The sequence below is a fragment of the Nocardiopsis alba DSM 43377 genome, assembly GCF_000341225.1.
In the GTDB taxonomy this organism is placed as follows: Bacteria; Actinomycetota; Actinomycetes; order Streptosporangiales; family Streptosporangiaceae; genus Nocardiopsis; species Nocardiopsis alba.
The window spans coordinates 114,087-229,429 of the sequence record NZ_ANAC01000010.1 but is presented as its reverse complement, the minus strand read 5'-3'; the positions used below and the strand labels follow the sequence as shown (position 1 = coordinate 229,429).

Genomic DNA, 115,343 nt, shown 5'->3' with positions numbered 1-115,343 from the left:
CAGAGGAGGCGTCCGCCAAGACGGCTCCGTCGACCGCGGGCGCGAGCGGGGCGTCGGCCACCAGCATGCCGTGGGTGACCTCTTCCGGCCAGGCCCGTCCTGAGCCGGAGACGCCCCGGTCCACCATGCCTCCGGTCCATCCTCCGGTCAGCGCCGAGCCGGTGCGGCCCGAGCCTCAGCAGGCGCCGCCGGCGCGCCCCGAGCCGCAGCCCGCCCCGCAGACGCTGCGACCCGAGCCGGAGCCGTTCCAGGGCGAGACCCACCAGGTCCCCTCCTACGACGACTCCCAGAGCGAGCCCGTCCAGGCCTATCAGGAGCCGCGGACGAGCCAGGTCGAGGAGGGACGGGCCACGGAGCCCGTCGCCGAATCCGAGACCGGAACCGGCCACATCCACTCCGTCTCGGACGCCTCCGAGCGGCGTGGCGAGGTTCCCACGCCCCGCCGTCGGGTCATCTTCGACGACCCCGACGACCTGGACGTGCCGGAGTTCCTGAAGTAGTCCCACCGGTACCATCGACGTGTCATAGCGGCCCCGCCCTCGTGGCGGGGCCGTCGCCGCCCCGGACCGTTCGTGAGGAGCGTCCTTCCGGGGACCGAGGAAAGGGACCGCGGACACACCGATGGGCAACGTCATCGATCTGGGGCACGGGGTCCGTGCCGCCGTCACCGAACGCGGTGGCGGCGTGAGCCGTCCCCCCTACGATTCGCTCAATCTGGGCCTGGGGGTGGGCGACGATCGCGAGGCGGTGATGGACAACCGCCGTCGTGCCGCGCGCGACCTGGGCTTCGACGTCGACCGTGTGGTGTGGATGAACCAGGTCCACAGCGCCGACGTGCTCGTGGCCACCGAACCCGGAGGGGTGGGCACCTGCGACGCCGTGGTCACCACCCGTTCCGACCTGGTCCTGGCCTCGATGGCGGCCGACTGCCTTCCGATCCTGGCCGCCGACGCCGAGGCGGGGATCCTGGGGGCCGCCCACTCGGGGCGCGCGGGCACCGCGAAGGGCATCGCGGCGAACCTGGTCGAGAGCATGGTCGCCCACGGGGCCGTCGTCCACCGGATCACCGTCTTCCTCGGCCCGACCATCTGCGGTCGTTGCTACGAGGTACCGCCCGAACTCCAGGCCGAGACCGCGGAGCTCACGCCCGAGGCGGCCTCCACCACCCATCGAGGGACCACCGGGGTGGACATGTCGGCCGCCGTCACCGCCCAACTGCGCCGGGCCGGGGTGGAGAACATCACCTCCGACGGCCGGTGCACCCTGGAGACCCCCGACCTCTTCTCCCACCGTCGCGGCGCGCCCACGGGACGCTTCGCCTCCTTCATCTGGCGCGCCCCGGCGACCGCGGACCGTTCGTAGGACGGGAGGGGCGGGGACCGTGTCCCCTCCTCCCGAGGATCACCACCACAGCAGGGAACAGAAGGAACAGTCGTGTCAGACATCGATCCCGCGCGCACCGAGCAGATCCGCGCCAACCTCCAGGCCGCGCGGGACAGGATCGAGGCGGCCTGCGCCAAGGCGGGGCGTTCCTCCTCCGAGGTGTCCCTGGTCGCGGTGACCAAGACCCACCCCGCCTCCGACGTGCGCGCCCTCGCCTCCCTGGGCGTCGTCGACGTCGGAGAGAACCGGGACCAGGAGGCCGCCCCCAAGGCCGCGGAGACCGCCGACCTCGATCTGACCTGGCACTTCGTGGGCCAGCTCCAGACGAACAAGGTCCGTTCGGTGGCCTCCTACGCCGACGTCGTGCACTCGGTGGACCGGGCCAGACTCGTCCGGGCCCTGGGCGACCGCGCGGCGGAGGCGGGGCGCACGTTGACCTGTCTGGTCCAGGTGAACCTCGACGACGACTCCGAGGCGGGTGTCCTGGGGCCGCGTGGCGGAGTGGACCCGTCCGACGCTCCCGGGATCGCCGACCTGATCGAAGAACATGAGGCGCTCTCCTTGGGCGGTGTCATGGCGGTCGCGCCCTTGGGAGGGGACCCGTACACCGCCTTCGGTCGACTTCACGAGGTGGCGGGGCGGATTCGTGATCGCTACCCTCGGGCAACGATGATCTCCGCCGGGATGAGCGGGGATCTGGAGGCGGCGATCGAGCGAGGAGCGACACACCTCCGCCTTGGTGCGGCGTTGCTCGGCGCCCGAGGGACGAACGTGGGGTAATGTCCCCACATAGACCTTGGGGCCTGTCTGTGGAGTTCGCCCGAATGGGCGCCCGCCCCGCCGTTGCGGGCGCAGGACAGGCGCAGACGGAGGAGTCGGCTTCGATCGGGGCCGCGAGGACGACGGAGGACATGAGATGGCCGGCGCGATGCGCAAGATGGCGGTCTACCTCGGCCTCGTGGAGGACGACCGTTACGATCACCGCTATGCGGACGAATATGATGAGTTCGACGATTTCGACGAAGGCGCGGAGGAGCAGCGTGACCGCGACGCCGATCCTGCGCGAGGCGGGGAAACACGAGGCGACGACGTGACGGACACCGGCGATTACCTGGGAACGGGTGAACGGCGCGGTGGCACCACCACGACCGCCTCTACCGCCGACCTGGCTCGGATCACCACGCTCCACCCGCGCACGTACAACGAGGCGCGTACGATCGGAGAGCATTTCCGGGAAGGTACGCCGGTGATCATGAACCTGACCGAGATGGTCGACAGCGACGCCAAGCGTCTGGTCGACTTCGCGGCTGGTCTGATCTTCGGTCTCCATGGCAGTATCGAACGCGTGACCAACAAGGTGTTCCTGCTGTCCCCGGCCAACGTCGAGGTGACCGCCGAAGACAAGGCGCGGATCGCCGAGCGAGGGTTCTTCAATCAGAGCTAGACCATCACATTTGTCCAGAGATTGGGTCGGGGAACGACCGTGAGTATCGTTCTGTCAGTGCTGTCCGCGCTGCTTCAGCTGTTTGTCTTCGTGCTGATCGCGAGGGTGGTACTGGAGATGGTGCAGTCCTTTTCGAGGGACTGGCGACCCAGCGGGTTCGTTCTCGTGCTCGCTGAGATCGTGTACACGATCACCGATCCGCCACTGAGGTTCCTGCGCAGGTTCATCAAACCGGTGAGGCTGGGGAGCATCGCACTCGACCTGAGTGTGCTGATCCTCTTCTTCGCCATCCTGCTTCTCCAGAGCATTCTGGCGAGGCTGGCGATGGGACTGTGACAGGGAAGGGCCAGGGCGAAAAAACCGCCCTGGATTCCGATATGTGGTCTTGGTCATGATCTGGATTGCCGTAAGGTCACGATCGGGTAGCGTCCCTACGGACAGACTCCAAGCGCGCCAAGGAGACGAACATGCCGCTGACACCCGCCGATGTGCGGAACAAGCAGTTCAGCACCACCCGGCTTCGGCCGGGATATGACGAAGAGGAAGTCGATGCCTTCCTCGACGAGGTCGAGTCGGAACTCGACCGGCTGATCCAGGAGAACGAGGAACTGCGCGGCAAGCTGGCCGAGTGCCTTCGAGGCAAGGTCCCCAACGCCGGTATGCAGGACTTCCAGCAGCCTCAGGAGCAGCAGGAGCCGCAGCAGCAGATGGAGCAGGTGCGCCCGGAGCCCGTGCAGGCGCAGCAGCCTGTCGAGCAGCCGGCCCAGCCGCCCGCCCCGATGCAGATGACCGGCGCCAACCTCGCCATGGGCGGTGAGGAGAACATGGACACGGCCGCCCGCGTCCTGGCCCTCGCCCAGCAGACCGCCGACCAGGCGATCAGCGACGCCCGCCGTGAGGCCGACGAGACCCTCGGCCGCGCCCGCCACGAGTCCGAGGACATCCTCGGCAAGGCGCGCCGTCAGGCCGACCAGATCATCGGTGAGGCCCGTGCCCGTTCCGAGAACCTCGACCGCGACGCCCAGGAGCGCCACCGTCAGGTCATGGGCAGCCTCGTCCAGCAGCGCGAGGAGCTCGAGCACAAGGTCAACGTGCTCAAGGACTTCGAGCGCGAGTACCGCAGCCGCCTGAAGGACTACTTCGAGCGTCAGCTGCGCGAGCTCAACGAAGAGGGCAAGTCGGTGGAGCCCAACCCGAACACCACGGGCGGCTTCCAGACGATGAACCCGCAGTCCGGCGGTGCCCCCGCGCTCCAGCAGCACGGCCCCGGCGGCAACCCGTTCGGTCAGCCCGAGCCCGCCCAGCACGGTGGTTTCCACCCGGGCGAGACCCCGCACGAGCGCCGCTGAGCTCTCGGCGGCAGGTAGCTCCGAACAACTGAAGACTCCAGCTCTACACGTGTAAAGGCCCTGGTCGACCCGTGATCCTTAGCATCCTCGCCACCGTGGCGGTGCTGGCGGCCATAGCCGTCATCGCGGCTGCTCTGGTGCTCGCCGAGACCACCCTGGTGTACATCGCACTGGGACTCGGCGGACTGAGCGTCCTCCTCCTACTGGGGGCGCTCCTCCAAGGCAGGTTCGGCAAGGACGGACCGGGAACGGTACGGACGGGCGGTTTGGGGAAGTCGTCCGTCCCCATGACGACCGGGCCGGGGGCCGGCATCGCGCCGGGCCCCGTGTGGGAGCAGGAGCCGACAGGGCGCGTACCCGCACCGGCCGAACCGCCGGTGCGGGTCACCCCTGTGGGGGAGACCTTCGAGACGCACCGAACGGACGACGGTGCGGAGGACCCCGAGTTCGAGATCCCCCGTTGGGAGACCCCCACCGCGGGCGATCGGACCGAACCGGTCATGGCGGCCCGGACCCCGCCCCACACCGAGACCCCCACCGCGGGCGACGACGCCCGCGACGAGACCACCTCCGCCCCCGAGGCCACGACGGCCGAGGAGGAGCGGGAGGAGCACGAAGACCTCGTGAAGGCCGAGCCCGAAGAGGGATCGGCCTCCGAACCCGTCGAGGAGCCCACGACCGTCACGGAACCGGAGGAGGCCTCCACCCCGGTGGAGCCCGAACCGGAGACCGTGACCGCGGTGGAGGAACCCGTCGGGGAACCCGGGCCGGCCCCCGTGGCCGAGGCTCGGGAGGACATCGACCGGAGAGAGTCCGAGGAACCCTCGGAGACCGCCGGCACGAAGGACGACGAGTCCGCGACCGACGACGACACGCGCGAACCGGAGACCTCCGAGAGCGACACCGCGGTCGAGCGGACCGAACCGTCGGAGCGGGAGGGGGCCTCCGAGGCCCTCACCGCCCCGGAGGAGGACGAGAACGCCCCGGCCGGTGCTTCGGCCACCACCGACCCCGATACGCCCGTCTCCGGCGACATGGACCTCGAGGAGGAGGCCGCGTCCGAGGAGACGGGGCCGATCTCCGACGAGAACGTCGAGACCTCGGAGAGGTCGGACGAGACCGGGACGGACGACGCGCCGGCCGTTATCGACACGGCCGATGAGGTCGACGAGGAGAAGACCGAAGAGCCCTCCCCGACCTCCGAGACCGTGACGGAGCCGACCGAGGTCGAAGGGGCGGACGAGCGCGAGGACACGGAGGATCCGATCGCGCCGGTCGCCGCGGAGGCGACGGAGGACACCTCGGCCTCCGACACGCCGGACGAGACGACCGACGCCTCGACCGGGGACGACACCGAGGTCCGGGACGAGGACGAGGCCCCCGAAGAGGCGGAGAAGACCTCCGACAAGGCCGAGAAGGACCCCCCGGAACCCGAGGAGACCTCCGGGACGGACCCCGAGGACGACACCGACGGCGAAGACACCGAACGGTCGACGAAGGAGGAGGACGCCGCGATCGCCTACGCGGCCATCCTCGACGAGACCGTCGACGCCGACGAAGAGGAACGCGACCGGGCCGAGGGTCGCAAGGACTCCTCCTACAGCGGCTGAGAACGAGACGAAGGGCACCGCCTCCCCACGGGAGACGGCGCCCTTCGTCGTCGTATCAGGCCTTGCGGAAGGTGAAGGTCACACCGAACTCCTCGGACCGGGTCGAGTGCGGGGTGTCCTCTCCCGCGCCCGCCACGAAGCTGTCGGCCAGCACCTCACCGGCGATGGTCCGCGCGTGCTCCTCCAGCGTCAGCCGGACGGTCTCGTCCTCGGTGGCCCACCACACGTGGATCCGGTCGGAGACCTCCAGGCCGCTGTTCTTGCGGGCCTCCTGGAGCATCCGGACCATCTCCCGGGCCAGACCCGCGCGGCGCAGCTCCGGGGTCAGCTCCAGGTCCAGCGCGACGGTCTCTCCGGACTCGGAGGCCACCGCCCAGCCCTCACGGGGCTGCTCGGTCACCAGGATCTCGTCGGCGCTCACGTCCACCGACTCGCCCTCGACCGTCACCTGAGCCCAGCCGGTGGCGCGCACCCGCTCGACCAGGGCGGCCGGGTCCGCGCTCTGAACGGCCTTGGCCACCAGCGGCGTGCGCTTGGCGAATCGCTTGCCCAACGCTCGGAAGTTCGGCTTGACGACGTAGTCCACGAGGTCGCCGCCGACCGAGGACAGGGAGTCCAGACCGGCCACGTTGAGCTCGTCGGACACCTGGTCGCGCAGCTGCTCCGGCAGGTCGGCGAAGCCGGGGGCCCCGACCAGGGCGCGGGCCAGCGGCTGACGGGTGCGCAGCGCCGAGTCGACGCGGGCCGAACGGCCCAGCTCCACCAGACGACGGGCCAGCGCCATCTGCTCGGACAGCGCGGGGTCGATCAGGTCCTCGTTCACCCGGGGCCAGGAGGCCAGGTGGACCGAGTCGGCGGCCTCGGGGCGGCGCAGCGCCGACCACACGTGGTCGGTCAGGAACGGCACGACCGGGGCCATGAGCAGGGTGACGGTCTCCAGCGCCTCGAACAGCGTCGCGAAGGCGGCGGCGCCCTCGGGGCTCTGGGCCCCGCGCCAGAACCGGCGGCGGGAACGTCGCACGTACCAGTTGGAGATGTCGTCGACGAACGCGGTCAGACGACGCCCCGCGCCGGTGGTGTCGAACTCCTCCATCGCCTTGGTGACGTCGCGGACGACCTCGTTGAGCTCCGAGAGCAGCCACCGGTCCAGCATCGGACGGTCCTGGGGAGCGGGGGCCTGGGCCAGCAGCGAGTGGTCCCAACCGGAACCGGCGTTGGCGTACAGAGTGAAGAACGAGGTGGTGCTGTAGTAGGTCAGCAGCACCTTGCGGACGATCTCCTCCAGAGCCGCGTGACCGACCCGGCGGGCGGTCCAGGGCGATCCGGAGGCCAGCATGAACCAGCGCAGGGCGTCGGCGCCGTGGCGGTCCATCACCGGGATGGGCTCCATGACGTTGCCCAGGTGCTTGCTCATCTTGCGGCCGTCCTCGGCGAGGATGTGGCCCAGGACGACCACGTTCTCGTAGGAGTTACGACCGAACACCAGGGTGCTGACCGCCAGCAGCGAGTAGAACCAGCCGCGGGTCTGGTCGATGGCCTCGGAGATGTACTGGGCCGGGAAGTTGGCCTTGAAGGTCTCCTCGTCGACGTGCGGGGCGCCCCACTGCGCGAAGGGCATCGAACCCGAGTCGAACCAGGCGTCGATCACCTCGGGGACACGACGGGCGACCCGCTGCTCCTCGGGCAGGGAGGGGTCGGCGTCCGGGTCGGGGATGACGATGTCGTCGACGTAGGGACGGTGCGGGTCCAGCGAGGACAGGTCCTGGCCGCTGAGCTCGCTCAGCTCGGCCAGGGAGCCCACACAGATCCGGCGGCCATCGGGGAACTCCCAGATCGGGAGCGGGGTACCCCAGTAACGGTTACGGGACAGGGCCCAGTCGACGTTGCCGCGCAGCCACTCGCCGAAGCGACCCTCCTTGACGTTCTCCGGCACCCAGTTGGTGACCTCGTTCTGGGCGAGCAGCTCGTCCTTGATCCGGGTGGTGCGGATGTACCAGGACGGCACGGCGTAGTAGAGCAGCGCCGTGTGGCAGCGCCAGCAGTGCGGGTAGGAGTGCTCGTAGTTCAGGTGACGGAAGAGCAGACCGCGGTCCTTGAGGTCGCGGACCAGCGTCTTGTCGGCCTCCTTGAAGAACACCCCGCCCACCAGGGGGAGGTCCTCCTCGAAGGTGCCGTCGGCGCGGACCGGGTTGACCACGGGCAGACCGTAGGCGCGGCAGACCGTCATGTCGTCGGCACCGAAGGCCGGCGACTGGTGCACCAGACCGGTACCGTCCTCGACGGTGACGTAGTCGGCGAGGACCACGAAGTGCGCCGGTTCGTCGAAGGGGACGAGGTCGAAGGGGCGCTGGTAGGTCCAACGCTCCATCTCGTCGCCCTCGTAGCGTTCGCCGGTGAGCTCCCAGCCCTCGCCGAGCACCTGCTCGAACAGGGGCGCGGCGACGATGAGACGCTCATCGCCGTCGGTGGCCACCACGTACTCGACGTCGGGGTGCACGGCCACGGCGGTGTTGGAGACCAGGGTCCACGGGGTGGTGGTCCACACCAGCAGGGAGGTCGGGTGCTCGGGGGCGGCCGCCGGGCCGGAGGTCACCGGGAACCGCACGTAGACGGAGGGGTCGGTGACGGTCTCGTACCCCTGGGCCAGCTCGTGGTCGGAGAGCGTGGTGCCACAGCGCGGGCAGTAGGGGCTGATCCGGTAGTCGCGGACCAGCAGGTCCTTCTCCCAGATCCGCTTCAGGGCCCACCAGACGGACTCCACGTACCGCGGGTCCATCGTGCGGTAGGCGTCCTCCATGTTCACCCAGTAGCCCATGCGCTCGGTCATGGCGGTGAAGGCGTCCACGTTGCGCAGGACGGACTCACGGCAACGGTCGTTGAACTCGGCGATGCCGAAGGCCTCGATGTCCTTCTTGCCGCTCAGACCGAGTTCCTTCTCCACGGCCACCTCGACGGGCAGGCCGTGGCAGTCCCAGCCGGCCTTGCGGTCGACGTGGTAACCGCGCATCGTACGAAAACGCGGGAAGACGTCCTTGAACGCGCGGGCCTCGACGTGGTGCACGCCGGGCTGTCCGTTCGCGGTGGGCGGGCCCTCGTAGAAGACCCAGTTCTCGTTGCCGCGGGTCTGGTCCAGGGAGCGCTGGAAGACGTTCTCCTTCGACCAGCGGCCGAGGATCTCGCGCTCCATCGCGGGCAGGTCGATCTGAGCGGGCAGTTGGGGCAGCGCGCGGGATTCGGGCCGGGGGTCGTCGGTCACCGTCGTACCTTTCTCCATCAGGGATGTTCCTGACGGAGGGACGAGGCCTGGGCCCCGCGGTACCACCCTCCTTGGAGCCGCGGCCGTGACCGCTGGGCGGTTCGGCGGCGGGTCCCGCTTCATTGGGTCAACGCCGGTTCTACTGGGGCGGATCCACGATTTCTCGGGACGGGCGCCTGTTCCTCCGGCCGCTCCGGGGTGATCTTCGCGCTGGTCGTACCCCCGGGCTCACACCGTCCCCGGGTCGCTTGGCCGGTCCAGCCCCTCATAGGCTGTGTCCGCCCGGTCGGGGCCAACGCTACTCGTCCCCATCGACACGGGTTCAGGATAACGCAGTACGGCGAGGTAGGCCGCTGAACCGTACAGGAAGGGGCGCGGTGATGGTGGAGCGTACACGGGGGACGGTACTGGTGACCCTGCCCGACCGCGAGGACGCGGACGAGTTGGCCGAACAGCTCCTGGAACAGGGTTACGAGCCCTGCGCGGTGCATCGGGACATGCTCGCGGGGGAGGACGACGCCGAGGACGTCGACTGGGTGATCGAGGTGTCGACCGGTCCGCACGGAGGCCCCGCCGTCTTCGACGAACCGCACCTGTCCCTCCTGGCCGAGGACTACGGGGGCTTCGCCGTCGCCGAGTGACCGATATGGGGCCATCGGGCCCTAGGGCCCTGGTCGGGCGGGTACCTCGGGACGATGATGGTGGGCATGACGATCCGTGAGGCACGGCCCGACGACGCACCGTCCATCGCCGAGGTCCACGTCCGTTCCTGGCAGGCGGCCTACCGGGGGATCATCCCCGACGAGCTCCTGGACGGTCTCGACCCCGAACGGCTCACCCGGATGTGGAAGGCCCGTCTCCGTGAGGGTAGGGGCGGGGACGGCGTCCTCGTGGCGCAGGAACGGGACGGGGTCGTGGCCTTCGCCGGCTTCGAGACGACGGACGCTCCCCGGGGGACGGAGGGGGAGGGGACCCGGGTCGTGGACCTGGGCGCCTTCTACTCACTGCCCTCGGTGTGGGGCAGTGGGGTCAATCAGAGACTGGTCGCCGCCGTGCACTCGGCGATGGACGGATGCCCCGAGGACCGGGCGGTGCTGTGGGTGCTGTCCGCCAATACCCGAGCCCGCCGTTTCTACGAGGCGCAGGGGTGGGAGGACACCGGCACCGTCGTCGATCGGGGGATGTTCGGCGGCACGATCGTGCGGCCGACCGCGCTCTACCACCGTCCGATCCGGCGGCCGGGATCGTTGCCTTGAACCGGTTCATTGCCTAGGCTTCGCGGCATCATCGCCCACGGCAACGCGTAGGGGGCGCGCCCTCGTGGTCCGGTCAGGGGTGCGGGGGATCCGTGGGCCACCCGAAAGGGGAGTGCGATGAAGGTCACCCAGGCGGCGAGGCTACCGGTCCGGGCGGGGGAGAGCCCGTGGACCCCCGAGGAGCTCGCCGAGGTCAGAGGTCTGCTGGAGATCGAGATCGAGGTCCGCAAGGCCGAGCTCAGGGAGAACGAGGACGAGGTCGCCGAGCGGCTCACCGACCCGGTCGAAGGGGCGGGGGACGACCCCGCGGACGTCGGCGCCAAGGCCTTCCAACGCGAACACGATCTGGCGTTGGCCTACAATACTCGTGACCTGCTCGCCATGAGCGAACGGGCGATCGAACGGATGGACGCGGGGACCTACGGGGCCTGTGAGTCATGTGGCCAGGCCATCGGCAAGGCGCGTCTCCAGGCCTTTCCCAGGGCCACCCTGTGCGTCACATGCAAACAGCGCGAGGAGCGTCGCTGACCGAGATGGAGCCCTCCGGGGACGGCAACATGGCCACGACCGACGAGAAGAGCGCCCGCCCGCGCAGGTACCTACTCCTGCTGCTGGTGGCGGTCGCCGCGATCGCCGTCGACTTCGCCACCAAGGAATGGGCCCTGGCGACCTTCCGCCAGGGCGAGAGCGTCGACGTGATCGGGAGTTTCCTACAGTTCACCCTGGTGTTCAACACCGGTGCCGCCTTCTCGATGGGCACCGAGTACACGTGGGTGTTCACCATCGTGGCCACCCTCGTGGTCCTCGGGATCGCCTACATCGGTCTCCGGGTGCGCAGCGTGTGGTGGGGGATCACGCTCGGATTGATGATGGGCGGTGCGGCCGGCAACCTCATCGACCGTTTCTTCCGTGAACCGGAACCCTTCCACGGGGCCGTCGTCGATTTCATCCGGCTGCCCAACTGGCCGGTGTTCAACCTCGCCGACTCCTGCGTGGTGGTCGGGGCCTGCCTGGTGGTCTTCCTGACCTTCAGGGGGGTCGACCTCGACGGGACCCTGGCCTCGGACGACAAGACCGAGGCGACCACCGGTGAGGACGACGGCGAGGGACGGAAGAACACATGAGCGACACCAGGAGCCTGCCGGTACCGGACGGTCTGGAGGGCGACCGGCTCGACTCCGCGATCGCGCGGATGTTCGGCCTGTCCCGGACCCGGGCCGCCGAACTCATCGGTGACGGGAACGTCCTGCTGGACGGGACCGAGGCGGGCAAGTCCGACCGTGTCCAGGCGGGGGCCTGGCTGGAGGTCACCCTTCCGCCGCCGCCCACCGCTCCGGTCCCGCGTGCCGAACCCGTCCCAGGCATGACCATCGTGCACGAGGACGCCGACATCATCGTGGTCGACAAGCCGATCGGCGTGGTGGCCCACCCCACCGTCGGTTGGACCGGTCCCAGCGTCCTGGAGGGGCTGTTGGCCTCCGGTGTGCAGCTGGCGACCAGCGGCGCGGCGGAACGCCAGGGCATCGTGCACCGGTTGGACGCCAACACGACCGGCCTGATGGTGGTCGCCAAGAGCGAGACCGCCTACAGCGTGCTCAAGCGGGCGTTCAAGGAGCGCACCGTGGACAAGCGCTACCACACGCTCGTCCAGGGACACCCGGACCCGTTCCGGGGCACGGTGGACGCCCCGATCGGTCGGCACCCCGCCGGTGACGGTCGATGGGCCGTGGTCGCGGGCGGACGCCCCTCGATCACCCACTACGACACGGAGGAGGCCTTCCGGGCCGCCACCCTGTTGGAGATCAAGCTGGAGACGGGGCGTACCCACCAGATCCGGGTGCACATGGCGGCGCTGCGCCACCCCTGTGTGGGGGACATGCTCTACGGCGCCGACCCCACCCTGGCCGAGCGGCTGGGTGTGCGGCGTCAGTGGCTGCACGCGGTCCGGCTGGGCTTCGACCACCCGACCGAGCACCGGCCGGTGGAGTTCTCCAGCCCCTACCCCGACGACCTGGCCGAGGCCGTGGAGCGGCTCCGCGAGGAGTAGCCCGCGTACGAGGCCCGATCGCCCGTGTCCCGCGTTCTCTCGCGGGGCGCGGGCGATCTCGTGTCCCCGTCCCTGAGACTCAGGGACGGGGGGTCGTGCCGGGGCCCCGCGTGCCCACGGGGGTCTCGGGTGTCTCCGGGGCGGTGGCCGTCGGTCGTGGGCGGGCGTCGTGGTCCGGGGAGCGTGTTCCGGCGCGGGTCGCGCGGGGTGAACGCAGGAGCCCCTGGCACAGGGCCGCGCCCAGGATGATCACGAGGGCGCCCAACGGCTGATTCCAGCTCAGGGTCTCGCCCATGAGCACGATCCCGGCGCCGATCGCCACCACCGGCACCACGTAGGTGACCGTGGTCGCCACCGTCGCCCCCGCGGCACGCACGATGCCGTACTGGAGGACGTAGGCGAAACCGGTCCCGAGGACGCCCAACGTCGCCACGGCCAAGGCCGCCCTCCAGGTCAGGTCGGTGGGGATCCCGCCCGCCCAGGGGGCGATCAGGAGCAGGGGTACCGAGCCGAGCAGCAGTTGGAGGGCGCTCAGCTCCAGGGCCCCGTGCGAGGTGCCCGCGACGAACCGGCGCAGGTAGGGGGTGCCGATTCCATAGCAGGCGGTGGCCCCCACCACCAGGAGCATGCCGATCAGGGAGTCGCGATCCTCCATCACCGAGACCTCCAGGGAGTTCCACACCCCGAAGACGGTGAGCACGCCGAGGAAGCCGATGGCCAGCCCCAGCAGGCGGTCGCGGTCGGGGCGTTCGTCGGACAGCAGCAGGATCGAGAACACCACTCCGAACAGCGGGGTCGAGGCGTTGACGATCCCCATCAGGGCCGACGGTATGAGCTGCCCTGCGTAACCGAACAGGGTGAAGGGGATCGTGTTGAGCAGCAGGGCGGCCACGAACAGGTGACCCCACAGCCGGGGAGAGGTGGGCAGGCGGCCTCCGCGTAGGAGCAGGACCGCGAGCAGGGGCAGGGCCCCGGTCAGCATGCGTCCCAGGGAGAGCTGGACGGGGGTCAACACCTCGGCGCCGACACGGATCAGGACGAAGCTCATGCCCCAGACCAGGGCGAGGACGGCGAACTTGGCGCGCCAGCCCGACAGCGAGTGGGCGAGCCCGGTGGAAGAGGTGGCCATGGGATGTTTCTATCCCGTACTTATTCTTAGGTCTACTTCATTCTTCTAAACTCAGAAGTTAGTATCTCTTACATGCTCAGTGTCGACCGGCTCCGGGTCCTGCACGCCATCGCCGTCCACGGTTCCCTCAGCGCGGCCTCCCAGGCCCTCCACGTCACCAACTCGGCCGTCTCCCAACAACTCGCCAAACTCGAACGCGAGGTCGGCCAACCCCTCGTCGAACGCAACGGCCGCGGGGTGCGACTGACCGCCGCCGCCGAACTCCTCGTCGACCACGCCTCCCGGATCCTCTCGCTGGTCCACCAGGCCGAGGCCGACCTGGAGGCCCACCGCGACGACGTCACCGGTCACCTGCGCCTGTCGGCGATCCCCACCGCCATCCGCGGGCTGCTCCCACGGGCCCTGCTCGCGCTACGCGAGGAACACCCCGGGCTGCACGTGGAACTGAGCGAGGAGGAGCCCCACGAGATCCTGCCCTCCATGATGCGGGGAGAGGCCGACATGGCCCTGGTCGTGGATTGGGACGGGGCCCCGATGCCCCTGCCCGAAGGCATGTCGCGGGCCCCCATCACCGACGACGTCAGCGATATCGCCCTACCCGCCGACCACCCGCTGGCCCACAGCGAACTCCTCCAACTCGACGAGATCCTCGACCTTCCGTGGATCAGCTGGTCGCGCGGCTCCATCTGCGACGACTGGCTGCACGACATGATCCGACGGCGCGGCGGCGAACCCCGGATCGTGCACAACGTCGAGGAACACCAGACCAAACTGGCGCTGATCGCGGCCGGGATCGGCGCCGCCGTCATGCCGCGCATGGGAAGGGGACCCCTGCCCGAAGGGGTGAGGATGATCCCGGTCCAACCCGCCCTGGTCCGGCAGGTCTACGTCTTCTGGCGCACCGACGCATCGCGGCGACCCGCCATCCGCGCCGTCGTCCGCGCCCTGCGCGAGGCCGCGGTGGGAGAGGACGAGTGACCCTGCCGGCCGGGGCGGGCCTCAGACCTCGCCCAACAGATCCGACATGGTCGCGGTCGGACTGATCACCTCCGGATCGGTGCGCACGTCCACCAGGGTCGGCAGCTCCGCGGTGACCGCCTCGGACAGGGCCTTCTCCAGCTCCTCCCGGGTGTGCACGGTGGCGCCCCGCGCTCCCAACGCCCGGGCGTAGCCGGCCAGGTCCAACGGGCCGCCGATCTCGGTTCCGGCGATCCGTCCGAGCCGACGGGCCTGGTGCATGGCGATGGTCCCGTACAGACCGTTCTGGAACACCACCACGGTCACGGCCGCCCCCGTACGGACCGCCGTCTCCAGTTCCTGACCGGTCATCAACGCGCCGCCGTCGCCGGCCACCGCCACCACCGTGCGTTCCGGCGCGGCGAGTTTGGCGGCGATCGCGGCCGGCACCGCGTAGCCCATGGCGCCGCTGGTCGGCGCGAGCTGGGTGTTCGCGTGCCGATACCACCAGCCCCGGTGGAGGAAGGAGGCGAAGTTACCGGCGTCGTTGGTGATGAGGGTGTCCTCCGGAAGGGCGTCCCGCATACCGGCGATCACCGCCCACGGGTGCATACGCGAGCCCCGGTGGAGCTCGACGTCGGAGGGCACCGCCGAGCTCTCGATCCACAGCCTTCGGGCCGCGCTCCAATCCCGGTAGAGCGGCCGGCCCGGGGCCAGGGCCAGTGAACGCAGCGCCTCCCCGGCGTCGGCCACGGCACCCGCCCACACGTCCTTGGTGGCGCCCACCTGTTCCGGGTCGATGTCGATCTGGGCCACCCGGGTGCGCCCGTCGGACTCGGGGAGCCGGTACCCCTGGGTGGTGGTCTCGCTCATCCGACAGCCCACCACCAGGACCGCGTCGGCGTCGGCCAACGCCCCCAGGACCGCGCTGGGCGCCCCCAGACCGAGGTGGCCCAGGTACAGCGGATGGTCGTTGGGGAACACGTCCTGGCGGCGCCAGGCCGCGTAGACGCCGGCGCTGTAGCGTTCGGCCACCCGCACCAGGTCCTCGCGCGCGGCCCGGGCCCCGCCGCCGGCGATGATCACCGGTCGTACGGCCCGGGTCAGCCAGGAGGCCAGCCGGTCGCGGTCCTCCTCCGAGAGGGGCGGGCGCGGTGGGGACATCGGACGGGGGGTCGGCACCTCGCCCACCCGTTGCCCGAACAGGTCTCCCGGTACCGCGATCGCCACCGGGCCGGGGCGGCCGGTGGTGGCGATCCTGATCGCCCGGGCCGTGATCTCGGCCAGCCGGTCCGCCCGGTGGACCGTGGTGGACCACTTGGTGATGGGCGCGTAGAAGGCGGTCAGGTCCACCTCCTGGAAGGCCTCGCGACCCAGCCGTTCGGTCTCGGCCTGGCCGAGGAAGACGATCATGGGGGTGGAGTCCTGCATGGCGGTGTGCACCCCCACCGCCAGGTTGGACGCGCCCGGACCTCGGGTGGCCGCGGCGACGGCGGGGACCCCGGTGAGTTTGGCGTCGGCCTCGGCCATGAAGGCGGCGCCGCCCTCGTGCCGGGTGGAGATCAACCGCATCCCGGGGTGTCGGTCGATGGCGTCGGACAGTTCGAGGAAGCTCTCCCCGGGGACGGTGTAGCAGCGTTGGATCCCGGCCGCGGCCAGGACCTCCACCGCCGCGTGGGCGGCGGTGTCGGTGGGGGGTTGGGGCCGTTGTGCGGCAGTGGCCATGGAGGCGGGTCCTTCCATCGTCGCAAGGTCCTCTCAAGGCGTACCGGGACGAGCGTGTCCCGGGTGACATGCGGCCGACTCTCGCAGGCCTCCCGAGGCCGGTCAAGGCCGGAACAAAAGGCCTGTGGACAAGCCGCCACAAGTCACCCGGATCCCTCGGCTCAGAGCCCGAAGGCGCGCATCGCGGCTGTCGTGGCGGCCGCCACGACGACCACGACCAGGAAGGGCGCCCGCAGGGCGAGGGCGAGCACGGCCGCGCCCACCCCGGCCATGCGGGCGGTGTCCCAGGCCAACGCCTGTCCCTCTCCCCGCAGGGCCTCCACCGCGATCAGGGCCGCGAGCAGGGCGACGGGGACCGCGACCGCGAACCTCTGGACCCAGGGGTGGTCCAGCAGGCGTCGAGGGGCGGCCATCCCCGCGTACTTGAGCAGATAGCATCCGGCGGCGGTGGCGATCAGGGCGATCCACAGGCTCATGCCCCCACCTCCTCGGAGCGGCTCTCGGAGGAGGGCCTCGTCCGCCCTCCGGTGCCGATCAGCGCGATGGCGGCGGCGGAGGCGGCCAGCAGCACGGGGACCCCGGGCGGCAGCAGAGGGGTGGTCGCCAGGGCCACGCCCGCGCCCACCAACGCGATCAGGCGGGTACGGCCGTCTCCGTCACGGAGCCGCGGCCACAGGAGCCCCAGGAAGATCGCGGGCCCCACCGCGTCCAGGCCGAACGCGTCGATGTCGCTCACCCGTTCCGTGGCCAGAGCCCCCACCAGGGTGAAGAGCACCCAGAAGACCCCCAACACGACGTAGGTCGTCAGGAAGGCGGTCCGGGCGGACCGCCGGTCCGGTTGGGCCAGGGTCACGGCGGTGGTCTCGTCGATCACCCCGTGGGCGGCCGCGGCGCGCCGGAACCCCCTCCAGCCGAGGACGTCGGTCAGTCGTAGCCCGTACAGGGTGTTGCGGGCGCCCAGGAGCAGTGCGCCCAAGGCGCCCGCGACGAGGCTTCCGCCCCCCGCGATCACCCCGACCAGGGCGAACTGGGAGGCCCCGGTGAACATGAACGCGCTCAGGAACACGGATTGCGCGGGGGAGAGCCCCGCGGCGACGGCGGCCGTACCGAAGGCCAGGCCGGCGGCGCCCACGGCGATACCGATACCCAGGCTGTCCCGGACGGCCGGGGAACGTAGTCGAGACAAGAACATCACGTTCGCCCACGTTAGGCGGGTCCGGGCGTTCCGTCTTGAACGTTCTTGCCGCCTCGGGGCCGGCGGAGAGGCGGTGGTCCGTCTCAGGGGGACAGGAGGGCCCGTTGGTAGGCGCCGGGAGGCACCCCCAGATGGCGGCGGAAGTGGCGGGTCAGGTGGGGCTGGTCGGCGAACCCGACCTCCGAGGCGACCTCGCCCACCGGTCGGCCCGCGGCCAGCAGGGTCCGGGCCCGGTCCACCCGCAGCTGGTTCAGGTACGCGTGCGGCGGAAGCCCGTAGCGGGAACGGAAGGCCCGGTTGAGAGCGAAGGGCCCCAGACCCACCCGGGCGGCCAGCTCCTCCAGGGACGGCGGATCGGTCAGAGCCCCGGTCAGCAGCTCGCGGGCCAGCTCCACCTCGGGCCGGGCGGTGGGTTCGACGACGTTCCCGACCGGTTCCCGCCCATGGGAGCGCAACAGCATCGCCAGCCCACGCCGGAGCAGGGCGGAGGAGGTCAGGCGTTCCCCCCGCTCGGCGGCCATATGCGCGGCCACCAGGACCCGGGAGACCTCGGGGGCGTCGATTCCGGACTCGCGGAAACCGGGGGTCCCGCGCATCCCGAGCTCGCGCCCGACCCCCTCGACCACCTCGCGGGCCGGATAGAAGACCCGGTAGCCCCACCCCTCCGGGATCCCTGCGTGCCCGGTGTGCACCTCGCCGGGGCCGACCACCGCCAGCCCGCCCGGACCGACCCGGGAGCGGCCTCCGGGATGGGAGTACTCCTCGATCCCACCGGTGATCATCCCGATCGTGTACGTGGGATGGGTGTGCCGGGTGAAGGAGGTGGTGACGAAGCGCGCCGTGAGCAGCTCGGTGCCGGGCAGCCCGGAGAACCGCCAGTACCGCGCGCGTTCCACACGCGGGTCCTCGACGGTGGGGTGGACTTCGTCGGGCATGCCCATACACCCAGGTTAGAGGCGGAGCGAAGGTGTCCGTTAGTCTGCGCTGATGAGCAAGCCACAGATCCGCCGTGTCCACGACGAGAAGGACCGCGCGGCCGTCTTCGTCATCCGGGGAGCGGTGTTCGTCGCCGAGCAGAAGGTGCCCATCGATGAGGAGTGGGACGAGCGCGACGCCACCGCCGCCTTCCTCCTGGCCTTGGACGAGGGGGTCCCGGTCGGTACGGTCCGCCTGGTGGACCAGGGCGGGGGCGTGGGGCTCCTGGGGCGCATGGCGGTGCTGCCCGAGGGGCGGGGTCGCGGGATCGGAGCGGCGCTGGTGCGCGCCGCCGAGGACCTGGGGCGTGAGCTGGGGCTGGAGCGGGTGGAGCTGCACGCGCAGACCCACGCGCTGGGCTTCTACGAGCGGCTGGGGTACACCGCCCACGGTGAGGAGTTCCTCGACGCGAACATCCCGCACCGGCACATGGAACACGCTCTGACCTGAGCGGATCCTCCCGAATGTGTCCCCCGTCTCCGTGATGTGTGACGGGGGGCGCATATCGCCTCTCGCGTCCACCGGAATACGACCGAGTACGATTCGGTTTTGACGTGGGCCGGACCACGGTACGGGCCGGCGACGACGAATCCCGACCCGACGAGGAACACATGACGGTCAACACGCAACCGACCACCGAGACGCCCGACCCCCGGGCCTTCGGCCTTCCCCTGGTCGAGGGCGGTTCCCTCCCCGCCGAGCTGCACTCCCTGGTCTCCAGCGTCCACGACCTCATCGACGCCGTCGGCAACACCCGGGCCGACACCGAGACCCTGGCCGAGGCCGCCGCCACCGTCCGAGGGCTCACCGACCGCCTCGACGTCGACCGCCGCCAGGTGGGCACCATGGTCACCCGCGACCTCGGCGACGGCACCACCGAGATCGGCACCATCACCAACATCGTCGCCGGCGACACCAACCCGGCCGCGCCTCGACTCGCCCTCATGCGCACCCCCGAGGGGATGCGGGCCGAGGTCACCCTCAACACCATCTACCAGGGGCCTCCCGGCCTGGTCCACGGCGGGTGGATCGCGGCCATGCTCGACCAGGCCGTCGGCAGTGTCTCCTCGGTGGAGACCAGCCCCGGACTGACCGCCAGACTGGAGATCGACTACCGTCGCCCCACCCCGCTGTTCACCCCGTTGGAGATCACCTCCTGGGTGGAGCGGACCGAGGGCCGCAAGGTCTACGTCGCCGGTCGCATCCGCGCCCACGGCCAGGTCACCGCCGAGGGCAAGGCGCTCATGATCCGGGTCGAGGTCCCCGAATAGGGGCACCCCGTACGTCGAGGCCGTGTCCGCCCCGGGCACGGCCTCTCACCGTTGTAGTAGCATCGCACCCATGACCCACCGCGCTTTCGTGTTTAGGCCGCCGACGGACCCGTCGGCCGCTCACACCTGAGCGAGAACGGGAACGTCGGCTATCGGAGCATTCGGGCACACGCCCGGTGCTCCTTCGTCTTTTCGGGCGGCCGACGCCCCGAACACGTTTCCCGCCGGGACGTACGGTCGCGCCGCATCCGCGTACGCAACCACCCCCGGAAAGGGACATCGTGCACGACCGTCACAACGCCACCGGTACGGAGAACGTCGACGAGCGCATCCGCGACCTGCGCGGCCGCATCGACCTCATGGACGCCGAGCTCGCCGAGCTCCTCGAACGTCGGGCTCTGGTCGCGGCCCAGGTCCAGCGGCTCAAGCCGGTGGGCTACTTCGCCGGACGCGACATGACGCGTGAGCGCGAACTCGTCGAGCGCATGGCCGAGCGGGCGCCCCGCCTGGGGGCCGAACACCTGGCCGCCATCATGGACAGCGTCATCGGCGCCGGCCTGGCCGTCGCCCAAGAGGAGGCGGCCGGCCGAGACCGACCCCGGTCCGGAACGAGCGGCCCCGGCCCGCGCACCGGCCGACCGGGGGCACGTCCCTAGGGACGTGCCACGTCGACCCAGACCAGACGGTGGTCGGAGCTGGGGAAGGGGTAGTCGCCGGTCAGACGGAACAGCGGGTCGTCAACGGTCGGCCAGAACACCCCCGAACCCCGGGCGGGGAGCGAACGGGAGGGCAGCACGTAGTCCACCCGCAGATTGCCCGGGCCCGGCTCGTCGTTGAAGTCCGCGCTGTCCAGTTCGGGGTCACCGACGTGGTCCTCGTTGGCGCCGCCCTGACGCTGCGCCGCCCCTCGGCCGCCCTGGCTGGAGGGCCGGACGTCCACCACGGACCGGTGGTCCAGCAGTCGGGTGACGGCCTCGGGGTGCCCATCGCCGTCGTTGGGATCGGCGTTGAGGTCGCCGGCGATCACGAAGGGCGCCCCGGGGGCGAGCCCACCGCGCACCCCCTCGTCGTCGTAGATGTAACCGCTGTCGCGTCGGGTGACGTAGTCGGCCCAGAAACGGATCTCGTCGTGGTTGCGGGCCACGTTGCGCTTCTCGGGACCGTCGAAGGTCGGGGGAGTGGGGTGGGAGGCCAACAGGTGCACCGGCCGACCGCGCCCGGTGTCGATGGGCACGTCCCAGTGGCTCTTGGAGGACAGCCGCAGGACCTCCAGGGCCTCCTCCGAGTAGTACGACTCGCCGGTCTCGGGGTCGGTGGGCAGCAGCGCGTCCGGCATGTCGGCCCAGCGGAAGGTCTGGAAGGTGCGCACCTCGTCGGTGACGATCGGGTACTTCGAGAGCACGGCCATCCCGTACTGGCCGGGGAAGAGCCCGTACCCGAAGGCGTCCTCCGCGTACTCGGGGCTCCCCGGCTCGGTCACGACGGCTCCATCGCCGTTCAGGTCGACCCCCGAGGCCACGCCCGTGTTGACCGGCGCGCTGTACACGTACGGGTAGTCGATCGGGTCGGCCCCGTTCTGCCCCACGGACAGGTAGTTGTCCTGGAAGAGACTCAGTCCCCGGCCCTCGTCGTCGTGGTCGAACTCGTTCACCAGCAGCACGTCGGGACGGACGTGCTGGATGATCTCGGCGATGTTGCGGGCCTGCTCGCTGTCGGGCGTGGCCAGCTCCTCCGCCAGCATGCCCTCCTCCGGGCGCTCCAGGGCGGTGTTGAAGGTGGCGAAACGTACCTCGCGCTCTCCCGGAGGCTCGGGCACGGACGAGGAGGCCGAGGCCGGCACGGGGGAGGCCACCAGGGCGGAGGCGGCGAGAACGAGAGTGGCGGTGGAGGCCACTCGACGGGTTCTGACGGACACGGGGATCCTCTCGGAAGGGCGATCTCACGATGATGGTCGCGACGCGACCGGCGGGAGATTAGCAGCTCGGTGGGAAGCGTCGGTGACGTGGAGGTGGTCTCCGGACGTCGAAGAGGAACCCGGGCCCCTGCCGGACGGCGTGGAGTCGCTCCCACGCCCACGACCCGCGGGCCGGGGGAACATCACGTCCTCCGGAAGGGGCCCGTTCGTCCACAGGCGGCCGCGAACGTCATGGGAAAGTCGTAGGCTCGTGGGACACCATCCGTCCTACAAGTCTTTCCGGGAGCACTCCACCCATGGCCGACTCCTTCGCTCATCTGCACGTCCATACCGAGTACTCGATGCTGGACGGGGCGGCGAAGTTGAAGCCCCTGTTCTCCGAGGCCGCGCGGTTGGAGATGCCGGCGGTGGCCATGACCGACCACGGCAACATGTTCGGCGCCTACGAGTTCTACCAGCAGTCCAAGGGCTCGGGGGTCAAGCCGATCATCGGGATCGAGGCCTACGTGGCCCCCGAGTCCCGGTTCCACAAGAAGCGGGTGTTCTGGGGGCGGGCCAGCGGGTCGGACGACGCCTCGGCCGAGGGCGGCAAGGACATCTCCGGTGGCGGCCGCTACCTGCACATGACGATGTTGGCGCAGAACGAGACGGGTCTGCGCAACCTGTTCAAGATGTCGTCCCTGGCCTCCATCGAGGGCTACTACATGAAGCCCCGGATGGACCTGGACCTGATGGCGGAGAACAGCGAGGGCATCATCGTCTCCACGGGCTGCCCCTCGGGGGGTGTGCAGACCCGGTTGCGGCTGGGCCAGGAGAAGGAGGCCATCGACTACGCCGCGAAGCTGCAGGACATCTTCGGCAAGGAGAACGTGTTCCTGGAGCTGATGGACCACGGGGTCTCCATCGAGAAGGAGGTCCGCGACGGTCTGCTCAAGGTGGGGCGGGCGCTGGACATCCCGCCGTTGGTGACCAACGACTCGCACTACGTGTACGAGTCGCAGGCCTCGGCGCACGACGCCCTCCTGGCGGTCGGGGTCGGCAAGAACCTGGACGATCCGACCCGGTTCCGGTTCAACGGCTCGGGCTACTACCTCAAGACGCCGGACGAGATGCGCGGGATCCTGAACTTCGACGAGTGGGCTCAGGGGTGCAGGAACACCCTGCTGATCGCCGAACGCATCGAACCCGACGCCTACGAGGGCGTGTTCGCCGAACGCGACCTCATGCCGACCTTCCCCGTCCCCGAGGGCGAGACCCAGTCCTCCTGGCTGGCCAAGGAGGTCGAGCGGCTGCTCAAGGGGCGTTACCCGGACGGGGTGAGCGACGACGTCCGTAAGCGCGTCGACTTCGAGCTGGGCATCATCAACGAGATGGGGTTCCCGGCGTACTTCCTGGTGGTCTCCGACATCTGCCAGTACGCGCGCAAGGCGGGGATCGCGCTGGGCCCGGGGCGTGGTTCGGCGGCCGGTTCGATGATCGCCTACGTGCTGGGCATCACCGACCTGGACCCGTTGGAGCACGGTCTGCTGTTCGAGCGGTTCCTCAACCCCGAACGTGTGACCATGCCCGATATCGACCTGGACTTCGACGAGCGTCGGCGCGGGGAGATGATCGACTACGTCACCCGCCTGTACGGCGAGGAGCGGGTCGCGCAGATCCTGACCTTCGGCACCATCAAGGCCAAGGCCGCGGTCAAGGACTCCACCCGGATCCTGGGCATGCCCTACTCGGTGGGCGACCAGATCACCAAGGCGTTCCCGGCCGCGGTGGGCGGCAAGGAGATCCCGCTGGACGCGGTGTTCAACACCGAGCACGAGCGCTACAGCGAGACCACCGAGCTGCGCAACCTGGTGGAGAACGACCCCCAGGTGAACAAGGTCATGGAGACCGCCCGGGGTATCGAGGGTCTGACCCGGGGCACGGGTGTGCACGCGGCGGGCGTGATCCTGTCCAAGGAACCCCTGCTCGACGTCATCCCGCTGCACAAGCGCGACACCGACGGCGCCATCATCACCGGCTTCCCCTTCCCTCAGTGCGAGGACATGGGTCTGCTGAAGATGGACTTCCTGGGCCTGCGCAACCTCACGATCATGGACGACGCGGTCAAGTCCATCAAGGAGTCCGAGGGGATCGACATCGATCTGGGGCAGCTGCCCCTGGACGACAAGAAGACCTACGAACTCCTCTCCCGTGGCGACACCCTCGGCGTCTTCCAGCTCGACGGTGGCGCGATGCGCAACCTGCTCAAGCGGATGGAGCCGAAGAAGTTCGGTGACATCGCGGCCGTGCTGTCCCTGTACCGACCCGGTCCGATGGCGGCCAACGCCCACAACGACTACGCCGACCGGTCGAACGGGCGCCAGGAGATCACCCCCATCCACCCGGAGCTCAAGGACGCCCTGGAGCCGATCCTGGGGGAGACCTTCCACCTGCTCGTCTACCAGGAGCAGATCATGGCCATTGCCCAGCAGCTGGCCGGTTACAGCCTGGGCGGCGCCGACCTGATGCGTCGCGCGATGGGTAAGAAGAAGAAGGAGGCCCTGGAGGCGGAGGAGGCCAAGTTCTTCCCCGGCGCGGCCGAGCGCGGCTTCTCCAAGGAGGCCACCCAGGCCCTGTGGGACGTCATGCTGCCCTTCGCAGGCTACGCGTTCAACAAGTCGCACGCCGCCGGGTACGCGCTGGTCTCCTACTGGACCGCCTACCTCAAGGCCAACTATCCCGCGGCCTACATGGCCGCGTTGTTGACCTCGGTCAGTGACGACAAGGACAAGATGGCGGTCTACCTGGCCGAGTGCCGGGCCCAGCACATCAAGGTCCTGCCCCCCGACGTCAACGAATCCGGTCTGCGCTTCACCCCGGTCGGTTCCGACATCCGCTTCGGTATGGGCGCGGTCCGCAACGTGGGCGCCAACGTGGTCAACTCGATCATCAAGACCCGGACCGAGAAGGGCAAGTTCACCTCCTTCACCGACTTCCTGTCCAAGATCGAGCTGGCGGCCTGTAACAAGCGGGTGATCGAATCGCTGATCAAGGCGGGCGGTTTCGACTCCCTGGGCCAGCCCCGGCGGGAGCTGTACCGCCACCACGAGATGGCGGTGGACGGCATGATCAGCTCCAAGAAGCAGGAGGCCCACGGTCAGTTCGACCTGTTCGGGGGCGGGGACGACGGCGACTCCACCCCCATCGGGCTGGACATCCAGTGGGGCGACGAGGAGTGGGATCGCAAGACCAAGCTCGCCTTCGAACGCGAGATGTTGGGTCTGTACGTGTCCAGCCACCCGCTGGCCGGCGCCGAACGGGTGCTGGCCCGTTCCCGGGACGTCCCGATCGCCAAGATCATGGCCGGGGACCTGGCCCGCGAGCGCGGGGAGGTGCGGATCGCGGGGCTGATCTCCAAGGTCGACAAGCGCACCAACAAGGCCGGCAACCAGTGGGCGATCGCCACGGTGGAGGACCTGGACTCCAGCATGGAGGTGCTGTTCTTCCCCAAGACGTATCCGCTGTACGTGGAGGCGTTGCTGGAGGACACCGCGGTCACGGTCAAGGGCCGGCTCAACGACCGTGACGGCACATACTCGATGTTCGCCTCGGAGATGTCGATCCTGGACATCTCCCACATCACCGAGGGCGAACCCCCGGTGCTGCTCACCGTCGACGAGAAGCGGCTCACCCCGGAGCTCATCGGTGATCTGCGTCAGGTGTTGAGCACGCACAAGGGGGAGACCCCGGTGCGGATCCGGGTGGACAACCCGGTGCGTTCGCGTGTCTACGCGGTCGAGCGCTACTCGGTGCGGATCTCCCCGGAGTTCAACGGTGAGGTGAAGAGCCTGCTGGGGGCGTACTCGGTCGACTACTGACCTTCGAGGTCCCGGTAGGGACGCTCCGGCCAGGGCCCTCGTGTGCGGTGTCGCACACGGGGGCCTTTTTCGTGCCGCCCTCTTGCCAGAAGATAGTTAGCGATATATCTTTGAGCTATCGAGACAGTGAACGACTGTCTTGGAATATCTACAGAGAAGAGAACGACATGACAGCCATGGCACTTCCCGGCCCCTGGTCCTGGGGCGGACGACGTTCGGAACGACGCTTCGACCGCTTCATCCCGGGTCGGGACCGACACGACGCCCACACCGCCTCGGACGAGGCATGGATCGACGGGCACCACGGCCCCCACGAGCACCGGGCGGAGGTTCCGGAGCCGCCCCGGCCACCGCATCCTCCGCACCCTCCGTGGGGCAGGGGCCCCGGTGGACCGTTCGGACCCGGAGGCCCCATGGGGCCCGGTGGCCCCTTCGGGCCGGGCGCGCCCTTCGGCCCCGGTGGTTCCTTCGGTCCCGGGGGTTTCCCCGGACATGAGGGGGGACACGGCCGCCGGCGCGGTGGCCCTCGAGCTCGACGGGGCGACGTGCGCACCGGCATCCTCCTGCTCCTGGCGGAGGAGCCGCGCAGCGGATACGAGATCATCCGCGAAGGCCGCGAGCGCAGCGGCGGGGCCTGGCGCCCCAGCTCCGGTTCGGTCTACCCGATGCTCCAGCAGCTGGAGGACGAGGGCCTGATCGAGCAGGTCGCGGGTGAGGGGCGCCGTCGCCCCTACCGGCTCACCGACGAGGGCCGGGCCTACCTGGAGGAACAGGGAGAGGGGCTCACCCCGCCCTGGGAGGCGGGGGCCGACGCTTACGCCGACACCCGGTCGTACTACGAGGAGATCGGCGGCCTGGCCTACCAGCTCGCCGCGGCCGCCTCCCAGGTCGCCCAGGCGGGCACCCCGGAGCAGGTGGAGCGGGCCAAGCGTCTGCTGAACGAGACCCGACGCAACCTCTACCTGATCCTCGCCGAGGAGGAGGACGTCGAAGGCGACGACCCCGACGCGGAACGGGAGGGCTGAGGTCTCACACGGGCTCTTCGCGGGCCCATCGACGAAGGGGTCCGGGACGGTGGATCACCGCCCCGGACCCCTTCGTCGCGTAGCGGTGGCGGGCCTCGAATCCCTAGAGGCCGGTGCGACCGTCGGCGAGCTCTCGGAGCAGGTCCAGATGACCGTTGTGCCGGGCGGTCTCCTCGATCATGTGCGTGATCACCCAGCGCAGGGTGGTGCGTCCTTCCTGAAGGACACGGCGTGAGGAGTTGCCCAGCTCCAGGTGGGAGGTGATCTCCCGCGAGCGGGCGCACTGCTCCTCGTACTCCGCCAACAGTTCGCCGAGGGGGCGTCGGGCTCCGACCCGGAACTCTCCGTCGGGGTCCCGCTCCGAGTACGGGGCCTCGTCCGGCTGGTTGAGCATCACCACCTCGAACCAGAAGGCCTCCACCCAGCGCAGATGGGACACGATCCCGCCGATGGTGGTCATCGGGGAGGTCGGGATCGGAGCGGCCGAGGCGAGTTCCGGGTCCAACCCCGCGCACTTGGCGTGCACCGTGGCGCGATGCCGGTCCAACCAGGCCAGCAGCATCGTCCGTTCGTCGGCGGCCATGGGAGGATCGACACGCTTGAGAAGGGGCACGGGATCGCTCTCGTCGTACATGCGGGTATTGTCCTTCGGGTCGTGTCCGGTATCCACTGGTTTTCGGCAGGTCCGGGCGGAGGGGAGTACACAGGGTGAAGGCGGAGCGCGCCCGCGCGGGTGCTTCGGGGGTGGCACGCGCCCTGATCGTGGCGGCGTGCGTGTTCGGGGCCGTGGCCCTGCTCGGCGCACTGCTGGGGCCCCTCTGGTGGTGGCTGGCGCCCCGCCCCGAGGTGACCGCGCTGGGGGAGGGGGAGATCTTCCCCGGTACCTCCGAGGAGGCCTTCGCGGGAGAGGGCTACTTCGTCGTCATCACCGCGGTGGCCGGGATGATCACCGGCTACCTCTGCTACATGGCCCAGTTCACCCTGGCCGACAGGCGCCTCCAGGACCTGCGCCTGCCTCTGCTCCTGGTGAGCGCCGTGGCGGCCGCCGTGGCCGCGATCCTGGTCTGGCGGATCGGGGTCGCCCTCGACGCACCCGCTCGGGAGATCGTCCTGACCGCCGACCCCGGCGACACCGTCATGGGCGCGCTTCGGCTCCAGGCCACCGCCTTCCTGGTGGTGTGGCCCTTCGTCCACGTCCTTCAATACGGTCTGCTCGACGGCGTCAGCCTGTTGCGCTCCGACCAGCCCGGTGTCCCCGAACCCGAGCCGGCCCCGACCGCCGCTCCGGAACCCGACCCGGGGGAACGGCGGGACTGAGGGCGGTCAAGAACGTCGCGGCGCCTTCTCGTACAACCCGTCGAGCAGGTCGGCGTACTTCTCCTCCACCGCTCGGCGGCGCATCTTCAGACTCGGCGTGATCTCCCCGCCCTCCACGGTCAGCCCGTTCGGCAGGATCGCGAAGTCCTTGATCGTCTCGTGGCGGGGCAGCCCCTTGTTGAGCTCGTCGACGGCCTCCTGGACCATGCGCCTGACCTTCGGCTCCCTGGTCAGCCCGACGTAGTTCAGCGCGCCCAGACCGTTGTTCTCCGCCCACTCCTCGATCGCTTCGGGATCCAGGGCGACCAGGCCCACGCAGTAGGGGCGCCGATCGCCGTGCACGACCAGGTTGCTCGCGTACGGGCACAGGGCCTTGAAACGGTTCTCGATGCTCTGCGGCGCCACGTACTTGCCACCGGAGGTCTTGATCAGCTCCTTCTTGCGGTCGGTGATCCGCAGGTGGCCGTCCTCCAGGGTGCCGATGTCACCGGTCGCGAACCAGCCGTCCTCGGTGAGCACGGCCTCGGTGGCGCCGGACAGGTTGTGGTATCCGCGCATCACCCCGCCACCGCGCAACAGCACCTCGCCGTCCTCCGCGATCTTGACCTCGGTGCCGGGAAGCGGCAGCCCGACGCTGCCGAAACGCGCCTCGCCCGGACGGTTGAGGAAGGAACCGGCGGAGGTCTCGGTCAGCCCGTAGCCCTCCAGGATGGTGATCCCGGCACCGGAGAAGAACCGGCCGATCTCCGGGGCCAGAGGGGCGCTACCGGAGACGAGGAAGCGCAGCCGGTCGCCGAAGCGGGCGCGCAGTCGGGAGAACACGAGTCGGTCGGCGATCCGATGCCGGGCGGCGAGCAGGCCGGTCGGCTCCTCGCCCTTCTCTCGGAGCCGCGCCACCCGGTCTCCCACGTCCGCGGCCCAACGGAAGATCCGGTACTTGGTCTCGCCGCCCTCCCGGGCCTGGGTGACGACCTTGGCGTACACCTTCTCGAAGATGCGAGGGGCGGCGGCCATGAAGGTCGGCCGCACGATGGACAGGTTGTCGACGATGCGGTCCACCCGTCCGTCCACGGCGGTGACGAACCCCAGACGCAACTGGCTCATCTGCATCACCTTGCCGAAGGCGTGGGCCAAGGGCAGCCACAGGAACTGCACGTCGTCGCCGGTGAGCAGCCCCCGCCCCTGAGCGCGCAGCTCCTCGTCCAGGGTCTGGAGCGCCTGGGCCTCGTACAGCCAGTTCGCGTGGTCCAGCCGCACGCCCTTGGGGCGGCCGGTGGTGCCCGAGGTGTAGATCAGGGTGGCCAGGTGTTCGGGGCGGACCGCGGCGACCAGCTCGTCGAACAGCTCCGGGTCCTCGGCGTGCCGACGTGCGCCCAGGGCCTCCAGTTCGTCCAGACCCATGACCCAGTCGTCGTCTCCCCCCGCCGCGCCTTCGAAGGCGATCACCCTGGACAGGCCGGGCATGGCGCCGCGCTGTTCGCGCAGTTTGGCGACCTGTTCGTCGTCCTCGGCGAAGGCCAGCATGCTCCCGGAGTCGGACACGATGTAGGCGAAGTCGGGCGGGGTGGAGGAGGGGTAGATCGTGGTGGAGGCGCCGCCCGCGCACAGGATCGCCAGGTCGGCGAGGATCCATTCGATCCGGGTGTTGGAGGCGATGGCGCATCGGGCCTGGGAGGTCAGGCCGAGGGAGTGCAGCCCCAGGGCCAGGTCGCGCACACGGTCGCGCGCCTGGTTCCAGGTCAGGGTCCGCCAGGTCTCGGGGCCGCCGTCGGGGGAGGGGACGGGGTGGGTGAACGCCTCCCGCGTGCCGGATTCGGCGACGCGGGAGGCGAACATGTCGGGGATGGATCGGTAGGGGGATGAGGTGTCGGGCATGTCACAAAGCTACCCCCGGGTAGGGGGGTGGGCAACAGTCCGTGGGCGACTGTGCGCAGGTCCACCGCCCCTTGTGCGACACGGCTTCGACCCTCGTGGTGGGGCTCACCCGACGCTCGCGCTCAGGCCTCAGGGAGCGGCGATGGGAGCGGTGACCGCCTCGGTCAGCGCGATCAGGTCCGCGGGCGCCAGTTCCATCTGGAGCCCCCGCCGTCCGGCGGAGACGTAGACCGAGACCAGCGAGGTGACCGACGAGTCGATGACGGTGCGCAGCCTCTTGCGCTGCCCCAGGGGGCTGATGCCTCCGCGGACGTACCCGGTGATCTTCTCGGCACGGGCCGGATCGGCCATGGTCGCCTTCTTGCCGCCGACCGCGGCGGCCAGTGCCTTGAGGTCGAGGGAGCCGGCGACCGGCACCACCCCGACGGTGAACACACCGTCCACCTCGGCGACCAGGGTCTTGAACACCCGATGGCGCGGCACTCCCAGAGCGTCCGCGGCGTCGGCCCCGTAGGAGTGCCCGTCGCTCTCCTCGGGCGCCTCATAGGGGTGCAGGGTGTAGGTGGTCTTGGTCCGACCCGCGGCCACGGTAGCGGGCGTGGCTTTTCCACTCATGGGTCACCTCGGCTTTCCACATAGGGATCTAGTTGAAGGAGACGCCGTTGTCGAGGAAGGGACCCGCGGGGAGGTTGGGCAGGGTGGGGGCGGTCACGATGCGATTCTCCCTGCGGAGGAAACGAGCCGCCACCGCCAGCCGGGTCGCGGCGTCCTCGGCCTCCAACAGGCGTTGTTTCTCGGCGGGATCCAGCACGATCGAGGCCGCCACCGTGTGTGACAGGGCCACCGGATCCCGGGGCAGGTCGCGCGAGGTCTCCGGAGCCATACCGATCTCCGACAAGCGGCCACGGTACACCTCATAGAGGTCGCGCACCCGTTCGGCGTGCTCCTCGGCGTCCGGCCCCATGGCCTCGGGGAGCAGCGTCACCGAGGCGCTGGAGTACTCGTCCGGGGAGGAGGCGTCGACCTCCGGCAGGTCGTCGATCCGGAACCGTGTACCGCCCTCGACGACCAGGTCGTAGCGCCCGTCCTCGTAGGTGCGCACGTCGCGGACGACCGCGGTGCAGCCGACGGGGCTCACCAGCGGCAGGGTCGGACGGCCTCCGCCCCCCGCGGTGCCGGGCACCCCGCTATCGGTGCCGCCGGCGCCCTGCCCCGACTCGCTCGCCACCTCGTGACCGAGTTCGATCCACACCGTTCCGAAACGCACGGGTCCGCGTTCGCGTCCGCCGACCTCGCCACCGGCCAGGGTCGGGCCGAGCAGCTCCGAGACCAGCCTCCGGTACCGGTGCTCGAAGACGTGCAGCGGGATGGTCATCCCCGGGAACAACACGGTGTTCAGCGGGAAGATCGGCAGGGCCTCAGGCATGGTCCCAGTATGCCGCCGGTTCGAGGTCCGAAGAGTCCCGGCGTTGTCGGAACGGTGTGTCGCGCCCCTCTCCCCGGGTCCCGGCGCGGACACGACGAGGCCCCGCCCGGGTTCGGGCGGGGCCTCGGGGCACGAGGGGCATCGGTCGTCAGGAGACGGACGGGCCGGCGGTCCCGGGCGTGTTCTGACCGCCCTCGGTCTCACTGGGCATGTCGCGGGCCACGAAGGTCTCCACGTCGAAGAGGTTGCCGTTCGAACGGTCGACGACGTTGAGCAGAGTCGACATCTTGGCGACCTCCTCGACCTGCTCCTGGATGAACCACTGGAGGAACTGTTCCCCGGTGTAGTCCTCCTCGTCGCGGGCGACCTTGGCCAGACGCTGGAACTGGTCGCTCACCTGACGTTCCTGACGCAGCGCCAGCGCGACCAGATCACGGGTGGCGGAGAAATCGGTCTCGATCTCGTCCACGCCGGGAAGGGCGAACGACACGTCGTTGTCGAGCAGGTGCCGCACGATCATCATCGCGTGGTCGCGCTCTTCGAGGGACTGCTCGTAGAAGACCCTGGCCAGCTGGGGCAGGTCCTGGTCGTCGAACCAGGCGGCGATCGCCACGTACTGGTGCGAGGCGGTGAACTCGTGCCGCACCTGGTCGACGAGGAGACGGTGGAACTTGGAAAGGTTGCTATCGCCGGTCTTGGTGGAAGTCATGTCACCAATATAGACCATCGAATGGCATTTGCGAAACGTCAGAAAAGGCGTGTGAATTTGTTAGGCAAGCCTTTCAAAAGCTTCATTAGGTAAGGTGATCCAAAGTAAGGGGAAGCTTATTGGCGAAGCGTTCGGGACTTTTGTCGCGCGATGCTCGCCACGACCTCGGTCGCGGGGTTCGCGCCGGTCGGAGCGGTGTGGTGTCCATCATTCGGACTCCACCGGCCCCGATCCGGCCCAGGGCCCCTAGACTGGGGCCGTGATCAGTCGAATCGACCTCCGAGGTTCCCAGGACGACCCGCGCGACTCCCTTCCGCGCGCCGAAATCGATGTGGCGGACGCCACCGAACGCGTCCGTCCCATCTGTGATGACGTACGCCATCGCGGAACCGAGGCCCTGATCGAACTCACCGAGCGCTTCGACGGTGTGCGGCTCACCGACATCCGCGTCCCCAAGGACGCCCTCGACCGCGCCCTCACCGAACTCGACCCCCGGGTGCGCGCCGCCCTGGAGGAGTCCATCCGGCGCGCCCGCAAGGTCCACTCCGCCCAACGGCGTGAGGACCACACCACCCGCGTGGTGCCCGGCGGCACCGTCACCGAGAAGTGGATCCCGGTCGACCGGGTCGGCCTCTACGTGCCGGGCGGACGGGCCGTCTACCCCTCCAGCGTCATCATGAACGTCGTCCCCGCCCAAGAGGCGGGCGTGTCCTCCCTGGCGGTCACCTCACCGCCCCAGAAGGACTTCGGCGGCTTGCCCCACCCGACGATCCTCGCCGCCTGCGCCCTGCTCGGCGTCGAGGAGGTCTACGCGGTCGGCGGAGCCCAGGCCGTGGCGATGTTCGCCCACGGCACCGAGGACTGCCCGCGCGCGGACATGGTCACCGGCCCCGGGAACATCTGGGTCGCCGCCGCCAAGCGCCTGCTCAAGGGCATCATCGGTATCGACGCCGAGGCCGGCCCCACCGAGATCGCGGTTCTGGCCGACCACACCGCCGACCCCGACCACGTCGCCGCCGACCTCATCAGTCAGGCCGAGCACGACGTCGTCGCCGCCTCCGTCCTGGTGACCCCGGACGAGGCCCTGGCCGACGCGGTCACCGAACGTCTCGCCGTGCGCGCCGCCGCCACCCGGCACAGCGAGCGTGTCCTGGAGGCCCTGGCGGGTCCCCAGTCCGGCATCGTCCTGGTCGACGACCTCGAACAGGGCCTGGCCGTCGTCAACGCCTACGCCGCGGAACACCTGGAGGTCATCACCGACCAGGCGTCCGTGTGGGCCGACCGGGTGCGCAACGCCGGGGCGATCTTCGTCGGGCCGCACTCCCCGGTCTCGCTCGGCGACTACGCCGCCGGCTCCAACCACGTCCTCCCCACGGGGGGCTGCGCCTGCCACAGCGGCGGGCTGAGCGTGCAGACCTTCCTGCGCGGGGTGCACGTCGTCGAATACGACCGCGACGCGCTGGCCGACGTCGCCCACCATGTCATCACCCTGGCCGAGGCCGAGGACCTGCCCGCCCACGGCGAGGCGATCGCCGCCCGGGTCGGGCACGGCGACGACCGGGACTGAGACCGACCACACCCGACGGAGCGGGCGGACCGACCGGAGCTCCCCGACCACCAGAGTCACAGGAGACGTCGGCCGCCCCTCCCACCACCGACCACGAGTGTGAGACCAGTGAGCTTCACCCTGAACGACCTTCCGCTCCGCGACGATCTGCGGGGACGCTCTCCCTACGGTGCCCCCCAGCTGGACGTGCCGGTGGTCCTCAACACCAACGAGAACCCGCACGCCCCCTCGCCGGCCCTGGCCAAGGCCCTGGCCGAGGCGGTCGCCGACACCGCGACCGGGCTCAACCGCTACCCGGACCGGGACGCCCTCCGCCTGCGCGAGGAACTGGCCGCCTACCTCGGCCACGGTCTGACCGCCGCCGGCGTATGGGCGGCCAACGGCTCCAACGAGATCCTCCAGCAGCTGCTCCAGGCCTTCGGCGGCCCCGGTCGCACCGCGATGGGCTTCGAGCCCTCCTACTCCATGCACCCGATCATCTCCAGGGGCACCGGAACCGCGTGGGTCTCGGTGCCGCGCGACGCCGACTTCCGTATCGACGTCGACGCCGCCTTGGAGGCGATCGCCGAACACCGGCCCAGCGTCGTCTTCCTCACCTCGCCCAACAACCCCACCGGGACCGCCCTGGAACTCGCCGACATCGAGCGTGTCGCCCGGGCCGCCCCCGGCGTGGTCGTCGTGGACGAGGCCTACGCCGAGTTCCGGCGGGAGGGCACGCCCAGCGCACTCACCCTGCTCGACGAGCACCCCCGGATCATCGTCTCCCGGACCATGTCCAAGGCCTTCGCCCTGGCCGGAGCGCGCGTGGGCTACCTCGCGGCGCACCCCGCCGTGGTCGACGCCCTCCAGCTGGTCCGGCTGCCCTACCACCTGTCGGCCGTCACCCAGACGGTGGCCCTCACCGCGCTCGAATACTCGGGCGAGCTGCTCGGAGCCGTCGCCGACCTGCGCCGCGAACGCGACTCGCTCGTCGACTGGCTGCGCTCGGAGGGCTTCTCGGTCGCCGACTCCGACGCCAACTTCGTCCTCTTCGGAGAGTTCGAGGACCGCAACCTGGTCTGGCGTCGGATGCTCGACCGGCAGGTCCTCATCCGCGAGGTCGGTCCGCCCGGCTGGCTGCGCGTCACCGTCGGCACACCGGAGGAGATGGTCGCCTTCCGCGACGCCCTCCTGAAGGCCACCGGCCGCTGACCCGCCCCTTCCACGTCCCACCGTTCTCCTCGAAAGAGATCATCATGAGCCGCACCGGGCGCGTCGAACGCGCAACCAAGGAAACCAAGGTCCTGGTCGAGGTCGACCTGGACGGCACCGGGATCGCCGACGTCTCCACCGGCGTGGGCTTCTTCGACCACATGCTCGACCAGCTCGCCAAGCACGGCCTGTTCGACCTGACCGTGCGCACCGAGGGCGACCTGCACATCGACTCGCACCACACCATGGAGGACACCGCCCTGGCCCTGGGCGCCGCCTTCCGCGAGGCGCTCGGCGACCGCGCCGGCATCCGCCGCTTCGCCGACGCGAAGGTGCCCCTGGACGAGGCGCTGGCCGAGGTCACCGTCGACGTCTCCGGCCGTCCCTACCTTGTGCACACCGAGCCCGAGGGCATGGCCCCGGTGATCGGTCGCGACTACGACACCACCATGACCCGGCACATCTTCGAGTCCTTCGTGGCCCAGGCGCGCGTGGCCCTGCACATCCACGTGCCCTACGGCCGCAACGCCCACCACATCGTCGAGGCCCAGTTCAAGGCCTTCGCCCGGGCCCTGCGCGTGGCCACCGAGAAGGACCCGAGGGTCACCGGCGTCCCCTCCACCAAGGGCGTCCTGTAGATGGACACCGACCTCTGGGGACTGCTCCTCATCGTCTTCGGCGGCTTCCTCGCGGGCGGTGTCTACGTGCTGTGGAACAAGAACCGCCTGATCGCCGTCGCCCTGGCCGGATGTGTCGTGCTCGCCGTGGTCTCCGGCGCGCTGCGGCTCGGCTACCTCTAGAAAGGCACCCTCGATGTCCTCACGCGTGGTGGTCCTCGACTACGGATCGGGCAACCTGCGTTCGGCCCAGCGCGCCATGGAACGCACCGGCGCCGACGTCACCGTCACCTCCGACCCGCGCGTCGCCCTGGAGGCCGACGGGCTCGTCGTCCCCGGGGTGGGCGCCTTCAGCGCCTGCATGGCCAGCCTCAAGGCCGCGGGCGGAGACCGCGTCATCGGTCGCCGTGTGGCCGGAGGCCGGCCGGTCCTCGGGATCTGCGTGGGAATGCAGGTCCTCTTCGACCGGGGTGTCGAGCAGGCCGACGTCCATTCCGAGGATCGGGCCACGGAGGGCTGTGGAGAGTGGCCCGGCACGGTCGAGCGGCTCCGCGCCCCCGTGGTGCCCCACATGGGCTGGAACACCGTCACACCGCCCGAGGGCACGCGGCTGTTCGCCGACGTCGACCCCGAGGAGCGCTTCTACTTCGTGCACTCCTACGCGGTACGTCACTGGGAGTTCGTCGCCTCCAGCGAGCGGATCCCGGCACCCCGGGTGACCTGGGCCGAACACGGCGAGCCCTTCGTGGCCGCCGTGGAGAACGGCCCGCTGAGCGCCACCCAGTTCCACCCGGAGAAGTCGGGCGACGCCGGGGCGCGGGTCCTGGCCAACTGGGTCGCCACCCTGTGACGACGCCGGTCGGGGCCACCCGCCCACCGGCCCGTGTTCGGGACCCCGAACACGAGAGCACCTCCATCCAGTACCGAACCGAGCACGAGAAGGCATGATGACCGGCGAGCACACTCCGTCGACCCCCGCACTCGAACTGCTGCCGGCCGTGGACGTCGCGGGCGGACAGGCCGTCCAGCTCGTCCAGGGCAAGGCGGGTACCGGCGGGCGGTACGGCGACCCCTTCAAGGCCGCCGAGGCCTGGCAGAACGCCGGCGCCGAGTGGGTCCACCTCGTGGACCTGGACGCCGCCTTCGGGCGCGGCGAGAATCGCGAACTGTTGCGCGAGATCGTGGGCCGTCTCGACATCAAGGTCGAGATGTCCGGTGGGATCCGTGACGACGAGTCCCTGAAGGCCGCCCTGGACACCGGCTGCGCCCGGGTGAACATCGGCACCGCGGCCCTGGAGAACCCGGAGTGGTGCGCCCGGATCATCGCGGACCACGGTGACAGGATCGCCATCGGTCTGGACGTCCGTGGCACCACCCTGGCGGCCCGGGGCTGGACGCGCGACGGCGGCGACCTCTTCCAGACCCTGGAGCGTCTGGAGGCCGAGGGCTGCGCCCGTTACGTCGTCACCGACGTCAACAAGGACGGTACCCTCAAGGGCCCCAACCTGGACCTGCTGCGCACCGTGTGCGAGCACACCGACAAGCCGGTGGTGGCCAGCGGCGGCGTGTCGAGCCTCGCCGACCTGGAGGCCCTGTCCACCCTGGTCCCGGTCGGTGTGGAGGGCGCCATCATGGGCACCGCGCTGTACGAGGGCGCCTTCACCCTGGAGGACGCCCTGGCCCTGGTGAAGGGCGGTCGGCGGTGAGCCTGGCCATCCGGGTCATCCCCTGTCTGGACGTGGACGACGGCCGGGTCGTCAAGGGTGTCAACTTCGAGAACCTGCGCGACGCCGGTGATCCCGTGGAACTGGCGGGCACCTATGACGCGGGCGGCGCCGACGAGCTGACCTTCCTGGACGTGACCGCCTCCAGCGGGGACCGGGAGACCACCTACGACGTCGTGCGTCGCACCGCCGACCAGGTGTTCATCCCGTTGACCGTCGGCGGCGGGGTGCGTTCCACCGAGGACGTGGACCGACTCCTGCGCGCCGGCGCCGACAAGGTGGGGGTCAACACCGCGGCCATCGCGCGGCCGGAGCTGATCGAGGAGATCGCCGAGCGCTTCGGTCGGCAGGTCCTGGTGCTCTCCGCCGACGTGCGTCGGGTCCGTGAGGGCGACGCCCCCACGCCCAGCGGTTTCGAGGTCACCACGCACGGCGGCCGTCGCGGAACCGGGCTCGACGCCCTCGAGTGGTGCGAGCGCGCGGCCGAGCTGGGAGCGGGGGAGATCCTCCTCAACTCCATGGACGCCGACGGCACCAAGGCCGGGTTCGACCTGGAACTGATCAGGGGGGTCCGGGCCCGTGTGGACGTGCCCCTGATCGCCTCGGGCGGAGCCGGGGCCGTGGAGCACTTCGTTCCCGCCGTCGAGGCCGGGGCCGACGCGCTGCTGGCGGCGACCGTCTTCCACTTCGGCGAGTTCACCATCGCCGACGTGAAACGGAGCCTGCGCGAGGCCGGACACCCGGTTCGTTAGGTGAAGAGGCGAAGGGGCCGGGTCGGAGACGAGCCGGCCCCTTCTGGTGACCTGGTGGCCTTGTGGGGGGACGAATCATCCCAGGTCAGGGCAGTTCTAAAGCGAAGATAAACGCGGAGGGTGATTGTCGCGTGGCGCAGGGTCGTCTTTCTTGTGCTCCATGTGAGCATGCTGTCGTCTCAGTCACTCGACAGGGGAGTCAGAACCCATCATGCCCGAGCAGCTCACCAGTGGAATCGCTCGTCGCGTCGCGTCCCTGGCCACGGCGGGGGCCTTCGCCCTCGGCAGCGTGGTCATGCTCGCCCCGCCCGCGGCCGCGGACGACTACGAGCGGACCCCGGTGGAGATCATCAGCCAGATCGAGGCGAGGTCATGGCCTCAGTACTCGGTCGGTAACCCCGGCCCGAACGTCGACGTCCAGGCCGCCCTGCTCTTCCTCAACGGCCTCGGTTACATCACCCAGAACCCGGGCTGCCTCTACAACGACCGGGCCGAATCGACGGTTCGGAACTTCGAACGTCGTGAGGGGATCACCGTCAACGGTGTCCTGGACTCGACCACCTGGGTGAAGATCCGGAACATGCACTTCCCGACGGAGGCCGACGCCTACAAGCGCGGTGACCGCGGTTGGGGCGTCCTCGCCGTCAAGGTGCTGCTGAACTCCAAGTACAACGCGGGCCTCTCGCTCCACGAGTACTACGACGCCGCCACCGAGAACGCGGTCAGGAACGCCCAGCGCAGTCTCGGCATCGGTGTCGACGGCGCGTTCGGTCGCCTGACCTACAAGGGCACCATCACCGCCCCGGGCGGTAGCACGTGCCAGAACCTGCCGCGGATCGCCCAGGACGAGCGGCCCGCCGCGGACGCCGACTCCGAGGCCGTCGAGCGTCCGGTTCGGGAGGGTGCTCCGGAGGCCGCGCAGAAGCCGGCCGAGGAGGTCGCCCCCGAGGAGGCCGTGCGCGAAACGGTCGAGGAGGAGGCTCCGGAGGTCGCGGAGAAGTCCGTCGAGGCTCCGGCCGGTGAGACCGAGCGGGTGCGCGGTTACTAGCCGGTCCGCCGTCTTTCCGTAGTTCTCGACGCACGAGGCCCGGGTCCCCGTGAGGGCGGCCCGGGCCTTCGCCGTTCCGACCGTCCGGACGTGACCGAAAGTTACATATGCGTGGCGCTGGGTTAACTTCCTCGTGATCCGTGTGAGCATGCTGTCGTCTCAGTCACACGATAAGGAGTCGACACCCATCATGTCCGAGCAGTTCAGCAGCGGTATCGCCCGACGGGCCGTCTCCCTGGCCACGGCCGGCGCCTTCGTCTTCGGGGGCATGTTCATGCTCGCCCCGACCGCCTCGGCGGACGACCTCGACCGCACCCCGGCGGAGGTCATCGAGCAGATCGAGGCCAGAGCCTGGCCCGAGTGGTCGGTCGACAACCCCGGACCGAACATCGACATCCTGGCCGCCCAGTACTTCCTGAGCCACCTGGGCTTCGAGACCGAGCGGCCCGGCTGCCTGTTCACCGAGGAGGTCGAGGCGACCGTCATCGCGTTCGAGGAGGACGCGGGGACGATTCCGGTCGACGGTGTCCTGGACGTGGACACCTGGGTGAAGATGCGCAACGAGCTCTTCCCGTCGGAGGCGGACGGCATTCGCCCCGGTGACCAGGGTGACGCGGTCCGTGCCCTCCAGTCGCTGTTGAACGGCAAGTACGACGCCGGTCTCGACATCGACGGCTTCTACGGCCCCGAGACCGAGGAGGCCGTCAGGGAGGTCCAGCGGGGCGCCGGTATCGGGGTCGACGGTATCTACGGCCGTCTGACCTTCAAGGAGACCATCACCGAGCAGGTCGAGAACGGGTGCGTGAGCATCCCGGAGCTCACGGAGCGCCCGGTCGAAGCTCCGGCCGAGGAGGTCGTTCCGGAGGCTCCCGCCACCGTGGACCAGCCGATCGAGGCCCCGGCCCAGGAGGTCGCTCCGGAGGCCCCGGCCCAGGAGACCGCCCCCGAGGCCCCGGCCGCCGTGGACCAGCCGATGGACGCCCCCGCCGCAGAGGTCGAGGGCGCGCGCGGCTGACCGACCGGTCGTCACGTTCCGCGCCTCGGGCCCGGCTCCTCTACGAGAGGGGCCGGGCCCCCGCCATGTCCCGGACACCCGAAGCGGTCGGCCCGGAACCGGGCCGGCCGGGCGGAGGGGCCGAGACGGATGGGGCCGTCGCACGTACCCGCCCTTCGCGCCCCGTTCACCGATTTGTGCCCGGAGCGGACGGAATAGCAAGAACCGGACTCGCGCTGAAACAATCCGGTGGAAGCTGTCGGAGCCGCTGGATAGGTTGTGGCCCGACACGCCCCGAGACCTCCCCCGGCACCCCGGGGCCTTCGGGGTGCGGGAACACCCGACCGACCGGTCACGGAACAGGAAGCGGGGGCGTATGGCTCAGGGCAGCACGGCGACGAGTCCGAAGGAGCGGGAGGAGGAACGCGAACCCGGCTCCGGAACCCGGGACCGGCCCGACCTCGACGAGGCGAACCGGCACAAGAAGGTCTTCGGACGGGGGATGCGGGTCCTGTGGGTCGCCGCCCGGACCGAACCCTGGATCTTCCTGGCCGCCGTCGGCGGGGCCATGCTCCACGCCGCCGTCACCGTCGGCTCGGCGTCCGTCCTCGGCCACATCACCGACGCGACCATCATCCCCGCCTTCTCCTCGGGTGAGACCACCGCCGCCGCGCTGACCATGGCGGCCGCCCTCCTGCTGGCCGTCGGTCTGGGCAAGGCCGTCGGGCTGGCGCTGCGCCGCCTGCTCGCCGGCCTCATGCAGTTCCGCATGCAGGCCCGCTACCGGCGCTCCGTGGCCCGCAAGTACCTCGAGCTCCCGCTGGCCTGGCACCACCGCCACCCCACCGGACAACTCCTCTCCAACGCCAACGCCGACGTCGAGGCCGCCTGGCAGCCCCTGGCGCCCCTGCCCATGGTGGTCGGCAGCGTGTTCATGCTGTTCATCGCCGCCGTCGCCATGATCGTCACCGACCCGATCCTGGCCCTGGTCGCCTTCGTCGTCTTCCCCGCCCTGGCCGCCGCCAACGTCGTCTTCCAACGCCGTGTCTCCCCGATGGCCTCCCACGCCCAGGCCCTGCGGGCCGAGGTCAGCGGTGTGGCCCACGAGTCCTTCGACGGCGCCCTCGTCGTCAAGACCCTCGGCCGGGAGGACACCGAGACCGAACGCTTCACGCACGCCGCCCACCGTCTGCGCGACGCGCTCATCCAGGTCGGACGCATGCGCTCCATGTTCGACCCCTTCATGGAGGCGCTGCCCAACCTCGGTGTCCTCGCCGTCCTCCTCCTGGGCATGTGGCGCCTGTCCACGGGCGCCATCGAACCCGGCGACCTCGTCCAGATCGCCTTCCTCTTCACCCTGCTCGCCCTGCCCATCCGCTCCTTCGGATGGCTCTTGGGCGACCTGCCCCGCAGCGTCGTGGGCTGGGACCGCGTCCAGTCGGTCCTGAGGTCCGACGGGGCGATGGTCTACGGGGACCGCGTCCTGGAACCCTCGAACCGAGGCCTGGCCCTGAGCGCCCGCGACGTCACCTTCTCCTACGCCGACTCCTACGATGTCGACGGCCGCGACCTCATGGCCGACACCGACGAGGGGGCCCGCACCACCGTCCTCGACGGGGTGGACCTCGACATCGCGCCGGGGCGCACCGTCGCCATCGTCGGTCCCACCGGCTCGGGCAAGTCCACGCTCACCACCGTCCTGATGCGCCTGGTCGACCCCGACACCGGCTCCGTCTCCTACGACGACGTCGACCTGCGCGACCTGGCCCGCGACCAGGTGCCACGGCACGCCGCGCTCGTCCCCCAGGGCACCTTCGTGTTCGAGGACACCGTCCGCGACAACATCGCCCTCGGCGAGGACGTCGACGACGCCCAGGTCTGGGCCGCCCTGCGCCTGGCCCGCGCCGACGGCTTCATCAGCGCCCTCGACGGCGGCCTCGACGCCGAACTGGGGGAGAAGGGCACCACCCTCTCCGGAGGGCAACGCCAACGTCTGGCGCTGGCCCGCGCCATCGTCCGCAGGCCCCGGCTCCTGATCCTGGACGACGCGACCTCCGCGGTCGACCCGCAGATCGAGGCCCAGATCCTCTCCGGGCTCCGGGAACGCGACTCCTCCGCCACCGTGGTCGTGGTCGCCTACCGTCGCGCCACCATCGAGCTCGCCGACGAGGTGCTCTACATGGAGAAGGGGCGGATCCTGGCCCGCGGGACCCACGACGAACTCCTCACCGCCTCACCCGGCTACAACCGGCTGGTCACCGCCTACGAACGCGCCTCCGCCGAGAACGAGGCCGAACGCGAACCCCTCCCGGAGGAGCCCGCGCCGATCGAACCCCACCGCCGTGAGAGGGACGGCGACGCCACCGAGGAGAGCAGCCGATGAGCGTACCCACACGTCCCCGCACCGACGAGGGTCCGGAGGAGGGGCACGAGGAGCGCGGCCCCGAACGGGATCCGGTCCTGTCCCTGCACCAGAGCCGGGACGGCGCGATCGACACCCTCAAACGAGGCCTGAGGCTGTCCCCGGAGTTCGCCAAGGGTCTGTGGCTCACCCTGATCTTCGCCCTGGTCGCGACCGCGGGCAAGGTCATCGTCCCCATCGCCGTCCAGCAGATCATCGACAACGGTCTCACCGGGAGCGGCGGCCCCGACCTGGGATTCGTCACCCGCATGGTGGCGACCTGCGCGGCGCTGCTGGTCGTCACCATGATCTGCTCCTACCTGATGAACGTGCGCCTGTACCGGGCCACCGAGTCCGGGCTGGCGACCCTGCGCCGCAAGGCCTTCCGGCACGTCCACGACCTGTCCGTCCTGACCCAGAACAGTGAGCGCAAGGGCGCCCTGGTCTCCCGGGTCACCGGCGACGTCGACCAGATCAGCCACTTCATGCAGTGGGGCGGGCTGCTCCTGCTGGTCAGCACCGGTCAGCTCCTCGTCGCCACCGTCCTGATGGCGGTCTACTCCTGGCAGCTCACCATCGTCGTGTGGGTCTGCTTCCTGCCGCTGCTCTTCGGCGTGCGCTGGCTCCAGAAGCTGCTGTCCAAGGCCTACCTCAAGGTCCGCGAACGTACCGGCGACATGCTCGGCGCGGTCGGCGAGACCGTCATGGGGGCCTCCGTCATCCGCGCCCACGGCATCGAGGCGCGCACCGCCGAACGCATCGACACCACCGTCCTGGCCACGCGCGGGGCCCAGGTCAAGGCGCAGCGTCTGTCCATGGCGGTCTCGCCCTTCGCCGAGATCGTCGCCGCCATCGCCAACGCGGCCGTGGTCCTGGCCGGTGTGCGGCTCGGGCTCGGAGGAGATCTGACCGCGGGTCAGCTCATCGCCTTCCTCTTCCTCATGACCCTGTTCATCCAGCCCATGATGATGGCCACCGAGATCTTCAACGAGGCGCAGAACGCCATCGCCGGATGGCGGCGCGTCCTGGGGGTCCTGGACACCGTTCCCGACATCGCCGATCCCGGCGAGGCCGGTCGCGTCCTGCCGCGCGGCCCGGTCCGGGTCGACTTCGACCGGGTCACCTACTCCTATCCCGAGGGGCCCGTGGTCCTGGACGACGTCGGTGTCCGGATCACCCCGGGCACCCGGGTGGCGGTCGTCGGCGAGACCGGGTCGGGCAAGACCACCTTCGTCAAACTCCTCACCCGGCTGATGGACCCCGAGAGCGGGACCGTCCGTCTGGACGGGGTCGACCTGAGGGAGGTCGCCTTCTCCTCCCTGCGAAGCCGTGTCGTCATGGTCCCGCAGGAGGGTTTCCTGTTCGACAGCTCTTTGGGCGACAACATCCGCTTCGCCCGGCCCGAGAGCACCGACGCCGAACTGGAGACCGCCATCACCGAGCTCGGTCTCGCCGAATGGCTGGGCGGACTCGCCCACGGTCTGGACACACCGGTCGGTCAGCGCGGCGAATCCCTGTCGGCGGGCGAGCGGCAGCTCGTCGCCCTGGTCCGCGCCTACATCGCCGATCCGGACCTGTTGGTGCTGGACGAGGCCACCTCGGCGGTCGACCCGCACACGGAGATGCGCATCCAGGGCGCCCTGGACCGGTTGACCCGAGGCCGCACCTCGGTCGCGATCGCCCACCGGCTCTCCACCGCCGAGGCCGCCGACCGGGTCCTGGTCTTCGACGCCGGTCGGATCGTGCAGAGCGGAACCCACGAAGAGCTGGTCGGCCGGCCGGGCGTGTACGCCGACCTCTACGCCTCCTGGATCCGGTCCTCCGCCTGATCACGCCCGGACCGTCCGTACCCGGCTCCTCGGAGACGGGCGGTCCGGGACGGCCGGTGCTCAGCGGTCCGTCCGGGCCCACCAGTGGGCGGCCAGGAGCTCGGGCACCAACGGTTCGGTGAGCAGACGCACGTCCGGATCGGTGTCCCCGGGATAGCGCACGGTCGCCGCCGCGCCCGGTACGCGCTCCCGATCGGGGGTGGAGCCCACCGCCACGAAGGCGCCCCGCAACTGCACCAGGTGCTCGGCGAACCTCTGGTCGTAGGAGGAACCGGCGAACAGCAACGCCCGGTAGTCCGTCACCGCGGCCGGATGCCGGTCGGTGTGCGACCACTCTCCGGTCTCCGCCACGTGGGCCGTCCGGATCGGACCCCGACGCAGCACCAGGGCCCCCTGCCAGGCCGTGGCGAGCCGTTCCGCCGGGGCCACCAGGTGCACCCCGGACGGGGACTCCAACACCTCGGCCACCTCGGGCACCCATTCCGGGGCCCTCTTCAACAGGGTCTCCTCGGCGTGGGAGACCCGCATCAACAGGCCGGGGAAGTTCCCGCTCCCGCCCACCGGAGCCCCCAGACGGTGCCCCAACAGCAGGAGCAGCGCCAAGGCGTTCCGGTAGGCGTGACAGCCGAGACCGCTCGCCTCCTCACCCGTGCGCAGGGGGACCAGAAGGTCCGCGTACCGGGCCACCACCGTGTCGGGATCCGGGGCCAGGACCACCACCGGAGAACGGCCGACATAACGCTCCAGGCTCGCGCACAGCTCCCGCTGACCGTCGCCCAGGGTCACCCCCACCACCAGGGTCTCCGGGCCGGCGGGAGGCTCCTCCGCGGAGGAGGAGAGGTCGGCCTGCGCGCCGATCCCCGCACGACGCAGCCGGGCCGCCGCCACCGAGCAGGCCCGGTGGGCCGATCCGATCGCCAGGAACCGCACCGAGGCCGGTTCGTCGTCCAGGAGAGCGGGCAGCGCCGCGTAGGGATCCCAGCGCGGGAAACGGCGGGAGAGCGCGCTCAGCGCTTCGGGTTTGCCCGCCAGATCGGCGGCCAGGGAATCGGCGGTCACGGAAGGTCTCCAGGTGGTCGGGGTCGTGAGGCGGCCGGGCCGCGCACGCTCGCACTCTAGATCGTGTGCGCGAAGACCGTTCGCCCGCACCCGGTGAGCATCGATCGCGGATCCCCCATAACCTGGGAGCATGAGCGTCAGCAACCTCGCCCCGGACATCGCCGCGCGCCTGAAACGGTCCCCGGAGGGGCTCGTCCCCGCCGTCGTGCAGCAACACGACACCGGCGAGGTCCTCATGCTCGCCTGGATGGACGACGAGGCCCTGCACCGCACCCTCACCACGCGCGAGGCCACCTACTGGTCGCGCAGCAGGAACGAGTACTGGCTCAAGGGGGCGACCTCCGGCAACACCCAGCGTGTGGTGTCCGTCGCACTCGACTGCGACGGGGACACCCTCCTGCTCCGCGTCGACCAGACCGGGGCCGCCTGCCACACCGGCGACCGTACGTGCTTCGACGCGGGACGGCTGCTGTGACCACCGCGCGCACACCCTCCAGGACCGGGGTCCGGCGCGAATACGGCGTGGTCACCCTCGCCATGATCGCCGGGGCCGCGCTGATGCTGGCGGCCTCCGGGCGGGTCTGGGTGACCGGATCCTTCAGCTCTCCCGGGCCCGTCGCACCGGTCCCGGTGGAGGTCACCGGAGGCGAACTCGCCGGAGCCCTCAGCGGCCTCGGATGGGCCGGCCTCGCCGGGATCGCCGGCCTGTACGCCACCCGTTCCTGGGCGCGTCGGGTCGTCGGCGCCCTCATCGTGCTCTGCGGTGTGTTCGCGCTCACCACCCTGTGGTCGGCCACACGCCCGGACGCCCTGATCGGTGCCATCGCCGACCTCGCCACCGACACCGCCGGCACCGGCGAGGTCGTCGGAACCCCCGAAGTCCACGCCCTGGGGCCCCTCATGGGGGCCGCCGGGGGGCTCCTCCTGGCACTGAGCGGTCTGGTGGCGCTCGTGCGTGCCCCTGCCTGGCCGGGGATGGGCAACCGGTACGATCGGGACGCCGCACCGCGTCCGCACCAGGCGGAGACACCTGCCGACCTGTGGAGATCGCTGGATGCCGGTGACGACCCCACACTTGACGCCCCGGGCGACGGCACGCCCACCGCGACCGCGCCGGTGGATCGGGCCGAACCCGGTGACGACACCGAACCCGCACCGCCGGCCGACCGGCCGGCCGAATCGAAGGAGAACCACTGATGGCCGACGCGCACCACGAAGAACACGACGACCACGGCAACACCGTCTCCGCCTGGTTCCTCACCATCAGCTGGATCGTGGCCTGGACCGTGGCGGCCATCGCCGTCATCGCCGGCGGTTCCCTGCTGACGTGGACCATCATCGCCCTGGCCGCCAGCGTCGTGCTCTCGATCATCGCCGGTGTGATGAAGAAGGCCGGTCTGGGCCGTAAGGAGCCCCGCCCGATCCCGCCGACGCGCGAGGAGTGGGAAGCGGGCCGTAAGGCCGCCGCCACGAGCGGCAACTGACGCCATTTCGGGTCGGGGGAGAAAACACAGGTCACAACGGGTGAGTAACGGAAAATAGACGAAGGTCCCATGTGGCGGGTACATTCACTTCATCGGTCCTGTCAGCCGTTTCGATCCGGTTCGTCGCTGTCTCGTCGAACCGACACGATGCGAATCCGTCGGCTGCGTACCGGTGACCCCCGACCCTGTACCCCGTTGGGGCGACGTGTGCTCAGGCGGCGTCGCGTGAAAACCCTTGTCCTCTTCCGGAAAGACATTCACTCATGAGCTATGGTCCTCCGCCCCCCGGTAACCCCGGTCCGCCGCCCGGCGGTTACGGCACCGGCGGTTACGGCCCGCCCGCGGGCGGCTACGGGCCTCCCACCGGCGGCCAGCCCGGCTTCGGGGGGCAGCCCCCGGCCGAGCCCCCGAAGACCTACCTGTGGATGAACATCCTCGGTATCTTCGGCTGCACCATCATCGGCATCATCGGCATCATCTTCGCCCTTCAGGTGAACAGCAAGTGGGCCGTCGGAGACTACGCGGGCGCGGAGTCCGCCTCCAACACCTCGAAGATCCTCGGCATCATCAGCCTCATCGGGTTCGGCCTCGCGCTCGCCTACATCCTCTTCGTGGTCGTCATGATGATCGTGGCCGTGGGCACCGCTCCGAGCTACACCTACTGAGCCGGAGTCGCCGTCTCCGCTTGATCCAGGGCCGGTGCGGCACCATCGTGAATCGACGGTGCCGCACCGGCCCTCGCCGTTTCTCGAGGAGTGGCGCACCCCTAGTACGCTCGGATGGGTGCGACACGATGAACCCTCTTCGGTACCCCCGCGACCCACGAACGCGATCGCGCGGTCTCTGGGACGTGTCCACCCGGCCATCTGGCCGCTGGGCCTCGGAGCCGTGGGCCTGGTCGGTGTGGTCCTCCTCCACACCGTGGACCCCAACCAGCCGGGCTTCTACCCCGGCTGCCCCTGGCTGGCGCTGACCGGCACCTTCTGCCCCGGCTGCGGCACCACCCGGGCCCTGTCCGCCCTCACCCACCTGGACGTCCTCGGCGCGCTGAGCATGAACCCCCTGCTCATGCTCTTCCTGCCCTTCGCCCTGTACTCCTACCTCACCTGGTTGAGGAACAGCCTGTGGCCGCACCGCGGGAGCCGCCCCCCGGTTCCGCTCCCGGCCTGGGCGCCCTGGGGCATTCTGGCGGGCATCGTCACCTTCTGGATTCTGCGCAATCTGCCCTGGTTCTCCTTCCTCGCGCCCGGGACCCCGCTCCTACCGTCCTGGTGATCCCCGAACTCCACGGCGTGGTGATCCGGGGTCGACGCCCCCCACGCCGCCGAGGGTGGATACGATGACCAACACACGGTGTGACGGCGGTGTGTCCGAGCCCGCCGAGCCGACCCGCGCCCGATCGCCGGAACGGCCACCGAGAAACGATCTTCACGAGGGAGCTGGAACTGGTGAGCGTGCTCGACGAGATCCTCGACGGAGTACGCGCTGACCTGGCCCAGCGGCAAGAGGAACTGCCGCTGGACAGCCTCAAGGCCAAGGCCGAGTCGGTGCCCGCCCCCCAGGACGCCGAGGCCGCCCTGCGCCGCCCCGGTGTCCACGTGATCGCCGAGGTCAAGCGCGCCAGCCCCTCCAAGGGCCCGCTCGCGACGATCGACGATCCGGCCGCGCTGGCCCGCGACTACGAGGCCGGCGGCGCCACCTGGATCAGCGTGCTGACCGAAGGCCGCCGCTTCAAGGGCAGCCTCGACGACCTGCGCGCGGTCCACGCCGCCGTCGACACGCCCTTGCTGCGCAAGGACTTCGTCGTCAGCTCCTACCAGCTGTGGGAGGCCCGCGTCTTCGGAGCCTCCGCCGTCCTGCTCATCGTCGCGGCCCTGTCCCAGGAGGCCCTGGTCTCCCTGGTCGAGCGGGCCCGCTCCCTCGGGCTGACCCCCCTGGTCGAGGTCCACGACGAGGAGGAGGTCGCCCGCGCCCTGGACGCCGGAGCCACCGTCATCGGCGTCAACGCGCGCAACCTCAAGACCCTCGAGGTCGACCGGGACACCTTCGCCCGGCTCGCCCCGCTCATCCCCGCGGACCGCGTCAGGATCGCCGAGTCCGGGGTACGAGGCCCGCACGACCTGTTGGCCTACGCCGGTGCCGGGGCGGGCGCCGTCCTGGTGGGCGAGAGCCTCGTCCGCGGACGCGACCCGCGTGAGGCCGTCGCCGACCTGGTGACCGCCGGAGCCCACCCCGCCCTGCGCGACCGGAACTAAAGGGAACCACCGACGATGGCGACGACGACGGAGTACGAGGGGCGCACCACGCTCCACCGTCGATGGCGATGGCTCTAGGGAGCCCGTAGGCGTACACGTCCGCGGGTTCCCGTCGCCGCGTTGACCCGAACCAATCGAGCCGCCGGACCCCGGCGGCGCACAGCCGGTCGGCGCGCGGCCTCCCCGCGGCGCGAACGTCGGCGGGGGAACCACCGCGGTCGGCCTCCTTCCAGGAGAACTTCCCATGAGTCACGCTCAACCGGTGCCCGACGAGCTGGGGCACTACGGCCGTTTCGGTGGGCGTTTCGCCCCCGAGGCCCTCATCGCCGCCCTCGACGAGGTCGAGGCCGAATGGGCCAAGGCCAAGGAGGACCCGGTCTTCCAGGCCGAGTTCGACGACCTGCTCAAGAACTACGCCGGCCGTCCGAGCCTGCTCACCGAGGCCCGCAACTTCTCCGAGCACGCGGGCGGCGCCCGCATCCTCCTCAAGCGCGAGGACCTCAACCACACCGGCTCGCACAAGATCAACAACGTGCTGGGCCAGGCCCTGCTGACCAAGCGCATGGGCAAGACGCGCGTCATCGCCGAGACCGGTGCCGGCCAGCACGGCGTGGCCACCGCCACCGCCTGCGCGCTGCTCGGCCTGGAGTGCCGCATCTACATGGGCGAAGAGGACACCCGCCGTCAGGCCCTCAACGTCGCCCGGATGAGGATGCTCGGCGCCGAGGTCGTCCCGGTCACGATCGGCAGCCGCACGCTCAAGGACGCCATCAACGAGACCTTCCGGGACTGGGTCGCCAACGTCGACCGCACCCACTACCTCTTCGGCACCGCCGCCGGACCGCACCCCTTCCCCAAGCTGGTGCGCGACCTGCACTTCACCGTGGGCGCCGAGGCCCGCAGGCAGGCGCTGGAACTCACCGGCCGTCTCCCCGACGCCGTCACCGCCTGCGTGGGCGGAGGGTCGAACGCCATCGCGATCTTCGCCGCCTTCATCCCCGACGAGGAGGTGGCCCTGTACGGCTTCGAGGCCGGGGGAGAGGGCGCCGACACCGACCGCACCGCCGCCTCCATCACCGCGGGCAGCCCCGGGGTCTTCCACGGGGCCCGTACCTTCGTCCTCCAGGACGAGTACGGCCAGACCCTGCCCAGCCACTCCATCTCCGCCGGACTCGACTACCCGGCGGTGGGGCCCGAGCACGCCCACCTGGCCGCCACCGGCCGCGCCACCTACGAGCCCGTCACCGACGCCGAGGCGATGGAGGCCTTCCGGCTGCTGTGCCGGACCGAGGGCATCATCCCCGCCATCGAGAGCGCGCACGCCCTGGGCGGGGCGATCCGGCTGGGCCGCAGGCTCGGCCCGGACTCCATCATCCTGGTGAACCTCTCCGGACGCGGGGACAAGGACGTCAACACCGCCGCCGACTACTTCGGCCTCGTCGACTCGGAGGGACAGGCCTGATGCCGACCACCACATTGCAGACCAAGATGGCCGAGGCGCGCGCCGCCGGCCGGGCCGCCCTCGTCGGCTACCTCCCCGCGGGCTTCCCCGACGTGGAGTCCTCCATCCGCGTCGTCCAGGCCATGGTCGAGGGCGGCTGCGACGTCATCGAGGTCGGCCTGCCCTACTCCGACCCCATGATGGACGGCCCCACCATCCAGCGGGCGGCCGATATGGCGCTGAACTCCGGCACCACCACGGAGGACGTGTTCCGAGTGGTGGAGGCCACCGCCGCCACCGGTGCCGCGGCCCTGGTGATGTCCTACTGGAACCCGATCGAACGCTACGGCGTGGAGCGCTTCGCCACCGGCCTGGCCGACGCCGGCGGGGCCGGGGTCATCACCCCCGACCTCATCCCGGAGGAGGCCCGCGAGTGGTACGACGCCTCGGAGAAGGCCGGGCTCGACCGGATCTTCCTGGTGGCGCCCTCCTCCTCGGACCGGCGTCTGGCGCTGACCACCGAGGCCTGTAGCGGGTTCGTGTACGCGGCCTCGCTCATGGGCGTCACCGGTACCCGGGCCCAGGTCGCCGACACCGCCGAGACCCTGGTCCGGCGCACCCGCGAGGTCACCCGGGACTCGGAGTTGCCGATCTGCGTGGGGTTGGGCATCTCCACCGCGGCCCAGGCCGCCGAGGTCGCCGCCTACGCCGACGGGGTCATCGTCGGCGCCGGGTTCTGCCAGCGGGTCCTGGACGCTCCGGACCTGGAGACCGGGCTGATCGCGGTCCGTTCCTTCGCCGAGGAACTGGCCGGAGGCGTCCGCTCCCGCTGATCGCCTCCCGCACCACCGTTCGCCCCTCGGGTCCGGCCCGAGGGGCGAATCGCGTTCGGGGGAGGAGAGCGACGGAGGCGTTCTCGGGCCGGTGGACCTCTTCGATCGCGGTTCGGGTTAAGAGGGTGAGAATCGGGTGAGAAGGGGTTGGGAAAACGGCCGGATCGGTCCCGAGAACGGCGTGTCGGTGATGTGATGGCGGTGCTCCGGGTCGCCGGGTGCCGCTCCGTCACCACGGGGTTCGAACCCAGTGTCACCCGTCCACTACAGCAAGTAGGATCTCTATCGACACGAAGAGCGACGGCCCGGGCACCCGGAGCCACGCTCGCCGACGACCGACCCCTCTCCCGAAGGCCTCAGATGACGGACACACCAGACGACGCCGCCCCCCGTCCCCCCACACGCTGGGAGACCGTCCAACCCTGGATCAGCCTCGCCTGCCGCCTCGGCCTGGCCGCCGTCCTCATCACCGCGGCCGTCACCAAGTTCCCGCCGGCACTGTCGGTCCAGGCGGTGGAGGCCTACGACCTCTTCCCCCACGAGATCGCCCGGCTCATCGGTTACACCCTCCCCCTCTTCGAACTCGCGCTGGCCCTGCTGCTCCTGGCCGGTCTGGCCACCCGATACGTGGGCGCGGTCAGCGCGATCCTCATGGTCGTCTTCATCGCCGGAATCTTTTCCGCGATGGCCCGCGGCCTCAACATCGACTGCGGTTGCTTCGGCGGCGGCGGACAGGTCGAACCGGGGGAGACCACCTACGGGCTCTCCATCGCCCGCGACATCGTCTTCGCGGCGCTGGGCGCGTTCATCGCGATCTGGCCCCGTTCACCCTTCGCCCTCGACCGGACCCTCGGGCTCTACAAGTGAGCCGGAGGCCACTCCACAGCACGGTCGATCACTTCAGCAACATCGGAAACAGGGGAAAGCATGGGCAGTGAAGCGCGCAAGCGCTCCCGAGAGAAACTCAGGGAACAGCGGGAGAGGGAGAAGCGCGCCGCCAAGCGCAACAAGACCCTTCTGGTCCTCGGCGGTGCCGCGCTCGTGGTCCTGCTCGTCGTCGGTGTCGGCTACGCCGTCCTCACCTACGGTCAGGGCGACGAGTACGACGGTCCGCTGGCCACCACCACCCTCCAGGACGACGGCAGCGTCGTCATGGCCGACGAGGGCGTGGAGGCCCCCGTCGTCGAGGTGTACGCCGACTACCAGTGCCCGGCCTGCCGCCAGTTCGAACTCCTCAACGGCGACCTCCTCAAGGAGCGTGCCGCCGAGGGCGAGGCCATCGTCCACTTCCGGCCGGTCAGCATCTTCGCCCAGCAGCCCGTCCCCATCAGCAGCAACTCGCTGCGGGCCGGGGCCGCCGCCCGCGCCGCCGCCGACCACGACCTCTTCGTCCAGTACAACGACCTGCTCTTCGAGAACCAGCCGACCGAGGGCCGTGAAGGCTTCGACGTCGACGAACTCAAGGGATGGTTCCGAGAGGCCGGCGGCGACGACACCCAGGGTGCCGAGTTCGACGAACGCCTCGACGCCGAGGCCGAGATCGTCACCGAGTTCACCGAGAAGTTCCTTCCCGCCCTGACCCAGGACGCCACCGAGCAGATCGGCGAGGAGACCCTGGGGACCATGGTCCTGGCCGACCTGCTCAAGTGGGGCGACGAGAACGGGCACGACTCCTCGTTCCTCGACGGGACCTACACGGGCGAGATCATCGACGCCACCGGAACGGCTTACACTCGCTACAGCGGAGACAACGCGTTCCGCGGCACACCTTCCGTCTACATCAACGGCGAACTGCTCGACAACAACAGCGCCATGACCGCACGCGGTCTGTCCGAGGCGATCGCCTCCGCGGGACCGGGCGAGGTCGAGACTCGACCGATGGGCGACGGGGGCGACGCGGACAACCCCTGACAAGAACCCCGCGCGCGGGGCGAACCCGAGAGCAGAGCATTGACATTGCCGTCGACAGCCTTCGAGGGCGCGATCGAGTACGGTCGCGCCCTCGCGGCCATTCCCAGCCCCGAGGTCAACGCGATCCCCATCGGGCCCCTGCAGATCCACTTCTACGCCCTGTGCATCCTGGCCGGCGTCATCGTCGCCGTCCTGTGGAGCGAGCGCAGGTGGAAGGCGATGGGGGGAGAGCCCGGCACCATCATGGACATGGCCGTCTGGGCCGTGATCCTCGGGCTCATCGGTGGACGCCTCTACCACGTCATCAGTGACGCCCAGCTCTACTTCGGGCCGGGCAAGGAGCCCATCCGCGCCTTCTACATCTGGGAGGGCGGACTCGGTATCTGGGGGGCCATCCCGCTCGGAGCCCTCGGCGTATGGCTGGTCGCGCGCAAACGCGGGCTGTCGATGTCCAAGCTCGCCTTCGCCATCGCCCCCACCATCCCGCTGGCCCAGGCCATCGGTCGCTGGGGCAACTACTTCAACCAGGAGCTGTTCGGCCGTCCCACCGACCTGCCCTGGGCCGTGGAGATCAACCTCACCCCCGAGGGCTACCTTCGCGCCGGCATGGAGCCCGGTGTGACCACGTACCACCCCACCTTCCTCTACGAATCCCTCTGGTGCCTGGGCCTGGCGATCCTCCTGGCCTACCTCGGCCGTCGCTTCGAGAGCTCCCTCCAGGGCGGGCGCCTCTTCGCCCTCTACGTCATGGGCTACTGCGTCGGCCGCTTCTGGATCGAGTACCTGCGCGTGGACCCGGCCAACGACTTCCTCGGCCTGCGTCTGAACAACTGGACCTCGATCGTCGTCTTCCTCGGCGCCCTGGCCTACTTCGTGTGGGCCGGTAGCCGCCTGGACCGTTTCTCCACCGCGGTGGTCCCGCACGGCCACGACGCGGGCACCCAGGTGTTCGGGGACACAGGTGCGCGTGACACCGACGACCAGGGCACCGTCTACAGCGCCGTGGACACCGACGATTCGGGGTTCGACCAGGTCACGGACGCTTCCAGTGGAGCCGGCACGGAATACCATCCGCGTCCCGAGCGATCTAGTAGCGAGGGCTCGGCGGAGGACGGTGCCGAAGGCGCCGGAGGCGACTCCGGGTCGAAGCCCGAGTAGATCGGGGACAGTGAACCCCGACGCGTCGGCCCGTGGCCGACCGCGTCCAAGGGAGTTCTCCCCACCAGTCGAGCAGACCACGGGTTGACGATTGAGAAAGACCGTGAGCAGAGCCGAGTCCGGTTACGGACGCAAGGGACGGCGTGGCGGAACCCGTCACGCCTCCGGCACCCACACCGGAGACCACGTCGAAGAGCACGACTACGAGCGTGAGGACGACGGATACGACGAGGGCTACGACCCCGAGGAGGACTTCTCCGAGGAGTACGGCCACACCCACACCCGCGATGCCGAGGACGACGCCGCGGAGTACCACGACGACGAGCCGGAGCAGGACGCCGAGGCGGAACGTCCGGGTCGTCGCGGTGGGCGACGGAAGAACAAGGGCAAGGGCAAGGACAAGCGCGGTGTCGACCGTGTCTCCGCCTTCTCCGCGTCCGCGATCAAGAAGGTCTCGGTCCTGGGCGACCGGCCCAACCAGATCGTGTACACCCTCGCCGAGCAGAGCAAGCGCAAGCGCGGCACCGCCGTGCTCGGAGTGCTCCTGGGAGCCTTCAGCCTCGCTCTGGTCGCCCTCCTGGGCCTGTTGAGCTTCCAGCTGGTCACCGGAGGCGGAGGAAGCTCGGCCGGGGGCGAGGACTCCATCGTGGCCCCGCCCGAGGGACACAGCACCCTCACCCCGGAGCTGTACCTCTTCCAGCCCGACGACCCCGAGGTGTTCGGGGCCATCGACGAGCGTCCCGCCGACGCGGAACCGATGACCGACGACTCGGTGTTCGGCTCCGTCGACGAGCTCGAGCTCGGGGACATGAAGCTGGACCTGAGGGCCTCCGAGGTCACCGACTCCTGCACCTCTCTGGTGTGGGGCGAGGAGCTCGGTCAGAGTCTCCTGGACGGCGGCTGCGTCAACGCGGCCTCGGGCGTCTACACCGACTCCAAGGAGGACTACGTCGCGCAGGTGACCCTGTTCGACCTCTCCGACAGCGAGAGCGCCACCGAGGTGGCCGCGGCGATGGACCCGACCAATGCCGAGACCGGCCCCGGCTTCCTCCTCACCCGTGAGGACGAGGGGATCCCCGGACTCCAGGACGGCTACAGCCAGGCCTCCACCCAGGTCATGGGCCACTACCTGGCCGTGTTCTGGTCGGGACGCGTCGACGGGGAGCCGCCCGGTAAGGACACGGACATGGCGACCCTGAACGTGGCCTCCATGAACGCCTTCTCGTTCGTCTACGACGAGGTCGTCGCGAACCGTCCCGACGGTGAGTGACGACGGAGACGGTGGATCTGTTCGGCCCTGTCGGGCGCCCCGATAGGATCTCGGACAGATCGACCCGTCCCCGCCAGGGTCGTACCGGGGGGAGGATCCATCCCCCCGAATCCCGAGCGCAAGCGGGCCGGTCACCTCGGTGACCGGCCCGAACCCACGGAAAGGTCCTTTGGGTGTCCCCTTCTGAACCATCGACGCCCGGCCGGCCGGGCCGCCGGAGGAAGAACAGCGAGCCCGACGAGTCCCGGACCTCGACGGCCCCCTCCGCCGAGGGCGGGCGCCGCCGGGGCGGTGGCCGACGCAAGAAGGAGGCCGGACGTCCGGGCCGGACCCTGATCATCGTCGTCGTGGCGCTGGTCGTGGTGCTCGCCGTCCTCGGTACCTTCCTGTTCCTCAGGTTCACGGGGGACGAGGGAGAGGACGCGGCCGCCCAGCAGACGCGCCCGGTCGTCTACAAGATCCGGGACGCCGGCAGCATGAACGAGGTGCTCGCCTCCCGCGAGGTGGACTCGCGCCCCCTGAACGAGGGCGAGCTGTTCGAACGCCGCAACGCCGAGATCTCCAGCCAGAGCATCGACTTCACCCTGCGGGACTCGGACCTGACCGAGGACTGCTCCGCCGCCGTCTGGGGTCAGGAGGTCACCGACGCGTTGGCGGCGGCCGACTGCTCCCAGGTCGGACGCGCCACCTACGTGGCGGACGGTTACTTCGGTGTGGCCGCCGTGTTCAACCTGGCCGACGTCGAGGGCAGCCGTGCCGTCGCCGACGCCATGGAGGCGCCCGAACCCGAGGACGACGAGTCCGCCGAGGAGGTCGTCGACCCCGGTTTCCTCCTCGCCCCCTCCGGCAGTGACCCCTTCGACCGTCTGGGCTCCGGATACAGCGCGGCCGACGCCATCGTCAGCGGTCACTACCTGGTCGTGGTCTGGGTTCAGCCGACCGATTCCGAATCGGTGGAGGAACGCGTCACCCTCTCCACCCCGCTGGTGGCCCTGGCCAACTTCCGAGAGCCCCTCTTCCGTCGCCTGGTCGAGTACAGCGACGGTGACGAGGGCGGCGAGACCGGTACCGGCGAGCCCGACACGACCGGTGAGGGCGTCCCCGCCGAACCCGGTACCGAGGGCACGGGGGAGACCGGTACCGGAGAGGCGGGCGTCCCCGTCGAGCCCGGTACCGAAGAGGTCCCTCAGGAACAGGTTCCGGTGGAGCCCGGCCAGTAGGGGAACACCACAGGACACACCGCGGGCCCGGAGGGAACCCCCTCCGGGCCCGCGGTGTCGTCGGACCGGGGCTCAGGCGCCCTGCGACTCCTCCACCCGGGCCACCAGCTCCGAGGCCAACACCCGCAACTCCGAGAAACGATGCTCGGGCAGGTCCAACAGGCTGTGCCCGGGCAGCCACGCCGGAGCCGACGCCACCGCCTGCCGGGCCGTGCGCTTATTGGTCGGGCGGCCCCGCCAGGAGGCCACCTCCACCAGACCGGTCCGCAACGTCGTGGTGAGCGTGCCGTGGGCCCGCCCCTGCACATGGGCCAGGAGGCGACCCGTGCTCCCACCCGGATCCGGGTTGCGCGTCAACCGGATCGCGGTCAGATCGGGGGCTCCGAAACCGCGCAGGAACCGCACCCGCGCGCCCGGCTCCACCATCGCCCGGAAGGCCTTCTGACCGGCCTCGTCACGTACCCAGGTCGAGGCCGAGGGCACCAGCACGTACACGGTGTCGCTCGTCGAGGCCAACGCCACCCGGGGCGCCGACCGATCCCAACCACCGGTGAGATCGACCACCGCGCACGTCCCCGCCGCGGTCGGCGAGTCCATCCAGGTGGACAGCCGCACCCGCACCTCACGACGGACCTCGCGCGGCCAGTCGCCGACCAGGGCCGGGGCGTCGGAACCCTCCACGTCCTCCTCGGCCACCCGTTCCAGCACCGCGGCGGCCCGCTCGGCGTCCAAACGCCCCCGCGCCTCCTTGGCGTTGGAGCCCTGGCTGTAGACCCGCGCGCTGTCGCCACCGGAGGAGGGCGAGGGCTTCGCCAACGGCCGCAGCACGTACAGGTCGCTGGCGGCGCCGATCGACTCCGCCCCCAGGTACCGGTTGAAGTCCGGCCACACGGCCTCCATCAACAGACCCGACCGCACCAGCCGGGCCTGAGTGGCCGCCGCGAGCTTCGGAGTGGCCTCACTGGCCCCGTAGGCCACGAGCACACGACCCCGCTTGGGGTCGGCCAGGCCCTCCACCCCGCGTCGCACGAACAACCCCACCCCCTCCGGGGTGTAGGGCGGGTCGGTGAAGACCACGTCGGCCTGTTCGCGCAGGCTCGAAGGCAATCCCAGACGCAGGTCGGCGCTGTGCGTGCGCACCGGCAGCCCGAGCCGCTCGGCCACCGCGTCGATGTGCGCCAACACCCGCTCGTCCAGGTCCACGACCAGCACACGGACCCCAGGCCGGACCAGAGGCAGGGCCAGGGAGGTCAGGTCGTGGTCGCCCACGCACAACAGCGTCCGTCGACGCAGATCGAAACGGGTGTCCAGGAAGAGCGCGCGACGCAACGCCGTCTCCGCCGTCGCCGACACGTGGTCCAGATCCAGGTCCGATGCCGGGCCCTCGGCGACAGCCCGCACCAGTTCGGAGGCGGCCCTGGGATGATCGGACAACAGATGGGCCACGGGATCGGCCAGCGAGGGGGCCGAGGCACCGCGATAGTGCTCGGGCCGCACCAACCGGAACCGATCTCCGTCCCGAGTCACCTCACCTGCCTCGTCCAACGTCTTGAGCAGCGAGTTCACCACGGAATGGGCCACACCGCCGGCCCGCACCAGATCGTTCGCGCTCCACCAACGTCCGTCGGAGAGCAACGCCAGGATCTGCCGAGGGCGTGGCGCGTCCACACCGTGCTCGCGCAGGAACCTCTCGGCCGCCGCGGGCAGAGGAGGGTCCGCGTCGCCGCGAAGGGACGTCGCGAGATCCGGGACCGGTGAGCCCGGTCCACGGGTGGGATCGTTCGAGGCCCCGGAATCCGGGCCGGGGGAAGTCGGGTGTCCTGCCATCTGGCGATCCTCCCACGGCACACGCACGTGTGCGGCGACACGGGCCGGGACAGGTACGTCACCGATGAGGGGGACATCACTCCCGAAGCGTCCCCCCACCCCGCCCCGAAGCCCACCACACCCTCGTGACCAGCACGAACTTCACCATGGAACCTCCCCGAAGGGAGGTGAAACGGACACCACCCGAGGGTGATGTCTTGACATGGAGAGGTTTGGTGAAGTTTCCTCGTGGAAACATTCGCTGAGCCGGATCCCTCGGGAACGACCCCGAGAGGAACACGCGTCGCCTCGCATCGGGCGGACGCGAACGGGACCGGAGAGAGCGCACCGCGGCGCCGTCACCGACCCGTTCGACACAGCGTGCCGCCCACGTCGAACGGTGGCGGAGGCCCGAACCACGGGCACCCCGACCACCGCCGACCCTCCGAGGCGCGCACCCTTCCGGCATCGGGAACACACCCGCCCCGGCGGGAGCGTCCCGGCGAGAGCACAACAGAATCACGCACGCAGCAGGGCCAACGTCGTCCCGAACGCGCTTTTCACAAAAGCCCACTTCATGACGACAGGAGGACCGATGCCCGCTGAACACGTGCGACGTTCGTCCGCCCGAACGAACACCGGACCGTCCCCCCAGGGCCTCTACGACCCCGCCCACGAGCACGACGCCTGTGGACTCGGCTTCGTCGCCGACCTCACCGGGCGCCGCACCCACGACACCGTGAGCAAGGCCCTCACCGTCCTGCGCAACCTCGACCACCGGGGCGCCTCCGGAGCCGACCCCGACGACGGCGACGGCGCGGGCATCCTCACCCAGATCCCGCACGAGCTCTACAGCGAGGTCTGCGACTTCGAACTCCCCGAGGCCGGCGCCTACGCCACCGGTATCGGATTCCTCCCCGTCGACGCCGCCGAACGCGCCTCGGTCGTCGCCGAGATCGACGCCATCGTCGCCGACGAGGGACTGACCCTGCTCGGCTGGCGCGAGGTCCCCTTCGAGCCCCGCTACAGCGGGCCCGCCGCCCGCGAGTCCATGCCCTACTTCGGGCAGATCTTCGTCACCGGACGCGAGGGCACCCCCACCGAAGGCCTCACCGGCATCGACCTCGAACGCCACACCTACTGCGTCCGCAAGCGCGCCGAACACGAGACCGGCGCCTACTTCCCGAGCCTGTCCCCGCGCACCATCGCCTACAAGGGCATGCTCACCACGCCCCAGCTCGAACCGTTCTTCCCCGACCTGTCCGACCGGCGCTACACCTCCGGCCTGGCCCTGGTCCACTCCCGGTTCTCCACCAACACGTTCCCCTCCTGGCCGCTCGCCCACCCGTTCCGCTACGTCGCGCACAACGGGGAGATCAACACGGTCAAGGGCAACCGGAACATGATGCGGTCCCGCGAGGCCGGACTCGCCACCGATCTCATCCCCGGCGACCTGGAGCGGATCCTGCCCATCGTCGACCCCGACGACTCCGACACCGCCTCCTTCGACGACGTCCTGGAACTCCTCCACCTGGGCGGACGCGGCCTGCCGCACGCCGTCCTCATGATGATCCCCGAGCCCTGGGAGAACCACACCACGATGGACCCGGCCGTCCGGGCCTTCTACGAGTACCACTCCACCCTCATGGAGCCCTGGGACGGCCCCGCCTCGGTGTCCTTCACCGACGGCACCATCGTCGGCTCCGTCCTGGACCGCAACGGACTGCGCCCCGGCCGCTACTGGGTCACCGAGGACGGCCTCGTCGTCCTGGCCTCCGAGGCCGGCGTCCTCGACCTGGACCCCGCCACCATCGTCCGCAAGGGCCGACTCCAGCCCGGCCGCATCTTCGTCGTCGACACCGCCCAAGGGCGCATCATCGAGGACGAGGAGATCAAGGCCGAGCTCGCCGCCGAACACCCCTACCGGGAGTGGGTCGAGAACGGCATCGTCCACCTCGACGACCTCCCCGAGGCCGACCCCGCCCCGGTCACCGAACCCGACCGCGCCCGGCAGGTGTTCGGCTACACCGAGGAGGAGCTCCGCGTCATCCTCACCCCGATGGCCCGCACCGGCGCCGAACCCATCGGATCCATGGGCACCGACACCCCCGTCGCCGCCCTCTCCACCCGACCGCGCCTGCTCTTCGACTACTTCTCGCAGAACTTCGCACAGGTCACCAACCCGCCGCTGGACGCCATCCGCGAGGAGATGGTCACCAGCCTCACCACCCTCCTCGGCGCGGAGAGCAACCTCCTGCACCGTGGACCGAACCCCGAGGCCGCCCGCCGTCTCGCGCTGCCCACCCCCGTCGTCGACCAGAGCGACCTCGCCGCCATCGTCGCCGCCGGAGAGACCGACCCGGCGCTGCGCACCCACACCATCGACGGCACCTACCCCGTCGACGGAGGCGGCGACGCCCTGAGCGCCCGCCTCGACCGGATCGAGACCGAGGTCTCCGAGGCCATCGCCGCCGGCGCCCGCATCCTCGTCCTCAGCGACCGGAACGCCGACGCCGACCGGGCCCCGATCCCCTCGCTCCTGCTGACCGGGGCCGTCCACCACCACCTCGTCCGCGAGAAGACCCGCACCGAGGTCGGTCTCCTCGTCGAGGCCGGCGACGTCCGCGAATGCCACCACGTGGCACTCCTCATCGGTTACGGCGCCTCCGCCGTCAACCCCTACCTGGCGCTGGAGACCGTCCGCGACCTGGTCCGACGCGGCACCCTCGGCGACATCGACGCCGACACCGCCGCCCGCAACACCCTCAAGGCCTACGCCAAGGGCGTCCTCAAGATCATGTCCAAGATCGGCGTCTCCACGGTCGGCTCCTACACCGGCGCCCAGATCTTCGAGGCCCTCGGCCTGGGCCAGGACGTCATCGACCGCTGCTTCACCGGCACCACCTCCCGACTCGGCGGCGTCGGCCTCGACGTCCTCGCCGAGGAGGTCGCCCTCCGCCACCGCCACGCCCACACCGCCACCCCGGCCGCCCACCGGCGCCTGGAGGTCGGCGGCGAGTACCAGTGGCGCCGCGAGGGCGAACCGCACCTGTTCGACCCCGAGACCGTCTTCAAGCTCCAGCACTCCACCCGGGTCCGCAAGTACGAGATCTTCAAGGAGTACACGAGCAAGGTCGACGACCAGGCCGAACGGCTCATGACCCTCCGCGGACTCTTCCGCCTCAAGGAGGGCGTGCGCGAACCCGTGCCGATCGACGAGGTCGAACCCGTCTCCGCCATCGTCAAGCGCTTCTCCACCGGGGCCATGTCCTACGGCTCCATCTCAGCCGAGGCCCACGAGACCCTCGCCATCGCGATGAACCGCCTCGGCGGCAAGTCCAACACCGGAGAGGGCGGCGAGGACCCGGCCCGCTTCACCCCCGACGCCAACGGCGACCTGCGCCGCAGCGCCATCAAGCAGGTCGCCTCCGGACGCTTCGGTGTCACCTCGCACTACCTCGGCAACGCCGACGACATCCAGATCAAGATGGCCCAGGGCGCCAAGCCCGGCGAAGGCGGCCAGCTCCCCGGCCACAAGGTCTACCCGTGGGTCGCCGACACCCGGCACTCCACCCCCGGCGTCGGCCTCATCTCGCCGCCGCCCCACCACGACATCTACTCCATCGAGGACCTCGCCCAGCTCATCCACGACCTCAAGAACGCCAACCCCTCCGCGCGCGTCCACGTCAAGCTGGTCTCCGAGGCCGGCGTGGGCACCGTCGCCACCGGGGTGTCCAAGGCGCACGCCGACGTCGTCCTCATCTCCGGACACGACGGTGGCACCGGCGCCTCACCGCTGACCTCGCTCAAGCACGCGGGCACCCCCTGGGAGCTCGGCCTCGCCGAGACCCAGCAGACCCTGCTGCTCAACGGCCTGCGCGACCGTATCGTCGTCCAGGCCGACGGCCAGATGAAGACCGGACGCGACGTCGTCGTCGCGGCCCTCCTCGGCGCCGAGGAGTACGGCTTCGCCACCGCGCCCCTCGTCGTCTCCGGCTGCGTGATGATGCGCGTCTGCCACCTCGACACCTGCCCCGTCGGCGTCGCCACCCAGAACCCCCTCCTGCGGGAACGGTTCTCCGGCAAGGCCGAGTACATCGTCAACTTCTTCGAGTTCATCGCCCAAGAGGTCCGCGAGTACCTGGCCGCGCTCGGCTTCCGCAGCCTGGACGAGGCCATCGGCTCCGTCGACCTGCTCGACACCACCGACGCCGTCGACCACTGGAAGGCCCAGGGCCTGGACCTGTCGCCGATCCTCCACGAGGTCGAGCCCCTCGCCGGAGACCACCGCTCCCACCGCCGTAAGCAGGACCACGGCCTCGACAAGGCCCTGGACAACACCCTCGTCCAGCTCAGCGAAGGGGCCCTCGACTTCGGTCGACCCGTCGTGCTCGAACTGCCCGTCCGCAACGTCAACCGCACCGTCGGCACCATGCTCGGATACGAGGTCACCCGACGCCACGGGGCCCGAGGCCTGCCCACCGACACCATCGACGTCACCTTCACCGGAACCGCCGGTCAGTCCTTCGGCGCCTTCGTGCCCAAGGGCATCACCCTGCGACTCCGGGGAGACGCCAACGACTACGTCGGCAAGGGCCTGTCCGGAGGCCGGATCATCGTCCGCCCCCACACCGACAGCGCCCTCGTCGCCGAAGAGCACATCATCGCCGGAAACGTCATCGGCTATGGAGCCACCTCCGGAGAGATCCTCCTCCGCGGTGTCGTCGGCGAACGCTTCTGCGTCCGCAACTCCGGCGCCACCGCCGTCGTCGAGGGCATCGGCGACCACGGCTGCGAATACATGACCGGAGGCCGCGCCGTCATCCTCGGCCGCACCGGACGCAACCTCGCCGCCGGCATGTCCGGAGGCATCGCCTACGTCCTCGACCTGAACCCCGAGAACGTCAACGGCGACATGGTCGAGATCGAGGAGACCACCGAAGAGGACCGGACCTTCCTCACCGACATCCTCGAACGCCACCACGCCGAGACCGGCTCCGCCGTCGCCGAACGTCTCCTGGCCCAGGGCGACCGCGGCCTGGACCGCATCGCCAAGATCATGCCGCGCGACTACAAGAGGGTCCTCCTCGCCAGGGCCGAGGCCGAACGAGAAGGCCGCGACGTCGACGAGGCCGTCATGGCCTCCGCGCAGTCCTGAGCCCCGCAACCGAAAGGAGGAAGAACATGGCCGACCCCAAGGGTTTCCTGAAGATCACCGAGCGGGAGCTCCCCGCCCACCGACCCGTCGACGTGCGCATCCAGGACTGGCGCGAGGTCCAAGAGGACCTCGACCGGGGGACCGTCACCCGACAGGCCTCCCGCTGCATGGACTGCGGCATCCCCTTCTGCCACAACGGCTGCCCCCTGGGCAACCTCATCCCCGAGTGGAACCACCTCGTCCACACCCACGACTGGGCCGAGGCGATCGAACGACTCCACGCCACCAACAACTTCCCCGAGTTCACCGGCCGGCTGTGCCCCGCGCCCTGCGAATCCGCCTGCGTGCTCGGCATCTCACAGCCCGCCGTCACCATCAAGAACGTCGAGGTCTCCATCATCGACCGCGCCTGGGAGGAGGGCTGGGTCCGACCCCTGCCCCCCACCCGACGCACCGGTAGGAAGGTCGCCGTCGTCGGCTCCGGGCCCGCCGGACTCGCCGCCGCCCAGCAGCTCACCCGCGCCGGCCACGACGTCACCGTCTACGAACGCGCCGACCGCGCCGGAGGCCTCCTCCGCTACGGCATCCCCGAGTTCAAGATGGAGAAGCGGCACGTCGACCGCCGCCTCGCCCAGATGACCGCCGAGGGCACCACCTTCCGCACCGGGGTCGACGTCGGCGTCGACATCACCGCCGAACGGCTCAGGGCGGACCACGACGCCGTCGTCCTCACCGGCGGCGCCACCCGGTGGCGGGACCTGCCCGCCACCGGCCGCGAACTCGACGGTATCCACCAGGCCATGGAGTACCTGCCCCTGGCCAACAGGGTCCAGGAGGGCGACCTCGAACAGGCCCCCATCGACGCGCGCGGAAAGCACGTCGTCGTCATCGGAGGCGGCGACACCGGCGCCGACTGCGTCGGCACCGCCCACCGGCAGGGGGCCGCCTCGGTCACCCAGCTGGAGATCATGCCCAAGCCGCCCACCAAGCGCCCCGACCACCAGCCCTGGCCCACCATGCCGATGCTGTACAAGGTCACCAGCGCCCACGAGGAGGGCGGCCGCCGGATCTACTCCGTCAACACCCTGGAGTTCCTGGGCGACGAACGCGGCCACGTCCGCGCCCTCAAGCTCGTCGACGTCGAACGCGGCCCGAACGGCTTCGAACCCGTCGAGGGCAGCGAACGCGAGATCCCCGCCGACCTCGTCACCCTCGCCATGGGCTTCGTCGGCCCCGAGAAGGAGGGCCTGCTCGACGAGCTCGGCGTCGAACTCGACGGCCGCGGCAACGTCGTCCGCGACGCCGAATACCGCACCAGCGTCGACGGCGTCTTCTGCGCCGGGGACATGGGGCGGGGCCAGTCGCTCATCGTCTGGGCCATCGCCGAGGGCCGCTCCGCCGCGGCCGCCGTCGACCGGGCGCTCGGCGGGGGCGGCGATCTGCCCACCGCCATCCCGCCCACCGCCCGCCCTCTGGTCTAGGGGGGCAGGTCGAGCGGGGGAGGGGCCGGGTTCGTCCCGGCCCCTCCCCGGCCGAGGGATGACACCCTCCGCGACCGACACCTACCCTCGAAGGATGATCTACCGGCTCGTCGGCGAGGGGGCCATGGTCCTTCACATGGCCTTCCTCGTCTACGTGGCCGTCGGCGGCTACCTCGCCTGGTACCGCCTCCCCGCTCTCTGGCCGCACATGGCCTGCGCGCTCTACGGGCTCGGCATCACCCTCATCGGCTGGGACTGCCCCCTCACCGACCTCGAGACCTGGGGCCGTGAGAGGGCCGGACAGGCCGGACTCCCGCCCGGCGGCTTCATCGAGCACTACCTCACCGGCGTCGTCTACCCGCGGGAGCACCTCCTCACCGTCCAGCTCCTCGTCGCCCTCAGCGTCGCGGTGTCCTGGATCGGCGCCCTCATCCTCCACAGACGTCGCCAACGCCACTCCTCTGAGAACCGGGCGTAAAGATCGCGAATGGATCCCCGTCGCGCTATTCACCCACCGGGTATGTGTGCTTACCGTCGAAGCATGACCGTTGTGACCTGGGACTCCTACCGCGCAGCAGAGCACTTCATCATGCGCAGCGCCCGGCTCGTCGACCGGCACCGCTTCGCCTACCACTTCCAGTCCGGACCGGCGGAACCCGTGCGTGCCGCCCTGGTCGCCCACCGCAATCTCGACGGGGGTTACGGCAACAGCCTCGACCCCGACCTGCGTGGGCACTCCAGCCAGCCCGTGGCCACCGAACTGGCCCTGCGCCACCTCGACGAACTGGGAACGATCCCCGAGGATCTCGGCTACGGCGTCTGTCGCTACCTGACCTCGGTCTCCAACGACGACGGAGGGCTGCCCGACGTGCTGCCCAACGTCCGCCACACCGAGGCCGCGCCCTGGTACCAGCACACCACCGACTTCTCCAGCCGTCTCGACGTCACCGCGAGCATCACGGGGTTGCTGCACAAGAACCACATCACCCACCCGTGGCGCGACCACGCCACGGCCTTCTGCTGGAAGAGGATCGACGCGCTCGGCTGGACCGACCCGCACGAGGCCATCGGTATCTGTCGATTCCTCCAGTACGTGCCCGACCGGCCACGCGCGCTGACCGCGATGAACCACCTGTCCACCATGATCCGCGCCGTCATCGACGTGCACCCGCGCGCCACCGGCCACGTCCACACTCCGTTGGACCTGGCATCGCACCCCCACCACATCGCCCGGCCCCTGTTCACCGACACCGAGATCGAACACAACCTCGAGGTGTTCGAGGACCAGCAGCGCCCCGACGGGGGCTGGGACGCCTGCTGGGACCACTGGGACACCACCGCGACCTTCGAACGCGAAGGGATGCGCACCATCCAGCGCCTGCGCATCCTGCGCGCCTACGGACACCTGGTCCCGGACCTCCCCCGGCCGCGCCGCGCCCGTTGACGACGTTCCGCTTCCGGCTCCGGGGAGGGGCCGGAGTGCGGAACACCTCAGCCCAACGCCGGAAGACGCGCCCCGGCCGCCTCCAGAACAGAACGTTCCACCCGCTCCGACGAACGCCCCGTCACCGCGCGCACGGTCGCCACCGTCGCCTCACCGCCGTCCCACACCCCCGGCAGCACCCGCTCCAACGCGTCACGATCCGCGGCCCCGAACAGGACATCGCGGACCAGGGTCAGCCCCTCCGGGGAGATCCACGGATCCCGGCCCAACGCGTCCGCCAGGTCCAGTCCGTGCAACGACAGCTCCATCACCCGCGTCAACAGGTAGTCCGTCAACGTCATCGCGTCCCCATGCCGGGTCCGCACGGCCCGGTCGAGCGGCTCGACTGCCAGACGCGCCGACAGCTCCCGCCGGACGCGACCCAACACCCGCCCCGGCTCCCCGGCGTCCGACCGCCGGGCCGCCTTCTCCACCGCGCTCTCCACCCGCGCCCGGTTCACCTCCGGGGAGAAACGGACCTCGGGCCGGTAATAGCCGAAGGCGGACACCGACACCTCCTCGGCGGCGGGGGAGGGGCCCTCCAACGCCACCGTCGTCTGGTACAAGGAGCCCACCGTGTGGACCGCCAACGCCGCCACGTCCCACGGAGGACACCGAGTGGTATAGACCGCTTCGCGCTCCGACAGGCCCGAAAGGGCGTTTTCCAAAGAGGTCGCCTCGGCCGACAGAGCGGCCAGGACACGGTCACGTTCGGACACCACGGAACCCTCCGAAGGATGACGAGAACCCTGACAGGGCAACGATCCCAGGCCTCCCGCCACCCCCGGAGCGCACCCCCTGGCCCTCACGGAGGGTCACCGAATTCACCCCCGCAGCACCTCGTATACGACGGATCGCAACCTGGTTTAGACCACTTCATCCTCCGAACGCTCTAAAGTGATACGTGTGACACGTAGAGCAAAAATCGTCGCGACCCTGGGACCCGCCACCTCGAGCCCGGAGACCCTCCGGCGTCTCGTGGACGCCGGTCTCGACGTCGCGCGACTCAACCTCAGCCACGGAACCCACGATGACCACCTCGCCGGTCTGACCAACCTCAGGCAGGCCGCCAAGGACGCGGGCCGGGCCGTCGGCGTCCTCGCGGACCTCCAAGGCCCCAAGATCCGCGTCGGCACCTTCCCCGACGGGCCCATCGAACTCGCCGAAGGCGACGAGTTCACCATCACCACCGAGGACGTCCCCGGCGACTCCACTCGGGTCTCCACCACCTACAAGGGACTCCCCGGCGACGTCCGCCCCGGCGACCGCGTCCTGATCGACGACGGCCGCGTCGTGCTGGAGTGCACCAAGACCACCAGCACGGACGTCCAGACCCGCGTCATCTTCGGCGGACCCGTCTCCAACCACAAGGGACTCAACCTCCCCGGAGTGGCCGTCAGCGTCCCGGCTCTCACCGACAAGGACGAGGAGGACCTGCGCTGGGCCCTCCACCAGGGCGTCGACATGGTCGCCCTCTCCTTCGTCCGCAGCCCGGCCGACGCCGAGGAATGCCACCGCATCATGGACGAGGAGGGCATCACCGTCCCCCTCATCGCCAAGATCGAGAAGCCCCAGGCGGTCGAACGCCTCCACGACATCATCGAGGTCTTCGATGGTGTCATGGTCGCCCGAGGCGACCTGGGCGTCGAGCTGCCCCTCGAGAACGTTCCCATGGTGCAGAAGCGCGCCATCGAACGCTGCCGCGACAAGGCCAAGCCGGTCATCGTCGCCACGCAGATGCTCGAGTCCATGATCGGAGCCCCCCGGCCCACCCGCGCCGAGGCCTCCGACGTCGCCAACGCCGTCCTCGACGGAGCGGACGCCGTCATGCTCTCCGGAGAGACCAGCGTCGGCAAGTACCCCATCGAGACCGTCGAGACCATGGCCCGCATCGTCGGCGCCGCCGAGCAGGAATCCCTGCGGGCCTCGCACATCCTCAACCGGGTGCCCGAGACGACCGGCGGGGCCATCGCCCGCGCCGCGGCCGAGATCGGCGCCACCGTCGGAGCCAAGGCCCTGGTCGCCTTCACCATGTCCGGTGAGACCGCGCGGCGCCTGGCCCGCTATCGCTCCCCCATTCCGCTGCTGGCCTTCACCACCGAGGCGAGCACCCGCGGACGGCTCTCCCTCACCTGGGGAGCCGAGACCAACCTGGTGCCCTGGGTCGACAACACCGACGACATGGTCCGCCAGGTCGAGAGCGAGCTCCTCCGTCTCGGCGACTACAACAAGGGCGACAAGATCGTCATCGTCGCCGGAAGCCCGCCCGGAACCCCCGGTTCCACCAACTTCCTGCGCGTCCACCGCCTCGGAGACACCGTCTCCCTGAGCAGCTGACGCACGGCGCCACGACGGCGCACCCCACGGGCCGCATCAGGTCCGGCCCGGAGCTCGGCGTATGAGCCGCGCCAGAGCGTTCCGGGCCGACCGGTGCGGTCGGCCGGAGACGCGGGGATCACTCCTGACCGGAGGAGACCCCGCCCTCGAAGGACACCCGTTCCAACGGCATGTCCCACGGCAACAGATTCCAGGGACTACGCGGATCCTCGTCCAGAAGCCCCAACGCCACCCACACCCGATCCGCGTCGCCCTCGTCGATCTCCACCCGACGATCCGGCCACAGCAGATAACCGGCGTGGAACGCCGACGACAACCGCCCCCACGAGGAATAGCGGCGCTGGAGATCCGAGGCCACCCGACGCAACAACGTCTGCGTCTCCACCGGACTCAACCAGTCCAACGTCGCCCCGCCGCACACCAGCCGGATGACGTGCACCGACTTCCACCACTGGTAGGCGCCGATCATCACCGTCTCGTCGCCCTCGGAGACACCGGTCACCGTCCGCAGACGCGTCACCTGCTCGGACGTCAACCGCACCATCGCACCGGTGTCCGCGCCACCGTCGGGAAAACGCGACCGGGCCAGCCCCGCCTTCAGGTCCACCACCAGATCCAGGCTCGGACCGTTGCGCAGCTCCTCCAACAGACCGTCGACCGCCGCCAACAGCGAATCACGGTCGACCACGCCCCACTGGCGCTCCAACATCCTCCGATAACGGCGACGCAGACTCGGACGGGCCACCACGTCCCACGGCTCGGCCAGGGCCACCCGGAACGGGGCGGCCACCGCGGCCGCCCACCGCTCGGTGCTCAAGGGGGCGTCGGGTGTCTTGGTGCGGATCGTGGGATGCTCCCGCGCCCCCACGACCAGTTCGGCGAACGAGCCGCCGGCCAGGACGGCCAACGGAACGAACGACCAGCCGGGAAGATCCAGGGCGACCAGCGCGACCGCGAACAGGGCCACCGGAGCCCACAGCCACGGTTGACGACGCCGGGACCCCCAGGCCACCACGACCCAGGCACCGATCACCAGCGCGCCGATCACCCCGGCCACCGCGGTCAACACCCGCTTCCCCTCTCCTCGCGCAAGCCCGTCCGGACCGGGCTTTCCGCATCAAGGATCAGGGACATCGAGTGTTCTCGGCGCCCTGAGCCACAGGTTGTACTCAGGTTGTGGCCGTGATGTGACCGGTTCAGGCCGCTGGGATCACTTAAAAGTGACAAAAGGCCTATTACGGGTCGAAAGGGCTGGGTAGATACGAAGGTTCCGGCCGCACACGACCCGGAGACCGGAACCCCGCGAGAACCTCGGAAACGCCTTACCCGAGCGCCTCCACCACCACCTCGGTGGCCTCCGCGATCAACGAGTCCTGAGGCTCGGCGTCCTCCACCTCCATGGTCGACAACACCGCCAGCACGATCGGATCGCCCTCCTCCGGCCACACCACCGCGATGTCGTTACGCGTCCCATAGCCGCCGGTCCCGGTCTTGTCGCCCACGACCCAGCCCTCGGGCACACCCGCCCGGATCACGGCGTCGCCCGTCGTGTTGCGCACCAACATGTCCACCAGGACCTCACGACGATCCTCCGGAAGCACGTCCCCCAACGTGAACGCCTCCAGGCTCCCCGCCAGAGCCTCCGGAGTACTCGTGTCCCGCTCATCACCCGGGACCGCCGCGCTCATATCCGTCTCATACCGGTCCAGGGTCGTCACATCGTCCCCGGTCAGCTCCTCCAAGGACTCCGTGAACCCCTCGGGACCGCCCAACTCCTCCAACAACAGGTTCGCCGCCGCGTTGTCGCTGAACCGGACCGTCGCGTCGCACAACTCCAACAGCGACATCCCCGTCCCCACGTTCTCCTCGGTGATGGGGGAGTGGGACACCAGCGCGTCCTCGTCATAGGTGATCACCCGCTCCATCTCCTCCAACGAGTTCTCCGACAACACCACCCCCGCCAACAACGACTTGAACGTCGAAGCGAAGGCGAACCGCTCGTCCTCCCGGAACTCCACCTCCTCACCCGAACCCGTGTCCAACGCGTACACGCCCAGACGCGTGTCGTACTCGGCCTCCAAGGCCTCGAACTCCGCCTCCACGTCCACCAGCGCGTCCGCCGACGACACCTCCTCCGAAGCGCCCTCCCCGGCGGTGCCACAACCCACCAAAGGCACCAAGGCCAACGCCGCGACCAGGCCGGACCGCACAGGACTCCACATGACAAAGACCCCCAGGAGATCGAGAGAACGGACCGGACCCGGCCCGCCCCCGTAGTCTCACCACACCCCGCCCATGCCGTCCAAGACGGAAACGATCAATCCCATGCGTTTTCGGTATGATCCCACCTCATGGACCTCGTAGGAGCCTGCGTCGCCTTCGTCCACGTCAGCGACCGAGGCAGCTTCACCCACGGCGCCGCCGCCGCGCGCATCCCCCAACCCGTCGCCAGCCGACGCATCGCCGCACTCGAGAAACACCTCGGCGCCCCCCTCTTCGACCGCTCCACACGCCACCCCACCCTCACCCAGTTCGGACACGCCGTCCTCCCCGCCGCACGCCGCCTCATCGACCTCGCCCACACCCTCGAACACGATGCCGCCACCGCCCGCCGCACACCACTGCGCATCGCCGTCCCCACCACCTGCACCACACTCGACCTCGCCCACCTCACCGCCCACGCCCGAGAACACGACCTCAACCTCGAACCCCACCCCGCACCACCCGCCCAACGCACCCACCTCCTCCACACCCACCAGGTCCGCACCGCCCTCACCGCCGTCCCACCCGACCAGGCCCACTGGAGCGCCCCCCTCGGCCTCGCTGCCCACCGACCCCCCGCCGCCCACACCCTCTACCTCGAAACCCTCCGAGCCGGCCGCACCGACACCACACCCCGCCGACGCCTCTGGATCCAACCCGAGGACGACACCCCCCACATCCGCGACCCCCTCACCCGCACCGGCACCTCACTCGGACTCCACCCCGCCCAGATCACCCTCGCCACCGACCTCAGCACCGCCACCGCCGAAGTCCTCACCAGCGACGACCTCCTCCTCTGCACACCCGCCCAAGCCGAACGACTCGACCTCCACTGGCGTCCCATCGGAGAGATACGACCCACCCGCGACCACACCATCACCGGAGAACACGCCGAAACCCTCCGCACCCACCTCCACCCGCACATCGCCCGCTGCCTCGGAGCCCACACCCCGTGATCACCCACCACCTGCGCACCGAACTCGACGAAGCCGGCCTCCACGCCTCCTTCCTCGTCCGCGACCTCCACACCGGACACGAGATCGGCATCGACCCCGACACCGAATACGCCACCGCCTCCCTCGTCAAAGTCCCCCTCGCCCTCGCCACCCTCCACCGCATCCACCAAGGCGAACTCGACGGCGCCACCCGCATCGAGATCACCCCCGCCCCGGCCGTCACCGGACCACCCGGAACCGGCCCCTTCGGCCTCAGCAAATTCCGCCACCCCGTCACCATCGCCATCGACGACCTTCTCCACCTCAGCACCTGCCTCAGCGACAACACCGCCGCCGAAGCCCTCTTCGACCTCACCCCGCCCGAGACCGTCGACCGCCTCCTCCGCGAACACGACATCCACGGCATCACCGTCCGCCACAGCATCAAGAGCCTGGGCTCCACACCCGCCGAACGCCTCGCCCCCGACGAGAACCACCTCGCCCAGACCCTCGCCATCCGCGCCGGCACCGACGGACGCGGACACGACATCCCCCAACTCGACGTCACCCTCGCCAACTCCGGCTCCGCCCGAGCCCACATCGAACTCCTCCAAGCCCTCTGGCGACCCACCGCCATCCACCCCGACGTCGCCCGACGCGTACGCGGACTCATGGCCGACAACGCCATCCGCCACCGCCTCGCCCCCGACTTCACCACCGACGCCTCCACCTGGGCCTCCAAGACCGGCACCGTCCTCAACCACCGCCACGAGATCGGCGTCGTCGAACACGAGAACGGCGAGGCCTACGCCATCGCCGCCCTCACCGCCTCCCAGGTCCCCTCACGCCACCAACCCGCCGCCGAAGCCCTCATGGGGCGTGTCGCCCGCACCCTCCGCGACCACCTCCGCTCCGTCTGACCCCGCCTCGAACGCGCCTGCGCCCTCCTCCGCGACACCGACACCCCCGTCACCGACATCGCCCTCATGGTCGGCTTCGAAAGCCTCGGCACCTTCAGCCGCACCTTCACCGAGGTCATCGGCCGCCCACCCACCCGCTACCGGGCCGAAGTGGCGCCCGTCCACGTACCCGCCTGCTTCATCAAGGCCTGGACCCGACACGGCGGTTTCGGATAAGCACATCCCCACCCCCTCGGCAACCACATCCGCGTCACCCAGCGCACCCCCATGAAGGAGATCACCGAGGAGGTCCGCAAACGCTGGGAGGAGAGCGAGCGCTGACCGACCCCGCCCGCCCGAACGAGAAGGACGGATCGTCCGGGCGGGCGGCTCAGTACTCGGGCCCCACGAAGCCATCCATCCGTGCCACCGCGTCCCGCTTGGACACGGATACGACATGCAGGTCACGACGCGGTTCCTCGCGACGTTGCACGTGCCTCTTCCAAGCGATGCCCAGCCGATCCAGGGCCTCGGTGAACAGCTCCACGATGTCGACCGAGACGTTCACGAACTGGTACCTCGGATACTCGTAATGCGTCCGCCCGTCCTTCGGCGTCTTCCGTTTCACCCGGTTGACCAGACGACAACCATCGGAGTGGATCAGGCCACGGACGAAGGGTCCGGTGTGCTCGTCCACGATCCGTCGCTGCCAGGGCTCCAGGACGATGCGGCGTTCGTGCTTCTTGCCGGGGCCGTGTTGGGGGAGAAGACACGGCCAGTGCTTCCAGTTCCCGTGCACCTCGGTGCAGCCTTGCGAGGGAACCCGGGAGACCACGTGATCCGGACGGATCAGCGCCAGAGCCCGGGCACACTCATCGATCAGTCCGGGCCGGTCGTCGGAGCACATGATCCGTAACCGCCAGACCCCCTTGGTCGGATCTCCCGCCGGGGTCAGACAACCGTCCCCCAGATAGAGCCCCAGAAGATAGGCGTAGGAATCGGGCCTGGAGGGAGGGCGGGGGATCGGCTCGCACCGGGGGCAGAGGTCGGTACCGAGATACCTGTCCACGAGAGAACGGTCTCGAGTCCACTCGCGGAGGGTGGAACGGTCGATCCCCGTCCGCCGGCTCACTTCGGTGGAGGAGATTCCGGAATCGAGCAGAGAGACGGCCAGGCGCCTGTCATGAGGTGAGTACATAGCGTGCATGTTCGCTCACGCATACGACATTCCCGGAGGTCAGTACTTGGGTCCCACGAAGGTGTCCATCCGCGCCACCGCGTCCTTGCGCGAGATCGAGACGATATGGGCGTCCCGGTAGCGGGGCATTCGCTTGTTCACATGGATCTTCCACGCGATGTCCAGTCGGTCCAAGGCGTGGGTGAAGATGTCGATGATGTCCGTCGACGCGTTCGGGAAGTGATAGCGCGGGTACTCGTGGTACTCCTCTTCGGCCCCCGAGGAGGCCTTGCGTATTCGGTTGATGACACGACATCCATCGGAGTGGACGAGGCCTCGTATGAGGGCCTGCGGATGTTCGTCCACGATCCGTCGCTGCCAGGGTTCCAAGAGGATGGGGCGGTCGTGCTTCTTGCCGGGGCCGTGCTGGGGAAAGACGCACGGCCAGTGCTTCGACGCGGCCTTGATCGCCGTACAGCCCGGCCGGTCGGCCATGAACACCTTGACCGGGAAGACCGCTTCGATCGCCGCTCGACAGTAGGCGATCAGTTGGGGGTACTTCTTGTCATAGAGGATCCACAACGTATGGACGCCGGGCCTGTTCTTGTTCTCGGTGATATGGCCATCGCCCAGATACGCGCCGAGAAGGTAGGAGTAGGCCTCCTCGTGGAGGGGCCCCGTCGAGCACCTGGGGCAGTACGTGGTTCGATCCGCTCGCCTGGCCTCGACCTCGGGGCCCCGGCGGGTGCCGTAGCGCCAGTGACGGAGAGCGCGTAGGGAGACACCACATCGAGCGGCGATCTCTTTGTCGGTCAGGCCTTGGGCCTTGAGTCGGAAGGTCTCGTCGACGATCTCGCGTGAGTACATAGCGTGCATGTTCGCTCACGCATACGACATTCCGGTTTGGAGGCCTCTGAACAGCAAGAAAGCCACCCGCGTATGGCGAGTGGCCGATCTGTGCCCCGAGTGGGATTCGAACCCACACTGTATGAGGTTTGAGCTCATCTTCTCTGCCGGTTGGAATATCGGGGCGAGTGCACTTGTCAAGTGTTTCTCTGAAATTTTTCTGCTGTCGGTTCCGGTGACGCGCGGTCAACGGTGGGGTCACGATCGACCGGCATTGCCGGGGCCGACGAACAGCATACTAGCGGATCTCGGTAACCTCGTATACGTGACGAGGACGCAGAGCCGTGTGGTGATCGCGGAAGACGAGGCCCTGATCCGCCTGGATCTCAAGGAGATGCTCGAAGAGGACGGCTATGCCGTCGTGGGCGAGGCCGGCGACGGGGAGGCCGCCATCAGGCTTGCCCGGGAACACCGTCCCGACCTGGTGATCACCGACATCAAGATGCCGGTGCTCGATGGACTGACGGCCGCCGAGCGGATCGCCGCCGAGCGGATCGCCCCGGTCGTGATCCTGACGGCCTTCTCCCAGCGTGAACTGGTGGAGCGCGCGCGTGAGGCGGGGGCGATGGCCTATCTGGTCAAGCCCTTCAGCAAGTCGGACCTGGTGCCGGCGATCGAGATGGCCACCTCCCGTTACGCCGAGTTGGCGGCGTTGGAGGCGGAGGTGGGCGATCTCCAGGATCGTCTGGAGACGCGCAAGGTCGTGGAGCAGGCCAAGGGGCTGTTGCAGAGCCGGCACGGGATGAGCGAACCGGAGGCGTTCCGGTGGATCCAGAAGAATTCGATGGATCGCCGGCTGACGATGCGCAAGGTCGCGGAGACCGTGGTGGAGACCCTCGGAGGTCAGAAGGGCTAACGAAGGTTCCGTAGGCGGGCTGAACACCCGTCGTGGATCGGATCGATCAGGGGTCGTGTCCCGTGTGGGGCGCGGCCCCCTCTTCGTGCGCGCGGGCTGTTCCGTGAGTGGTCGTTCGGACACCGACGGTGGGTCCACGTCCCTGATCAGTTCGTGTTCTCGGCATATTTCTGAACGGGTGTTCAGGGTCAATGCGTATCCCGTACCGATTTGATATCGCTTGCGCACAATGGGGTGACGGTTGGGTCACGTGGCTTAAGCGGCGCTGAATGGTCGGCATAAATCGGGCTAAACTCACCGCACCGAACAGCTAAAGGACAGTGGCCCCCGAATCCTCATATAGGGGTGCCACCTACCTCAGATGCGCAAGGAGCGCGCGTGCGCACACGCCTCGTGACCGTGTTGCTCGCCCTGATCACCGCATTCCTGGTGATCCCGGGGGCGGCGGCGACGGCAGACGAAGAGGGCGGTGAATCGCTGCACGGTCAGATCGTTCAGCCTGATGATCGTGATCAAGGTGTCGAGGGCATCGAGATCACGGTCTTCCAGGAGGGCGACGAGATCGTGGCGGCGGCCACCGACCCCGATGGAATGTGGGAAGCGGAGCTGCCCGGACCGGGCACCTACCGTGTGGTGGTGGACCAGGAGTCCATCCCCGACGATTTCGCCGTTCGTGAGACGCCGATGCTCTCGAACGGTGAGGCGGAGGTCGAGGTCGAGTCCGGAGACCGGCGGCCGTTCATCGTTCTTCTGGACGTGGCCGGGGCCTCGTCGGGTGCGGAGGCCGAGCGGTCGGAGTCTCCCTCTCCGGACGACGAGGCGACCGAGGGCGACGACGAGGGGTCGTCGGCCGAGGACGAGTCGGTGGAGGTCGAGGGCGTCAGCGGCGGCTTCGGCGAGCGCTTCGTGCAGCTGACCGCGGCCGGTCTGCTGTTCGGCCTGGTCATCGCGGTCTCCGCGATCGGTCTGTCGCTGATCTTCGGGACGACGCAGGTCATCAACTTCTCGCACGGTGACATGGTCACCTTCGGCGCGATGATGGCGTTGCTGTTCAGTTCGGGCGCGGCCGGTATGGGCAATTCGCTGTTGGCGATCTTCGCCGGTCTGGGTGTGGCGGTCCTGTTGGGCGCCTTCATGGAGGGCAGGCTCGGCCGTACGGTCCTGGTCGCCCTTCAGTGGGTGTCGGTGATGGCCGGTATCGCCCTGGCGACGGTGCTGGGCGTCTTCTTCCCGGATCTGGGGTGGAAGGTGCCGCTGTGGGCGGCGGCCGGTATCGCGGTGGTCATGGGCGCCGTGTTGGGCGGCTCGTTGGAGCGTTACCTGTGGCGTCCGCTGCGCAAGCGCAATGTCGCGCTGATCCAGATGTTCATCGTCTCGATCGGTCTGGCGTTGGTCCTGCGGCACGTGATCCTGGTGATGTTCGGTGCGAACCGGTCGCGTTACGCGGGTTTCCAGGTGCAGGAGTTGGTGCACATCGGGCCGATCTCGATGCCGCCCCGGGATCTGGTGATCATGGGCGTGGCCGTGGTGGTCCTGGTGCTGGTGGCGTGTCTGTTGCAGTTCACGCGGATCGGAAAGGCGATGCGCGCGGTCTCGGACAACCGGGATCTGGCGGAGTCCTCCGGTATCGACGTGGACCGGGTGACGCTGTACGTGTGGCTGCTCGGTGGCGGTCTGGCGTCGCTGGGCGGTGTGCTCTTCGGTTTGAACCAGGTCGTCGACTACGAGATGGGTTTCCGTCTTCTGTTGCTGATGTTCGCCGCGGTGATCCTCGGTGGTCTGGGCACGGCGTACGGAGCGATGGTCGGCGGTATCTCGGTCGGTCTGGTGGCGATGTTGTCCACCCTGTGGTTCCCCACGCAGTTGATGCAGGCGTGGGCTCTTGCCCTGATGATCCTCATGCTGTTGGTCAGGCCTCAGGGTCTGCTCGGGCAGCGCGAGCGGGTCGGCTAGGAGAGGTTGACGATGGATATTCTCATGATCCTCGCCGAGGCCGCTCGATCCGCGGTGGGTCCGATCGCCGCGATCTACGCGCTGGCGGCGGTCGGTCTGAACATGCACTTCGGGTACACGGGGTTGCTGAACTTCGGCCAGGTCGGCTTCATGCTGGTGGGCGCCTATGGCGTCGGTATCAGCGTGGCGGTCTTCGGTCTGCCGGTGTCGGTCGGGTTCCTGGTGGGTCTGGCCTGTGCCGTGGTGTTGGCGTTGCTGTTGGGTATTCCGACGCTGCGGTTGCGGGCGGACTACCTGTCGATCACGACGATCGCGGCGGCGGAGGTGCTGCGTCTTGTGTACCGGGCGAGTTTCGCCGAGTCGGTGACCAATGGCGTGTACGGGTTGCAGAACCTGTCGTCGGGGTTCCGCGCGGTGAATCCGTTCGACGGGGGCGCGCGGTACGGCTTCGGTTCGTTCGTGTTCACGGGCAACCAGCTGTGGTTGATGACGGTGGCGTGGGGCCTGGTGGGCCTGGCCGTGTTGTTGACCTGGTTGTTGATCCACAGCCCGTGGGGGCGTGTGATCAAGGGCATCCGTGAGGACGAGGACGCGGTGCGCAGCCTCGGTAAGAACGTGTTCGCCTACAAGATGCAGGCGTTGGTCCTGGGCGGTCTGCTGGGTGCTCTGGCGGGCGCGATGCTCGCGATGCACCAGGGGGCGATCCAGCCGGACCAGTTCAAGCCGCAGGTGACGTTCTTCCTGTGGGTGATCCTGCTGTTGGGCGGCGCGGGTCGTGTGTTCGGTCCGATTCTCGGTTCGATGGCGTTCTGGTTCTTGATGAGTTTCACCGACGGGCTCTTGAGGTGGATGGGGCGCGAGGGTTGGTTGCCCTTCCTGTCGGGTCCGGACTTCGGTGCGATCCAGTTGGCCTTCGCCGGTGTGATGTTGGTGCTGTTGATCGTCTTCCGTCCGCAGGGGCTCATCGGCGACCGCAAGGAGATGTTGGTCAATGTCAAGTGACGAGGTGAACGGTTCCGCGGCGGTCGTCGACCGGATGGCGGGGGCGCTGCCCGAGCCGGGGTCGGCCAAGTCGGATCCGATTCTGGTGGTCGACGGTGTGAAGCGTTCCTTCGGCGGTCTGACCGCGGTGGACGTGGAGCATCTGGAGGTCCAGCGGGGCACGATCACGGCGTTGATCGGGCCGAACGGCGCGGGCAAGTCGACGTGCTTCAACCTGTTGACCGGGTTCGATCGGGTCGACTCGGGTCGGTGGACGTTCGAGGGGAGGTCGATCAACGGCAAGCGGGGTCACCAGGTGGCCCGGGCCGGGATGGTGCGGACCTTCCAGTTGACCAAGGCGCTGACGCGTCTGTCGGTGCTCGACAACATGTTGTTGGGAGCTCAGGGGCAGACGGGCGAGCGGATGGGGGGCGCGTTCCTGCGCTCCGTGTGGGGTCGGCAGGAGAAGGTCAACACCGAGCGTGCTCTGGACCTGTTGGAACGCTTCAAGCTGATCGACAAGCGTCGGGACATGGCCGGGGCGTTGTCGGGTGGTCAGCGCAAGCTGCTGGAGATGGCGCGCGCGTTGATGACCGATCCGAGCATGATCATGCTCGACGAGCCGATGGCGGGGGTGAACCCGGCGTTGGTGCAGTCGTTGTTGCACCACATCACGTCGTTGCGCGACGAGGGCAAGACGGTCCTGTTCGTGGAGCACGACATGGACGTGATCATGGGGATCAGCGACTGGATCGTGGTGTTGGCGCAGGGGCGGGTGATCGCGGAGGGTCGTCCTTCGGACATCCGGTCGAACCAGCAGGTGATCGACGCCTACCTGGGTGCCCAGGAGGTCGAGGACGAGGGCTCGGTGAGTGGCGATGAGTGAGGGCAACGGGGCCTCGGGTTCCGGGCCGGAGGAGGTTCCGGTCGAGGCGGCGGAGGCGTCCGCCGTCCAGGAGCACCGTGAGGAGCTTCTGGAGCAGGCGGAGGCCGCCGCGGTGGAGGTGGGCGGTCCGGAGGATTACCTGCTTCTGGCCAGGGACATGGTGGCCGGCTACGTGCCCGGGGTGAACATCCTCAACGGGTGCACCTTGACGCTCACCGAGGGCGAGGTCGTGGCGATCATCGGGCCGAACGGCGCGGGCAAGTCGACGTTGATCAAGACGATCTTCGGTCTGATCCCGGTGCGCGAGGGCTCGTTGACGCTGCGGGGTTCGAGTATCGCCGGGTTGCCGGCGCACAGCCTGGTGGAGCGGGGCGTGGGTTACGTTCCGCAGACGCGGAACGTGTTCCCCTCCCTGACGATCGAGGAGAACCTGCAGATGGGGGCGTTCCTGCGTCCTCGGACGTTCTCGGAGCGGTTCGCGGTGGTCTCGGAGTTGTTCCCGTTGTTGGGGGAGCGGCGTCGGGCGAAGGCCGGGTCCCTGTCGGGCGGTGAGCGTCAGATGGTGGCGATGGGTCGGGCGTTGATGATGAACCCGTCGGTGCTGTTGTTGGACGAGCCGACGGCGGGGTTGTCGCCGATCTATCAGGAGGAGGTCTTCCAGCGGGTCAAGGAGGTCAACTCCACGGGTGTCTCGGTGATCATGGTGGAGCAGAACGCCCGGCGGTGTCTACAGATCTGTGATCGTGGATACGTCCTGGATCAGGGGCGTAACGCCTATACGGGTTCGGGGCGGGATCTGTTGAACGATCCGAACGTGATCGAGTTGTACCTGGGGACGCTCGCCAAGGGGTGATCCGGTGGTACGAGGAGGGGGTGGGCCCGCGGGCCCACCCCCTCTCTTCGTTCCTCGCGCGGTGCGCCCGTCGGTCAGTGGCCGTCGGCGCTGTAGTCGACGTAGTCGAGGATCTCGTAGCCGTCGGGGCCGAAGTGGAAGACCTCGAAGGTGGCGGAGGTGGGGTCGCCGTTGTCGTCGAAGTCGATGTCGCCGCTGACGCCCTGGTAGTCGATGCTCTGCCCCTCGGCGAGCAGATCGCGGCATTCGGCGAAGGCGGTGCACTCGGTGCCGTCGGGGCGGCTGATCTCGGGGAGGTGTTCGACGTATTCCTCGGGCGAGGTGGAGCCGGCGGATTCGGCGGCCAGGGCGATGGCGGTGACGCAGTCGTAGACCTGGGGCGCGAACTGGAAGACGTCGAGTTCGGGGGCGAAGGCGCGGAGTCCTTCGTTGAACTCGGGGTTGTCGGCGCTGGGCGCGACCCCGGTGGTGCCTTCGATGAGGCCGGGGGCGTCCACGGTGATGGTCTCGGCGAGGCCGGGGTCGTTGAGGCCGTCGGTGAGGTAGAACCGCTCGCCCCCGATGTCGCTTTCGAGGAGCGCCGCCATGACCTGGGCGCCCTCTTCGAAGGAGATGAGGGCGACGGCGTCGGGGGCGGCCTCGACGATGCCGCCGACGACGGCGCCGAAGTTGGTGCTGTCGGGATCGTAGGTCTCGGTGAGGACGACGTCGATGTCGAGGGCGCGGAGTTCCTCTTCGACGGTGGTGAGGTAGCCGGTGCCGTAGCCGTCGGCGCGGGCGACGACGGCGACGGAGGTGTTGCCGTCGTCGGCGATGCGCCGGGCGAGGACGGGGCCGGCCATGAGGTCGCTGGGGGCGGTGCGGAAGAAACGGCCGTCGTCGTCGATGTCGGTCAGGTCGGGGGCGGTGCTGGAGCCGGAGCACTGGACGATGCCGGCTCCGGTGACGGTGTCGTAGGTGGCCTGGCTCATGGCGGAGGAGGCGGCGCCGATGACGGCGTTGACGTCGTCGCTCACGAGGCCGTTCGCGGCCTCGTCGGCCCGGGTGTTGTCACCGCCCTCGTCGGCCCGGACGGGTGGGGGGACCTCGGCGCCGAGGATGCCGCCGGCCTCGTTGATCTCGGAGATGGCGTATTCGGCGGCGGCGATCTGGGCGGGGCCGAGGAAGGACAGGGATCCGGTCTGGGGATAGAGGATCCCGTAGGTGAAGGTGTCCTCGGTGTCCCCGGTGAGGGAGCAGGAGGCGAGTACGAGGGCGAGGGCCGCTGTGGACAGCGCCAGGGCTGGTCGGGTCGTCATGGGGGTCCGTTCGAGTGGGGTTCCCGGGTCGTGTGGCGGTCGGGCGGGATGGGGGACGACCGTGTCCGGGGGATGACAGCCGTACGGGGGTGCGGGGCGGGGCCCCGCACCCCCGATGGGCGCGTCTGGGTGTCGCTGGTGGTCTCACCTCGGGGGCGTTACGCCCGGGAGGTCACTCCTCGGAGGAGTACTCCTCGTAGCCGAGGACCTCGTGGCCGTCGGGGCCGTAGTGGAAGACCTCGAAGGTGGCGGAGGTGGGGTCGCCGTTGTCGTCGAAGTCGATGTTGCCGCTGACGCCCTGGTAGTCGATCTTCTCGTCGTTCTCCAAGAGGTCGCGGCATTCGGCGAAGGTGCCGCACTCGGTGCCGTCGGGGCGGCTGATCTCGGGGAGGTGCTCGACGTAGTCGGCCGGGGAGGTGGAGCCGGCGGACTCGGCGGCCAGGGCGATGGCGGTGACGCAGTCGTAGACCTGGGGCGCGAACTGGAAGACGTCCAGGTCGGGCGCGGATTCGCGGAGTCCTTCGTTGAACTCGGGGTTGTCCGCACCGGGGGCCACACCGGTGATGCCCTCGACGACGCTGGGGTCGTTCTCGTTGACGGTGGTGCCCAGGTCGGGGTCGTTGAGGCCGTCGGTGATGTAGAGCTGGTCGCCTTCGAGGCCGCTCTCCAGGAGCTCGGCGACGACCTGGGCGCCCTCTTCGAAGGAGATGAGGGCGACGGCGTCGGGCTCCTCACTGCTCACGGCGTTGATGACGGAGTCGAAGCTGGTGGCGTCGGGGTCGTAGGTCTCGGTGAGGACGACCTCGGCTCCCAGGCCCTCGAGCTCGTCCTTGACCGCGCCGAGGTAGCCGTTGCCGTAGTCGTCGGCGCGGGCGACGATGCCGACGCTGAGCTGGTTGTTCTCGACGATCTTGCGGGCCAGCACGGGGCCGGACATCAGGTCGCTGGGCGCGGTGCGGAAGAAGTAGCCGCCGTCGTCGATGTCGGTCAGGTCGGGGGCGGTGTTGGATCCCGAGCACTGGACGATCTCGGCACCGGTGATGGTGTCGTAGGTGGCCTGGGTCATGCCGGAGGCCGCCGCGCCGATGACGGCGTTGACGTTGCTGTTGACGAGGCTGTTGGCGGCCTCGTTGGCCTGGGCGCCGTCGCCGGCCTCGTCACCCTCGACGATCGCGGGGACCTCGGCGCCGAGGATGCCGCCGGCCTCGTTGATCTCGGAGATGGCGTATTCGGCGGCGGCGATCTGGGGCGGGCCGAGGAAGGCGAGGGCACCGGTCTGGGGGTAGAGGATCCCGAAGGTGAACTCGTCACCTCCGTCGCCGTTGCCACACGCGGTCAGCCCCAGTACCAGGGCCGCGGTCGCGGCGGTGAATCCTAGGACCTTCTTGCTTGCCATGATCGTGGTCGCTCCGTTCAACCGGCGTCGCACGGCCTGGGTCGGGGGGTGGCCGTGCCGATGGTGAGGATGTGTTCTGATGCCCTTGATGTGTGGCATGGCTTAATCAGGAACTTTAGGGGAGCTTAATCACGTAAGTTCGGCTTCGGGAAGTGTGGGGGAGTGGTTGCGTCCTACTCGCCTCCGTGCCGTTATGAAGCTGTGGTCATCGGGTACTCGGTGCCACGTCGTGCCTCCTGAGGGTGCGGCCCGGGCGGCGGGCGTGTTCTCGTGGTACTCCGTCCATATGCGAGAAGGCCCGCCCCGGGCGGTGGCGCTCTTGCCGGGGCGGGCCTTCGGTAGTCGTTCTGGGGTTGTTCGTGAAGTCGGGCTCAGGTTCCCTGGGGGGCGCCGTTCGGCTTGTCCCGCAGCATGCAGGTCAGGCGGGAGGTGCAGACCTTGCGTCCCTGGTCGTCGGTGATGACGATCTCCCAGGTGGACAGGGTCCGGCCCAGGTGGACGGGGGTGGCGACACCGGTGACGTGGCCTTCGACCGCGGAGCGGTGGTGGGTGGCGTTGATCTCGATGCCCACGGCGACGCGGTCGAAGCCGTGGGCGTGGATGCTGGAGCCGATCGAGCCCAGCGACTCGGCCAGGACGCAGGAGGCGCCTCCGTGCAGGAGCCCGAAGGGCTGGCGGTTGCCCTCCACCGGCATACGGCCCACGACACGCTCGGCCGTGGCCTCGGTGATCTCGATGCCCATCGTCTCGCCCAGGCCCGCGGAGAGGGCGCCGGACTCCAGTAGATCCCGCAGTTCCCCGGCGTCTGTACTCATGATGGTGCCTTTCGATCCGCTCAGGTGGTCCCTTACCCGGTCGAACCGGCCGGGGTCGGGTGGTGTTCTCGTGGTGATGGCCTCGGAGTGTCCGCGGCGCATCCTAAGATCTCACCTGTGGTGACCAAGCGAGAGACCCCCGAACAGACAGCCCCGACCGCCGGTGGGCGTCCCCGCCTGCTCCTTCTGGACGGCCACTCGATGGCCTTCCGTGCCTTCTTCGCGCTGCCGGTGGAGAAGTTCGGGACCAGTACCGGGCAATCGACCAACGCCGTGTACGGGTTCGCCTCCATGCTGGTGAAGCTCTTGCGCGATGAGGAGCCCACCCATGTGGCGGTGGCCTGGGACCTGTCCGGTCCCACCTTCCGGGACGAGGAGTACGACGGTTACAAGGGGGGCCGGTCCGAGACCCCGCCGGAGTTCCCCTCCCAGGTTCCGCTCACCCAGGACCTGATGCGGATGATCGGGGTGACCAACCTGTCCGCGCCCGGCTTCGAGGCCGACGACGTCATCGCGACGTTGGCGCACCAGGGTTGCGAGGCGGGGATGGAGGTGCTGATCGCCTCGGGCGACCGGGACGCCTTCCAGCTCGTCACCGAGGACTGCACGGTCCTCTACCCGGGCAAGAGCCTGTCCGACCTGCGCCGGATGGACCCCGAGGCGGTCCAGGACAAGTACGGGGTGCCGCCCGAGCGCTACCGCGACCTGGCCGCCCTGGTGGGGGAGAAGGCCGACAACCTTCCGGGCGTGCCCGGGGTCGGCCCCAAGACCGCGGCCAAGTGGATCACGAAGTTCGGTTCCCTGGAGGCGCTGGTCGAGCGCGCGGACGAGGTGACCGGCAAGGCCGGGCAGAACTTCCGCGACCACCTGGCCGACGTCCTGCGCAACCAGCGGCTCAACAAGCTGGTCACCGAGGTGCCGCTGGAGTCGGACGTGCGGGACCTGGGTCTGGGCGAGACGGACCGGGCCGGCGTGGACGCGCTCTTCGACAACCTGGAGTTCGCCTCCAACCTGCGCGAGCGGCTGTACGCGGTGGTGCGCACCGGCGACGACGGCCGTGAGGGGGCCGAGGACGGCGCGGACGTCGCCGGTTTCGACGTGGACGTGACCGTGGCCGAGACCGGCCGGGTGGCCGACTGGCTCACCGAGCACGCCTCGGCGGACGGTGTCACCGGGGCGGCCCCCGCCGGGATCGCCCTGGAGGGCACCTGGGGGCAGGGCACCGGCCGTGTGGACGGGCTCGCGGTGACGGTCGCGGGCGGTGCCTCGCTGTTCGTGGACCCCACCCTTCTGGACGCCTCCGACCATGAGGCTCTGGCGGCCTTCCTGGCCGACCCCGCGCGGCCCAAGGTGGTGCACGAGTACAAGGGCGCGCTGTTGGCCCTGGGAGCGCACGGCTGGGAACTGGGCGGGGTGGTCAGCGACACCGCGTTGGCCGCCTACCTGGTCCAGCCCGGGCAGCGCCGGTTCGACCTGCTCGACCTGTGCCGTAAGTACCTGGGTCTGGAGCTGGAGGAGAAGGACGACGGCGCCCAGCTCTCCCTGGACCTGGGCGAGGAGGTCGAGAACGGGCGCGGACACGGGCTCGCGGTGCGGGCCGCCGCCGTCCGCGACCTGGCCGTGGTGCTCTCCGCCGAGCTGGACCGTCGTGGGGGCGACCATCTGCTGCGCGAGGTCGAGCTGCCGCTGGTGGACGTGCTGGCCAGGATGGAGCGGGCCGGTATCGCCGCGGACCGCCCCTACCTGGAGGAGCTCCAGGGCGAGTTCGCCGCGGCAGGGCGCGCGGCGGTGGCCCGGGCGCACGAGATCGTGGGGCGTGAGTTCAACCTGGGCTCGCCCAAGCAGTTGCAGCAGGTGCTCTTCGAGGACCTGGGGCTGCCCCGGACCAAGAAGATCAAGACGGGGTACACCACCGACGCGGACGCGTTGGCGTGGCTGGCGACCCAGAGCGACAACGAGCTGCCGGGGGTGCTGCTGCACCACCGCGACCAGACCAAGCTGCGGACCACGGTCGAGGGTCTGATCAAGACGATCGCCGACGACGACCGCATCCACACGACCTTCAACCAGACGGTGGCGGCGACCGGCCGGCTCAGCTCGACCGACCCCAACCTCCAGAACATCCCGATCCGCACCGACGTGGGGCGTCGTATCCGGCGGGCGTTCGTGGTGGGCCCGGGCTACCAGGAGCTGTTGACGGCCGACTACAGCCAGATCGAATTGCGGATCATGGCGCATCTGTCCGGTGAGCAGGCGTTGATCGACGCCTTCAACAGCGGCTACGACTTCCACGCGCACATGGCGGCGCAGGTGTTCGACATCGACGTGGAGGAGGTCGACGGGGAGGCGCGTTCCCGGATCAAGGCGATGAGCTACGGGTTGGCCTACGGGCTGAGCGCCTACGGTCTCTCCCAGCAGTTGGGGATCGCCCCGGACGAGGCCAAGAAGCTCATGGAGGACTACTTCGCCAGCTTCGGCGGGGTGCGCGACTACCTCCACGAGGTGGTGGAGCAGGCGCGCAAGGTCGGCTACACCGAGACGATCCTGGGCCGGCGGCGTTACCTGCCCGACCTGACCAGCGACAACCGTCAGCGGCGGGAGATGGCCGAGCGGATGGCGCTCAACGCGCCGATCCAGGGTTCGGCGGCCGACATCATCAAGGTGGCGATGCTCCAGGTGGACGCGGCGCTCACCGAGGGCGGGCACGCCTCCCGGGTGCTGTTGCAGGTGCACGACGAACTCGTGGTGGAGGTCGCTCCGGGCGAGCGTGAGGCGGTCGAAAACCTCGTGACGCACGAGATGGGCACGGCCTATGATCTGCGTGTTCCGCTGGGTGTCTCGGTCGGCAGCGGGCAGAACTGGCATGACGCCGCGCACTGAGGGCGCTCCGGGGCCCGGTCGGCGCGGGTAGGAGAGGAGCGGGAACGGTGACGGGAAGCGACGAGACCACGAAGGGTCTGGCCGTGGGGCCGGTGACCGTTCCCGCCGAGGAGTTGAGGTGGCGTTTCTCCCGGTCCTCGGGGCCGGGCGGACAACACGTCAACACCTCCGACACCCGGGTGTCGCTCTCCTTGGACGTGGCCTCCTGTCGGGCCCTGGGGACCACCCGCAGGGCCCGGGCCCTGGAACGTCTCGAAGGGCGCCTGGTCGACGGGGTGCTGACGGTGTCGGCGCAGAGTCACCGTTCCCAGACGCGCAACCGGGTGGAGGCCAGGGAGCGGATGGCCCGCCTTCTGGAGGAGGCGATCGCGCCTCCGCCGCCGGAGCGTCGTAGCCGTCGGCCCAGCAGGGCCGCGAAGCGGCGACGGGTGGACGCCAAGAGACGTCGGGGCGAGGTCAAGCGCTCGCGTTCACGTCCTCCGATGGACTGAGAGGCTCGTCGATCCGGGGGATTCGTGATTTTTCGGAGGAATCCTCACGGTCGCCGCGAAGGGGTGTTCTCCGAGGGGCGACATCGGGTGGCGCGCCTGGTCGGAGGGTCGGCGTGGCCCGGTTGAACTTCCCCTCGGGGCTCGGGTAAATTGCGTCCATCATGGCCTTCGCCGGGTTGGCGTTCCCGGGTTCCGATTGACCAGGACGCCCATGTCTCATATTCTGGCCTCAGTGTTGTGGGTTCGTGCGTGCGTCTGTCGTCTCCGTAGGGGGCGAAGGGTTGCACCGCATCGGTCACCACTCTGGACCCGGTAGTCGGCGGTCACGGACGGCTCGTTCCGTACATGTGGCCCTGCTTCTTGCATCTGGACGACGGATCGACCAGCCCGAACCCACGACGTGCCCATTTTCTGAACCTGTCCGTATCCGGAGTCCACCCACAAATGACGAGCAGCACCGAGGCCACCTCGACACCCCAGGTAGCGGTCAACGACATCGGGTCCGAGGAAGCCTTCCTCGCGGCGATCGACGAGACCATCAAGTACTTCAACGACGGTGACATTGTCGAGGGCACCATCGTGAAGGTCGATCGAGACGAGGTCTTGCTCGACATCGGCTACAAGACCGAGGGTGTGATTCCCTCTCGGGAACTGTCGATCAAGCACGACGTCGACCCCGGTGAGGTCGTTGCCGTCGGCGACCAGGTCGAAGCCCTCGTTCTCCAGAAGGAGGACAAGGAAGGCCGTCTGATCCTGTCCAAGAAGCGCGCTCAGTACGAGCGGGCCTGGGGCACGATCGAGAAGATCAAGGAAGAGGACGGCGTCGTCACCGGCACCGTCATCGAGGTCGTCAAGGGTGGTCTCATCCTCGACATCGGCCTGCGCGGCTTCCTGCCCGCCTCCCTGGTCGAGATGCGCCGTGTCCGCGACCTCCAGCCCTACGTGGGCCGTGAGCTCGAGGCCAAGATCATCGAGCTGGACAAGAACCGCAACAACGTGGTCCTGTCCCGCCGTGCCTGGCTCGAGCAGACCCAGTCCGAGGTTCGCCAGACGTTCCTCAACACCCTCCAGAAGGGTCAGATCCGCAAGGGCGTCGTCTCCTCGATCGTCAACTTCGGTGCCTTCGTGGACCTGGGTGGCGTCGACGGTCTGGTGCACGTCTCCGAGCTCTCCTGGAAGCACATCGACCACCCGAGCGAGGTCGTCGAGGTCGGCCAGGAGGTCACCGTCGAGGTTCTCGACGTGGACATGGAGCGCGAGCGCGTCTCCCTGTCGCTCAAGGCGACCCAGGAAGACCCGTGGCAGCAGTTCGCCCGGACCCACCAGATCGGCCAGGTCGTTCCCGGCAAGGTCACCAAGCTGGTTCCGTTCGGTGCGTTCGTGCGCGTCGAGGAGGGCATCGAGGGTCTGGTCCACATCTCCGAGCTGGCCGAGCGCCACGTCGAGGTGCCGGAGCAGGTCGTCCAGGTCGGCACCGAGATCTTCGTCAAGATCATCGACATCGACCTCGACCGTCGTCGCATCAGCCTCTCGCTGAAGCAGGCCAACGAGGCCGTCTCGCCCGACCAGGTGGACTTCGACCCCACCCTGTACGGCATGGCCGCGGACTACGACGAGCAGGGCAACTACAAGTACCCCGAGGGCTTCGACCCCGAGAGCGGCGAGTGGCTCGAGGGCTTCGAGGCTCAGCGGGACGAGTGGGAGCGCAGCTACGCCGAGGCGCAGGCTCGCTTCGAGGCTCACCGCAAGCAGGTCGAGGAGGCCCGCGCGGCCGAGGACGCCGCCGCCAACGCTCCCCTCCCCGAGGAGGAGGAAGAGTACACCGGTGGCGGTCAGACCGGTTCGACCGGCTCCGACAGCGGCAGCAGCGGTGCCCTGGCCTCCGACGAGGCCCTGGCCGCTCTGCGCGAGAAGCTGGCGGGTGGTGGCGAGTCCTGATCGACTCGTCCATCGGGCGCGAGCCCGAGTGACACTCTGACGAGGGGCCGTCTCCACCATGTGTGGGGGCGGCCCTTCGCCGTGTCCGCGAATCCCCCGCGTATCGCCTCCGGCCGCCCTAGGGTGCCAGGAGGGGTCCTCGAGAGGCGGGGGCCGTCGAGGAGGCGACGTGTTCGACATCCACCAGGCCGGTCCCGACGACGCGGGGGAGATCTTCACCCTCCAGCGCGCCGCCTACGTCGACGAGGCGCAGGCGTACGGGGATCCGTTCATCCTGCCGCTCACCGAGGGCCTGAGCCGGATCGAGACGCTTCTGGCCGACGAGGGGGCTCTGGTGCTCAAGGCGGTGGTCGGTGCCCGTGTGGTCGGGGCGGTGCGGGCCGGGGTCACCGATACCACGGGGGTCGTCGGTCGGTTGGTGGTAGCCCCGGATCTGCGACGTCGTGGGATCGCCCGGGCGCTGCTCTCCCGGGTCGAGGAGGAGTTGCGCGAGCGACGGCCGGATCTGGCGGCGTTGACGCTGTTCACCGGTGCGCAGAGCGCGAAGGAGCAGCGGCTCTACCGTGAGGTGGGGTACGCCGAGACGCACCGGGAGAGGGTGGCCGACCATCTGGTGATGGTGCACATGCGCAAGGAGTTGAGCGCGGTGGGAGCGGCGCTGTGAGGGGGAGCCGCGGCGTGTGCCTCCGATGCCCATGGCCTAGGGTGCAGCCATGCTGAAAGTGGGACTCACCGGCGGTATCGGTTCGGGTAAGAGCGCGGTCTCCGCGGCGTTGGCCTCCTTCGGCGCGGTGGTCATCGACGCGGACGCCATCGCCCGCGAGGTCGTGGAACCGGGCACGCCCGGGTTGGCGGAGATCGTCGCCGAGTTCGGTGCGGGGGTGCTCACCCCGGAGGGGCGGTTGGACCGTCCCCGGTTGGGGGAGTTGGTGTTCGCCGACGAGGAGCGGTTGGAACGGCTCAACGCGATCGTCCATCCGAAGGTGGCCGAGCGCAGTGGCCGCCTGATGGAACAGGCTCTGGACTCCGACGCCGAGGTCGTGGTCTACGACGTGCCGCTGCTGGTCGAGAACGGCCTGGAGTCGCTGTACGACGTGGTGGTCGTGGTGGACACCCCCGACGAGACGCGGGTGGAGCGGGTGGCCCGGGACCGGGGGATGCCTCCCGAGCAGGTCCGCGCCAGGATCGCGTCCCAGGCCGACCGGGAGACCCGTCTGGCCTCGGCCGACCTGGTGGTGGACAACTCCGGGAGCCGTGAGGACCTGGAACGCCGGGTCGAGGAGCTGTGGAACGAACTCCTGCGCAGAGCCGCCTAGACCTCACGTGTTCCCAGGGGCCGCGGCGCGACGCGGCCGGACTTCCATCGGCCGGGATGTCACCGGGGGTCGGTAGCGTTGGAGGGAGAGGGGACGGGCGGCTCGGGTCGGCCTGTGGTTCGACGGGAGATTGAGGGCTAGTGAGACCGGTCAGCGACATTGAACGCAGTGAGGCCCCCTTCGAGGTCGTCTCGGAGATGACCCCGGCGGGGGACCAGCCGCACGCGATCGAGGAGATCTCCAGGCGGGTCAGGGCGGGCGATCCGCACACGGTGCTGCTGGGCGCCACCGGTACGGGTAAGACGGCGACGGTGGCCTGGACGGTGGAGCGGCTCCAGCGGCCCACGCTGGTCATCCAGCCGAACAAGACGCTCGCCGCGCAGTTCGCCAACGAGCTCCGGCAGATGCTGCCGAACAACGCGGTCGAGTACTTCGTCTCGTACTACGACTACTACCAGCCCGAGGCCTACGTCCCGCAGAGCGATACCTACATCGAGAAGGACTCGTCGATCAACGACGAGGTGGAGCGGCTCCGGCACTCGGCCACCAACTCGCTGCTGACCCGGCGGGACACGATCGTGGTGGCGTCGGTGTCGTGCATCTACGGTCTGGGCACCCCGCAGGAGTACGTGGACCGGATGGCGCGGTTGGAGGTCGGCATGGAGGTCGACCGCGACGACCTGCTGCGCCGTCTGGTGGAGATGCAGTACTCGCGCAACGACATGGCGTTCACCCGGGGGACGTTCCGGGTGCGCGGGGACACCATCGAGATCATCCCGGTCTACGAGGAACTGGCGATCCGCATCGAGATGTTCGGTGACGAGATCGAACGTCTGCTGACGTTGCACCCGCTGACCGGTGAGGTGCTGGGCGAGAGCGACGCGATGTTCATCTTCCCCGCCTCGCACTACGTCGCGGGCGAGGAGCGCACCGAACGGGCGATCGCCTCGATCGAGGCGGAGCTGGGCGAGCGGCTCACCGAGCTGGAGGGCCAGGGGAGGCTGCTGGAGGCCCAACGTCTGAGGATGCGCACCACCCACGACCTGGAGATGATGCGTCAGCTGGGGACCTGCTCGGGGATCGAGAACTACTCGCGGCACTTCGACGGCCGCGATCCCGGAAGCGCGCCCAACACGCTCCTGGACTACTTCCCCGAGGACTTCCTCCTGGTCCTGGACGAGTCGCACGTGACCGTGCCGCAGATCGGCGCGATGTACGAGGGGGACGCCGCGCGTAAGCGGACCCTGGTGGACCACGGGTTCCGACTCCCCTCGGCGTTGGACAACCGTCCGTTGAAGTGGGAGGAGTTCACCGGACGGATCGGGCAGTCGGTGTACCTGTCGGCGACGCCCGGCAAGTACGAGCTGCGGCAGAGCGGCGGCGATGTGGTCGAGCAGGTCATCCGGCCGACCGGTCTGGTGGACCCGGAGGTGCTGGTCAAACCCACGGACGGGCAGATCGACGATCTGGTGCACGAGATCCGGGAGCGGGCCGAGCGATCCGAGCGGGTGCTGGTCACCACGCTCACCAAGAAGATGGCGGAGGACCTCACCGACTACTTCGCCGAGTTGGGGATCAGGGTCCGGTACCTGCACAGCGAGGTGGACACCCTGCGCCGGGTGGAGCTGCTGCGCGAGTTGCGGGTGGGCGAGTTCGACGTGCTGGTCGGGATCAACCTGCTGCGTGAGGGGTTGGACCTGCCGGAGGTGTCGCTGGTGGCGATCCTGGACGCCGACAAGGAGGGCTTCCTGCGTTCGGAGACCTCCCTGATCCAGACGATCGGTCGCGCGGCCCGTAACGTGTCCGGTCAGGTGCACATGTACGCGGACCGGGTGACGGACTCGATGAGCGCGGCGATCGAGGAGACCAACCGGCGCCGGGACAAGCAGTTGGCCTACAACGCCGAGCACGGGATCGACCCGACCCCGTTGCGCAAGCAGATCGCCGACATCCTGGACACCTTGAACCGGGAGGACGTGGACACCGAGGAGCTGATGTCGACCGGCTACCGCCAGGGGGCCAAGGCGACGAAGGCCCCGGTCCCGGCTCTGGGCGAGAAGGCGGACGTGGCGAACATGCCGCGCGCGGAGCTGGCCGGACTCATCGAGCAGTTGAGCGAACAGATGCACCAGGCCGCGACCGACCTGCGGTTCGAGCTGGCGGCCCGGCTCCGCGACGAGATCGGCGAGTTGAAGCGCGAGCTGCGCGGTATGGACGCCGCGGGGATGAGCTGAGCGGACGTTTCCAGGTGGGAGGGGCTTTCAGGAGTTCCTCCCACATCCCCGACCCTGTCTCGAAAAGAGAACGATCACAGAACTCTTGGGTCGCATAGTTACCTTCACGTGACATAGTCTTGGGCCTTGTCCCGGACCTATGTCGCGATTATCGGTTTTTGCTATGGGGGAGTTCATGGGTGGTCGAGTTCTTCGACTCGTGGGCGGCGCTGCGCTGCTCGGTTCCCTGGTCGTCGGCTGTGGGGTGGAGCAGGCGGCCCCCGACGAGGTCGACCCGGGTTCCGGACGCACCCATGCCGTGGACGAGGGGCGGGGATCGACCGATGAGGACCGCGAGCGGGAGCCGGAGGGCAACGTCGTCGACGACGAGGTGATCCTGGTGGTCGACGACGAGGCCGACGTCCACGAGGACTGCGAACATCGCAAGGTCGTCGTCTCCGCCGACAACGCCAAGGTGGTGCTGGACGGCGAGTGCGGTCTGGTGCGCGCCAGCGGTCGTGGTTCGGTGGTCGAGGTGGGCAGCGCCGAGAAGATCGTGTTGGTGGGGGTGGACAACAAGGTCTCCTTCGCCGGAGGCGACCCCGTGGTGGTCAACCACGGCCGTAACACCACCGTCACCGAGGGCGGCGACGCCGGTATCTGAACCCCCTCGCCCTCCACCCCGGGCGGACTCCGAAACCCCTATGTGGCAGGCGCTCGCGCTCTCGTACGCACCGCCCCGCCCTCGGTGGGCGGGCCATGATCCGTTACCGTGGAGCGCGTCCACCCGCACTCGTGTGAGGCGCCACGGAGGGCGGGATGGTCCGTACCATCGGTACGGTTCCCCGTTTTCGCGTATCGGTGCCAGGATGAGGCGGTACGGTCGTTCCGTCCCCACCGCGCCGATACGTCCGCGTGGTGGGCACGATGATCATGGGCGCCGCGGCGAGGCCGCGGCCGTGGGTGTTCGCTTGGCAAGGACCCGCTAGGGGAGGGGTGGATGAGCGGTTACGTCGCGCGGGTGCGACACGACGAGTCTCCCGGGGGCGACGTCGGACTCGACCCGTTGGTGCGTTCGGCCGCCCGACGCTGGGCCGACGCCGATCCCCTGTTGCCCGAACCCGTGGGCTTCGCCCCCAACTCCTACCCCCTCCTGACCGTCAGCGACGAGGACGGCCACCCCGTGGCGGCGGGCAGTATGCACTACACCTGGTACCAGCCGGGCGAGGTCGGCCGGATATGGGGCGTCCCCGACCAGCACTGGTTGACCCCCATCGTCGGTGGCCCCGAACCGGCGCGGGCCCTGGACTCCCTGCTCACCAGCTGGCGCGACCAGCTGGAGGACCTGCCCACCGGCACCGGGTCGGAGTCGGCCGCCCTGGTCAGCTGGCCGGCCCGGGACGTGGAGGGGATCATCCCGCTGCAACGTCACGGCCTCCAGCCCTACACGGTGCTCGCGGCCCGGCAGCGGCGTCGCGGGGTGCCGCCGTCGCTGCCTCCGCGCGACGTGACGATCCGCCTGGCCGACATCAGCGACCTGACCCAGGTGGTGGGGTTGCTGATGGAGGAGCACCGGTACGAGCAGCACTTCGGCGGGGTCTTCCTCCAGCCCGACACCGCCGAGCAGACCCGTAAGGTCTCGGCGCGGGCGCTGAACCGTTCGCGTTCGTGGATCTGGTTGGCCGAGCGTCGGGGACGCGCGGTCGGTCTGCTGTGGGTGTCCCCGCCCGAGCGTTCCCGTTGGGCGAGGTCCCTGGTGCGCGCCCGCCCGATCGCGCACATCGGCTACGCGGTGGTGACCGCCGCCGAGCGCGGCCACGGGATCGGTACGGCTCTGGTCAGTCAGGCGCATCAGGCCCTGGACAGTCACGGGGTGGCGGTGTCGGTGCTCAACTACGCGGAGATGAACCCGCTCTCGGGGCCGTTCTGGCACCGGATGGGCTACCGCCCGGTGTGGACGACCTGGGAGGTCCGCCCCGCCCTCGCCCTGCGCTGAACACGACGGTGGGGAGCCCCGGTGACGTGGCTCTCGACCGGCCTCCACTAGCCTGGGCGCGATAACGCGATGGGGCGGGAGAGGTGGTTGTGATGGCCGCGGACGATCGTGGGCCCGAGGGCGGCGAACAGGTGGAGATCGTGGAGGTGGGTCCGCGCGACGGCCTCCAGAACGAGTCCACCGTGCTGTCGGTCGAGGACCGGATCCGGTTGATCGACCGGGCGGTCTCCGCCGGGGTCCGGCGGATCGAGGCGGTCAGCTTCGTCAACCCCAAGCGGGTACCGCAGATGGCCGGGGCCGAGGAGATCATGGCCGGGGTCGACCGGGGGGCGGGGGCCTCCTTCATCGGCCTGGCCCTCAACCGTCGTGGCCTGGACCGGGCCCTGGCGGCCGGGGTCTCCGAGATCAACGTGGCGGTGCCGGCCACCGACGGCTTCAGCGTCCGCAACCAGGGGGCCACCGTCGACGAGATGCTCGACTCCCTGGCCGACATGGACCGGGCCCTGGAGGGCGCCGGGGTGCCGTTGAGCGTCACGATCTCCACCGCCTTCGGCTGCCCCTTCGACGGCGAGGTCTCGACGGAACGGGTACGCGAGGTGGCGCGGCACGTCGCCGACACGAGCGCCGTGGAGATCGCGCTGGCCGACACCATCGGCGTGGGCGTGCCCTTCCAGGTCCGTGAGCTGACGAGGGCGGTCGGAGAGGTCGCCCCCGGGCGGACGCTGCGCTGCCACTTCCACAACACCCGGAACACGGGCTACGCCAACGCCCTGGCCGCCGTGGAGGAGGGCGTCCGCGTGCTGGACTCCAGCCTGGGCGGTTTCGGGGGCTGCCCCTTCGCACCCGCCGCGACCGGCAACATCGCCACCGAGGACCTGCTCTACCTGCTGCACCGGAGCGGGATGCGCACGGGGATCGGCCTGTCCGAGGCCGCGGCGCTGGGCGACTGGATGGGGGAGCGGCTCGGTAAGACCCCGCCCGCCTACCTGGGACGCGCCGGCGGATTCCCCGCCTGACCGAGGGATCGCCGCCCCGGCCGTGAACGATCCGGGGCGGTCTCCGACTGTTGCCTTCGCCACCCGTCCGGTGCGCGAGGGAACGTGAACGCCCTGTCCGTCGGGCTTGCCGAGGGCCGCGCGAAGGAGCCCGGGGAACAGCCGAGACCCGGAGGGCGTTCCCGGGTGTGGGCGAACGGGGGGCCTGTTATCCTGGTGCCCCGTGGAGTCCGACGTGCTGGAACGGCCCTCGCCGCCGCTCGGACCCGGACCGCCGCACGGCCTCTCGGCTCGTTCGAGCCCGCCGTAGCCAATCACACCACGGGAGCAACACTTTGGCATCCGCCGCGAGTACCAAGCACCTTTTCGTTACCGGCGGCGTCGCCTCCAGTCTCGGCAAGGGCCTGACCGCCTCCAGCCTGGGTCGACTCCTGAAGTCGCGAGGCCTGCGGGTCACCATGCAGAAGCTGGACCCCTACCTCAACGTTGACCCGGGGACCATGAACCCCTTCCAGCACGGTGAGGTCTTCGTCACCGACGACGGTGCCGAGACCGACCTGGACGTGGGCCACTACGAGCGTTTCCTCGACGTGGAGCTGTCCGCGTCGGCCAACGTCACGACCGGTCAGATCTACTCCAGTGTCATCGCCAAGGAGCGCCAGGGCGCCTACCTGGGCGACACCGTGCAGGTCATCCCGCACATCACCAACGAGATCAAGTCGCGTATCTACGCGATGGACGCCCCCGACGTCGACATCGTCATCACCGAGATCGGCGGCACGGTCGGCGACATCGAGTCGCAGCCGTTCCTGGAGGCCGTCCGTCAGATCCGGCACGAGATCGGCCGGGAGAACTGCTTCTTCCTGCACGTGTCGCTCATCCCCTTCCTCGGCCCGTCCGGCGAGATGAAGACGAAGCCGACCCAGCACTCGGTCGCCGCCCTGCGCAGCATCGGTATCCAGCCCGACGCCATCGTGTGCCGTTCGGACCGACCCATCACCCAGAGCCTGAAGTCCAAGATCAGCCTCATGTGCGACGTGGACGAGTCCGGTGTGGTCTCCACCCCCGACGCCCCCTCCATCTACGACATCCCCAAGGTGCTGCACCGTGAGGGCCTGGACGCCTACGTCGTCCGTCGGCTGGGCATGCCGTTCCGCGACGTGGACTGGACGGAGTGGGACGAGCTGCTGCGCCGCGTGCACCAGCCCGACCACGAGGTCACCATCGCCATGGTCGGCAAGTACATCGACCTGCCCGACGCCTACCTGTCGGTCAGCGAGGCGTTGCGCGCCGGCGGTTTCGCCACCGACACGCGGGTGAACATCCGCTGGGTGGCCAGCGACAACTGCGCCAGCCCCTCGGGCGCGGCCGCCGAGCTCGACGGAGCCGACGGCATCCTCATCCCCGGTGGTTTCGGGGTGCGCGGTATCGAGGGCAAGCTCGGCGCCATCCGCTACGCGCGTGAGAACAAGGTGCCGCTGCTCGGCATCTGCCTGGGTCTCCAGGGTCTGGTCATCGAGTACGCCCGCAACGTGCTCGGCCTGGAGGGCGCCAACAGCACCGAGTTCGACGACAAGGCCGTCGACCCGGTGATCGCGACCATGGCCGACCAGCAGGACGTGGTCTCCGGTGACCGCGACATGGGCGGCACCATGCGGCTGGGTCTGTACCCGGCCGACCTGGGCGAGGGCACCCTGGCCCGGGAGCTCTACGACGGTCGGGCGCAGGTCTCCGAGCGTCACCGGCACCGTTTCGAGGTCAACAACGCCTACCGTTCCAGGCTGGAGGAGGCGGGTCTGGTGTTCTCCGGGCTCTCCCCCGATGGCAAGCTGGTGGAGTACGTGGAACTGCCCCGGGACGCCCACCCGTTCTTCATCGCGACGCAGGCGCACCCGGAGCTGCGGTCCCGCCCGACCAACGCCAACCCGCTCTTCCGCGGGTTGATCTCCGCCGCGCTGGAGCACCAGGAGCCCTAGCGAGCGGAACCGACGGGTGGGGCCCGGTCTTTGAGAGGGGCCGTATGGCCGACCAGACCCGTCGGATCGAGAACGAGACGTCGGGGGCGTACGCGCGGGTCGCGGACGCCCCCGAGTCATGGCCGGTGGAGCGTTCCGAGGAGCGCTACCGCGGGCCCAAGTGCGGGATGCGCACCGACTGGGTGGAGATGCCCGGGGCCGGCGGCGAGGGGCGGACCGTGGCCGCCCGCGACTACATGGACCACCCCGGGGCCGCGGCGATCGTGGCCTTGGACGATCAGGGCCGGGTTCTACTTCAGCGCCAGTACCGGCACCCCACGGGGCACACCCTGTGGGAGCTGCCGGCGGGCGTCCTCGACGCGGAGGGCGAGGGGCCGTTGGCCACCGCGCGTCGTGAACTGGTGGAGGAGGCCGGTCTGAGGGCCGCCACCTGGCATCGGCTGCCCGCCTTCTTCCCCAGCACCGGTTTCTCCAACGAGCGGATCCACATCTTCCTGGCCCGGGACCTGGCCGAGGTGCCGGAGGAGGAGATCGACTTCGTGCGCGAGCACGAGGAGACCGACCTGGCCTCGGAGTGGTTGCCGTTGGAGGAGGCGGTGCGCGCCGTGCTCGCCGATCGACTCCACAACGGTGCCACGCTCATCGGTGTCCTGGCCGCCCACGCCGCCTCCGGGGACGGGTTCGCCGCCCTGCCCGAGGCCTCCGACGACTGACGGGAAGGGGACGGGTGATCGACCCCGGAGAGGGCGGGGCGGACGTCGAGGGCCCGAACGGCTCGGCCGAAGGGGCGGAGCGTGGGCCGCTGGAGCGGGCGCGCGCCGCCTTCCTCGACCATCTGAGCGCGGAGCGCGCGTTGGCCGGTAACACTCTCGCCGCGTACCGGCGTGATCTGCGCCGTTACATCGACCATCTGGAGGAGAGCGGCGTCGACGACCTGGGCGGGGTGACCCCGGCACGGGTGGGACGCTTCCTCTCGGTGCTGCGCGAGGGCGACGAGGGGCACGGGCCGTTGAGCGCGGCCTCGGCCGGGCGCACCCTGGCGGCGGTGCGGGGCCTGCACCGGTTCGCCGTGCGGGAGGGCTGGGCGGCGGAGGACCCCGCCGTCGAGGTGACTCCGCCGTCGACGCCGATGCGCCTGCCCAAGGCCGTCCCGTTGGAGGTGGTCGAAGGGTTGTTGGAGGCGGCGGGGCCCGAGGAGGCCCCCGCCTCGGACCAGCGCCCCGACCTGTTGGCTCTGCGCGACCGTGCCCTGTTGGAGCTGCTCTACGGTACGGGAGCCCGGATCTCGGAGGCGGTCGGTCTGGACGTGGACGACGTCGCCGACGCGGTCGACGCCGGAGATCGGGTCGGGCTGGTGCGTTTCCGAGGTAAGGGCGAGCGTGAACGTCTGGTGCCGTTGGGCTCGCACGCCCGTCGCGCGCTCGGCGGGTACCTGACCCGGGCCCGGCCGACCCTGGCCGCTTCCGGCCGCGGTGGGCCGGCGTTGTTCGTCAACGCGCGGGGTGGAAGGCTGACCCGGCAGGGCGGGTGGGCGCTGCTGTCGGCGGTGGCCGAACGGGCCGGTGTGGAGGGGATCTCTCCGCACACCCTGCGGCACTCCTTCGCCACCCACCTGCTCGACGGCGGGGCCGACATCCGGGTGGTCCAGGAGCTGCTGGGGCACAGTTCGGTCACCACCACCCAGGTCTACACGCTGGTGACCGTGGAGAGGCTGCGTGAGGTGTACGCCTCAAGCCATCCGCGTGCGCGACGGGCGGCCCGGTGACACGGGGCGTGCGGCGGTCCGAGGGCGTCCGGGCGGAGGGGAGGCGGCTTCGCGCGGGGCGGGGCAGGGGTGTCCGGTGTGTACTCTTCTCCTACGAGATGGAAGGGCGTACGCGTCCGAACACCCTCGGTCCGCACGGTGAGGAATACTCGTCGGATCATGTTGAAGTGCGCCGTGTCGCCGTTCTAGAGTCGCCGCACGAAGGTACGTTGCTGTCGACATATTGAGTTTCCGACGGCGGTCGAGTCGTGGGGGACGTCAGGAGTCCCATCGGGCCGTGGCCGGTCCGTAGGGGAGGTCAAGGGTTGTGAACTGGTCGGAGTACGACGAGGCGGCGAACACCGCACCCGTCGGCGGGGACACCTCCGCCGACCCGGTGAACAACCCGTGGGGGACGACACGCAACACGGGGGCCGATCTGCACACCAAGAGACCCGAGCGGGCGTTTCCGGAGCCGGAGCCGCTGGACGAACACGGCCCGGCACGGATTGTAGCACTCTGTAACCAGAAGGGTGGGGTCGGTAAGACCACCACCACCATCAACCTCGGTGCCGCCATCGCGGAGTACGGCAGACGGGTACTGCTGGTCGACTTCGACCCGCAGGGCGCGCTGTCGGTGGGGTTGGGCCGTCTGGACCCGCGTGAGCTGGACCTGACCGTCTACAACCTGCTCATGCAGCGGGACGTGACGGTCGAGGACGTCCTGCTCAAGACGGACGTCGACGGTCTGGACCTCATTCCGAGCAACATCGACCTGTCGGCGGCCGAGGTGCAGTTGGTCGGCGAGGTGGCCCGTGAGCAGATGCTGGCGCGGGCGCTGCGTCCGGTCATCAACGACTACGACGTCATCCTGATCGACTGCCAGCCCTCGTTGGGCCTGCTCACCGTCAACGCGCTGACCGCGGCCGACGGCGTCATCGTGCCGTTGGAGTGCGAGTTCTTCGCGCTGCGCGGTGTGGCGTTGCTGATGGACACCATCCAGAAGGTCCAGGAGCGCCTCAACGAGGACCTGGTCATCGACGGTTTCCTCGGCACCATGTACGACCCGCGGACCCTGCACGCCCGTGAGGTGCTGTCCACGATCGTGGACGGGTTCGGCGACAAGGTCTACGGTACGGTCATCAATCGCACCGTGCGGTTCCCGGACGCCACCGTGGCGGGCGAGCCCATCACCAGGTTCGACTCCTCCTCGGCCGGGGCCAACGCCTATCGTGCTCTGGCCAAGGAGGTGCTGGCGAGGTGGCCTCTCAGCGGTCACGGCGCGTGACGCTACCCGGGGCGGACGAACTCTTCTTCCGCCCCTCCGGGCCCGACGAGGAACAGTCGGAGGCCGAGAGCCGGCACAAGGTACCGGAGCAGGAACGACAGGAGACGAACGGGGACGACGTCGAGAGACGGCGGCCCCGTGGGGCGGACGACGCCGGGGACGGCCACGGAGCCAAGGGCGACGGCGCGGTGCGTCGGGCCCCCAAGCCCAGTGGTCGCCAGCGTCACGATGAGAAGATCACCGTCTACATCTCCGGTGCGGAGCTGTTGGCCCTGGAACAGGCCCGACTGTCGCTGCGCGCCGAGCACGGGCTGTCGGCCGACCGGGGGCGTCTGGTCCGGGAGGCGGTGGCCGTCCTGCTCGCCGACTTCGAGGAGAACGGCGCGGGCAGCATGCTGGTACGTCGGTTGAGCGAGGACTGAGCGGGCCGCGCACCCGGATCGGACGCCCCCGTGGGGCGGTCCGGGCACGGCCCGTCACGCGCGGCTCCGAATCGGTGACACCCTTGTCCTATGAGTGAGAAGACGTGGGCCCGCCATGGCGACTGACCCGGAGGGGGTCCCTCCGTCCGCCGGGGGCGTGGACGAGGTCGACGAGAACGCCTTCCAGGTGCACCTGGACAACTTCGAGGGCCCCTTCGACCTGCTCCTCGCGCTGATCTCGAAGCACAAGCTCGACATCACCGAGGTCTCCCTGTCGAAGGTCACCGACGAGTTCATCGCGCACATCCGGGCGCACGGTGACGACTGGGATCTGGACCAGGCCAGCAACTTCCTGCTGGTGGCGGCCACCCTGTTGGACCTGAAGGCGGCGCGGCTGCTTCCACGCGGGGACGTGGAGGACGAGGCGGATCTGGCCCTGTTGGAGGCGCGCGACCTGTTGTTCGCCCGGCTGCTCCAGTACCGGGCCTACAAGGAGGTCGCCTCCTATATGCGCGAGCGGTTGGCCTCGCAGGGGCGCCGTTACGCCCGGGCCGTGCCGTTGGAGGAACGGTTCGCGGGGATGCGTCCCGACGTGCTGTTCAAGCTGGGCCCTCAGGAGTTCGCGGCGCTCGCGGGGATGGTGTTCACCCCGAAGGAGCCGCCGAGCGTCCCGGTCACGCACATCCACCAGACCAAGACCTCGGTCAAGGAGCAGGGCGAGCTGATGGTCGCCGAGCTGCGAGAGCACGGACGGTTGTCCTTCGCCCGGCTCACGGCGGGCTGTACCGGAACCTTCGAGGTGGTGGCCCGTTTCCTGGCGCTCTTGGAGCTGTACCGCGCCTCGAACGTGGGGTTCGACCAGCCCGAACCGTTGGGCGAGCTCATCGTGACCTGGACCGGAGGGGACCGTGAGGTCGAGGTGGAGACCGAATACGACGAGGCGGTGGCACCCGCCGATACGGGGGACGGACGATGACGACGGAGTACGCCGGGACGGACGAGGCGGCCGTGGCGCCGCCGACCCTGCGCCGTGACCTGGAGGCGGTCCTCATGGTCGTCGACCAGCCGGTGTCCGAGTACGACCTGGCCAAGGCGTTGGGTGTCCCACTCGACGTGGTCACGCGTACCCTGGAGGACCTGTCACGGGAATACACCGAACAGGGCCGTGGTTTCGACCTACGGGCGGTGGCCGAGGGCTGGCGTGTGTACACGCGTCCCGAATGCGCCGACATCGTCGAGCACTTTCTCAAGGAGGGGCAGGAGGTACGCCTGACCCAGGCGGCCCTCGAGACGATGGCGGTGGTCGCCTACCGTCAGCCGGTCTCCCGTGGCAGGGTCTCCGCGGTACGCGGGGTCAACTGTGACGGGGTCATGCGTACCCTCGTACTGAGGGGCCTGATCGAAGAGTCCGGTCACGACCCCGAGTCCGGTGCCCTGTTGTACCGGACCACTTCCTATTTCCTGGAACGGCTGGGCCTGCGCGGCCTCGACGAGCTGCCTGATCTGGCGCCGTTCCTCCCCGACGACATCGAAGGTCTTGACGACACCGGTGAGCACAACTGATAACGACCGTCCCCGCGGTGAGCGGGGCGGATACGCCCCGCGCGGTGAGCGCGGCGACTATGACGACCGAGGCGGCCGAGGCCGCCGTTCCTTCGACCGTGACGACCGCCGGGGTGGCGGACGTCCCGACCGGGACCGTGGTGGGTTCCGTGGTGACCGTGATCGGCGTGACGATCGTGGTGGCCGTTCCTATGACCGTCGTGACGACCGTGGTGGTCGTTCCTTCGAGCGGCGTGATGACCGGCGTGGTGGCGGTGGCCGCTTCGACCGTGATGAGCGCCCGCGCCGTGACGACCGGGACCGCGGTGGGTTCCGCGGTGACCGTGACCGTCGCGATGACCGTGGTGGCCGCTCCTTCGAGCGACGCGACGACCGGCGTGGTGGTTTCCAGGGACGCCGTGACGACCGGGATCGCGGTGGTCGCTCCTTCGACCGTGACGACCGTGGTGGTCGTTCCTTCGAGCGGCGTGACGATCGGCGTGGTGGCGGTGGCCGCTTCGACCGTGATGAGCGCCCGCGCCGTGACGACCGGGACCGCGGTGGGTTCCGCGGTGACCGGGATCGGCGTGACGATCGTGGTGGCCGTTCCTATGACCGTCGTGACGACCGTGGTGGTCGTTCCTTCGAGCGGCGTGATGACCGGCGTGGTGGCGGTGGCCGCTTCGACCGTGACGAGCGCCCGCGCCGCGACGACCGGGACCGTGGTGGCCGCTCCTTCGACCGTGACGACCGCGGCGGTCGTTCCCACGATCGTCGTGACGACCGACGCGGCGGTGGCCGTCCCCAGGACCGGCGTGACGATCGGCGTGGTGGCGGTGGCCGCTTCGACCGTGACGAGCGCCCGCGCCGCGACGACCGTCGTTCCTCCGGCCGCGACGACCGTCGCGACCGCTACCAGGGACGTCGCGACCAGGCCCCGGCCGGTGGCGCGGTCAAGAGCGAGAACCAGCTCTCCAAGGCGGCCCGTGAGCGTCTCAACGCGCTGCGCGCCGACTACGACCCGCGCGACGAGGACCGTCACTCCGGCGAGGACCGTGACACCTACACGGACGTCCCCGACGGCATCCGTCTACAGAAGGCCCTCGCGGCCGCCGGTGTCGCCAGCCGTCGCGCCAGCGAGGAGATGATCGCCGCCGGTCGCGTCAGCGTCGACGGTCAGATCGTCCGTCGCTTCGGCGCCCGGGTGGACCCGGAGGCCTCCGAGATCCGGGTCGACGGCATGCGTGTGGTCACCGCCCCGGACAAGCTGTACTTCGCGCTGAACAAGCCGCGTGGCGTGGTCAGCACCATGTGGGACCCCCAGGGTCGTCCGACCCTGGCCGACTACACGGGGCAGACCGAGGAGCGCATCTTCCACGTGGGTCGGCTGGACACCGAGACCGAGGGTCTGATCCTGCTGACCAACGACGGTGAGCTCGCCAACCGGCTCACACACCCGCGTTACAAGGTCATCAAGACCTACATCGCGAAGGTGCCCGGCCCGGTGCCGCACCGTGTGGTGCGCGAGATCGAGAAGGGCATCGAGCTGGAGGACGGCCCCGTCGAGGTCGACTCCTTCCGCGTGGTCGACAACGACAGCCAACAGGCCATGGTGGAGATCCGACTCCACGAGGGGCGCAAGCACATCGTGCGTCGTCTCATGGAGGAGGTGGGCCACCCGGTCACGGACCTGGCCCGTACCCAGGTCGGCCCGATCGACCTGAACACCCTGAGGCTGGGCACGATGCGCGCGCTGAGCTCGCGTGAGATCGGCGAACTGTACAAGGTCGCGGGTCTGTGACCCGAGTCTGTCGATACAGTTGACGGCGGCCGTCCCATGGTGGGGCGGCCGCCGTTCTCCTTCGGGGAGCGGGGAGAGACGACGACGAGGCGGGAAGAACGTGGCGGTACGGGCCATCCGCGGTGCGGTGCAGGTCGATGCGAACGAACGCGAGCAGGTGCTGGAGGCCACGGCCGAACTGGTCTCCGAGGTGATGGAGCGCAACGGTCTCACCACGGACGACGTGATCAGCGTGCTGTTCACCGCCACCCCCGACCTGACGTGCGAGTTCCCGGCGTTGGCCGCGCGCGAGGTCGGTTTCTCCGACGTCCCGTTGATGTGCGCGACCGAGATCGCGGTCCCGCACGCCCTGCCGCGTGTGGTGCGGCTCATGGCGCACGTGGAGACCGAGCGTCCCCGCTCCGAGGTCCAGCACGTCTACCTGCGCGGCGCCCAGGCGTTGCGCCTGGACATCGCGCAGTAGCCACGGCCGGAGAGGCCGTACGCTGGTGGCGTGGACACACGTCGGGGGGCCGGGGGAACGGTGAAGGTGAACGAGGACGCCGAGGGGCGCCGGAGCGATCTGCGGCGGGTCACGGTGATCGGTACCGGTCTGATCGGTACGTCGATCGCGCTGGCCCTGCGCGCCCATGACGTGGACGTCGCCCTCTCGGATCCGGACGCCTCCTCGTTGCGACTGGCCTGTGACCTCGGCGCCGGCCGCCCCTTGGAGGAGAACGCCTCCTCGGCCCCGGCCGACCTCGCGGTGATCGCCGCGCCGCCGGCCGTCGTGCCGGCGGTGCTGCGCGACGCCCAGAACCGAGGACTGGCCCAGGTGTACACCGACGTGGCCAGTGTGAAGGCGAGCGTGCTGCGCGAGGCCGAACGGTCCGGATGCGACATGGCGACCTTCGTTCCCGGCCACCCCATGGGCGGACGGGAGAAGCACGGCCCCGGCGCGGCCCGCGCCGACCTGTTCCTGGGACGTTCCTGGGCCCTGTGTCCCACCGGTAAGGCCGACCCCGGTTCGGTGGCCGCGGTGATCGAGCTGGCCCGGGTGTGCGGCGCCGATCCGCTGATCCTGGACGCCGAGGCCCACGATCGCGCGGTGGCCCTGGTCTCGCACGCCCCGCACGTGGCCTCCTCCGCGGTGGCCGCGCGTCTGTCGGGAGGGGACGAGACGGCCCTGGCCCTGGCCGGTCAGGGCGTGCGCGACGTCACCCGGATCGCCGGGGGAGACCCGGCCATGTGGGAGGAGATCCTCTCCCACAACGCCCTTCCGGTGGCCGAGGTGCTCGCCGAGGTGGCCGAGGACCTGGCCGCCACCGCCGAAGCCCTGCGTTCCCTGGCGGGGGCGGCCGAGGGCGTCGACGTTCTGGAACCGGTGCGGGACCTGTTGTCGCGGGGGCGCGCGGGGCACGGGCGCATCCCCGGCAAACACGGGTCGGTGAGCCGTCCCGAGTACACCGTCATGCCGGTGGTCATCCCCGACGAACCAGGGGCGTTGGGGAGGCTGTTCGCGGCCGCGGCCACCGCCGGGGTCAACATCGAGGACGTACGGATCGAGCACAGCCCCGGACTGCCGCTGGGCGTGGCCGAGCTGTACGTGCTGCCCGAGGTTCTGGACACCTTGGCCGAGGCCCTGTCCGCGGACGGTTGGTCGGTGCACCCCGGCGCCTGATCGTTGGTCCGAGGGCGCCCGTCGCGCGGGTAGGCTGAGGCGTCGATCAAAGCGGACCTTCGAGGGAGACAGCAGTAGTGAGCGCGCAGGGCACCGGAATCGTCATCGCCATCGACGGTCCCTCCGGGTCGGGCAAGTCGAGCACGGCCAAGGGTGTCGCCAAGGCGCGGGAACTGCGCTACCTCGACACCGGCGCCATGTACCGGGCTCTGACCTGGTGGATGCTGCACCACGGGGTGGACGTCTCCGACCCCGCGGCGGTGGCCGCCGAGGTCTCTCGTCCGGTCATCACGATGGGCACCGACCCGGGCGACCCCACCGTCAAGGTGGACGGCCACGACGTGACCGCGGACATCCGCGGCGAGCGGGTCACCACCAACGTCAGCGCGGTCTCCGCCGTGCCCGAGGCCCGTGAGCTCCTCGTGCGCACCCAGCGCGAGGTCATCGAGGCGGCCCGTGTCGAGAGCGCGGGCATCGTCGTCGAGGGGCGCGACATCACCACGGTGGTCGCCCCCGAGGCCCCGGTGAAGCTGTTCATCACGGCCAGCGCCGAGGCGCGCGCGCAGCGCCGCAGCAAGGAGGTCCGCACCGGCGACGTGGCCGCGACCCAGGCCGACCTGGCCCGTCGTGACCGTCTGGACTCCAACCGCGCGCACTCTCCGTTGACCCGGACCGAGGACGCCTTGGAGCTGGACACGACGGGGCTGACCCTGGACGAGGTCATCGCCCTGGTGGTCAAGCTGGCCGACGAGGCCGGCGGCGAGTAGTACCGGCAGGGAGAGCCCGGCCACACCCTCCCCTTCGGGGGAATCACGACACCCGCCCGAGGGGTTTCCCTCAGGGTGGTCACGGGCGCCCGTACGGGCGCCCCCATCGATTCACGTGGCGATCGCGTCGAATCTTCGTGGCCTCGCGGCACGCATCCTGGGCGCGCGGGGTCCTGCAACCGGGAGTTATGAGCAATGAGTGAGTTCGACGTGTCCGACATCGGATACGAGTCCGAGGGGCCCGAGTCGGCCCTGCCGGTCGTCGCGGTCGTGGGCCGCCCCAACGTCGGCAAGTCCAGCCTGGTCAACCGGATCCTCGGCCGCCGCGAGGCCGTGGTCGAGGACGTGCCGGGCGTGACCCGTGACCGCGTCGCCTACGACGCCGAGTGGCAGACCCGGCGCTTCACGCTGGTGGACACCGGTGGTTGGGAGACCAGTGTCGCCGGTCTGGCCGCGATGGTCGCCCGTCAGGCCGAGTACGCCGCGCAGACCGCCGACGTGATCCTGTTCGTGGTGGACGCGACGGTCGGCATCACCGACGCCGACGCCGCCGTCACCCGCGTCCTGCGCGCCACCAAGCGTCCCGTGGTCCTGGCCGCGAACAAGGTCGACGGCGGGCAGCAGGAGGCGGACGCCCTCGACCTGTGGAACCTCGGTGTGGGCCAGCCCTTCCCCATCAGCGCCCTGCACGGTCGTGGGACCGGCGATCTCCTCGACGCCCTGGTGTCGTCGTTCCCCGAGGTCCCGGAGGGCGACGACGATCGTGACGGTGAGGACGGCCCGCCGCGCGTGGCCCTGCTCGGCCGTCCCAACGTGGGCAAGTCCAGCCTGCTCAACCGGCTGGCCGGCGAGGACCGCGTGGTCGTGGACTCGGTGGCGGGGACCACCCGGGACGCGGTCGACGAGCTGATCGAGCTGGGCGGCAAGACCTGGAAGTTCATCGACACCGCCGGTATCCGCCGCCGGTTCCGTGCCCTTCAGGGAGCCGACTACTACGCGACGATGCGGACCGGCACGGCCTTGGAGCGGGCCGAGGTGGCGGTGGTGCTGATGGATGTCAGCGAGCCGCTCGCCGAACAGGACATCCGGGTGGTGGAGCAGGTCGTCGAGGCCGGCCGCGGCCTGGTCCTGGCCTTCAACAAGTGGGACATCCTCGACGAGGAGCGCCGCATCTACCTGGAGAAGGAGATCGATCGGCAGCTCTCCCGCGTCTCCTGGGCCCCTCGGGTGAACATCTCCGCGGCGACCGGCCGGCACATGGAGCGGCTCGTTCCGGCCATCGAGACCAGCCTGAACGGGTGGAACCAGCGCATCCCGACCGGGCAGCTCAACAACTGGCTCAAGGAGCTGGTGGCGGCCACCCCGCCGCCGGTACGCGGCGGCAAGCAGCCCAAGATCCTGTTCGCGACCCAGGCGGGTGCCTGCCCTCCGCACTTCATCCTGTTCACGACCGGTTTCCTCGAGGAGAACTACCGCCGGTTCATCGAGCGTCGTCTGCGCGAGGACTTCGGCTTCGAGGGGACCCCGGTGCACATCAGCATGCGCATTCGGGAGAAGAAGAACGGTGTTCAGGGGCGTGCCTCCAAGGGCAGCGTGCGTCCCGACCGCAATCAGCGCGGGCGCCGCTGACCCTCTTCGACGGCGCCGAGGGCCCATCCGGATCGTTCCGGGTGGGCCCTCGTGGCGTTTCCGGGGATCAGGTCGAGGCCGGTGCCTTCGATCGAGTGGTCCCGCCGGAGACCAGACGCCTGAGCAGACTCTCCGCGGGGCCTCGCAGGCCTCGACGGCGCATGAGTTCGGCGGCGCCCAACGACACCAGCCAGACGAGCGTGGCCACCACCAGCGCTCCGCTCAGTCCCACGCGGTCGTGCAGGCCCAAGGCGATGGGGGCGAACACCGCCATGAACGCCACGCTCTGGAACAGGTAGAAGGTCATGGAGCGCTGTCCCAGTGCGACCACCGCGGTGGTCAGCGGGCCCCGGGTCCGCGCGGCCCGGAGGGCGATCAGCGCGATGGCCCCGGCCATGCCGAAGCCGCCGAAGTAGCCGGTGAGCGGCTGGAGCATGGCCGCGGTCCAGAGCGCGGCCGTCGTCGAGGGCTGCCACAGGCCGGTCTGGGCCAGGACCGAGGGCAGGGCTCCCAGACAGGAGATCACCATGGTCACCACGACGGCGCGGATCAGGAAGGCTCGGTGGCGTTCGGGGGCCTCCAGCAGTCCGCGCCGGGCCGCCCACATGCCGGCGATCACACCGGGCGTCACCAGCACGGTTCCGACGAACGTTCCGATCGGCGCGCCGGGGAGGCGTTCCAGGTACAGGGAGCCCGTGTCACCGCCGGCGGGCAGGGTCAGCGCGCCGATGTCGAAGGTGGTCAGGCCCTGGGGGAGGGCCAGGAGCAGCGGGAGACCGGAGAGCAGGGTGCCGGGGATCAGGGTGAGGGCGCCGACCCACAGCAGGGTGCGGTCCCGTACTCGGAGGAGGCCGACGAGCACGAGCGAGGCGACTCCGTAGGCGGCCAGGATGTCGATGGGCACCAGGAGGAGGTGGGCCGTGCCGAAGACGATCAGCCACAGACCTCGGCGGCGCAGCATGGCCCGGACGTCGGCAGGGTCGTCGCCTCGGGAGGTACGGCGTTCCAGCATCTGGACGAGGGCGTAGCCGAACAGGAACGCGAACATCGGTCGGGCGTGGTTGCCGACGAACAGGTCGTGGACGGCGAGGGCGATCCGGTTCGCCGCGAGGGGGCCGTGGTCGATGGCCAGGACGTACAAGGGGGCGTGGGCGAAGGCGATGGCCAGGAGCATGGCGCCACGGGCCAGATCGGGGGCGAGCGCTCGGGGCGCGGTGGTGGTCACGGTTCCTCCTCTGCGAGGCGTTCTCGTACATGCTATGTCATGTAAATCATGTAAAGCATGTCGTGGTCGAGGGGAGGAAACGGAGCCGGGGCCCGGCATGATCCGCTTGATAGGCTGTGCGGAACATGTGGAGAAGGTGGTGACCAGGTGGCCGAGAAGGAGGACGGCGCTTCCTACGGGCCCGGTGGCCGGGGGTTCTACGGCGCGGTGACCGTGAGCGAACGCGGTCAGATCTCGCTGCCGGCGAAGGCCCGCCGAGACCTGGGCATCGCGCCGGGCGACAAACTGCTCGTCCTGGGAGACCCCGCGCAGGGGCTCGCCCTGATGACGGTCGACCGGCTCATGGGTCAGCTCGAATCCTCGTCGCTGTTGATGTCGGCGATCCGGGAGCACACCGACGAGCCCGGTGAGACGGGTGAGGACGAGAAGCGGGAGGACTGAGCCCCCCGTGAACGCGCCGAGGGCGCTCCGTCGCACCGACGGAGCGCCCTCGGCGCGTTCGGGTCAGTCGGACTCGGAGGGGAGCCTGCGCACGTTGCCTCCGGGCGAGCGCCACTCCGAGTCCTCCCCGTCCCGGGGACGGGGAGGGGTGGGAGAGGCGCCCTGCGCGATCCTCTCCGGCACCGGGATGGCCGGTGCCCCGGGCAGCGGACGCCCCGCGCTCTCGGGCATCCGCCATACGACCACGACGCCCACCGCGCCGGCGATCATCAGCAGCCAGGCCGGAGCGTACAGGTTGCCGGTGGACTGCACCAGCGACTCCGAGATCAACGGGGTCGTGCCACCGAACAGTGAGACCGAGATGTTGAAGCTGATCGCCAGGGCGCCGTAGCGGACCTTGGTCGGGAAGAAGGCCGGCAGAGCCGCCGGGGCGGCCCCGGAGAAGTGCACCAGGGTGATGGCGAGGACCAGCACACCGAAGGCGACCGACCACAGGTTCCCCTGTTGCAGCAGCCAGAAGGCCGGTAGGGACAGCACGATCGCGAACAGGCTGCCGGAGAACAGGATGGGCCTGCGACCCACCCGGTCGCTCGCCCTTCCGACCAGGGTCACGGCGGCCAGCATGAACACCATCGCGCCCAAGGTCGCGACCAGCCCCATGGTGGTGCTGTAGCCGAGCGAGGAGTCCAGGTAGGTGGGCAGGTAGGCGGTCACCATGTAGTTGTTGACATTGAAGACCATCACCAGGCCCAGACACAGCAGGATGGCGTGCCCCTGCTCGAGGATGGTCTCGCGGAGCTGCCCCTTGCGGCGCGCGCCACCGGCGTCCTTGGCGAAGCCGTCGGTGTTCTGGTCGAAGACGGGGGTCTCCTCCAGCTTGACCCGCAGGTACAGACCGATCGCGCCGAGCGGCAGGGCCAGCAGGAAGGGGATGCGCCAACCCCAGGCCAGCATCGTCTCGTCGCCGAGGAACAACGTCAGCAGGGTGACGATGCCGGCGCCGCCGATATAGCCGCTGAACGTGCCGAACTCCAGCCACGAGGAGAGGAAACCGCGGCGTCTGTCGGGCGCGTACTCGGCGATGAAGGTGGTGGCGCCGCCGTACTCGCCTCCGGTGGAGAAGCCCTGTGTCATGCGGGCGAGCAACAGGAGGATCGGTGCGGCGATGCCGATGGTGTCGGCCGAGGGGATCAGGCCGATCGCGAAGGTGCTCACCGCCATCAACAGCATGGTGAAGGCGAGTACGTGCTTACGCCCGATCCGGTCTCCGAGGGGGCCGAAGAACATACCGCCGAGCGGACGCACCAGGAACGCCGCCGCGAAGGTGGTGAAGGTGGCGATGAGCTGGACGCCCCCCGATTGGGAGGGGTAGAAGACCAGCCCGATCGTGACCGCCAGGTAGCTGTAGACACCGAAGTCGTACCATTCGGTCGCGTTACCGATCGCGGCCGCGGTGACGGCCTTGCGTGTGGTGCGATGTTCGGTCCGCAGGCTTCGGGCACCGTCGGAGGACGAGCCGCCTCCGGGTCGTGTGTCGCTCACGTCTCTCCCTCGGTCGCGTCACCTTGCGTACCTACATAAGCACCATGTGCGAGGGGACCGTGGGATTTGAACGTGTCGGCCGGAGGGTAGCGTGGTCGCATGCGTAAAGTGCTGGTCAGCGCCTGCCTGATGGGGCGCAGGGTCCGCTACGACGGTCGGGCCAAGCCGGTGGACGACGCCGCGGTCGAACGCTGGCGGCGGGAGGGGCGACTCGTCGTGCACTGCCCCGAGATCTCCGGGGGGTTGCCGGTGCCCCGGCCCCCGGCGGAGATCGAACCCGGCGCCGACGCCGCGGACGTGCTCGCCGGCCGGGCACGCATCCTCACCCCCGAGGGCGTGGACGTGACCGAGCACTTCGTCTCCGGTGCCCGTTCCGCGTTGGCCACCGCCCGGGCCCACGGGGTCGCCGTGGCCCTGCTCAAACAGTCCAGCCCCTCCTGTGGGTCACGCGAGGTCTACGACGGGACCTTCTCCGGGGTCAAGGTGCCGGGGGAGGGGGTCACCGCCCACCTGCTCCGCGAGCACGGGATCGCCGTGCTCGATGAGGACCAGGTGGCCGAGGCGGCGCGCCTGCTGGCCGAGGTCGAGTCGACCGACGGGCACGCCACCCCTCCTGGTCAGGGCTTGACCACCTCATAGCGCAGACAGGCGAAGGCGCCGGCCCGCTCGACCTCCAGGGGGCGCAGTTCGACGCGCCCGTCCAGCAGGGGTGCGCCCCCGCCCAGGGAGATGGGCGCGATCGACACCCGCACCTCGTCCAACAGCCCCAGACGGGCCAGGTCGGCGGCGATCCGTCCTCCGCCCACCACCCAGATGTCCCGGCCGTCGGCGACCCGGACCATCTCCGCGTGCAGAGCGCGCAGTTCCTCGTCGGTGTCCGCCCGGGCGAAACGCAGATCCCCCTTCACCCGGGGCAGGTCGCGATGGGTGAGCACCCAGGTGGCCGCCTCGTAGGGCCATGGGTCGCCCCCTTCATGGGTGAGGATCCATTCGTAGGTGGTCGCCCCCAACACGATCGCCCCGGCGCTCCTGATGAACGCCTCGGTGCTGTCGATCGCCTCGGAATTCTCCTCGCCCGGTTGCGCGCCCTCCACAGCGAACAGCCAGTCCAGTGAGTTGTCCGGGTCGGCGATGAACCCGTCCAGGCTGGTGGCGGTCTCGTAGACGGTCCTGGTCATGTCGTTCCTCCGTAGTGTCTCTGTAGCCATTCGATGGGGTCTCCGTGATCCACCGCCACACCCGCCTCACGCAACATCTGTCGCACGAGCTGGCGGCGGTGCGCGGCGAAGGTGAGCACGTGCACCACGACGCCCACCAGGGAGAAGCTCTCCGGCGGGTCGCACAGGGCATCGATGAGCCGGTCGCCCCAGGCGCCTCGGCGTCCGATGTCGTCGACGGTGGCGATCCACCGAGCCCCCGCCGTACGGTGCCTCTCCCGGAGCGATTCCGGGTCGTCGGCGGCCGGCTCGGGGAAGTCCGCTCCCTCGATGGAGGCCAGCCAGACCTCCTTGCTCTTCACCAGCAGCTCCAGCGTGCGGGCGATCGACTCCTCGGGTCCGTCCCACGACAGGACGGTCCGGCCGGGGGCGCGCGTGGCGCGGTACTCCTGCTCCGACAGGCGCGAGGCCAGCTCGATGAGGTGGGTCGTGTCGTCGACGTCGTGGTGGATCTGGAGCACGGTCGGCTCCATGCCGTTCCGCCGCGGCGAGCCCTCCTCCACCCACAGGTGGAACGGCGGATGGAAGTGGACGCCGTTGGGCGCCTCCAGCCACCGTCCGCTGCCCTTGGTGGTCGCGCCCGGCGGATGGCCGAAGGCGCGTGAGAACGCCCGGATGAACCCCTCCACCGACTCGTATCCCGCGGTGAAGGCCGCGTCGGTGACGGTGGTGCCCTGTCCGATCTGCCAGGCGGCCCGCTCCAGCAGTACCCGGCGGCGCAACGCCACCGGTGACTCTCCGGTGTCCCGGGAGAAGGTACGGCTGAAGTGGAACGGCGAGGCGTGGGCCTGTCCGGCCATGTCGCTCAGACGGGCGTTGTCCTCGTGCAGGACGGCGTCGAGGAGTTCGCGCAGACGATCACGGCCCGAGGGCGGTTCGGCGGTGGGCTGACTCATGTGACCAGTATGTTCACGGAGGCCCGTCACGCGCTTGACCGTTCTTGCGCACCCCGCGCGTCCTTCGGCGGCCGTGCCTCGTGGTGCGAACGCCCCGAAAGATGCGATAGAGTCTTCCCCGTTGGCCGCGCCGGAGACGGCGCCGGTCCACCGCACGGGACGTAGCGCAGTTTGGCAGCGCACTTGACTGGGGGTCAAGGGGTCGTGGGTTCAAATCCCGCCGTCCCGACGGGCGAAGGGCGTTCACCTGGGTGAACGCCCTTCTTCGTGTCCCCGACCCGCTCGGAGGGCCTTGTAATAGTGAACCACCGGCATGCCGGTGTAACCGGCCCCCTCGTAGACGGCTCGAGCGGGAGCGTGACCCGGATCGCCTCCGGTCTCGACGAGGGCGACCTTCATGTCCTCCTCGCGCATGAACCGTTCGGCCTCCGCGATGAGTTCCCTCCCCACTCCTCGGCCCTGCCATTCCGGATCGACCGCGAGCATGTGCAGTACTCCGATGCCCTCCTTCCGGTCGAGCCTGACCGTGGAGAATCCGGCGATCCGGTCGGTCACCGCCACCCGGGTTCGCATCTCCTCGGAGTCCAAGGCGGCCCGGACGTCCCGGCTCTGGGCCCGACTCCAGTCCCCGACGACCCGTGCGTAGATCTCCGGCCCCAGGACTCGGGCGATCGAAGCGTGTACGGGCTCCCATGCGCGTAGGGACAGAGCGACCACGGCCTCGCGGTCCTCGGTGATGTGGTCACGAATCTCGATGCCCATGGGGTGCAGCGTAACCACGGGGTGGCCAGACGGGCCACGCGTTTTCCACCTCGAAGGCTCTGGACACATGGACGCGCTTCGACGGCCACGGACACGTGGTGGACCCCTCAGTGCGCGGCGGCGTCGAGGTGGGTGATGTAGGCGTTCATGGAGTGGTCGCGGAGGGCGTCCGCGCCGGGGGAGAACACGTCGGCGGTGTGCCCCTCGAACGAGTCGGTCAGGCCGCCCAGGACGGACATCGGCTTCTCGCGGATCCGTCCGCCGGCGTCGATGTGCCGGACTTCGGAGACATGACGGTAGAGCGGCTCGGGCGGCACCTGGGCGACGATGTCGTTGTTGTTGACGAAGCGGTACATCCTTCCCTGGAACGCCTGCTCGTAGGCCCGCGCCAGGGCGGGATCGCAGGTCCGGGGCTGCCCGAACGTGTAGACGCCGTCCGCCAGGACGTCGTCGGCGAAGTGCAGGCGGGCGGCCGCCAGCATGGCCAGTGCTCCGCCCAGGCTGTGCCCGGTGACCCACACCGTCTGGTCGGAGTCCCGGAACTCCCGCAGAGTGCCGGAAAGCTCCGAGTAGACCGCGTCCAAGGCGCGTTGGAAGCCCCAGTGGACCCGGCCCTCGCAGGAGTGTTCGCGGACCTGGGGGGCG

The 115,343-nt window shown here is 69.6% G+C and carries 106 protein-coding genes, 2 tRNA genes and 1 pseudogene (2 of these 109 cut by a window edge); 80 read left to right on the top strand and 29 right to left on the bottom strand.

Annotation, left to right across the window (positions count from 1 at the left end):
* From ftsZ to D451_RS0108300, 7 genes are all read left to right on the top strand, one after another.
* A protein-coding gene (ftsZ, locus tag D451_RS0108330; RefSeq protein ID WP_014909981.1) for a cell division protein FtsZ crosses the window boundary here: on the top strand, positions 1-500 show its end. 1,030 nt of this gene lie to the left of the window's left edge; the window shows 500 of its 1,530 coding nt (coding positions 1,031-1,530); the start codon falls outside the window, past its left edge; it ends in the stop codon at positions 498-500.
* A 121-nt stretch (positions 501-621) separates the two neighbouring features.
* Positions 622-1,362, top strand: a complete 741-nt coding sequence (pgeF, locus tag D451_RS0108325) for a peptidoglycan editing factor PgeF (protein ID WP_017534085.1) — start codon at positions 622-624, stop codon at positions 1,360-1,362.
* 72 nt (positions 1,363-1,434) lie between these two features.
* The gene (locus D451_RS0108320; protein WP_017534084.1) at positions 1,435-2,163 is read left to right on the top strand and encodes a YggS family pyridoxal phosphate-dependent enzyme; all 729 of its coding nucleotides are present in this window, start codon (positions 1,435-1,437) and stop codon (positions 2,161-2,163) included.
* A gap of 136 nt (positions 2,164-2,299) precedes the next feature.
* Positions 2,300-2,827 carry a cell division protein SepF gene (locus tag D451_RS0108315; RefSeq protein ID WP_014908806.1) on the top strand — a complete coding sequence of 176 codons (528 nt, stop codon included), beginning with the start codon at positions 2,300-2,302 and terminating at the stop codon, positions 2,825-2,827.
* A gap of 39 nt (positions 2,828-2,866) precedes the next feature.
* Complete coding sequence (locus D451_RS0108310; RefSeq protein ID WP_017534083.1) at positions 2,867-3,163, top strand: YggT family protein; 297 nt, start codon at positions 2,867-2,869, stop codon at positions 3,161-3,163.
* Between the two features lie 131 nt (positions 3,164-3,294).
* The gene (locus D451_RS0108305; protein WP_014908354.1) at positions 3,295-4,176 is read left to right on the top strand and encodes a DivIVA domain-containing protein; all 882 of its coding nucleotides are present in this window, start codon (positions 3,295-3,297) and stop codon (positions 4,174-4,176) included.
* 71 nt (positions 4,177-4,247) lie between these two features.
* Positions 4,248-5,786, top strand: a complete 1,539-nt coding sequence (locus D451_RS0108300) for a midas domain-containing protein (RefSeq protein ID WP_014909763.1) — start codon at positions 4,248-4,250, stop codon at positions 5,784-5,786.
* A gap of 55 nt (positions 5,787-5,841) precedes the next feature.
* Here the strand turns inward: D451_RS0108300 and ileS are convergent, their stop codons facing one another.
* Positions 5,842-9,042: an isoleucine--tRNA ligase gene (gene ileS, locus D451_RS0108295; protein WP_017534082.1), complete on the bottom strand. Its 3,201-nt coding sequence runs from the start codon at positions 9,040-9,042 to the stop codon at positions 5,842-5,844.
* Between the two features lie 380 nt (positions 9,043-9,422).
* Between ileS and D451_RS0108290 the strand changes: the two genes are divergently transcribed.
* The 5 genes from D451_RS0108290 to D451_RS0108270 all read left to right on the top strand — a co-directional run bounded on the left by D451_RS0108290 (position 9,423) and on the right by D451_RS0108270 (position 12,345).
* Positions 9,423-9,683 carry a divalent-cation tolerance protein CutA gene (locus tag D451_RS0108290; RefSeq protein WP_026124920.1) on the top strand — a complete coding sequence of 87 codons (261 nt, stop codon included), beginning with the start codon at positions 9,423-9,425 and terminating at the stop codon, positions 9,681-9,683.
* A gap of 66 nt (positions 9,684-9,749) precedes the next feature.
* Entirely contained in the window at positions 9,750-10,298 is a 549-nt protein-coding gene (locus D451_RS0108285) for a GNAT family N-acetyltransferase (protein WP_036567918.1), read from the top strand.
* A gap of 117 nt (positions 10,299-10,415) precedes the next feature.
* Positions 10,416-10,826: a TraR/DksA family transcriptional regulator gene (locus D451_RS0108280; protein WP_014912766.1), complete on the top strand. Its 411-nt coding sequence runs from the start codon at positions 10,416-10,418 to the stop codon at positions 10,824-10,826.
* A gap of 29 nt (positions 10,827-10,855) precedes the next feature.
* Positions 10,856-11,422, top strand: coding sequence for a signal peptidase II (lspA, locus tag D451_RS0108275; RefSeq protein WP_193789605.1), 567 nt, complete (start codon positions 10,856-10,858; stop codon positions 11,420-11,422).
* The gene (locus D451_RS0108270; RefSeq protein WP_014910717.1) at positions 11,419-12,345 is read left to right on the top strand and encodes an RluA family pseudouridine synthase; all 927 of its coding nucleotides are present in this window, start codon (positions 11,419-11,421) and stop codon (positions 12,343-12,345) included. The genes lspA and D451_RS0108270 overlap by 4 nt, the downstream gene beginning before the upstream one ends.
* Positions 12,346-12,424: 79 nt before the next feature.
* On the opposite strand, the gene D451_RS0108265 is transcribed toward D451_RS0108270, so the two are convergent.
* Positions 12,425-13,474 carry a DMT family transporter gene (locus D451_RS0108265; protein ID WP_014912204.1) on the bottom strand — a complete coding sequence of 350 codons (1,050 nt, stop codon included), beginning with the start codon at positions 13,472-13,474 and terminating at the stop codon, positions 12,425-12,427.
* 72 nt (positions 13,475-13,546) lie between these two features.
* Here D451_RS0108265 and D451_RS0108260 point away from each other — a divergent pair, with 72 nt between their 5' ends.
* Positions 13,547-14,452, top strand: coding sequence for a LysR family transcriptional regulator (locus D451_RS0108260; protein ID WP_014912176.1), 906 nt, complete (start codon positions 13,547-13,549; stop codon positions 14,450-14,452).
* A gap of 21 nt (positions 14,453-14,473) precedes the next feature.
* Here the strand turns inward: D451_RS0108260 and D451_RS0108255 are convergent, their stop codons facing one another.
* The 4 genes from D451_RS0108255 to D451_RS0108240 all read right to left on the bottom strand — a co-directional run bounded on the left by D451_RS0108255 (position 14,474) and on the right by D451_RS0108240 (position 18,286).
* A complete protein-coding gene (locus tag D451_RS0108255; protein WP_014911869.1) occupies positions 14,474-16,156 on the bottom strand; it encodes a thiamine pyrophosphate-dependent enzyme in 1,683 nt (560 codons plus the stop codon).
* Between the two features lie 161 nt (positions 16,157-16,317).
* Positions 16,318-16,632 carry an AzlD domain-containing protein gene (locus D451_RS0108250; RefSeq protein ID WP_026124919.1) on the bottom strand — a complete coding sequence of 105 codons (315 nt, stop codon included), beginning with the start codon at positions 16,630-16,632 and terminating at the stop codon, positions 16,318-16,320.
* The gene (locus tag D451_RS0108245) at positions 16,629-17,348 is read right to left on the bottom strand and encodes an AzlC family ABC transporter permease (protein WP_187294601.1); all 720 of its coding nucleotides are present in this window, start codon (positions 17,346-17,348) and stop codon (positions 16,629-16,631) included. The genes D451_RS0108250 and D451_RS0108245 overlap by 4 nt, the downstream gene beginning before the upstream one ends.
* Positions 17,349-17,434: 86 nt before the next feature.
* On the bottom strand, positions 17,435-18,286 hold the full coding sequence (locus D451_RS0108240; protein WP_017534079.1) for a helix-turn-helix domain-containing protein: 852 nt from the start codon (positions 18,284-18,286) through the stop codon (positions 17,435-17,437).
* Positions 18,287-18,338: 52 nt separating this feature from the next.
* Between D451_RS0108240 and D451_RS0108235 the strand changes: the two genes are divergently transcribed.
* The 3 genes from D451_RS0108235 to D451_RS0108225 all read left to right on the top strand — a co-directional run bounded on the left by D451_RS0108235 (position 18,339) and on the right by D451_RS0108225 (position 20,253).
* Complete coding sequence (locus D451_RS0108235; protein ID WP_017534078.1) at positions 18,339-18,776, top strand: GNAT family N-acetyltransferase; 438 nt, start codon at positions 18,339-18,341, stop codon at positions 18,774-18,776.
* A gap of 161 nt (positions 18,777-18,937) precedes the next feature.
* Complete coding sequence (locus D451_RS0108230; protein WP_026124917.1) at positions 18,938-19,597, top strand: PaaI family thioesterase; 660 nt, start codon at positions 18,938-18,940, stop codon at positions 19,595-19,597.
* A 281-nt stretch (positions 19,598-19,878) separates the two neighbouring features.
* On the top strand, positions 19,879-20,253 hold the full coding sequence (locus D451_RS0108225; protein WP_017534076.1) for a chorismate mutase: 375 nt from the start codon (positions 19,879-19,881) through the stop codon (positions 20,251-20,253).
* Here D451_RS0108225 and D451_RS0108220 read toward each other — a convergent pair.
* The gene (locus D451_RS0108220) at positions 20,250-21,491 is read right to left on the bottom strand and encodes an endonuclease/exonuclease/phosphatase family protein (protein ID WP_017534075.1); all 1,242 of its coding nucleotides are present in this window, start codon (positions 21,489-21,491) and stop codon (positions 20,250-20,252) included. The two genes, D451_RS0108225 and D451_RS0108220, sit on opposite strands and share 4 nt — an antisense overlap.
* Positions 21,492-21,808: 317 nt before the next feature.
* Between D451_RS0108220 and dnaE the strand changes: the two genes are divergently transcribed.
* Together dnaE and D451_RS0108210 are read left to right on the top strand one after the other, a co-directional pair.
* Entirely contained in the window at positions 21,809-25,369 is a 3,561-nt protein-coding gene (dnaE, locus tag D451_RS0108215) for a DNA polymerase III subunit alpha (RefSeq protein ID WP_017534074.1), read from the top strand.
* Positions 25,370-25,536: 167 nt separating this feature from the next.
* Positions 25,537-26,394, top strand: coding sequence for a PadR family transcriptional regulator (locus D451_RS0108210; RefSeq protein WP_036567872.1), 858 nt, complete (start codon positions 25,537-25,539; stop codon positions 26,392-26,394).
* A 103-nt stretch (positions 26,395-26,497) separates the two neighbouring features.
* On the opposite strand, the gene D451_RS0108205 is transcribed toward D451_RS0108210, so the two are convergent.
* On the bottom strand, positions 26,498-27,028 hold the full coding sequence (locus D451_RS0108205; RefSeq protein WP_017534072.1) for a DinB family protein: 531 nt from the start codon (positions 27,026-27,028) through the stop codon (positions 26,498-26,500).
* Between the two features lie 74 nt (positions 27,029-27,102).
* Here D451_RS0108205 and D451_RS0108200 point away from each other — a divergent pair, with 74 nt between their 5' ends.
* Complete coding sequence (locus D451_RS0108200; RefSeq protein WP_017534071.1) at positions 27,103-27,711, top strand: hypothetical protein; 609 nt, start codon at positions 27,103-27,105, stop codon at positions 27,709-27,711.
* Positions 27,712-27,717: 6 nt separating this feature from the next.
* Here the strand turns inward: D451_RS0108200 and D451_RS0108195 are convergent, their stop codons facing one another.
* From D451_RS0108195 to D451_RS0108180, 4 genes are all read right to left on the bottom strand, one after another.
* Positions 27,718-29,586: an AMP-dependent synthetase/ligase gene (locus D451_RS0108195; protein ID WP_017534070.1), complete on the bottom strand. Its 1,869-nt coding sequence runs from the start codon at positions 29,584-29,586 to the stop codon at positions 27,718-27,720.
* Positions 29,587-29,715: 129 nt separating this feature from the next.
* The gene (gene ybaK / locus D451_RS0108190) at positions 29,716-30,201 is read right to left on the bottom strand and encodes a Cys-tRNA(Pro) deacylase (protein ID WP_234305722.1); all 486 of its coding nucleotides are present in this window, start codon (positions 30,199-30,201) and stop codon (positions 29,716-29,718) included.
* 28 nt (positions 30,202-30,229) lie between these two features.
* Positions 30,230-31,012 (bottom strand): LON peptidase substrate-binding domain-containing protein, encoded by a 783-nt coding sequence (locus tag D451_RS0108185; protein WP_017534068.1) that lies wholly within the window; start codon positions 31,010-31,012, stop codon positions 30,230-30,232.
* A 148-nt stretch (positions 31,013-31,160) separates the two neighbouring features.
* Entirely contained in the window at positions 31,161-31,721 is a 561-nt protein-coding gene (locus D451_RS0108180) for a ferritin (RefSeq protein ID WP_026124916.1), read from the bottom strand.
* Positions 31,722-31,980: 259 nt separating this feature from the next.
* Between D451_RS0108180 and hisD the strand changes: the two genes are divergently transcribed.
* The 11 genes from hisD to D451_RS0108125 all read left to right on the top strand — a co-directional run bounded on the left by hisD (position 31,981) and on the right by D451_RS0108125 (position 43,844).
* Positions 31,981-33,288 carry a histidinol dehydrogenase gene (gene hisD, locus D451_RS0108175; RefSeq protein WP_108914097.1) on the top strand — a complete coding sequence of 436 codons (1,308 nt, stop codon included), beginning with the start codon at positions 31,981-31,983 and terminating at the stop codon, positions 33,286-33,288.
* Between the two features lie 108 nt (positions 33,289-33,396).
* A complete protein-coding gene (locus tag D451_RS0108170) occupies positions 33,397-34,479 on the top strand; it encodes a histidinol-phosphate transaminase (protein WP_014912049.1) in 1,083 nt (360 codons plus the stop codon).
* Between the two features lie 44 nt (positions 34,480-34,523).
* Positions 34,524-35,117: an imidazoleglycerol-phosphate dehydratase HisB gene (hisB, locus tag D451_RS0108165; protein WP_014913322.1), complete on the top strand. Its 594-nt coding sequence runs from the start codon at positions 34,524-34,526 to the stop codon at positions 35,115-35,117.
* Positions 35,118-35,279, top strand: a complete 162-nt coding sequence (locus D451_RS28250; RefSeq protein ID WP_014911839.1) for a hypothetical protein — start codon at positions 35,118-35,120, stop codon at positions 35,277-35,279.
* A gap of 13 nt (positions 35,280-35,292) precedes the next feature.
* On the top strand, positions 35,293-35,946 hold the full coding sequence (hisH, locus tag D451_RS0108155) for an imidazole glycerol phosphate synthase subunit HisH (protein ID WP_017534065.1): 654 nt from the start codon (positions 35,293-35,295) through the stop codon (positions 35,944-35,946).
* Between the two features lie 97 nt (positions 35,947-36,043).
* On the top strand, positions 36,044-36,802 hold the full coding sequence (priA, locus tag D451_RS0108150; RefSeq protein WP_014908888.1) for a bifunctional 1-(5-phosphoribosyl)-5-((5-phosphoribosylamino)methylideneamino)imidazole-4-carboxamide isomerase/phosphoribosylanthranilate isomerase PriA: 759 nt from the start codon (positions 36,044-36,046) through the stop codon (positions 36,800-36,802).
* On the top strand, positions 36,799-37,572 hold the full coding sequence (hisF, locus tag D451_RS0108145) for an imidazole glycerol phosphate synthase subunit HisF (RefSeq protein ID WP_014909828.1): 774 nt from the start codon (positions 36,799-36,801) through the stop codon (positions 37,570-37,572). The genes priA and hisF overlap by 4 nt, the downstream gene beginning before the upstream one ends.
* A 211-nt stretch (positions 37,573-37,783) precedes the next feature.
* Positions 37,784-38,620: a peptidoglycan-binding domain-containing protein gene (locus D451_RS0108140; protein WP_014908577.1), complete on the top strand. Its 837-nt coding sequence runs from the start codon at positions 37,784-37,786 to the stop codon at positions 38,618-38,620.
* A 190-nt stretch (positions 38,621-38,810) separates the two neighbouring features.
* Positions 38,811-39,635, top strand: coding sequence for a peptidoglycan-binding domain-containing protein (locus tag D451_RS0108135; RefSeq protein WP_017534064.1), 825 nt, complete (start codon positions 38,811-38,813; stop codon positions 39,633-39,635).
* A gap of 355 nt (positions 39,636-39,990) precedes the next feature.
* Positions 39,991-41,997, top strand: coding sequence for an ABC transporter ATP-binding protein (locus D451_RS0108130; protein ID WP_014913262.1), 2,007 nt, complete (start codon positions 39,991-39,993; stop codon positions 41,995-41,997).
* Entirely contained in the window at positions 41,994-43,844 is a 1,851-nt protein-coding gene (locus D451_RS0108125; protein WP_014913050.1) for an ABC transporter ATP-binding protein, read from the top strand. The genes D451_RS0108130 and D451_RS0108125 overlap by 4 nt, the downstream gene beginning before the upstream one ends.
* Positions 43,845-43,904: 60 nt before the next feature.
* Here D451_RS0108125 and D451_RS0108120 read toward each other — a convergent pair whose 3' ends face one another.
* Positions 43,905-44,903 carry a phosphoheptose isomerase family protein gene (locus D451_RS0108120; protein ID WP_014909138.1) on the bottom strand — a complete coding sequence of 333 codons (999 nt, stop codon included), beginning with the start codon at positions 44,901-44,903 and terminating at the stop codon, positions 43,905-43,907.
* 130 nt (positions 44,904-45,033) lie between these two features.
* On the opposite strand from D451_RS0108120, the gene hisI reads away from it, so the two are divergent.
* The 13 genes from hisI (at position 45,034) to D451_RS0108055 (ending at position 56,475) form a co-directional block, all read left to right on the top strand.
* On the top strand, positions 45,034-45,378 hold the full coding sequence (gene hisI, locus D451_RS0108115) for a phosphoribosyl-AMP cyclohydrolase (protein ID WP_017534063.1): 345 nt from the start codon (positions 45,034-45,036) through the stop codon (positions 45,376-45,378).
* Positions 45,375-46,100, top strand: coding sequence for a Trp biosynthesis-associated membrane protein (locus D451_RS0108110; protein ID WP_017534062.1), 726 nt, complete (start codon positions 45,375-45,377; stop codon positions 46,098-46,100). The genes hisI and D451_RS0108110 overlap by 4 nt, the downstream gene beginning before the upstream one ends.
* The gene (locus D451_RS0108105) at positions 46,100-46,387 is read left to right on the top strand and encodes an HGxxPAAW family protein (protein ID WP_014910855.1); all 288 of its coding nucleotides are present in this window, start codon (positions 46,100-46,102) and stop codon (positions 46,385-46,387) included. The genes D451_RS0108110 and D451_RS0108105 overlap by 1 nt, the downstream gene beginning before the upstream one ends.
* Positions 46,388-46,650: 263 nt before the next feature.
* Positions 46,651-47,052: a CD225/dispanin family protein gene (locus D451_RS0108100; RefSeq protein WP_017534061.1), complete on the top strand. Its 402-nt coding sequence runs from the start codon at positions 46,651-46,653 to the stop codon at positions 47,050-47,052.
* 118 nt (positions 47,053-47,170) lie between these two features.
* Complete coding sequence (locus D451_RS0108095) at positions 47,171-47,662, top strand: DUF2752 domain-containing protein (RefSeq protein WP_017534060.1); 492 nt, start codon at positions 47,171-47,173, stop codon at positions 47,660-47,662.
* 173 nt (positions 47,663-47,835) lie between these two features.
* Positions 47,836-48,642: an indole-3-glycerol phosphate synthase TrpC gene (trpC, locus tag D451_RS0108090; RefSeq protein WP_014909911.1), complete on the top strand. Its 807-nt coding sequence runs from the start codon at positions 47,836-47,838 to the stop codon at positions 48,640-48,642.
* A 244-nt stretch (positions 48,643-48,886) separates the two neighbouring features.
* Complete coding sequence (gene trpB / locus D451_RS0108085) at positions 48,887-50,104, top strand: tryptophan synthase subunit beta (protein WP_026124914.1); 1,218 nt, start codon at positions 48,887-48,889, stop codon at positions 50,102-50,104.
* Entirely contained in the window at positions 50,104-50,916 is an 813-nt protein-coding gene (gene trpA / locus D451_RS0108080) for a tryptophan synthase subunit alpha (protein ID WP_017534059.1), read from the top strand. The genes trpB and trpA overlap by 1 nt, the downstream gene beginning before the upstream one ends.
* A gap of 360 nt (positions 50,917-51,276) precedes the next feature.
* Complete coding sequence (locus D451_RS0108075; protein ID WP_026124913.1) at positions 51,277-51,783, top strand: MauE/DoxX family redox-associated membrane protein; 507 nt, start codon at positions 51,277-51,279, stop codon at positions 51,781-51,783.
* Between the two features lie 60 nt (positions 51,784-51,843).
* Positions 51,844-52,827, top strand: coding sequence for a DsbA family protein (locus D451_RS0108070; protein ID WP_017534058.1), 984 nt, complete (start codon positions 51,844-51,846; stop codon positions 52,825-52,827).
* Positions 52,828-52,872: 45 nt separating this feature from the next.
* Complete coding sequence (lgt, locus tag D451_RS0108065; protein ID WP_017534057.1) at positions 52,873-53,985, top strand: prolipoprotein diacylglyceryl transferase; 1,113 nt, start codon at positions 52,873-52,875, stop codon at positions 53,983-53,985.
* Between the two features lie 103 nt (positions 53,986-54,088).
* The gene (locus D451_RS0108060) at positions 54,089-55,255 is read left to right on the top strand and encodes a hypothetical protein (protein ID WP_017534056.1); all 1,167 of its coding nucleotides are present in this window, start codon (positions 54,089-54,091) and stop codon (positions 55,253-55,255) included.
* Positions 55,256-55,428: 173 nt separating this feature from the next.
* Complete coding sequence (locus D451_RS0108055; RefSeq protein ID WP_017534055.1) at positions 55,429-56,475, top strand: hypothetical protein; 1,047 nt, start codon at positions 55,429-55,431, stop codon at positions 56,473-56,475.
* Between the two features lie 72 nt (positions 56,476-56,547).
* Here the strand turns inward: D451_RS0108055 and D451_RS0108050 are convergent, their stop codons facing one another.
* Positions 56,548-58,302, bottom strand: coding sequence for a bis-aminopropyl spermidine synthase family protein (locus D451_RS0108050; protein WP_017534054.1), 1,755 nt, complete (start codon positions 58,300-58,302; stop codon positions 56,548-56,550).
* 574 nt (positions 58,303-58,876) lie between these two features.
* On the opposite strand from D451_RS0108050, the gene gltB reads away from it, so the two are divergent.
* From gltB to D451_RS0108030, 4 genes are all read left to right on the top strand, one after another.
* A complete protein-coding gene (gene gltB / locus D451_RS0108045) occupies positions 58,877-63,439 on the top strand; it encodes a glutamate synthase large subunit (RefSeq protein WP_014909741.1) in 4,563 nt (1,520 codons plus the stop codon).
* 26 nt (positions 63,440-63,465) lie between these two features.
* Positions 63,466-64,920 (top strand): glutamate synthase subunit beta, encoded by a 1,455-nt coding sequence (locus D451_RS0108040; RefSeq protein WP_017534053.1) that lies wholly within the window; start codon positions 63,466-63,468, stop codon positions 64,918-64,920.
* A gap of 94 nt (positions 64,921-65,014) precedes the next feature.
* The gene (locus D451_RS0108035) at positions 65,015-65,398 is read left to right on the top strand and encodes a DUF2784 domain-containing protein (RefSeq protein WP_026124911.1); all 384 of its coding nucleotides are present in this window, start codon (positions 65,015-65,017) and stop codon (positions 65,396-65,398) included.
* A gap of 72 nt (positions 65,399-65,470) precedes the next feature.
* Positions 65,471-66,364, top strand: a complete 894-nt coding sequence (locus D451_RS0108030; RefSeq protein ID WP_017534051.1) for a hypothetical protein — start codon at positions 65,471-65,473, stop codon at positions 66,362-66,364.
* A 47-nt stretch (positions 66,365-66,411) separates the two neighbouring features.
* Here the strand turns inward: D451_RS0108030 and D451_RS0108025 are convergent, their stop codons facing one another.
* Positions 66,412-67,122 (bottom strand): maleylpyruvate isomerase N-terminal domain-containing protein, encoded by a 711-nt coding sequence (locus tag D451_RS0108025; protein ID WP_017534050.1) that lies wholly within the window; start codon positions 67,120-67,122, stop codon positions 66,412-66,414.
* A 187-nt stretch (positions 67,123-67,309) separates the two neighbouring features.
* On the opposite strand from D451_RS0108025, the gene pyk reads away from it, so the two are divergent.
* Positions 67,310-68,740: a pyruvate kinase gene (gene pyk, locus D451_RS0108020; protein WP_026124910.1), complete on the top strand. Its 1,431-nt coding sequence runs from the start codon at positions 67,310-67,312 to the stop codon at positions 68,738-68,740.
* 118 nt (positions 68,741-68,858) lie between these two features.
* On the opposite strand, the gene D451_RS0108015 is transcribed toward pyk, so the two are convergent.
* Positions 68,859-69,809: a DUF1266 domain-containing protein gene (locus D451_RS0108015; protein WP_017534049.1), complete on the bottom strand. Its 951-nt coding sequence runs from the start codon at positions 69,807-69,809 to the stop codon at positions 68,859-68,861.
* A 253-nt stretch (positions 69,810-70,062) separates the two neighbouring features.
* Entirely contained in the window at positions 70,063-70,962 is a 900-nt protein-coding gene (bla, locus tag D451_RS0108010; protein WP_193789602.1) for a class A beta-lactamase, read from the bottom strand.
* A gap of 129 nt (positions 70,963-71,091) precedes the next feature.
* Between bla and D451_RS0108005 the strand changes: the two genes are divergently transcribed.
* From D451_RS0108005 to D451_RS26345, 3 genes and pseudogenes are all read left to right on the top strand, one after another.
* Positions 71,092-71,958: a LysR family transcriptional regulator gene (locus tag D451_RS0108005; protein ID WP_014908293.1), complete on the top strand. Its 867-nt coding sequence runs from the start codon at positions 71,092-71,094 to the stop codon at positions 71,956-71,958.
* Entirely contained in the window at positions 71,955-72,857 is a 903-nt protein-coding gene (locus D451_RS0108000; protein ID WP_017534047.1) for a serine hydrolase, read from the top strand. The genes D451_RS0108005 and D451_RS0108000 overlap by 4 nt, the downstream gene beginning before the upstream one ends.
* Before the next feature lie 15 nt (positions 72,858-72,872).
* Positions 72,873-73,073, top strand: a pseudogene (locus D451_RS26345) (helix-turn-helix domain-containing protein); the annotation flags it as partial.
* Between the two features lie 154 nt (positions 73,074-73,227).
* Here D451_RS26345 and D451_RS0107990 read toward each other — a convergent pair.
* From D451_RS0107990 to D451_RS0107980, 3 genes are all read right to left on the bottom strand, one after another.
* On the bottom strand, positions 73,228-74,034 hold the full coding sequence (locus D451_RS0107990; RefSeq protein ID WP_017534045.1) for a helix-turn-helix domain-containing protein: 807 nt from the start codon (positions 74,032-74,034) through the stop codon (positions 73,228-73,230).
* A gap of 39 nt (positions 74,035-74,073) precedes the next feature.
* Complete coding sequence (locus tag D451_RS0107985; RefSeq protein WP_017534044.1) at positions 74,074-74,880, bottom strand: helix-turn-helix domain-containing protein; 807 nt, start codon at positions 74,878-74,880, stop codon at positions 74,074-74,076.
* A 91-nt stretch (positions 74,881-74,971) separates the two neighbouring features.
* Positions 74,972-75,045, bottom strand: a tRNA-Leu gene (locus D451_RS0107980).
* 160 nt (positions 75,046-75,205) lie between these two features.
* Between D451_RS0107980 and D451_RS0107975 the strand changes: the two genes are divergently transcribed.
* The 5 genes from D451_RS0107975 to D451_RS0107955 all read left to right on the top strand — a co-directional run bounded on the left by D451_RS0107975 (position 75,206) and on the right by D451_RS0107955 (position 80,448).
* Positions 75,206-75,775: an ANTAR domain-containing response regulator gene (locus D451_RS0107975; protein ID WP_014912456.1), complete on the top strand. Its 570-nt coding sequence runs from the start codon at positions 75,206-75,208 to the stop codon at positions 75,773-75,775.
* A gap of 378 nt (positions 75,776-76,153) precedes the next feature.
* Positions 76,154-77,728 (top strand): branched-chain amino acid ABC transporter permease, encoded by a 1,575-nt coding sequence (locus tag D451_RS0107970; protein WP_017534043.1) that lies wholly within the window; start codon positions 76,154-76,156, stop codon positions 77,726-77,728.
* Positions 77,729-77,740: 12 nt separating this feature from the next.
* A complete protein-coding gene (locus D451_RS0107965; protein WP_017534042.1) occupies positions 77,741-78,730 on the top strand; it encodes a branched-chain amino acid ABC transporter permease in 990 nt (329 codons plus the stop codon).
* Complete coding sequence (locus D451_RS0107960; protein WP_026124909.1) at positions 78,720-79,595, top strand: ABC transporter ATP-binding protein; 876 nt, start codon at positions 78,720-78,722, stop codon at positions 79,593-79,595. The genes D451_RS0107965 and D451_RS0107960 overlap by 11 nt, the downstream gene beginning before the upstream one ends.
* Positions 79,588-80,448, top strand: coding sequence for an ABC transporter ATP-binding protein (locus tag D451_RS0107955; protein WP_026124908.1), 861 nt, complete (start codon positions 79,588-79,590; stop codon positions 80,446-80,448). Before D451_RS0107960 ends, D451_RS0107955 begins: the two co-directional genes overlap by 8 nt.
* Positions 80,449-80,522: 74 nt before the next feature.
* On the opposite strand, the gene D451_RS0107950 is transcribed toward D451_RS0107955, so the two are convergent.
* From D451_RS0107950 to D451_RS0107940, 3 genes are all read right to left on the bottom strand, one after another.
* Positions 80,523-81,746, bottom strand: a complete 1,224-nt coding sequence (locus D451_RS0107950; protein WP_017534039.1) for an ABC transporter substrate-binding protein — start codon at positions 81,744-81,746, stop codon at positions 80,523-80,525.
* Between the two features lie 172 nt (positions 81,747-81,918).
* On the bottom strand, positions 81,919-83,142 hold the full coding sequence (locus D451_RS0107945) for an ABC transporter substrate-binding protein (RefSeq protein ID WP_026124907.1): 1,224 nt from the start codon (positions 83,140-83,142) through the stop codon (positions 81,919-81,921).
* 371 nt (positions 83,143-83,513) lie between these two features.
* Positions 83,514-83,957, bottom strand: a complete 444-nt coding sequence (locus D451_RS0107940; protein ID WP_017534037.1) for a PaaI family thioesterase — start codon at positions 83,955-83,957, stop codon at positions 83,514-83,516.
* A gap of 117 nt (positions 83,958-84,074) precedes the next feature.
* On the opposite strand from D451_RS0107940, the gene polA reads away from it, so the two are divergent.
* From polA to der, 21 genes are all read left to right on the top strand, one after another.
* Entirely contained in the window at positions 84,075-86,837 is a 2,763-nt protein-coding gene (polA, locus tag D451_RS0107935) for a DNA polymerase I (protein WP_017534036.1), read from the top strand.
* A 47-nt stretch (positions 86,838-86,884) separates the two neighbouring features.
* Positions 86,885-87,328 carry an alternative ribosome rescue aminoacyl-tRNA hydrolase ArfB gene (arfB, locus tag D451_RS0107930; RefSeq protein WP_017534035.1) on the top strand — a complete coding sequence of 148 codons (444 nt, stop codon included), beginning with the start codon at positions 86,885-86,887 and terminating at the stop codon, positions 87,326-87,328.
* A 444-nt stretch (positions 87,329-87,772) separates the two neighbouring features.
* Positions 87,773-89,266, top strand: a complete 1,494-nt coding sequence (rpsA, locus tag D451_RS0107925; RefSeq protein WP_014912405.1) for a 30S ribosomal protein S1 — start codon at positions 87,773-87,775, stop codon at positions 89,264-89,266.
* 169 nt (positions 89,267-89,435) lie between these two features.
* A complete protein-coding gene (locus D451_RS0107920) occupies positions 89,436-89,930 on the top strand; it encodes a GNAT family N-acetyltransferase (RefSeq protein WP_017534034.1) in 495 nt (164 codons plus the stop codon).
* Between the two features lie 49 nt (positions 89,931-89,979).
* Complete coding sequence (gene coaE / locus D451_RS0107915) at positions 89,980-90,582, top strand: dephospho-CoA kinase (protein WP_017534033.1); 603 nt, start codon at positions 89,980-89,982, stop codon at positions 90,580-90,582.
* A 140-nt stretch (positions 90,583-90,722) separates the two neighbouring features.
* Positions 90,723-92,816: an excinuclease ABC subunit UvrB gene (gene uvrB / locus D451_RS0107910; RefSeq protein ID WP_014912246.1), complete on the top strand. Its 2,094-nt coding sequence runs from the start codon at positions 90,723-90,725 to the stop codon at positions 92,814-92,816.
* Between the two features lie 163 nt (positions 92,817-92,979).
* Positions 92,980-93,459, top strand: a complete 480-nt coding sequence (locus D451_RS0107905) for a DUF3060 domain-containing protein (RefSeq protein WP_017534032.1) — start codon at positions 92,980-92,982, stop codon at positions 93,457-93,459.
* A gap of 336 nt (positions 93,460-93,795) precedes the next feature.
* Positions 93,796-94,791, top strand: coding sequence for a GNAT family N-acetyltransferase (locus D451_RS0107900; RefSeq protein WP_014911540.1), 996 nt, complete (start codon positions 93,796-93,798; stop codon positions 94,789-94,791).
* 92 nt (positions 94,792-94,883) lie between these two features.
* Positions 94,884-95,807 (top strand): hydroxymethylglutaryl-CoA lyase, encoded by a 924-nt coding sequence (locus D451_RS0107895; protein ID WP_017534031.1) that lies wholly within the window; start codon positions 94,884-94,886, stop codon positions 95,805-95,807.
* Positions 95,808-96,121: 314 nt separating this feature from the next.
* Positions 96,122-97,762 (top strand): CTP synthase, encoded by a 1,641-nt coding sequence (locus D451_RS0107890; RefSeq protein WP_014910226.1) that lies wholly within the window; start codon positions 96,122-96,124, stop codon positions 97,760-97,762.
* 44 nt (positions 97,763-97,806) lie between these two features.
* Entirely contained in the window at positions 97,807-98,475 is a 669-nt protein-coding gene (locus tag D451_RS0107885) for an NUDIX domain-containing protein (protein WP_017534030.1), read from the top strand.
* Positions 98,476-98,489: 14 nt separating this feature from the next.
* Positions 98,490-99,527 (top strand): site-specific tyrosine recombinase XerD, encoded by a 1,038-nt coding sequence (locus D451_RS0107880; RefSeq protein WP_017534029.1) that lies wholly within the window; start codon positions 98,490-98,492, stop codon positions 99,525-99,527.
* Positions 99,528-99,834: 307 nt separating this feature from the next.
* Positions 99,835-100,794: a ParA family protein gene (locus D451_RS0107875; protein ID WP_014912154.1), complete on the top strand. Its 960-nt coding sequence runs from the start codon at positions 99,835-99,837 to the stop codon at positions 100,792-100,794.
* Positions 100,791-101,216 carry a hypothetical protein gene (locus tag D451_RS0107870; RefSeq protein ID WP_026124904.1) on the top strand — a complete coding sequence of 142 codons (426 nt, stop codon included), beginning with the start codon at positions 100,791-100,793 and terminating at the stop codon, positions 101,214-101,216. The genes D451_RS0107875 and D451_RS0107870 overlap by 4 nt, the downstream gene beginning before the upstream one ends.
* A 115-nt stretch (positions 101,217-101,331) precedes the next feature.
* Complete coding sequence (locus D451_RS0107865; protein WP_026124903.1) at positions 101,332-102,192, top strand: segregation and condensation protein A; 861 nt, start codon at positions 101,332-101,334, stop codon at positions 102,190-102,192.
* Positions 102,189-102,779, top strand: a complete 591-nt coding sequence (scpB, locus tag D451_RS0107860) for an SMC-Scp complex subunit ScpB (RefSeq protein ID WP_014909296.1) — start codon at positions 102,189-102,191, stop codon at positions 102,777-102,779. The genes D451_RS0107865 and scpB overlap by 4 nt, the downstream gene beginning before the upstream one ends.
* Entirely contained in the window at positions 102,766-104,559 is a 1,794-nt protein-coding gene (locus D451_RS27255) for a pseudouridine synthase (RefSeq protein WP_017534026.1), read from the top strand. Before scpB ends, D451_RS27255 begins: the two co-directional genes overlap by 14 nt.
* Before the next feature lie 100 nt (positions 104,560-104,659).
* On the top strand, positions 104,660-105,022 hold the full coding sequence (aroH, locus tag D451_RS0107850) for a chorismate mutase (RefSeq protein WP_017534025.1): 363 nt from the start codon (positions 104,660-104,662) through the stop codon (positions 105,020-105,022).
* 30 nt (positions 105,023-105,052) lie between these two features.
* Positions 105,053-106,219 (top strand): prephenate dehydrogenase, encoded by a 1,167-nt coding sequence (locus D451_RS0107845; RefSeq protein WP_017534024.1) that lies wholly within the window; start codon positions 105,053-105,055, stop codon positions 106,217-106,219.
* Between the two features lie 77 nt (positions 106,220-106,296).
* The gene (gene cmk, locus D451_RS0107840; protein WP_017534023.1) at positions 106,297-106,986 is read left to right on the top strand and encodes a (d)CMP kinase; all 690 of its coding nucleotides are present in this window, start codon (positions 106,297-106,299) and stop codon (positions 106,984-106,986) included.
* A gap of 195 nt (positions 106,987-107,181) precedes the next feature.
* The gene (gene der, locus D451_RS0107835) at positions 107,182-108,615 is read left to right on the top strand and encodes a ribosome biogenesis GTPase Der (protein ID WP_017534022.1); all 1,434 of its coding nucleotides are present in this window, start codon (positions 107,182-107,184) and stop codon (positions 108,613-108,615) included.
* A gap of 67 nt (positions 108,616-108,682) precedes the next feature.
* Here the strand turns inward: der and D451_RS0107830 are convergent, their stop codons facing one another.
* Positions 108,683-109,840, bottom strand: a complete 1,158-nt coding sequence (locus D451_RS0107830) for a DUF418 domain-containing protein (RefSeq protein ID WP_017534021.1) — start codon at positions 109,838-109,840, stop codon at positions 108,683-108,685.
* 147 nt (positions 109,841-109,987) lie between these two features.
* Between D451_RS0107830 and D451_RS0107825 the strand changes: the two genes are divergently transcribed.
* Positions 109,988-110,281: an AbrB/MazE/SpoVT family DNA-binding domain-containing protein gene (locus tag D451_RS0107825; RefSeq protein WP_017534020.1), complete on the top strand. Its 294-nt coding sequence runs from the start codon at positions 109,988-109,990 to the stop codon at positions 110,279-110,281.
* A 63-nt stretch (positions 110,282-110,344) separates the two neighbouring features.
* Here the strand turns inward: D451_RS0107825 and D451_RS0107820 are convergent, their stop codons facing one another.
* Positions 110,345-111,823: an MFS transporter gene (locus D451_RS0107820; RefSeq protein WP_017534019.1), complete on the bottom strand. Its 1,479-nt coding sequence runs from the start codon at positions 111,821-111,823 to the stop codon at positions 110,345-110,347.
* A 99-nt stretch (positions 111,824-111,922) separates the two neighbouring features.
* Between D451_RS0107820 and D451_RS0107815 the strand changes: the two genes are divergently transcribed.
* Positions 111,923-112,462, top strand: a complete 540-nt coding sequence (locus D451_RS0107815; RefSeq protein ID WP_017534018.1) for a DUF523 domain-containing protein — start codon at positions 111,923-111,925, stop codon at positions 112,460-112,462.
* On the opposite strand, the gene D451_RS0107810 is transcribed toward D451_RS0107815, so the two are convergent.
* Positions 112,441-113,001, bottom strand: coding sequence for a dihydrofolate reductase family protein (locus tag D451_RS0107810; protein WP_017534017.1), 561 nt, complete (start codon positions 112,999-113,001; stop codon positions 112,441-112,443). The genes D451_RS0107815 and D451_RS0107810 overlap by 22 nt on opposite strands.
* Complete coding sequence (locus D451_RS0107805) at positions 112,998-113,936, bottom strand: helix-turn-helix domain-containing protein (RefSeq protein WP_017534016.1); 939 nt, start codon at positions 113,934-113,936, stop codon at positions 112,998-113,000. Before D451_RS0107805 ends, D451_RS0107810 begins: the two co-directional genes overlap by 4 nt.
* A gap of 155 nt (positions 113,937-114,091) precedes the next feature.
* Here D451_RS0107805 and D451_RS0107800 point away from each other — a divergent pair.
* A tRNA-Pro gene (locus tag D451_RS0107800) sits at positions 114,092-114,165 on the top strand.
* A 14-nt stretch (positions 114,166-114,179) separates the two neighbouring features.
* On the opposite strand, the gene D451_RS0107795 is transcribed toward D451_RS0107800, so the two are convergent.
* The gene (locus tag D451_RS0107795) at positions 114,180-114,698 is read right to left on the bottom strand and encodes a GNAT family N-acetyltransferase (RefSeq protein WP_017534015.1); all 519 of its coding nucleotides are present in this window, start codon (positions 114,696-114,698) and stop codon (positions 114,180-114,182) included.
* A gap of 107 nt (positions 114,699-114,805) precedes the next feature.
* Positions 114,806-115,343 carry the 3' portion of a lipase family protein gene (locus D451_RS0107790; protein WP_017534014.1) on the bottom strand. 281 nt of this gene lie beyond the right edge of the window, so only the last 538 of its 819 coding nucleotides appear in the window; the start codon falls outside the window, past its right edge — the gene reads right to left on this strand; it ends in the stop codon at positions 114,806-114,808.

What these genes read in the sequence shown, in the direction of transcription:
- pgeF (WP_017534085.1), top strand. Translation starts at nt 622, where the DNA reads ATGGGCAACGTCATCGATCTGGGGCACGGGGTCCGTGCCGCCGTCACC.
- D451_RS0108315 (WP_014908806.1), top strand. Translation starts at nt 2,300, where the DNA reads ATGGCCGGCGCGATGCGCAAGATGGCGGTCTACCTCGGCCTCGTGGAG.
- D451_RS0108305 (WP_014908354.1), top strand. Translation starts at nt 3,295, where the DNA reads ATGCCGCTGACACCCGCCGATGTGCGGAACAAGCAGTTCAGCACCACC.
- D451_RS0108290 (WP_026124920.1), top strand. Translation starts at nt 9,423, where the DNA reads ATGGTGGAGCGTACACGGGGGACGGTACTGGTGACCCTGCCCGACCGC.
- D451_RS0108285 (WP_036567918.1), top strand. Translation starts at nt 9,750, where the DNA reads ATGACGATCCGTGAGGCACGGCCCGACGACGCACCGTCCATCGCCGAG.
- D451_RS0108280 (WP_014912766.1), top strand. Translation starts at nt 10,416, where the DNA reads ATGAAGGTCACCCAGGCGGCGAGGCTACCGGTCCGGGCGGGGGAGAGC.
- lspA (WP_193789605.1), top strand. Translation starts at nt 10,856, where the DNA reads ATGGCCACGACCGACGAGAAGAGCGCCCGCCCGCGCAGGTACCTACTC.
- D451_RS0108270 (WP_014910717.1), top strand. Translation starts at nt 11,419, where the DNA reads ATGAGCGACACCAGGAGCCTGCCGGTACCGGACGGTCTGGAGGGCGAC.
- D451_RS0108265 (WP_014912204.1), bottom strand. Translation starts at nt 13,474, where the DNA reads ATGGCCACCTCTTCCACCGGGCTCGCCCACTCGCTGTCGGGCTGGCGC.
- D451_RS0108260 (WP_014912176.1), top strand. Translation starts at nt 13,547, where the DNA reads ATGCTCAGTGTCGACCGGCTCCGGGTCCTGCACGCCATCGCCGTCCAC.
- D451_RS0108255 (WP_014911869.1), bottom strand. Translation starts at nt 16,156, where the DNA reads ATGGCCACTGCCGCACAACGGCCCCAACCCCCCACCGACACCGCCGCC.
- D451_RS0108250 (WP_026124919.1), bottom strand. Translation starts at nt 16,632, where the DNA reads ATGAGCCTGTGGATCGCCCTGATCGCCACCGCCGCCGGATGCTATCTG.
- D451_RS0108245 (WP_187294601.1), bottom strand. Translation starts at nt 17,348, where the DNA reads ATGTTCTTGTCTCGACTACGTTCCCCGGCCGTCCGGGACAGCCTGGGT.
- D451_RS0108240 (WP_017534079.1), bottom strand. Translation starts at nt 18,286, where the DNA reads ATGCCCGACGAAGTCCACCCCACCGTCGAGGACCCGCGTGTGGAACGC.
- D451_RS0108235 (WP_017534078.1), top strand. Translation starts at nt 18,339, where the DNA reads ATGAGCAAGCCACAGATCCGCCGTGTCCACGACGAGAAGGACCGCGCG.
- D451_RS0108230 (WP_026124917.1), top strand. Translation starts at nt 18,938, where the DNA reads ATGACGGTCAACACGCAACCGACCACCGAGACGCCCGACCCCCGGGCC.
- dnaE (WP_017534074.1), top strand. Translation starts at nt 21,809, where the DNA reads ATGGCCGACTCCTTCGCTCATCTGCACGTCCATACCGAGTACTCGATG.
- D451_RS0108210 (WP_036567872.1), top strand. Translation starts at nt 25,537, where the DNA reads ATGACAGCCATGGCACTTCCCGGCCCCTGGTCCTGGGGCGGACGACGT.
- D451_RS0108205 (WP_017534072.1), bottom strand. Translation starts at nt 27,028, where the DNA reads ATGTACGACGAGAGCGATCCCGTGCCCCTTCTCAAGCGTGTCGATCCT.
- D451_RS0108195 (WP_017534070.1), bottom strand. Translation starts at nt 29,586, where the DNA reads ATGCCCGACACCTCATCCCCCTACCGATCCATCCCCGACATGTTCGCC.
- ybaK (WP_234305722.1), bottom strand. Translation starts at nt 30,201, where the DNA reads ATGAGTGGAAAAGCCACGCCCGCTACCGTGGCCGCGGGTCGGACCAAG.
- D451_RS0108185 (WP_017534068.1), bottom strand. Translation starts at nt 31,012, where the DNA reads ATGCCTGAGGCCCTGCCGATCTTCCCGCTGAACACCGTGTTGTTCCCG.
- D451_RS0108180 (WP_026124916.1), bottom strand. Translation starts at nt 31,721, where the DNA reads ATGACTTCCACCAAGACCGGCGATAGCAACCTTTCCAAGTTCCACCGT.
- hisB (WP_014913322.1), top strand. Translation starts at nt 34,524, where the DNA reads ATGAGCCGCACCGGGCGCGTCGAACGCGCAACCAAGGAAACCAAGGTC.
- D451_RS28250 (WP_014911839.1), top strand. Translation starts at nt 35,118, where the DNA reads ATGGACACCGACCTCTGGGGACTGCTCCTCATCGTCTTCGGCGGCTTC.
- hisH (WP_017534065.1), top strand. Translation starts at nt 35,293, where the DNA reads ATGTCCTCACGCGTGGTGGTCCTCGACTACGGATCGGGCAACCTGCGT.
- priA (WP_014908888.1), top strand. Translation starts at nt 36,044, where the DNA reads ATGACCGGCGAGCACACTCCGTCGACCCCCGCACTCGAACTGCTGCCG.
- D451_RS0108140 (WP_014908577.1), top strand. Translation starts at nt 37,784, where the DNA reads ATGCCCGAGCAGCTCACCAGTGGAATCGCTCGTCGCGTCGCGTCCCTG.
- D451_RS0108135 (WP_017534064.1), top strand. Translation starts at nt 38,811, where the DNA reads ATGTCCGAGCAGTTCAGCAGCGGTATCGCCCGACGGGCCGTCTCCCTG.
- D451_RS0108130 (WP_014913262.1), top strand. Translation starts at nt 39,991, where the DNA reads ATGGCTCAGGGCAGCACGGCGACGAGTCCGAAGGAGCGGGAGGAGGAA.
- D451_RS0108125 (WP_014913050.1), top strand. Translation starts at nt 41,994, where the DNA reads ATGAGCGTACCCACACGTCCCCGCACCGACGAGGGTCCGGAGGAGGGG.
- hisI (WP_017534063.1), top strand. Translation starts at nt 45,034, where the DNA reads ATGAGCGTCAGCAACCTCGCCCCGGACATCGCCGCGCGCCTGAAACGG.
- D451_RS0108105 (WP_014910855.1), top strand. Translation starts at nt 46,100, where the DNA reads ATGGCCGACGCGCACCACGAAGAACACGACGACCACGGCAACACCGTC.
- D451_RS0108100 (WP_017534061.1), top strand. Translation starts at nt 46,651, where the DNA reads ATGAGCTATGGTCCTCCGCCCCCCGGTAACCCCGGTCCGCCGCCCGGC.
- trpB (WP_026124914.1), top strand. Translation starts at nt 48,887, where the DNA reads ATGAGTCACGCTCAACCGGTGCCCGACGAGCTGGGGCACTACGGCCGT.
- trpA (WP_017534059.1), top strand. Translation starts at nt 50,104, where the DNA reads ATGCCGACCACCACATTGCAGACCAAGATGGCCGAGGCGCGCGCCGCC.
- D451_RS0108075 (WP_026124913.1), top strand. Translation starts at nt 51,277, where the DNA reads ATGACGGACACACCAGACGACGCCGCCCCCCGTCCCCCCACACGCTGG.
- D451_RS0108070 (WP_017534058.1), top strand. Translation starts at nt 51,844, where the DNA reads ATGGGCAGTGAAGCGCGCAAGCGCTCCCGAGAGAAACTCAGGGAACAG.
- D451_RS0108050 (WP_017534054.1), bottom strand. Translation starts at nt 58,302, where the DNA reads ATGGCAGGACACCCGACTTCCCCCGGCCCGGATTCCGGGGCCTCGAAC.
- gltB (WP_014909741.1), top strand. Translation starts at nt 58,877, where the DNA reads ATGCCCGCTGAACACGTGCGACGTTCGTCCGCCCGAACGAACACCGGA.
- D451_RS0108040 (WP_017534053.1), top strand. Translation starts at nt 63,466, where the DNA reads ATGGCCGACCCCAAGGGTTTCCTGAAGATCACCGAGCGGGAGCTCCCC.
- D451_RS0108035 (WP_026124911.1), top strand. Translation starts at nt 65,015, where the DNA reads ATGATCTACCGGCTCGTCGGCGAGGGGGCCATGGTCCTTCACATGGCC.
- bla (WP_193789602.1), bottom strand. Translation starts at nt 70,962, where the DNA reads ATGTGGAGTCCTGTGCGGTCCGGCCTGGTCGCGGCGTTGGCCTTGGTG.
- D451_RS0108005 (WP_014908293.1), top strand. Translation starts at nt 71,092, where the DNA reads ATGGACCTCGTAGGAGCCTGCGTCGCCTTCGTCCACGTCAGCGACCGA.
- D451_RS0107990 (WP_017534045.1), bottom strand. Translation starts at nt 74,034, where the DNA reads ATGTACTCACCTCATGACAGGCGCCTGGCCGTCTCTCTGCTCGATTCC.
- D451_RS0107985 (WP_017534044.1), bottom strand. Translation starts at nt 74,880, where the DNA reads ATGTACTCACGCGAGATCGTCGACGAGACCTTCCGACTCAAGGCCCAA.
- D451_RS0107965 (WP_017534042.1), top strand. Translation starts at nt 77,741, where the DNA reads ATGGATATTCTCATGATCCTCGCCGAGGCCGCTCGATCCGCGGTGGGT.
- D451_RS0107960 (WP_026124909.1), top strand. Translation starts at nt 78,720, where the DNA reads ATGTCAAGTGACGAGGTGAACGGTTCCGCGGCGGTCGTCGACCGGATG.
- D451_RS0107955 (WP_026124908.1), top strand. Translation starts at nt 79,588, where the DNA reads ATGAGTGAGGGCAACGGGGCCTCGGGTTCCGGGCCGGAGGAGGTTCCG.
- D451_RS0107950 (WP_017534039.1), bottom strand. Translation starts at nt 81,746, where the DNA reads ATGACGACCCGACCAGCCCTGGCGCTGTCCACAGCGGCCCTCGCCCTC.
- D451_RS0107945 (WP_026124907.1), bottom strand. Translation starts at nt 83,142, where the DNA reads ATGGCAAGCAAGAAGGTCCTAGGATTCACCGCCGCGACCGCGGCCCTG.
- D451_RS0107940 (WP_017534037.1), bottom strand. Translation starts at nt 83,957, where the DNA reads ATGAGTACAGACGCCGGGGAACTGCGGGATCTACTGGAGTCCGGCGCC.
- rpsA (WP_014912405.1), top strand. Translation starts at nt 87,773, where the DNA reads ATGACGAGCAGCACCGAGGCCACCTCGACACCCCAGGTAGCGGTCAAC.
- coaE (WP_017534033.1), top strand. Translation starts at nt 89,980, where the DNA reads ATGCTGAAAGTGGGACTCACCGGCGGTATCGGTTCGGGTAAGAGCGCG.
- D451_RS0107905 (WP_017534032.1), top strand. Translation starts at nt 92,980, where the DNA reads ATGGGGGAGTTCATGGGTGGTCGAGTTCTTCGACTCGTGGGCGGCGCT.
- D451_RS0107900 (WP_014911540.1), top strand. Translation starts at nt 93,796, where the DNA reads ATGAGCGGTTACGTCGCGCGGGTGCGACACGACGAGTCTCCCGGGGGC.
- D451_RS0107895 (WP_017534031.1), top strand. Translation starts at nt 94,884, where the DNA reads ATGGCCGCGGACGATCGTGGGCCCGAGGGCGGCGAACAGGTGGAGATC.
- D451_RS0107885 (WP_017534030.1), top strand. Translation starts at nt 97,807, where the DNA reads ATGGCCGACCAGACCCGTCGGATCGAGAACGAGACGTCGGGGGCGTAC.
- D451_RS0107865 (WP_026124903.1), top strand. Translation starts at nt 101,332, where the DNA reads ATGGCGACTGACCCGGAGGGGGTCCCTCCGTCCGCCGGGGGCGTGGAC.
- scpB (WP_014909296.1), top strand. Translation starts at nt 102,189, where the DNA reads ATGACGACGGAGTACGCCGGGACGGACGAGGCGGCCGTGGCGCCGCCG.
- der (WP_017534022.1), top strand. Translation starts at nt 107,182, where the DNA reads ATGAGTGAGTTCGACGTGTCCGACATCGGATACGAGTCCGAGGGGCCC.
- D451_RS0107815 (WP_017534018.1), top strand. Translation starts at nt 111,923, where the DNA reads ATGCGTAAAGTGCTGGTCAGCGCCTGCCTGATGGGGCGCAGGGTCCGC.
- D451_RS0107810 (WP_017534017.1), bottom strand. Translation starts at nt 113,001, where the DNA reads ATGACCAGGACCGTCTACGAGACCGCCACCAGCCTGGACGGGTTCATC.
- D451_RS0107805 (WP_017534016.1), bottom strand. Translation starts at nt 113,936, where the DNA reads ATGAGTCAGCCCACCGCCGAACCGCCCTCGGGCCGTGATCGTCTGCGC.
- D451_RS0107795 (WP_017534015.1), bottom strand. Translation starts at nt 114,698, where the DNA reads ATGGGCATCGAGATTCGTGACCACATCACCGAGGACCGCGAGGCCGTG.